The 101,654-nt window shown below is 38.3% G+C and carries 83 protein-coding genes and 1 tRNA gene (1 of these 84 running past the window's edge); 31 read left to right on the top strand and 53 right to left on the bottom strand.

The window, feature by feature from the left end; all coding sequences use genetic code 11:
* The 6 genes from ACFINO_RS01235 to ACFINO_RS01210 form a co-directional block, all read left to right on the top strand.
* Positions 1-138 (top strand): TrwH protein (locus ACFINO_RS01235; protein WP_375620961.1); only part of this gene is annotated, 138 nt, incomplete at its 5' end.
* A complete protein-coding gene (locus ACFINO_RS01230; protein WP_375606007.1) occupies positions 135-836 on the top strand; it encodes a virB8 family protein in 702 nt (233 codons plus the stop codon). The genes ACFINO_RS01235 and ACFINO_RS01230, both read left to right, overlap by 4 nt.
* A 13-nt stretch (positions 837-849) precedes the next feature.
* Positions 850-1,656, top strand: a complete 807-nt coding sequence (gene virB9, locus ACFINO_RS01225) for a P-type conjugative transfer protein VirB9 (RefSeq protein ID WP_375606008.1) — start codon at positions 850-852, stop codon at positions 1,654-1,656.
* Positions 1,656-2,813 carry a type IV secretion system protein VirB10 gene (gene virB10 / locus ACFINO_RS01220; RefSeq protein ID WP_375618344.1) on the top strand — a complete coding sequence of 386 codons (1,158 nt, stop codon included), beginning with the start codon at positions 1,656-1,658 and terminating at the stop codon, positions 2,811-2,813. Before virB9 ends, virB10 begins: the two co-directional genes overlap by 1 nt.
* Entirely contained in the window at positions 2,788-3,849 is a 1,062-nt protein-coding gene (virB11, locus tag ACFINO_RS01215; protein WP_375634367.1) for a P-type DNA transfer ATPase VirB11, read from the top strand. The genes virB10 and virB11 overlap by 26 nt, the downstream gene beginning before the upstream one ends.
* A 1,464-nt stretch (positions 3,850-5,313) precedes the next feature.
* Positions 5,314-5,565, top strand: coding sequence for a hypothetical protein (locus ACFINO_RS01210; protein WP_375654865.1), 252 nt, complete (start codon positions 5,314-5,316; stop codon positions 5,563-5,565).
* A gap of 1,594 nt (positions 5,566-7,159) precedes the next feature.
* Here ACFINO_RS01210 and ACFINO_RS01205 read toward each other — a convergent pair.
* The 7 genes from ACFINO_RS01205 to rimM all read right to left on the bottom strand — a co-directional run bounded on the left by ACFINO_RS01205 (position 7,160) and on the right by rimM (position 13,272).
* Complete coding sequence (locus ACFINO_RS01205) at positions 7,160-7,939, bottom strand: succinate dehydrogenase iron-sulfur subunit (protein ID WP_005774220.1); 780 nt, start codon at positions 7,937-7,939, stop codon at positions 7,160-7,162.
* A 14-nt stretch (positions 7,940-7,953) separates the two neighbouring features.
* The gene (gene sdhA, locus ACFINO_RS01200; protein ID WP_375620955.1) at positions 7,954-9,798 is read right to left on the bottom strand and encodes a succinate dehydrogenase flavoprotein subunit; all 1,845 of its coding nucleotides are present in this window, start codon (positions 9,796-9,798) and stop codon (positions 7,954-7,956) included.
* 6 nt (positions 9,799-9,804) lie between these two features.
* A complete protein-coding gene (gene sdhD / locus ACFINO_RS01195; RefSeq protein ID WP_375612246.1) occupies positions 9,805-10,191 on the bottom strand; it encodes a succinate dehydrogenase, hydrophobic membrane anchor protein in 387 nt (128 codons plus the stop codon).
* An 18-nt stretch (positions 10,192-10,209) separates the two neighbouring features.
* Complete coding sequence (gene sdhC / locus ACFINO_RS01190) at positions 10,210-10,611, bottom strand: succinate dehydrogenase, cytochrome b556 subunit (protein ID WP_375639816.1); 402 nt, start codon at positions 10,609-10,611, stop codon at positions 10,210-10,212.
* A gap of 470 nt (positions 10,612-11,081) precedes the next feature.
* The gene (gene rplS / locus ACFINO_RS01185; RefSeq protein WP_375639817.1) at positions 11,082-11,522 is read right to left on the bottom strand and encodes a 50S ribosomal protein L19; all 441 of its coding nucleotides are present in this window, start codon (positions 11,520-11,522) and stop codon (positions 11,082-11,084) included.
* Between the two features lie 209 nt (positions 11,523-11,731).
* The gene (trmD, locus tag ACFINO_RS01180; protein WP_375612244.1) at positions 11,732-12,430 is read right to left on the bottom strand and encodes a tRNA (guanosine(37)-N1)-methyltransferase TrmD; all 699 of its coding nucleotides are present in this window, start codon (positions 12,428-12,430) and stop codon (positions 11,732-11,734) included.
* Positions 12,431-12,714: 284 nt separating this feature from the next.
* Positions 12,715-13,272, bottom strand: a complete 558-nt coding sequence (gene rimM / locus ACFINO_RS01175) for a ribosome maturation factor RimM (protein ID WP_375634360.1) — start codon at positions 13,270-13,272, stop codon at positions 12,715-12,717.
* A gap of 131 nt (positions 13,273-13,403) precedes the next feature.
* Between rimM and ACFINO_RS01170 the strand changes: the two genes are divergently transcribed.
* Entirely contained in the window at positions 13,404-14,225 is an 822-nt protein-coding gene (locus tag ACFINO_RS01170; RefSeq protein ID WP_375634358.1) for a SapC family protein, read from the top strand.
* A gap of 3 nt (positions 14,226-14,228) precedes the next feature.
* Positions 14,229-15,197, top strand: a complete 969-nt coding sequence (locus tag ACFINO_RS01165) for a tyrosine recombinase XerC (protein ID WP_375654862.1) — start codon at positions 14,229-14,231, stop codon at positions 15,195-15,197.
* 18 nt (positions 15,198-15,215) lie between these two features.
* Here the strand turns inward: ACFINO_RS01165 and ACFINO_RS01160 are convergent, their stop codons facing one another.
* Positions 15,216-15,488: a BolA family protein gene (locus ACFINO_RS01160; protein ID WP_375612716.1), complete on the bottom strand. Its 273-nt coding sequence runs from the start codon at positions 15,486-15,488 to the stop codon at positions 15,216-15,218.
* A 124-nt stretch (positions 15,489-15,612) separates the two neighbouring features.
* Here ACFINO_RS01160 and ACFINO_RS01155 point away from each other — a divergent pair, with 124 nt between their 5' ends.
* The 3 genes from ACFINO_RS01155 to cobT all read left to right on the top strand — a co-directional run bounded on the left by ACFINO_RS01155 (position 15,613) and on the right by cobT (position 19,326).
* Positions 15,613-16,233, top strand: coding sequence for a J domain-containing protein (locus ACFINO_RS01155; protein WP_375612239.1), 621 nt, complete (start codon positions 15,613-15,615; stop codon positions 16,231-16,233).
* A gap of 202 nt (positions 16,234-16,435) precedes the next feature.
* The gene (gene cobS, locus ACFINO_RS01150) at positions 16,436-17,416 is read left to right on the top strand and encodes a cobaltochelatase subunit CobS (protein ID WP_375654860.1); all 981 of its coding nucleotides are present in this window, start codon (positions 16,436-16,438) and stop codon (positions 17,414-17,416) included.
* 14 nt (positions 17,417-17,430) lie between these two features.
* Positions 17,431-19,326, top strand: a complete 1,896-nt coding sequence (cobT, locus tag ACFINO_RS01145; protein ID WP_375654858.1) for a cobaltochelatase subunit CobT — start codon at positions 17,431-17,433, stop codon at positions 19,324-19,326.
* A 49-nt stretch (positions 19,327-19,375) separates the two neighbouring features.
* Here cobT and ACFINO_RS01140 read toward each other — a convergent pair whose 3' ends face one another.
* From ACFINO_RS01140 to rpmB, 4 genes are all read right to left on the bottom strand, one after another.
* Positions 19,376-20,272: a HaeIII family restriction endonuclease gene (locus ACFINO_RS01140; RefSeq protein ID WP_375620950.1), complete on the bottom strand. Its 897-nt coding sequence runs from the start codon at positions 20,270-20,272 to the stop codon at positions 19,376-19,378.
* Between the two features lie 8 nt (positions 20,273-20,280).
* On the bottom strand, positions 20,281-21,132 hold the full coding sequence (locus ACFINO_RS01135; protein WP_375620949.1) for a DNA adenine methylase: 852 nt from the start codon (positions 21,130-21,132) through the stop codon (positions 20,281-20,283).
* Between the two features lie 556 nt (positions 21,133-21,688).
* Positions 21,689-22,372, bottom strand: coding sequence for a VUT family protein (locus ACFINO_RS01130; RefSeq protein ID WP_375633586.1), 684 nt, complete (start codon positions 22,370-22,372; stop codon positions 21,689-21,691).
* 76 nt (positions 22,373-22,448) lie between these two features.
* A complete protein-coding gene (gene rpmB / locus ACFINO_RS01125) occupies positions 22,449-22,766 on the bottom strand; it encodes a 50S ribosomal protein L28 (RefSeq protein ID WP_375633587.1) in 318 nt (105 codons plus the stop codon).
* A gap of 295 nt (positions 22,767-23,061) precedes the next feature.
* On the opposite strand from rpmB, the gene ACFINO_RS01120 reads away from it, so the two are divergent.
* The 3 genes from ACFINO_RS01120 (at position 23,062) to ACFINO_RS01110 (ending at position 26,669) form a co-directional block, all read left to right on the top strand.
* Positions 23,062-23,844 (top strand): SURF1 family protein, encoded by a 783-nt coding sequence (locus ACFINO_RS01120; RefSeq protein WP_375633588.1) that lies wholly within the window; start codon positions 23,062-23,064, stop codon positions 23,842-23,844.
* A gap of 706 nt (positions 23,845-24,550) precedes the next feature.
* Positions 24,551-26,170, top strand: a complete 1,620-nt coding sequence (gene purH, locus ACFINO_RS01115; RefSeq protein WP_375654855.1) for a bifunctional phosphoribosylaminoimidazolecarboxamide formyltransferase/IMP cyclohydrolase — start codon at positions 24,551-24,553, stop codon at positions 26,168-26,170.
* Between the two features lie 346 nt (positions 26,171-26,516).
* The gene (locus tag ACFINO_RS01110; protein ID WP_273790070.1) at positions 26,517-26,669 is read left to right on the top strand and encodes a DUF1127 domain-containing protein; all 153 of its coding nucleotides are present in this window, start codon (positions 26,517-26,519) and stop codon (positions 26,667-26,669) included.
* A gap of 918 nt (positions 26,670-27,587) precedes the next feature.
* Here the strand turns inward: ACFINO_RS01110 and ACFINO_RS01105 are convergent.
* From ACFINO_RS01105 to htpX, 3 genes are all read right to left on the bottom strand, one after another.
* Positions 27,588-29,333: a heparinase II/III family protein gene (locus tag ACFINO_RS01105; RefSeq protein WP_375642820.1), complete on the bottom strand. Its 1,746-nt coding sequence runs from the start codon at positions 29,331-29,333 to the stop codon at positions 27,588-27,590.
* Between the two features lie 64 nt (positions 29,334-29,397).
* Positions 29,398-30,762, bottom strand: coding sequence for an RsmB/NOP family class I SAM-dependent RNA methyltransferase (locus ACFINO_RS01100; RefSeq protein WP_375634343.1), 1,365 nt, complete (start codon positions 30,760-30,762; stop codon positions 29,398-29,400).
* A gap of 47 nt (positions 30,763-30,809) precedes the next feature.
* On the bottom strand, positions 30,810-31,856 hold the full coding sequence (gene htpX / locus ACFINO_RS01095) for a zinc metalloprotease HtpX (protein WP_375642819.1): 1,047 nt from the start codon (positions 31,854-31,856) through the stop codon (positions 30,810-30,812).
* Between the two features lie 83 nt (positions 31,857-31,939).
* Between htpX and ACFINO_RS01090 the strand changes: the two genes are divergently transcribed.
* A complete protein-coding gene (locus ACFINO_RS01090; protein ID WP_375606032.1) occupies positions 31,940-32,155 on the top strand; it encodes a DUF1674 domain-containing protein in 216 nt (71 codons plus the stop codon).
* A 122-nt stretch (positions 32,156-32,277) separates the two neighbouring features.
* Here the strand turns inward: ACFINO_RS01090 and rpsP are convergent, their stop codons facing one another.
* From rpsP to ACFINO_RS01070, 4 genes are all read right to left on the bottom strand, one after another.
* Positions 32,278-32,652, bottom strand: coding sequence for a 30S ribosomal protein S16 (rpsP, locus tag ACFINO_RS01085; RefSeq protein ID WP_375634339.1), 375 nt, complete (start codon positions 32,650-32,652; stop codon positions 32,278-32,280).
* Between the two features lie 16 nt (positions 32,653-32,668).
* The gene (locus ACFINO_RS01080; protein ID WP_375633593.1) at positions 32,669-32,998 is read right to left on the bottom strand and encodes a chorismate mutase; all 330 of its coding nucleotides are present in this window, start codon (positions 32,996-32,998) and stop codon (positions 32,669-32,671) included.
* Between the two features lie 24 nt (positions 32,999-33,022).
* The gene (gene ffh / locus ACFINO_RS01075) at positions 33,023-34,591 is read right to left on the bottom strand and encodes a signal recognition particle protein (protein ID WP_375634440.1); all 1,569 of its coding nucleotides are present in this window, start codon (positions 34,589-34,591) and stop codon (positions 33,023-33,025) included.
* Positions 34,592-34,821: 230 nt separating this feature from the next.
* On the bottom strand, positions 34,822-35,478 hold the full coding sequence (locus ACFINO_RS01070) for a carbonic anhydrase (protein ID WP_375612226.1): 657 nt from the start codon (positions 35,476-35,478) through the stop codon (positions 34,822-34,824).
* A 274-nt stretch (positions 35,479-35,752) separates the two neighbouring features.
* Here ACFINO_RS01070 and ACFINO_RS01065 point away from each other — a divergent pair, with 274 nt between their 5' ends.
* A complete protein-coding gene (locus tag ACFINO_RS01065; RefSeq protein ID WP_375654853.1) occupies positions 35,753-40,462 on the top strand; it encodes an NAD-glutamate dehydrogenase in 4,710 nt (1,569 codons plus the stop codon).
* A 1,177-nt stretch (positions 40,463-41,639) separates the two neighbouring features.
* Here the strand turns inward: ACFINO_RS01065 and ACFINO_RS01060 are convergent.
* From ACFINO_RS01060 to ACFINO_RS01045, 4 genes are all read right to left on the bottom strand, one after another.
* Positions 41,640-42,626 carry a DUF2125 domain-containing protein gene (locus ACFINO_RS01060; RefSeq protein WP_375634907.1) on the bottom strand — a complete coding sequence of 329 codons (987 nt, stop codon included), beginning with the start codon at positions 42,624-42,626 and terminating at the stop codon, positions 41,640-41,642.
* A 796-nt stretch (positions 42,627-43,422) separates the two neighbouring features.
* Positions 43,423-44,169 (bottom strand): glutamine amidotransferase, encoded by a 747-nt coding sequence (locus ACFINO_RS01055; protein WP_375606037.1) that lies wholly within the window; start codon positions 44,167-44,169, stop codon positions 43,423-43,425.
* Positions 44,170-44,315: 146 nt separating this feature from the next.
* The gene (locus ACFINO_RS01050) at positions 44,316-45,875 is read right to left on the bottom strand and encodes a heme biosynthesis protein HemY (protein WP_375633596.1); all 1,560 of its coding nucleotides are present in this window, start codon (positions 45,873-45,875) and stop codon (positions 44,316-44,318) included.
* Positions 45,876-45,886: 11 nt separating this feature from the next.
* Positions 45,887-47,071 (bottom strand): COG4223 family protein, encoded by a 1,185-nt coding sequence (locus tag ACFINO_RS01045; protein ID WP_375654851.1) that lies wholly within the window; start codon positions 47,069-47,071, stop codon positions 45,887-45,889.
* A gap of 305 nt (positions 47,072-47,376) precedes the next feature.
* Between ACFINO_RS01045 and tsaD the strand changes: the two genes are divergently transcribed.
* The 3 genes from tsaD (at position 47,377) to ACFINO_RS01030 (ending at position 51,090) form a co-directional block, all read left to right on the top strand.
* The gene (tsaD, locus tag ACFINO_RS01040; protein ID WP_375633598.1) at positions 47,377-48,471 is read left to right on the top strand and encodes a tRNA (adenosine(37)-N6)-threonylcarbamoyltransferase complex transferase subunit TsaD; all 1,095 of its coding nucleotides are present in this window, start codon (positions 47,377-47,379) and stop codon (positions 48,469-48,471) included.
* Positions 48,472-49,067: 596 nt separating this feature from the next.
* Positions 49,068-49,502 (top strand): EVE domain-containing protein, encoded by a 435-nt coding sequence (locus tag ACFINO_RS01035; protein ID WP_375654849.1) that lies wholly within the window; start codon positions 49,068-49,070, stop codon positions 49,500-49,502.
* A 907-nt stretch (positions 49,503-50,409) separates the two neighbouring features.
* Positions 50,410-51,090, top strand: a complete 681-nt coding sequence (locus tag ACFINO_RS01030) for a response regulator transcription factor (protein WP_375633600.1) — start codon at positions 50,410-50,412, stop codon at positions 51,088-51,090.
* A 912-nt stretch (positions 51,091-52,002) separates the two neighbouring features.
* On the opposite strand, the gene ACFINO_RS01025 is transcribed toward ACFINO_RS01030, so the two are convergent.
* The 5 genes from ACFINO_RS01025 to argH all read right to left on the bottom strand — a co-directional run bounded on the left by ACFINO_RS01025 (position 52,003) and on the right by argH (position 58,472).
* Positions 52,003-52,773 (bottom strand): class I SAM-dependent methyltransferase, encoded by a 771-nt coding sequence (locus ACFINO_RS01025; protein ID WP_375632423.1) that lies wholly within the window; start codon positions 52,771-52,773, stop codon positions 52,003-52,005.
* A 222-nt stretch (positions 52,774-52,995) separates the two neighbouring features.
* A complete protein-coding gene (locus ACFINO_RS01020) occupies positions 52,996-55,425 on the bottom strand; it encodes a TIGR02302 family protein (RefSeq protein ID WP_375642812.1) in 2,430 nt (809 codons plus the stop codon).
* A 126-nt stretch (positions 55,426-55,551) separates the two neighbouring features.
* Entirely contained in the window at positions 55,552-56,832 is a 1,281-nt protein-coding gene (lysA, locus tag ACFINO_RS01015) for a diaminopimelate decarboxylase (RefSeq protein WP_375634328.1), read from the bottom strand.
* A gap of 8 nt (positions 56,833-56,840) precedes the next feature.
* On the bottom strand, positions 56,841-57,020 hold the full coding sequence (locus tag ACFINO_RS01010) for an LPS translocon maturation chaperone LptM (protein WP_375618333.1): 180 nt from the start codon (positions 57,018-57,020) through the stop codon (positions 56,841-56,843).
* Between the two features lie 51 nt (positions 57,021-57,071).
* On the bottom strand, positions 57,072-58,472 hold the full coding sequence (argH, locus tag ACFINO_RS01005; RefSeq protein ID WP_375654846.1) for an argininosuccinate lyase: 1,401 nt from the start codon (positions 58,470-58,472) through the stop codon (positions 57,072-57,074).
* Positions 58,473-58,504: 32 nt separating this feature from the next.
* Here argH and ACFINO_RS01000 point away from each other — a divergent pair, with 32 nt between their 5' ends.
* Entirely contained in the window at positions 58,505-59,200 is a 696-nt protein-coding gene (locus tag ACFINO_RS01000) for a TlpA disulfide reductase family protein (protein ID WP_375642810.1), read from the top strand.
* A gap of 2 nt (positions 59,201-59,202) precedes the next feature.
* On the opposite strand, the gene ACFINO_RS00995 is transcribed toward ACFINO_RS01000, so the two are convergent.
* The 8 genes from ACFINO_RS00995 to ACFINO_RS00960 form a co-directional block, all read right to left on the bottom strand.
* A complete protein-coding gene (locus ACFINO_RS00995; protein ID WP_375642809.1) occupies positions 59,203-59,679 on the bottom strand; it encodes a YaiI/YqxD family protein in 477 nt (158 codons plus the stop codon).
* Between the two features lie 30 nt (positions 59,680-59,709).
* Positions 59,710-60,564, bottom strand: coding sequence for a YihY/virulence factor BrkB family protein (locus ACFINO_RS00990; RefSeq protein WP_375642808.1), 855 nt, complete (start codon positions 60,562-60,564; stop codon positions 59,710-59,712).
* A gap of 410 nt (positions 60,565-60,974) precedes the next feature.
* Positions 60,975-61,904 carry a prephenate/arogenate dehydrogenase family protein gene (locus ACFINO_RS00985; RefSeq protein ID WP_375654844.1) on the bottom strand — a complete coding sequence of 310 codons (930 nt, stop codon included), beginning with the start codon at positions 61,902-61,904 and terminating at the stop codon, positions 60,975-60,977.
* Positions 61,905-62,299: 395 nt separating this feature from the next.
* On the bottom strand, positions 62,300-62,491 hold the full coding sequence (locus tag ACFINO_RS00980; RefSeq protein WP_375654842.1) for a hypothetical protein: 192 nt from the start codon (positions 62,489-62,491) through the stop codon (positions 62,300-62,302).
* Between the two features lie 1,369 nt (positions 62,492-63,860).
* On the bottom strand, positions 63,861-64,901 hold the full coding sequence (holA, locus tag ACFINO_RS00975) for a DNA polymerase III subunit delta (protein WP_375654840.1): 1,041 nt from the start codon (positions 64,899-64,901) through the stop codon (positions 63,861-63,863).
* A 4-nt stretch (positions 64,902-64,905) separates the two neighbouring features.
* Entirely contained in the window at positions 64,906-65,700 is a 795-nt protein-coding gene (locus tag ACFINO_RS00970) for an ABC transporter ATP-binding protein (RefSeq protein ID WP_375618340.1), read from the bottom strand.
* A complete protein-coding gene (locus tag ACFINO_RS00965) occupies positions 65,693-66,589 on the bottom strand; it encodes an ABC transporter permease (RefSeq protein ID WP_375634319.1) in 897 nt (298 codons plus the stop codon). The genes ACFINO_RS00970 and ACFINO_RS00965 overlap by 8 nt, the downstream gene beginning before the upstream one ends.
* 62 nt (positions 66,590-66,651) lie before the next feature.
* Complete coding sequence (locus tag ACFINO_RS00960) at positions 66,652-67,629, bottom strand: ABC transporter substrate-binding protein (RefSeq protein WP_375654838.1); 978 nt, start codon at positions 67,627-67,629, stop codon at positions 66,652-66,654.
* 186 nt (positions 67,630-67,815) lie between these two features.
* Between ACFINO_RS00960 and ACFINO_RS00955 the strand changes: the two genes are divergently transcribed.
* Positions 67,816-67,890 (top strand) — tRNA-Gly (locus ACFINO_RS00955).
* Between the two features lie 610 nt (positions 67,891-68,500).
* Entirely contained in the window at positions 68,501-68,938 is a 438-nt protein-coding gene (locus ACFINO_RS00950) for a GNAT family N-acetyltransferase (protein ID WP_375654836.1), read from the top strand.
* Positions 68,939-70,830: 1,892 nt separating this feature from the next.
* Here ACFINO_RS00950 and thiD read toward each other — a convergent pair.
* Complete coding sequence (thiD, locus tag ACFINO_RS00945; RefSeq protein ID WP_375617415.1) at positions 70,831-71,685, bottom strand: bifunctional hydroxymethylpyrimidine kinase/phosphomethylpyrimidine kinase; 855 nt, start codon at positions 71,683-71,685, stop codon at positions 70,831-70,833.
* Positions 71,686-71,814: 129 nt separating this feature from the next.
* Between thiD and ACFINO_RS00940 the strand changes: the two genes are divergently transcribed.
* The 3 genes from ACFINO_RS00940 (at position 71,815) to ACFINO_RS00930 (ending at position 75,879) form a co-directional block, all read left to right on the top strand.
* Positions 71,815-72,621 (top strand): 1-acyl-sn-glycerol-3-phosphate acyltransferase, encoded by an 807-nt coding sequence (locus ACFINO_RS00940; protein WP_273790137.1) that lies wholly within the window; start codon positions 71,815-71,817, stop codon positions 72,619-72,621.
* Positions 72,622-73,313: 692 nt separating this feature from the next.
* Complete coding sequence (locus ACFINO_RS00935; protein WP_375642807.1) at positions 73,314-74,411, top strand: D-alanyl-D-alanine carboxypeptidase family protein; 1,098 nt, start codon at positions 73,314-73,316, stop codon at positions 74,409-74,411.
* A 406-nt stretch (positions 74,412-74,817) separates the two neighbouring features.
* Positions 74,818-75,879, top strand: a complete 1,062-nt coding sequence (locus ACFINO_RS00930; protein ID WP_375633924.1) for a CobW family GTP-binding protein — start codon at positions 74,818-74,820, stop codon at positions 75,877-75,879.
* An 886-nt stretch (positions 75,880-76,765) separates the two neighbouring features.
* Here ACFINO_RS00930 and ACFINO_RS00925 read toward each other — a convergent pair.
* The 3 genes from ACFINO_RS00925 to ACFINO_RS00915 all read right to left on the bottom strand — a co-directional run bounded on the left by ACFINO_RS00925 (position 76,766) and on the right by ACFINO_RS00915 (position 79,529).
* Positions 76,766-77,515, bottom strand: a complete 750-nt coding sequence (locus tag ACFINO_RS00925; protein ID WP_375633615.1) for a L,D-transpeptidase family protein — start codon at positions 77,513-77,515, stop codon at positions 76,766-76,768.
* 40 nt (positions 77,516-77,555) lie between these two features.
* Complete coding sequence (locus ACFINO_RS00920; RefSeq protein ID WP_375611312.1) at positions 77,556-78,512, bottom strand: acetyl-CoA carboxylase carboxyltransferase subunit alpha; 957 nt, start codon at positions 78,510-78,512, stop codon at positions 77,556-77,558.
* 78 nt (positions 78,513-78,590) lie between these two features.
* Positions 78,591-79,529 (bottom strand): site-specific tyrosine recombinase XerD, encoded by a 939-nt coding sequence (locus ACFINO_RS00915; protein WP_375617420.1) that lies wholly within the window; start codon positions 79,527-79,529, stop codon positions 78,591-78,593.
* Between the two features lie 260 nt (positions 79,530-79,789).
* On the opposite strand from ACFINO_RS00915, the gene ACFINO_RS00910 reads away from it, so the two are divergent.
* The 4 genes from ACFINO_RS00910 (at position 79,790) to ACFINO_RS00895 (ending at position 82,752) form a co-directional block, all read left to right on the top strand.
* Positions 79,790-80,422: a shikimate kinase gene (locus tag ACFINO_RS00910; protein ID WP_375654873.1), complete on the top strand. Its 633-nt coding sequence runs from the start codon at positions 79,790-79,792 to the stop codon at positions 80,420-80,422.
* The gene (gene aroB / locus ACFINO_RS00905) at positions 80,397-81,530 is read left to right on the top strand and encodes a 3-dehydroquinate synthase (protein WP_375654834.1); all 1,134 of its coding nucleotides are present in this window, start codon (positions 80,397-80,399) and stop codon (positions 81,528-81,530) included. Before ACFINO_RS00910 ends, aroB begins: the two co-directional genes overlap by 26 nt.
* Positions 81,531-81,946: 416 nt before the next feature.
* Positions 81,947-82,342, top strand: coding sequence for an MliC family protein (locus ACFINO_RS00900; protein ID WP_375617422.1), 396 nt, complete (start codon positions 81,947-81,949; stop codon positions 82,340-82,342).
* A gap of 17 nt (positions 82,343-82,359) precedes the next feature.
* Positions 82,360-82,752, top strand: a complete 393-nt coding sequence (locus ACFINO_RS00895) for an MliC family protein (RefSeq protein WP_375617423.1) — start codon at positions 82,360-82,362, stop codon at positions 82,750-82,752.
* Positions 82,753-82,768: 16 nt separating this feature from the next.
* On the opposite strand, the gene mnhG is transcribed toward ACFINO_RS00895, so the two are convergent.
* The 7 genes from mnhG to ACFINO_RS00860 all read right to left on the bottom strand — a co-directional run bounded on the left by mnhG (position 82,769) and on the right by ACFINO_RS00860 (position 89,547).
* Entirely contained in the window at positions 82,769-83,179 is a 411-nt protein-coding gene (gene mnhG, locus ACFINO_RS00890) for a monovalent cation/H(+) antiporter subunit G (RefSeq protein WP_375614351.1), read from the bottom strand.
* Positions 83,176-83,457, bottom strand: coding sequence for a K+/H+ antiporter subunit F (locus ACFINO_RS00885; RefSeq protein WP_375617424.1), 282 nt, complete (start codon positions 83,455-83,457; stop codon positions 83,176-83,178). Before ACFINO_RS00885 ends, mnhG begins: the two co-directional genes overlap by 4 nt.
* Positions 83,454-83,939, bottom strand: coding sequence for a Na+/H+ antiporter subunit E (locus ACFINO_RS00880; protein ID WP_375654832.1), 486 nt, complete (start codon positions 83,937-83,939; stop codon positions 83,454-83,456). Before ACFINO_RS00880 ends, ACFINO_RS00885 begins: the two co-directional genes overlap by 4 nt.
* On the bottom strand, positions 83,936-85,558 hold the full coding sequence (locus tag ACFINO_RS00875) for a monovalent cation/H+ antiporter subunit D (protein ID WP_375654830.1): 1,623 nt from the start codon (positions 85,556-85,558) through the stop codon (positions 83,936-83,938). Before ACFINO_RS00875 ends, ACFINO_RS00880 begins: the two co-directional genes overlap by 4 nt.
* Positions 85,558-85,899, bottom strand: coding sequence for a Na+/H+ antiporter subunit C (locus ACFINO_RS00870; RefSeq protein WP_375617427.1), 342 nt, complete (start codon positions 85,897-85,899; stop codon positions 85,558-85,560). Before ACFINO_RS00870 ends, ACFINO_RS00875 begins: the two co-directional genes overlap by 1 nt.
* Positions 85,899-88,820 carry a monovalent cation/H+ antiporter subunit A gene (locus tag ACFINO_RS00865; protein ID WP_375654828.1) on the bottom strand — a complete coding sequence of 974 codons (2,922 nt, stop codon included), beginning with the start codon at positions 88,818-88,820 and terminating at the stop codon, positions 85,899-85,901. Before ACFINO_RS00865 ends, ACFINO_RS00870 begins: the two co-directional genes overlap by 1 nt.
* 229 nt (positions 88,821-89,049) lie before the next feature.
* Positions 89,050-89,547, bottom strand: coding sequence for a BA14K family protein (locus tag ACFINO_RS00860; protein ID WP_375633623.1), 498 nt, complete (start codon positions 89,545-89,547; stop codon positions 89,050-89,052).
* A 167-nt stretch (positions 89,548-89,714) separates the two neighbouring features.
* Here ACFINO_RS00860 and ACFINO_RS00855 point away from each other — a divergent pair, with 167 nt between their 5' ends.
* The gene (locus ACFINO_RS00855) at positions 89,715-90,812 is read left to right on the top strand and encodes a carboxynorspermidine decarboxylase (RefSeq protein WP_375633736.1); all 1,098 of its coding nucleotides are present in this window, start codon (positions 89,715-89,717) and stop codon (positions 90,810-90,812) included.
* A gap of 55 nt (positions 90,813-90,867) precedes the next feature.
* Positions 90,868-92,106 carry a saccharopine dehydrogenase NADP-binding domain-containing protein gene (locus tag ACFINO_RS00850; protein WP_375654826.1) on the top strand — a complete coding sequence of 413 codons (1,239 nt, stop codon included), beginning with the start codon at positions 90,868-90,870 and terminating at the stop codon, positions 92,104-92,106.
* 1,016 nt (positions 92,107-93,122) lie between these two features.
* On the opposite strand, the gene lpdA is transcribed toward ACFINO_RS00850, so the two are convergent.
* The 6 genes from lpdA to mdh form a co-directional block, all read right to left on the bottom strand.
* On the bottom strand, positions 93,123-94,529 hold the full coding sequence (lpdA, locus tag ACFINO_RS00845) for a dihydrolipoyl dehydrogenase (protein WP_375654824.1): 1,407 nt from the start codon (positions 94,527-94,529) through the stop codon (positions 93,123-93,125).
* A 31-nt stretch (positions 94,530-94,560) separates the two neighbouring features.
* Positions 94,561-95,772 carry a 2-oxoglutarate dehydrogenase complex dihydrolipoyllysine-residue succinyltransferase gene (odhB, locus tag ACFINO_RS00840; RefSeq protein WP_375606076.1) on the bottom strand — a complete coding sequence of 404 codons (1,212 nt, stop codon included), beginning with the start codon at positions 95,770-95,772 and terminating at the stop codon, positions 94,561-94,563.
* A gap of 32 nt (positions 95,773-95,804) precedes the next feature.
* Positions 95,805-98,804, bottom strand: a complete 3,000-nt coding sequence (locus ACFINO_RS00835) for a 2-oxoglutarate dehydrogenase E1 component (protein ID WP_375654822.1) — start codon at positions 98,802-98,804, stop codon at positions 95,805-95,807.
* Between the two features lie 163 nt (positions 98,805-98,967).
* Entirely contained in the window at positions 98,968-99,870 is a 903-nt protein-coding gene (sucD, locus tag ACFINO_RS00830) for a succinate--CoA ligase subunit alpha (protein ID WP_375617434.1), read from the bottom strand.
* A 3-nt stretch (positions 99,871-99,873) separates the two neighbouring features.
* Entirely contained in the window at positions 99,874-101,070 is a 1,197-nt protein-coding gene (gene sucC / locus ACFINO_RS00825; protein WP_375633629.1) for an ADP-forming succinate--CoA ligase subunit beta, read from the bottom strand.
* 88 nt (positions 101,071-101,158) lie between these two features.
* A protein-coding gene (gene mdh, locus ACFINO_RS00820; RefSeq protein WP_375617436.1) for a malate dehydrogenase crosses the window boundary here: on the bottom strand, positions 101,159-101,654 show its 3' portion. 467 nt of this gene lie beyond the right edge of the window; the window shows 496 of its 963 coding nt (coding positions 468-963); the start codon falls outside the window, past its right edge; the stop codon is at positions 101,159-101,161.

The raw sequence follows: 101,654 nt of genomic DNA, 5'->3' as shown, positions 1-101,654 counted from the left end.
TCGATCATACTTATAATTTTGATTGCAAACCTTTTATCGGCTTGTGCATTAGCACCAAAGCTAAAACAGCCCAATGACAGGAACCGCGTGCCTATTAATAAAACAATCCCTGCCGAAATCAAGCGAGGAGACAGATGAAAACAAAACAAGCAAAACCAGTGAAAGCCGAACAACTTAGAAGTTATTATGAAGAAAGCCGTGGCTTAGAACGTGATCTTATCAATGAATTTATAAGGTCGCGCAGAACGGCATGGCGTGTTGCGAGTACTGTGGGTCTTTTTGGCTTATTCGGTATGATATGTGGAGTTGTTGGATTTTCTCAACCAGCTCCAACTCCCTTAGTATTGCGCGTTGATAATACGACAGGTGCAGTTGATGTTATCTCAATCATGCGTGAACACGAAGAAAGCTATGGTGAAGTTGTAGATAGATATTGGCTAAATCAATATGTGCTTAACCGCGAAACTTACGACTACGATACTATTCAACTGAACTATGACACAACAGCACTTTTAAGTGCGGCATCTGTTCAACAAGAATATTATAAAATCTATGATGGAGAAAATGCACGGGACAAAGTGCTTTCCAACAAAGCACGTATCACAGTTAAAGTACGATCAATCCAGCCTAATGGACTCGGTCAAGCAACTGTACGTTTTACGACTCAGCAACTTGACAGCAACGGTGCTGCTACTGGACCAAAACAGCACCAAATTGCAACAATTGGTTACACCTATGTTGGTGCACCCATGAAATCATCTGATCGATTGCTTAACCCCCTTGGTTTTCAAGTAACAAGTTACCGTTCTGACCCAGAAATACTGTTGAATGATTAAGGAATTGATTGTTATGAAAAAACTTGCGTTCGTTGTTCTATTGTCTTCGTTTTCTTCTCTTTATACGGTACCTGTGCAGGCGCTCAAAAGTCCATCAAATTCACAATATGATCACCGCATTCGCTATATAACATATAACGAAGCCGATGTGGTTCAAATCGAAACAGTTCTTGGTGTGGCAACACATATTATTCTTGAAGAAGGTGAACAGTACATAACTCATGCCTTTGGCGATTCTGAAGCCTATGCCTTTGCTCATAAAGGGCGGCATATTTTTATTAAACCAAAAGCAGAACTTGCCAATACCAATCTCATCGTTGTAACCGACAAACGGAGTTATAAATTCCGACTACAATTTCGGAATGACCGTGCGGGATCAACATATGAATTGGCTTTCCATTATCCCGATTCAAACGATGAAAAGTCAGAAGAAAACAATCGACGCCTTGCGATTGAACGTGGTTTTCACCAAAGCGTCAACGGCTATAATCTCAGTTATACCATGAGCGGTCACCAAGATATTGCTCCGATAAATGCTTGGGACAATGGGCGTATTACTTACTTCAAATTTCCCGCTAACATGGATATGCCATCGATTTATGTCGTAGATGCTGAAGGCAATGAAAGCTTAATACCACGCACCGTTATCGGCAGTTCTAATGATATTATCGCCGTTCATAAGGTCAATCCTAAATGGCTCATACGGCTTGGTAAACGCGCTCTAGCTGTTTTTAATGAAGCCTATGACCCCAATGGCGTACCAAACACAACAGGGACAGTATCTTCGGTGGTTTATCGTATCAATAAAGGAGGAAAATGATGTTTGACAATAAGGAAGGAGAGGGAAAAGGTACAAAACTGGACAACGTCGAGCAAAAACATATTGAAGGTGCCTATGGAGGATCCGAACTAGGTTCTGAACGTCGTCCGACAATTCCAGGTACCCGTGCATTGTTAATGGTAGGACTTATTGTCATAGTAGCGATACCGATTGCCTTGACTTGGAAAGCTTTTAAAATGCGTAATACCGTGGAGGTTGAGGAAGAAAAACCACAACAAATAGTACAGCAAATTATACCAAACTATGTCCCTCGGATTATAGAAGAGCCAAAGATTGTAGAAGAAGCAGAAAAATCAACACAAATAGAAGATTCAAACTTGGATATTCCACCAGCCTTGAGTAAACTTCTTCAAACAGCCATTCCTCCACATATGCTCCAAGATTCTGAAGAATTAGCACGCAAGCGTATGCTCAGTTCTAGCCTTAACAACGGTGGTAGCGAAGGATCTACAGATACAAATAATAAAGCATCGAATAATGATAGAGGTAATGGCGTATTATTTGATAACCTTCAGCCCGTGCGTTTAGGTCAATCACATGCGATGCAACTTCGTAACCGTGACTTTTTGATTACACAAGGAACGCAAATAGATTGTACGTTAGAAACAAAAATCATTACATCACAACCCGGAATGACGACGTGTCATTTAACACGCGATATTTATTCCACGAGTGGACGTGTTGTTTTGCTTGACCGTGGTTCTAAAGTCGTTGGTTTTTACCAAAGTGGCATACAACAAGGACAAACGCGCGTGTTTGTGCAATGGTTACGCATTGAAACGCCTTCTGGTGTTGTTGTCAATCTTGACTCACCAGGCACAGGTCCTCTGGGTGAAGCGGGTATTGGTGGCTGGGTTGACAGACATTTTTGGGAACGATTTGGTAGTGCAATTATGGTAAGCATTATCGGTGATTTAGGAGAATGGGTAAGAGGAAAAGTTGGTAAAAGCAGCAAAGAAAATAAAGATAACTCACAAAATAAAGGAGCTCAGAATGCTGAATCTATAGCAATCGATGTTCTTCAGAATTCCATCAATATCACACCAACACTTTACAAAAACCAAGGCGAACGAGTAAATATTTTTGTTGCTCGTGATCTGGATTTCAGCGATGTCTACAGTCTCGTCACACGTTAACCCGATACAAAAAGATCAAGCAGTTTTTCAGCTTCTGCAACCGCTTGATTGTTTTTTAGAAGATCCCACGATCACTGAATTATCGATTTGCCGCCCCTGTGAAGTATGGACGAAAAGCTTTAAGGGTTGGCAAGTACATAGCGTACCAGAGTTAACAACCACTTTTTTGCAAACGCTTATTACAGCTATTATCGTTTATAACGGTATGGCTCCCAGAAGTATTAATTATGTGCTCTTGCCTGGTGGGCAACGTGGTACAATTATACAAACACCAGCTGTTGTTGATGGTGCTCTTTCCTTTGTAATTCGTAAACATTCTCTCATAGTTAAGACGTTAGAAGAACTCAAAGAAGAAGGGGCTTTTGACGATTTTTCTGATGTAAGTTTTAATAAGCCTTCAGCAAAAGAAGCCAATAACTTGTTATCGAGGCAGGACTTCACACGGTTGGAACCATTTGAAGTTCAACTCTTACAAAGTAAACGTGAGGGAAAAATTCTTGAATTTTTGGAAAAATGCGTCCTTCACAAACGCAACATTATTATCGCAGGCAAAACAGGATCTGGTAAAACAACATTTGCTCGCTCTTTAATTGAAAAGGTCCCTGTAGAGGAGCGTATTATCACAATTGAAGATGTTCATGAGCTTTTTCTACCCAATCATCCCAATCATGTACATATGATTTATGGTAACAATGTAGGTCGTGTTTCAGCTGAAGAATGCCTAGATGCGTGTATGCGTCAGTCGCCTGACAGAATTTTTCTCGCTGAATTGCGAGGCAATGAAGCATGGGAATATCTCAATTCGCTCAACACTGGTCATCCCGGATCGATTACAACAACGCATGCCAACAGCGCTTTGCAGACATTTGAGCGATGTGCCACCTTGATTAAAAGATCAGAAATTGGCCGGCAACTCGAGTTAGAAATGATAAAAATCGTTCTCTATACAACAGTTGACGTAGTGTTGTTCTTTAAAGATAGAAAACTCTCTGAAGTCTTTTACGACCCGATTTTTGCTAAATCAAAAATCGCTTAAGGGGAGCTTCCTCTCTCGGTAATATGAAGCAAACAAAAATAGCCGTAACTAGTTGTTACGGCTATTTTTTTAACTTTTCCTATTCTCTTTGCTTCTCCAATGGATTTTCTACACTCTTCATGAAGAAAAAAAGAAAAAAGTTAATAGACAACAACTCTACGAGAAAATCAAATTATACATAAGGCTCTCTCTATTCTCTTGCCTTTGATCATTCTTTCCATTTACCTTTTGAAAAAGTATCTTTGATGCAAAAAAGAAAAAATAGCTGCAAAATAAATATTTAAACAAAAGAAAAGAATAAATTTTGATTCGCCTATCAATGAAAGCTTCGTAAAATAGATACTTTCGATCATCACAAACAATTATCGTCATCAAGACCAAAACTTATCGTTTAAAAATTCTAAGTGCTATTTTCAAGTGATTAATAAATGTGTTTTTTAACCAAACAATCTCCAAATACGGAAAACCTCATACGAAATAAATTATCATTTCAATTTAGCATCCATAAACCACATTCTATTTGGTAATAAAAAGTATAGTGGCATATCAACGTCTTCTTCGGACGAAGAAAGATTCTTAACCTCCAGTTGTTTGTAAACAACCAAATTTCTCTTAAGCAAGCTTTGCTAACCATATCACGTGGCTTATGTCCCTCTCCTAAAGACGATATCCATAGATTATATAAGGTAAGCTCTACTCTGAATATTCCTGCTCTCTTCTCTGCACCTCAAAAAGCAAAAATTCCTAAAAGCACAGATCTACAATCACTCTTCTTAAGATGCATCACATTGTCTTATAAAGAGTGTTCATTATTTTACGTGTTGGATAAAAGATCTTAATACCGTAGGATTCTCTCATTTCAAAGCTGTTTATTAACCAAAACCATGTCTCTTGCACATTATAAGTAAATAAAGCCGTATAGAATGAAACTGTACAAAAAGCACTAAAAATGCCTTTTATAAACCATCCAAAATGCCCAAAATTGTCACAATATTGGGAGTTTGCAAAGTGTCTAATGGCGCCCAACTTGCTCTTTTATGAAGTGTAAAAATGGAGATGCTCTATAAATTTTATATTATTCATCGGGGCTTTACCATTATACCATCCACGAGCTCTGTAGTGAAATAAGCTTAGGCACCTTAAAGAAAGGTTTCTTAAAAACAAGCGTGTAAATTGACAAGCAAAGTGTATTTGGTTCGGGGCGTTCTGTTTTACATAAGGGTTTTGATCTTATTAAAGAACGAGAGAAACAAAAGCGTGAAGCAATGCGTAATCTCTATTATTTAAAAGACATTACTCTAGATGCTTTTAAAAGTCGTAAAGCAGAATTTAAAAATGATGCTAAAATGGAAACTGGTTTGCACCTTTACAGCTTCATATTCTCCTCAAATTAGGAGGCTGTATAGCGACTTTCAAAGATTACGCCAACAGAGATACATAACACTCTTAACTCCCATCTGATAAGTGAAAGCTGCAACAGCAAAAGCTCTTTTAGAAAAACAACGCCATAAAGTCATTAATAAACCGGCAATGAATTGGAGAAATGTTCCAGATTTTTATCAAACACTCTGCAAAGCAACAATAATGATACAACTGGCTTTGCATCTGCTTATTCTTACAGGTGTTCGTACCCATCTCTTGCATCAATTCGTGAAGATCAGATTGAAGAGGATATATGAACAATTCTTGGCTCGAGAATACGAACGGGCTGCGTGATACTACAGGAGATTTCGCATGCCATTATGATCACAAATATTAAAAATTTTAAAATAAGCACGCTTGTTTTTTCGCAATGATTTCTGTTTTCTGTAACCGGTCGTAGTCCTTATTAATGTGAATTTCCTATCACAATATAAGAGAGATTAGACTAAAAACCTGTCCACGTAGATTTCGCTCTCATTTACGTAATTGGCTAACAGACTCCACCTATCACACCTCAAAGGACGAAGCCTCTTAACACGCAAACTAATCTGCAAACAATCCCGCCCCCTCGCCTAGCAGATTTCACCTTCTAACCACTCTAATTACCACATCCTAAATACGATAGTGTTTTATGGCACAACAGAATAAATACCAAAACAATGACTGATTATACCGTTAATACTTGGACACCTCTTTTTCATGTTAAGAAATATCTTTTATGCTGAAAAATAAAAAACACTTTTACTGCTTAAACAACTTTCTTAAGCATACATACAAGAACAATGAAATACCCTAACATAATAAATAAGATCTAAACCTAGAAATCTCTATTTTTTATAGATAAAAACATATAAAATCAAAACCTCCGAAACTCGTCAAAATACAACATATTTTCTTTGATTATTGAATTTATTCAACTCAAACGAACCTACAAACACCGCTTATTCCACATTCGCAACATGTGTTCTTAGAATTCTTACTATCGTTTTCTAAATTTTTAGAGAAACCTATAAATTTGCTATTTTTCAAACGTCTTATCTGCTCTTTAATGAATTTAAATCTATGACGTTACAATAATTTTAAATTACTTCCCCCTGAACTGTATGATCTATCTCTACAATAGATAGGGATTTTACGTTCTCCATTTTTTAAGAACTATAAATTTTGTTTTTTAATGCTATTAACAATCCAATCTTTAAAATAAAAAATATGACCTTTAAATATATAAATGATGTTATCAAAAATTCCTAATCCTGAATATTCGCAATGTTTTCGATATTATAATAAACGTATCGTAAAATGACAAACTGTCATAATGATCACTTCTTTGTATTTCATATGAATAATTTACATGCGTTATAATATTTGTATCAGCATTTATTTTTTGTGCTATATTTATACAGAGTGATCTTTTTTATAAAAAATGATCAATTGAATCTGCGTCAAAGTATAAATTATGATGCGAATTTAATAAAAATAAAAACACATGGCATATTGATTTTATTGTTTTTACATAGAACGCTATTTAAAGTATAGTTTACTCGAAAGACTAATGCCTTTTTAAAGGCAATAATAACTATACTAACCGCCTTATAGAAGCCAATAAATTTTTAGAGATTAAGCCTCAAAGAGGCACAAAAAACACGCACAATTTTCTATTTTTCTTTTTACTGTTCATTAATCGGTTAATTTTCAAAGATAATATTCAACTATGAGTTTTCTGCTCAGCCATTGCAAGAATTGCTTAAATTTTTAGGGATTACTTCACTTTTAGAATGATGATAGCTACTGCGCCCCCATAAGCAGCCGATCTTCTTTTAGAGATTTAATTGCTAAAAGGAGATACAATTTCCCACCTTGCGCTTTATTTTGATCAATCAGTAAATTTTCAAAGGCGGCGTTCAACCATGAGTTTTTTAATTTCAGCAATCGCTTTCGCTGGATTTAATCCCTTTGGACAAGTTTGCGCACAATTCATAATCGTATGGCAACGATAAAGGCGGAAAGGATCTTCTAAATTATCAAGACGTTCACCACACATCTCATCACGTGAATCCGCAATCCAGCGATAAGCTTGAAGCAAAACAGCGGGGCCCAAATAACGATCACCGTTCCACCAATAACTTGGACATGAAGTCTGACAACACGCACACAAAATACATTCATAAAGGCCATCGATTTTTTGGCGATCGGAGTGACTTTGTAACCATTCTTTTGCAGGTTCAGGAGAAACTGTTTGCAACCAAGGCTCAATGACTCGGTGTTGTGCATAAAAACGCTTTAAATCAGGAACCAAATCTTTAACAACCGGCATGGAAGGCAACGGATAGACCTTAATGGGATGTTTTACATCATCCATCCCTTTGGTACAAGCTAATGTATTGGTTCCATCAATATTCATCGCACATGAACCACAGATGCCTTCACGGCATGATCGACGAAGTGTCAAAGTTGGATCAATATGGTTTTTAATAAACAAAAGCCCATCAAGAATCATAGGACCACAAGCAGAACGATCCACATAATAAGTATCTAAATGAGGATTTTCCTCATCATCAGGCGACCAACGATACACGTGAAATTCCGTCAGCTTTGTAGCACCTTCAGGTTTAGGCCAAACCTTTCCCGGTTTTACTTGAGAATTTTTGGGAAGCTTAATTTGTACCATATTTCATTCTCCCCTTAATAAACCCGTTTTTTAGGTGCAATGCGCTTTAAATCGATCCCACCATCAGCTTCAGATGTTAACGGGTCCACATGGACAGGTCGATATGATAATGTCACCTTACCCTCTTTTGACAAATGTGAAATCGTATGTTTACGCCAGTTTTTATCATCACGCTCTGGATAATCTTCACGAGCGTGAGCGCCACGGCTTTCTGAACGTGCTTCGGCAGAATGAACAGTCATGATTGCATTCGCCATGAGATTTTCAAGCTCTAATGTTTCAACCAAATCAGAATTCCATATCAGAGAACGATCTGTGACTTTGAGATCCGACAATTCCCCCCAGATTTTATTCATCCGTTGACATCCCTGTTTCAAAGAATCTTCTGTACGGAAGACTGCTGCATCTTCTTGCATCGTGCGTTGCATTTTTTCACGCAATACAGCTGTTGGTATTGCCCCTTGTGCAAAACGTAAACGATCAAAACGCGCTATAATTTCGTCAACAGCTTCTTCATTGATGGGTGGAATTTCTGCATTCCGATCAATAACTTCACCCGCGCGAATGGCAGCAGCACGACCAAACACCACAAGATCAATTAATGAATTTGACCCCAAGCGATTAGCACCATGAACAGAAGCACATCCTGCTTCTCCTACCGCCATCAGCCCTGGTTGAATACGATCAGGCGAATCAGCCGTTGGATTGAGAACTTCCCCGTAGTAATTGGTAGGAATCCCACCCATATTATAATGAACCGTTGGCAAGATGGGGATAGGCTCTTTTGTTACATCCACCCCTGCAAAAATCCGTGCTGATTCTGAAATCCCTGGTAAACGCTCATGCAAGATTGCAGGATCAATATGATTGAGAACCAAATGAATATGATCCTTCTTAGGTCCAACGCCACGCCCTTCACGAATTTCAAGTGTGATACAACGCGAAACCAAGTCACGTGAAGCCAAATCCTTAAAGGAAGGTGCATAACGCTCCATAAAGCGTTCACCTTCAGAATTGATTAAATAGCCTCCTTCACCACGAGCTCCTTCTGTAATTAAGCAGCCAGAACCGTAAATCCCTGTCGGATGGAATTGCACAAACTCCATATCCTGAAGTGGCAATCCAGCACGTGCGATCATTCCACCACCATCACCCGTACAGGTATGCGCCGATGTCGCAGAAAAATAAGCGCGTCCATAACCACCGGTTGCAAGAACAACCATTTTGGCAGAAAAACGATGTATTGTACCATCATCGAGATTCCATGCCACAACCCCCGTACAAACCCCATCCGTCATGATGAGATCGAGTGCAAAATATTCAATAAAAAATTGCGCATTATGCTTTAAGCTTTGTCCATAAAGCGTATGCAAAATGGCATGGCCTGTACGGTCAGCTGCTGCGCAAGTACGCTGAACAGGTGGACCTTCACCAAATTGTGTCGTATGTCCACCAAAAGGACGCTGATAAATTTTGCCTTCTTGCGTTCGCGAAAAAGGAACGCCATAATGTTCTAATTCATACACAGCAGCAGGAGCATTACGCACCAAATATTCCATTGCATCGGTATCGCCCAACCAATCAGAACCTTTCACGGTATCATATAAATGCCACTGCCAATTGTCAGGTCCCATATTTGAAAGCGATGCAGCAATTCCCCCTTGTGCTGCAACCGTATGTGAGCGCGTTGGAAAAACCTTCGTAATACAAGCTGTCTTTAATCCTTGTTCTGCCATACCCAGTGTCGCACGTAATCCTGCACCACCTGCCCCAACAACAACAACATCAAATTTATGATCTACAGTGCGATAAGGGGCGTTACCTGCTTTAGCGCCCAGAGATGATCCTGTACCCGCCATACTTGTTTAACCCCCTAATGCAATTTTCAAAAGAGAAAAAATAATGATACCACCTATGAGAAAACAAAATAAAATATTTAACGTCAAAAAGAATATCCGAAAACCTTCACGTGGAATATAATCTTCAATCACCACCTGCATACCAAGTTTCATATGATAAAGGACCGAAAAAGTCATCAATCCCATCAAAATAGCAACAATAGGATGTGCAAGCCGTGCACGCACAATACTATAATCCTTGCCCACAAGCGAAAGAATAAGAACAATAAAAAATATCAAAAGTGGTAGATTGATAAACCCCGTCAAACGTTCTAGCCAAAAATGCTCTGTTCCTTCATGAGCACTGCCACGCCCCCGTACTTTTCCAAGTTCCGTTCGAAAATCTTTTTTCATGTCTCTTTTCACCCCCAGCTAAACAACCGTATATCCAATAATCCAAATCGCAAAAGTAACAATAAGAGAAATAAAAACTGTCGCCCAAGCAGTGACTGTTGCCTTTTCTTTTGCCAAAAAGCAAGGCTTCAGATCCCAAACAATGTGGCGAACACCACCAACCATGTGATGAACCCCTGCCAAAGTATAAAGAAACAAAATACACAATCCAAACCAAGAACTATAAATTTCGTAAACTGTTCTAAATGTCTCCTCGCCACACGCAATAGCAATTAACCAAACAGCAAGAAAAACCGTTCCAACATAAAGTGCCATACCCGTAATGCGGTGTGCAATGGACATGGCCATAGTAATTGTCCAACGATAAATACTTATATGAGGGGAACGAGGGCGCTCTTTTATCCTAGTTGTCTCTATCATAAAATATCCTGACCTGGTTTTTGCAACCGCAATGAACGAGAAAGTTCGCGCAAAACGACTAAACATACTCTCTCGTTTTTACTTGTTTGGCATCTCAAGATACCGATATTACAGGTCGGTTGTCTCAAATAACGGATTAAAGGTCACGCATAAAAAAACCGATTACTCTCCGGATATGATCCGCAAAACTCGCCTTAATCTAATACACTTTTATCTTCACGTCAAAGGTCTAAAATCTTTTCCAAATATAAACAGACATTTTTTCAGATTAAACTTATCCTTTTGAGTATCCACGATATATGCAATGGTCTCTTAAATTGCACCCATGATTAAGAATAAAAAGAGGAAAAATTGATAGATTAAACATTTTTATGTCCCCTCCAAGCCTTTTAAAAGGCAAAACGAATCAAGAAAGACACAAATAAGCGGCATAAAAGCCGCTTTTGCATAAAGTTTAGCCGATATAATCTTTACTCAGAAACTTGCTTTTCAACATCTGTGCTGACAGATGCTGCTTCTACTTTCTCAACAACCTTTTCAGCTTTTTTCCGATAATCTCTCTTTTCAGCGATACGCGCAGCTTTACCTCTCAAGCCACGCAGATAATAGAGTTTTGCACGGCGCACTTTACCACGGCGCACCAGCTCAACACCTTCAATCAAAGGAGAATAAACAGGAAATACCCGTTCCACCCCTTCACCATAAGAAATCTTGCGTACTGTAAAGGTCTCATTCAACCCACCGCCTGAACGCGCAATACAAACACCTTCATAAGCCTGAATACGCGTCCGCGTACCTTCCGTCACACGCACCATGACACGGACTGTATCTCCTGGCTGAAATGCTGGAAATTGGCGCTTTTCTTCAATTTTTGCACATTGTTCAGCTTCAAGCTGTGCGATAATATTCATTTCTTTTATCCTTCATGTTCTTTATCGAACAGTCAGAGCGCTCAACTCTTACCAAAAAAGCCTTTATTAAGAATAAGGAGCTCTTTAGGCTATGTCTTACACAGGAGCGAATACACCATTCCTTCATTTTAATTTTGGAACTACAGAAAACCTTTTATAAAAAACTCTCTAAAAAGAGAGCCATGCAATACACCACCTTATCATATGAATCAAGTTTTCTGATGATTTTTATTATAACGCGCATAAAGATCAGGGCGACGTTGACGTGTTAACAATTCGGCTTGGCTTTGACGCCAATCTGCGATCGCTTTGTGATGACCTGAGAGCAATACAGGCGGAATACCCCGCCCTTCGAAAAGAGAAGGGCGGGTATATTGCGGATGTTCCAGCAAGTCATTTTCAAAACTTTCACACCTTGCAGAAGCTGCATTCCCCATCACTCCAGGCAGAAGACGTATAATAGCATCTAAGATAACCAATGCAGCTGTTTCACCCCCTGAAAGAATATAATCACCAATAGAAACTTCTTCTAATTCTCGTGCTTCTATGACTCGCTCATCAACCCCTTCAAAACGTCCACAAACTAACGTTACACCCGTATCACGAGCCAAGCTATGCGCGTAAGCTTGATCAAAAGGGCGTCCACGTGGACTCATCAACAATCTTGGCGAATCCTGTGGACAGCAATCAAGAGCAGCCGCCAATACATCCGCCCGCATTACCATACCAGCTCCCCCACCAGCAGGTTTATCATCAACGCTATGGTGTTTGTCTAAAGCAAAATCCCTAATCTGTACCGTCTCCAGTGACCAAATTCCACGCTCTAAAGCTTGCCCTGCTAAAGAATACCCTAAAAAACCAGGAAACATTTCAGGATAAAGGGTTAAAACGCGCGCCTGAAACTTCATTTTATTTCTTATCCTTATTTTCTTAAACAGACTCTTAATAGCAAAAATAGCACAAACAAGACTTTTAACGCTATAGCGTTAATTTGAGTCTCCTTGATCTGCGCCATATTCAATACGATCCTTCTAAATACTTGCACTAAAAAAGACTCTAAAAATTCAGGACTATTTCGAGATAAAGTGCTTACAATATCTGCTCAAAAGAGCATTTTTAATATTTTCACACATTCCACTTTTTATTGACGAAATTCATCTGTTGTTTTTTACCTTCATCTTTATTTTTAGATTCAAGCTATTTCCTTTTTATCATTGTCTCCCCCATCAATTAAACCAGCGGCCATGGGATCAACAACAAGAAAACCAGAATCCATACAAATTTCTGGTACCGCCGCCTTACTAAAGGGAATAAGAACTCTTTTACCTGTATTCAAACGTATTTCAAGCAAATCACCAGCCCCGAAATTAAAAAAACCACACACTTCACCTAAGATTTTTCCCCCACAATCTTGGACACACAAGCCTATTAAATCGACTTGATAAAACTCATCCTCCATCAAATCATCAATTAATTGATCGCGCGCCACATAAAGGCGAATACCTTTTAAAGACTCAGCCGCATTACGATTTTCTACCCCTTTAAAACGTACAATCGCCTTATTTTTTTGTATGCGAAGAGTTACAATTTCATAAGAACGCCCCATATCATCATAAAGAGTGCTGTAAAACTTGAAACGCTGTGGCTCAGCACTTAGAATTTTAACAAAAACATCTCCTTTTATACCATGAGGCATACCAATAATGGCAAGATAGACTTTATTTTTAAGCTTTTCTTTATTATACTTCATGCAAAAATATTATCTCTCAAAAATGAACCCTTCAATCTTATAGTTTTCTATTCAATCTTGTTGCCATATGAGACAATCTTCTAAAAGACCTTTCTTGGTAACAAAAACAAATTAATAAAGGAGAAAGTCTTATGGCAAATATTATGCTATTTTACAAAGATATCACACCAATCAACAAAATTTCCCATAAAAATCTAAAATTTGCTCCTCCAAGTGATATGTCTTTTGCCAAGGATACTCATTGGGTTCCTTTAGCAAGTACTGAATATTTTCAAGCAGCACTAGACTATCCTATTTTATTTATGTGCGCCGAAGATGAACAAAAAAAACGGCACTACACATCCGCAGCTCTTGTCGGTCTTTCTAATGACGAAAATGACTATATCGCTTCTGATAAAAGTTGGAAAAACAATACTTATGTTCCTGCTTTTGTCCGTCGCTATCCTTTTGTTTTGGCACAAATTAGCAATGAAAAAGAACTTTCTGTCTGCTTTGATCAACAGTCCGGTATGTTTAATGAAGTTGCAGGAACAGAACTTTTTAATTCCGATGGCTCTATTTCTCCTTTTATGGAAGAACGTATTCGCTTTCTTGAAAGTTTTAAAATCGCTATGGAGAAAACCTCTGAGTTTATTGATGTTCTTGTAGAAATGGATCTTCTAAGCCAAAAATCCATCAATGTGAAAAACGATAAAGGTCTCTCAGCGCAATTGGAACATTTTTGGGTTGTTGATGAAGAAAAATTGAATAAATTATCAGCAAGCCAACTTGCCAAACTTCATAAAAATGGCTTTTTAGGATTAATTTTTGCGCATTTGATGTCAACACACAATCTTGTGAAAATACTCTCTCTCAAAGGTGAAAAGCAACTTATCAATCGTGAAGAGCAACCCCAAAACAAGAATGGTCATTCTAACGATGAAAAATCTAAAAAGAAAGAAACTCTCAACTAGATAATGCCTATCAAAAACGACAAGAGAAAAGATGAAAATATTCCTCTCATTCCAGCAGACCATGCAATTTTAAACGCAAGGAAAAATTGGTTAGAGTGTCTTATCCAAACACGTCGTATGTCAGCACAAACAGTGCAAGCCTATGAACGTGATACGCGGCAATTTTTGTCTTTTCTCTGTCAACACTTAAATCATACACCAACCCTTACAGATCTTGCTCATTTACGCATCAGTGACTTGCGTGCTTATCTTGCTTATCGGCGTACAAACAATGTAAGTGCGCGCTCTTTAAGCCGCGGAGTAGCAGGCATCCGTTCTTTTTTCAAATACCTATCACGTGAAGGAATCGTCAATGTTCCGGCGGCTCAACTTATCCGAAGCCCCAAACACCCCAAATTGCTCCCAAAACCTTTAGCGATCAAATCAGCACTTCATATAGTCAAACAAGAAAACCAGCTAGAAAATGAACCTTGGATTAGCGCTCGTAATGCGGCTGTCCTCATGCTTCTCTATGGCTGTGGAATGCGAATATCAGAAGCCTTAAGCCTCACACCAGAACAATTTTCTGATCCTGAAAAAACAAGTTTATTTATAACAGGAAAAGGCGGCAAAACACGCCTTGTTCCTCTCATCAAAATTGTTTACGAAGCTGTACAAAATTATCTCAAATGTTGCCCATATCCTTTATTGGATAACCAACCCATATTTCGCGGGGCGCGAGGCGGTCCCCTACAGCCCGCCATTATTCAGAAAACTGTACGCAACTTACGAGCAAGCCTTGGTTTACCAGAAACTGCAACGCCTCATACACTGCGCCATTCTTTTGCCACCCATCTTTTATCACGGGGGGGAGATTTGCGCACGATTCAAGAACTTCTTGGGCACGCTAGTCTTTCCACCACACAAATCTATACCCACGTCGATACAGACCATTTGTTAAAAATCTATCAAAAGGCCCATCCCCGTTCCTAAAAACGTCTCATCAAAAAATTAGAGTGTTTCAACCTCAAGTGCCAAAGCATGAACACAAGTAGCTAACTCTTCTTGTAAAACTTTATAAATCGCTCGATGTATTTCTACGCGTGTCATATTAGAAAAAGAAGAAGATAAAATTTTCACTCGAAAATGTGTTTCTCCTTTACCATCAAAAGCATGTTCATTATGAGGATGTCCCTCATGAAGATGACTTTCGTTAATCACTTCAAGCTTTTGCGGATGAAAAGCATCCTGAAGCTTTCTCTGAATTATTGTTTCTATAAACATTTTTCATTCCTCAAACAAAATGAACGTGCAAAAATACACCTTTTTCATAATAGAATAAGTGTGAAAACAAATTTTTCAAAAGTCAATTCTTGTAAAATTAATCAATTTTGCATAAACCAATAATATGACAATAACATCTAAATTATTCGATTCAATTCGCATAAGCTCAAATAAAAAACAAAAAGCTGAGCCAGAAGCACAACAGTGTCAGTGGGAAGGTTGTGAAAAAACAGGGTCCCATAAAGCACCAGCAGGTCGAAATCACGAAGGACAATATTTATATTTTTGTATTGAGCACGTACGCGCCTACAATAAAAATTTTAATTACTTCTCTGGTCTTAGCAATAAAGATATCGCAAAATTTCAAAAGGATGCTCTCACAGGACATCGTCCGACATGGCCTACAGATCTGAGCAATGGTACATCGAAAAAAACAGCCGCGAATTATGCAAAGATTCGCTCTGGCACAGCTGCCTATCAAAATCGCATGCGCGATCCCTTCACGCTTTTTACTGGGCAGCATTCAAACAATAAGTTCTCACGAAAATTAAAGCCCTTAGAAGCAAAAGCTTTTGATACACTGGGACTACAGGCAAACGCTTCAGCAGAAGACATCAAAATGAAATATAAAGAGTTGGTAAAAAAGCACCATCCTGATTCCAATGGTGGTAATCGTGCTTCAGAAGAGCGCTTTCGTGATGTTTTACATGCTTACAATTTGCTAAAAAAGTCTGGTTTGTGCTGAAAACATGCGCTTATATGAGTCTATTTTCATTTAGACCATCATTATTTGCGCAAAATGTTACTTTTTTTGCAAAACATTATAGAATACGTAAAAAAATCTTTCTTCAATATCTAAGGCTCTCATTATAGAGCATTGCATAAATACTTTAACTCTTGTATCGTTTCTAATGAATAAATAGCGTCCTCTCCCTTCCAGAAACATAATGACAAATCTTACCGTTGAAAATTTGCCCGATATTACACTTTGTGCTCGCGATCTATTTCATATTGAAACAGATCTGAAAGTCCCTGCTTTTAGCACAAAAAGTCCCCATGTTCCTGATATCGATCCTGATTATCTTTTTGATCAGCAAACAACTTTAGCGATTCTCGCAGGTTTTACCTTTAACCGCCGTGTAATGGTTTCTGGCTATCACGGTACAGGGAAATCAACGCATATTGAACAAGTTGCTGCACGTCTTAACTGGCCTTGTCTTCGCATTAATCTTGATAGTCATGTAAGTCGTATCGATCTTGTAGGAAAAGATGCTATCGTTTTAAAAGATGGCTTACAAATCACTGAATTTAAAGAGGGCATTTTGCCATGGGCTTATCAAAATAATATTGCTCTTGTTTTCGACGAATATGATGCGGGGCGTCCCGATGTTATGTTTGTTATCCAACGCGTTCTTGAAACCTCTGGAAAACTAAGCTTACTTGATCAAAGCCGTGTCATCTCTCCCCATCCAGCATTTCGTCTTTTTGCAACGGCAAACACCATTGGTCTTGGTGATACAACCGGTCTCTATCATGGTACCCAACAGATCAATCAAGCTCAAATGGACCGCTGGTCTATTGTTACGATACTCAATTATTTACCCCATGATAAAGAGGTTAATATCATTTGTTCAAAGGTCAAATCTTTTCAAACGGCTGAGGGAAAAAAGACAATTTCACAAATGGTTCATGTTGCTGATATGGTACGCCAATCTTTTATCAATGGAGATCTTTCAACTGTCATGAGTCCACGTACCGTTATCACTTGGGCAGAAAATACAACAATTTTTCAAGATGTCGGCTTTGCCTTCCGATTAACCTTTCTCAATAAATGTGATGAACTCGAACGTGCCACTGTTGCAGAATTTTATCAACGCGCCTTTGGACAAGAGCTTTCCGAATCACTCATTCATGGTGTTTCGCCTTAAGGAATCTGTCACTCATGGCTACCGATATTGGCGACAACAAAAATCTGGCAAAGGACTCTTCCAACAACACTCTTAATGCTGAAGCTTTTAAAAAAGCACTTTCCACCTGTATGCGTGCAATTGCAGGCACAAACAACCTTGAAGTTTCCTTTAGTCATAACCGACCATCTTTAAGCGAAAGTTGCGCGCGTTTACCAGAATTACCTCAATACGCAACGAATAAAGACATCACTATTACCCGCGGACTAGGTGATTCCATGGCTCTGCGCAAAGCATGGCATGACAACCGCATTCACATGCAATTTTCTCCACCAGAATCAGAAGCACGTGCTATCTTTGATGCCCTCGAACAAACACGTGTTGAAGCAATTGGTACTTTAGCCATGGAGGGACTTGCAAAAAATCTTGATGTCATGCTCGCCGATAAATACAAAAGAGCCCATTATCATAAGATTAGCAACCAAAGTGAAGCCCCCATCCAAGAAGCGATTGCACTTTTATTGCGTGAAAAAATAACAAAGCGCGCAGCTCCAAGAGAAGCGGGTTCTGTCTTAGAATTGTGGCGTAAAGAGCTCGAACAAAAAGCAGCAGCAGAACTCAATGAACTCCCACATTATATTTACAACCAACAAGCTTTTGCACAGATTGTTCGCCAAATGCTTGTTACACTCAAAATGACAGTGCAACAAGCTGAAGCTTCTAACAGTGAAAACAATAAAAAATTAAAAAATGCGTGTGAACCTCAAGACCAAAGAGAAGAAGAGAGTAACAACAAAAAACACGCTCAAAGTGAGGAACAAACCAGCACTGAACAAGAAAGTGATGTGCAAGATGATGGAAAAACACAAGCGACACAATCAAACAACAATGATCAAGCTGACGGAGAGCAAAAAAATGGACCTTGGCAAGAAAAGCCGAGCAAACCCAAACACCTTTTTTCTGATTCGGAACAAATGCAAAGACTTGGCAATTATAAAATCTTCACCCGTCAATTTGATGAAATTTTGGAAGCAACAGATTTTTGTTCTGAAAACGAGTTAGATCACTTACGCCGTTATCTTGATAAGCAAATCAATCATCTGCAAAACATCGTTGGACGTTTAGCAAACCGTCTCCAGCGCCGCTTGATGGCGCAACAAAATCGCAACTGGAACTTTGACCTTGAAGAAGGATATCTTGATACAACACGGCTTCCACGTCTAATTATTGACCCCATGCAACCCCTTTCTTTTAAAATGGAAAGCAACACCCAATTTCGGGACACAGTTGTTTCACTCCTCATTGATAATTCTGGCTCAATGCGCGGACGCCCCATTAGCGTTGCTGCAAGTTGTGCTGATATTTTGGCACAAACTCTTGAACGTTGTGGTGTCAAAGTTGAAATTTTAGGTTTTACCACCAAAACTTGGAAAGGGGGAAAATCGCGCGAACTATGGCTTACCCAAAACAAACTCCATAATCCTGGACGCCTCAATGATTTATGCCATATCATCTATAAAAGTGCTGATACCCCATGGCGTCGCGCACGACGTAATTTAGGTTTAATGATGCAAGAAGGATTATTAAAAGAAAATATCGACGGAGAAGCTTTGATTTGGGCTCATCAACGCCTTTTATCACGACGTGAACAACGTCGCATCCTCATGGTCATTTCTGATGGTGCTCCTGTTGACGATTCGACACTATCGGTCAACTCCAGCAATTATTTAGAAAAACACTTACGCGCAGTGATTCAAGAAATCCAAACACACTCCCCTATCGAACTCATTGCCATTGGAATTGGTCATGACGTCACACGTTATTATCAACGTGCTGTAACAATTATGAATGCTGAAGAACTCGCCGACGCCATAACAAAACAATTAGAAATACTTTTTAGTGATAAAAGAACTCATATTCATAAGAAATAAACCTGCCTTGAATCAGCAACGATTACATTTTAAAAAATTATCTCTATCATTAAACCATCGGAATTTGATGACTAACAACCTGAGAAGATAATCCCACAAATTGAATATCGAACTTTAAGGAAGCTTCTACTTTACTGGATGCATTATGAATCCTAAAAGAAATGCTCCAACCATCTTCAAAAATTATAATGAGTTTGTTTTTACTTTCTGGTTTTAGTGCAACGGATAAAATTTTGCTTGGAATTTTCCATTTACGACCATATCCTAGAGTGCCATTCAAATTAAAAGACTGAATAATAACCCGTTTTTGTTTAGATCTTGTATCTATCATAATCTTATAAAAATCATAAGAACCTATAACATACTGAAACAATAGCTTCACAAATTTATCTTGATAATCTAAACAAAGCCTTTGAAGTTCTTTAGAAAAAGCTTCTAGGATTGGAAGATAAACTCTGCTGTCTTTATCCTCTATATCTCTAAAGAACATCTTCTTATCTCTAAGCTCTGCTAAATAATCAAAAATAGGCCTAACCTCATTGAAATAAACGCTGCTACAAGAATAACCTGTCCATTCTTTACCAAAATCTATTTTACTGGAAAGGCGAGGATGTTTGATAGCGCTATGATTATGTTTTGCAGAAATACCAATAGGATTTTCAGGAACTTTTAAAATAATATCACGGACATCTCCTTTGATCCCAACAAAATCTTCCTGAAGAACAATAGTTTTCGTGTTTCTAATATTTTTATCATGTAACTGTAAAAAAACGGCTGCTTCAATAGAAGCAAGATTTAAAAGCCTTTTTTCAGTATCATTAAATAAATTATAAAAAGACTCCGCTATTTGAAAAGACGAATTAAACTCTATAGAAGCCTTTGTTGCTTTTTTAAAACCCATAGCCAAAGCATATTCAAAGGCTTTTCCATTTTCTACCTGATTCATGCAATTTCCTAAAGATCCTTACTCAAAATTACGAGTTCATTTGATTTTTTATTGTTTCCCATACCGTAAGTCCATTCAGGATTAAGTATTGTATGTCCTTTATAAAGTTCTCTAACTTCCACACAATCATTATAAGATAAAACCCATCCTTGACGCTTTCTCAAAAGTTCAGCAAGAGCTTGATGATCAAAAGAATTATGTTTATCGCCTTTGTGACCGTAAAGTTTTTGATTAATAAGGTACGGAGGATCACAATAAAGAAAATCGTTAGAGTGTTTAGGAATACTTTCTGTAAAATCTCTGTGTTCCACTATGAAGTTTTCAATCTTAAAATCTTTAAGCCGTTCAATAGAACGATAATTGAATCGGGGATGTCCTGGAGACATACCACCAGAAAGTGTCGTTCCGGAAAAAGAAGAACGATTAAGAACAAAAAAAACGGCAGCAATCTCTAATTGATTTTTAATATTCCCAAAAGTTTTTTGGAGATTATAAAACATTACGGGAGTCATATCTTCATATTCTCTCACTTTTTCTGCAAGAGCTGAAGCATCTTTCAAAAGCATCTGCCAAAAAATAACAAGCGGCTTAAAAGCATCATAAGCATAAACCCTTGTTCCTCTTTTTGCTAAGGTTAATTCAATTGAACCGCCTCCTACAAAAGGAGAACATAAAGTTTTCTGTTTCCTTATATAGTTATTAATAATCATAGGAACAGCACGACTTTTCCCTCCCGGATAACGAAGAGGTGATTTTACAATAGGCAACTCCCTAGTCTCTCTCTGTTTTTTCAAGGAAGTTAATACAAAATTATCAAATAAAGCCTCTGTATGATCTGTTTGATTTATCATTTTATTCATACTATCAGCTCCAAGTATCGCATTTCTAACCTACAATTACCTAAAATAAACACTCGAAGCGTTTGCCAAATTCTACAGAGATCGCATTATAACAAATTGTAAATTCATTAACATATCTGCACAAACATTTGTTACTAAAATAATGATAAATATCAGTATAACCAAATTTTAAAACTGTCAAAAAAGACTTGATACCATTGGTATTTATTTTTCTATTTATATACTACCCAAATGTATATCGAAATGTTTTTTCCTTTATAAGAACCAAGTTTCTTATAGCTCAAATAATCATAAGTAAGACATCACAACTCTTAACAAAACATTTTTGATCCTTTATAAGAGCTTTATTATCTGTTTTTAATGCTGATAAGATGCTCTTATCCCATACTGAATCAGTCAAAACCATTTCCTTACACATCGTAAGCATAGATGATGTATGGATAAATACAACTTGAGAAAAGAATCAAAATACCTCTTATAAATCCGCTTAAATTCTGCCCTTAGAGGACATAACTCCCCTCCCCTCTTCTTTAGCAAAACAAAAGAACAAAGACCATTATTTGTTACAAACAAAAGAAGAATCATCCTTTGAAGGACTTTGATAAAGAGGAAGCTTTACAATATTAAGAATTGTTCCATAAGGAATCAACATAAACAGGCTCATAATAATTTTTACCGAAAAATCACCAAAAGCAAGCGATAACCAAACTGGCATGCCTATCCCTCCCAAAACAGTACTCTCCACTAGTGAACTATCAGCATAGCCTGTTATCTTATCAAGAACAGCAAACGAGCTAGAAAAAGCAAGAGCAAAAAACAGCACTGTATCCAAAGCTGAACCAACCAACGCTGCTGCTAAAGGTGCTTTCCACCATGTTTTACGTCGCAAAGGAGTAAAAACAACAATATCAAGGAGTTGCCCAAATAAAAATGCAAAACTAGAAGCAAGTGCAAGCCGTGGTGTCGCCAATATCCAAGAAACAAAGACACCCGTAAAAAAACCAGCATAAACCACACGCCGCGCAGCAGATGGACCATAAAAACGATTGGTCAAATCATTGATTAGAAAAGCAAATGGATAGGTAAAAGCCCCATAAGTCAACAGCGCATTCAAATCAAACCAATAGACAGGATATTGAACTAAAATATTAGAAGCCGTGACAGCAAGGCACATTGCAAAAATAGAAAAAACAACATACCTTTTCTTTTGCTGTTCTAATAAAAGACCGCTTGAAGACATTTTTTTAACCTGGGATATGGAACCAATAAAACAGAGCGATCAAAAAGAAAAAAGCCAAAAACAATAACGCTGAAAATTACGCTGCTTGTTCAGCCTTCTGCTCACCTTCTTGCTCAGCTTTTTTCTTAACGATTTGGCGTTTTAACAAACGCGCACGTTGTGACAACTCTTTATCGTCTGCTTTAATCAAAAAACCATCAAGACCACCGCGGTGCTCAACAGAACGCAACGCATTTGCTGAAATACGCAAGCGATAACTTTGCTGTAACACCTCTGAAATCAATGTCACATTGCAAAGATTTGGTAAAAAACGACGCCGAGTCTTATTATTCGCATGGCTAACATTATTACCATACAGAACCGTCTTCCCTGTCAATTCACATGCACGAGACATAAACTTCACCCTTAAACTCTAAGAAACTTTCAAATCCCCATACCCAAAGGACACAATGAACGCAAAACACGCGCAATGCAACCTTGAACGGGCATCATTGAGAAGTTTCTTTCTAATAGGGGGTCGACAACAAAAGGTCAAGTCTTTTATAAAACCTTTTTCATCTCTTGTTGGCTCATTTTTCATCTTTTTCCTCAATAAGGCGTGCAAATTCCACCAAAACGCGTACAAAATGTTTTTTTTAATATATACATGTTAGAATAAAAGCCTATTGTCCCGAAAGGAAGCACAAATCATGAGCAAAAAAGAGCCCCCTATGACAAAGCTTCAGGGAAATTCTTGCCGTTTTTCTTCTTTTTTATTTGGAACTTTATGTATTTGTTTTTTTCTTCTCTTCAGTGCATTAGGTATATGGCAAGTACAACGGTTAAACTGGAAAACAAATCTTATCACCAGTACCAATCAACGCATTCATTTGCCCCCCATAAAAGCCCCTCCAAAAAATCAATGGTCAGATGTTACTTTTGAAAAATATGAATATCAACCTGTTATTATCACAGGAAAATTTTTAACAGATAAAAATATTTTAGTCACTGCTGCCGCTCAAAATACTACAGGCTATTGGGTTTTGACTCCTTTAAAAACTGCTGATAATACACTGATCTTTATCAACCGTGGCTTTATCCCCATGGATGAACGTAACAATTTTCAAAACACAGAGCAATCACATACAAATGCCTTATCTCAGCAAAATTCTACCACAGACACAGAACAAACAACGATTATAGGTTTATTACGCATGAGTGAAAAAAATGGATTTTTCCCGCGTAAAAATAATCCTGACAAAAATTTATGGTATACGCGCGATCTCCCCGCTATGGCACAAAAACTTGGTTTGTCCACTGTTGCTCCTTATTTCATTGATGCCAGAAAAACATCTCCACAAGCAAAACTTCCTGTCGTTGGTCTTACGATTATCCATTTTCGAAATAATCATCTCGTTTATGCAATCACGTGGTTTATTTTAGCTACTGGTGTGTTAGGAGGTTTTCTTTTTCTGCTACGGCAAAAAAACTAAAAAAAAATACCTCTTCCATCTCAAGTAACAAAAATTTTTAGAATCTTGAAAACTGATAAAGAGAATAAAAGCTACCAACTTGCGCCTTTGTTAAATTAAAGATCATAAGCATACAATGAACTTTATACCATCCACAAAAGATTTACGCGACACTCTTATCAAAAAAACATCATAAAATAGGGTTGATTCATTAAAGATGTAATGCCCAAAAATGTGAAGAAATGCATTATCTTCACTCTTAAAAAGAATTGTCATAAACGCTTTTGAAAAACATAAAGCCAAATTTTAAAATGATAGAAAAGATAGGCACCTATTTTTGCCTTTATAATTTTATATTCTTGCTTCATTAGATTGTTTCCCATTTCAGAGATTACTCCAATTGATATACGCAATACTTTCGCCTTCATCTAATATAAAAGCTAATATAGCAAAGAACATACGGATACATTTTTTGTTTCACAACTGCTATGAAGATGAGATATTGAATTATAAGCAACAAAAAAACATTTAATTTCTCAACGCGACTTTTATACCTATCATCACACCTCAAATGAGAGGTTTTTACAGGATAATAGAAAAAGGTGAGTCATCCTATATTCTAAAAAGGCAGTTTATCCTTTCAGTGTATTTTGCTAAAGGCTTATGCTATAAACGTATAAGCGTGTTTTACTAGAATTTTAACTCTTTCATTTTTAAGGCTTCTGTTATGGGTGTTGTTGCCAAAAATTTTCCCATACCTGATCTTCATCGGGTTCATCGTGTTCTCTTTTCTGTGTCTGATAAAACGGGTGTGGTTGCTTTTGCACAAGCTCTTCATGCTACTTACAATGTTGAATTAATTTCAACAGGAGGAACAGCCAAAACCCTCATAGCGGCTGGTTTACCCGTAAAAGATGTTGCTGAAGTTACCGGATTTCCTGAAATAATGGATGGGCGTGTAAAAACACTCCATCCTTTGATTCATGGTGCTTTGTTAGGGGTAAGAGAAGATCCTAACCATAGGGAAGCTATGGAAAAGAACAGCATTCATGGAATTGATCTTTTGGTGGTGAATCTTTACCCTTTTGAAGAGACGATCCTTTCGGGAGCTGATGGGCAAACGATTCTTGAAAATATTGATATCGGTGGACCGGCGATGATTCGCGCCGCGGCAAAAAATTATGCTTATACCGGTGTTGTAACAGCGATAAAAGATTATGATTCGATTCTAGCTGAATTAAAGCAGCATAATGGATGTTTAAGCTTATCTATGCGTCATCAGCTAGCAATGCGCGCTTATGCACACACCGCTGCTTATGATACGGCAATAGCATCATGGTTTGCACGGGATTTAGAAATTGAAACTCCATCGTGGCAGAGTTTTTCTGGTCATCTTGAAAACGTTATGCGCTATGGAGAAAATCCACATCAACAGGCAGCATTTTATCGCAATAATGAAAAACGTTTTGGTATTGCAACAGCAAAACTTTTACAAGGCAAAGCGCTTTCTTATAACAATCTGAATGATACAGATGCAGCCTTTGAACTCGTGGCAGAATTTGATCCGCAAAAAACCGCTGCTGTCGCTCTTATTAAACATGCCAATCCTTGTGGTGTTGCGGAAGGAGAAAATTTGAAAGAAGCTTATTTGAAAGCTTTTATGTGTGATAATGTATCGGCATTTGGTGGAATTGTTGCTTTAAATCAAATCCTTGATGAGGAATGTGCTGAAGAGATTGTTAAAATTTTCACAGAAGTGATTATTGCTCCTGATGCCACAATGGCGGCACGTGAAATTATTGCCAAGAAAAAAAATCTTCGTTTGCTCATTACAGGTGGAGTTCCTGATCCACGCTGTGGAGGACTTCTTGCGAAAACACTTGCAGGAGGTATTTTAGTGCAATCACGTGATAACGTGGTAGTCGATGATCTTAAATTGCAAGTAGTGACAAAGCGGGCACCAACTCAAGATGAAATGCGTGATCTTCAATTTGCTTTTCGTGTAGCAAAGCACGTTAAATCAAATGCTATTGTGTACGCGAAAAATAGCGCAACAGTTGGAATTGGAGCCGGACAAATGAGCCGCATCGATTCAGCCAAAATTGCTGCAAGTAAAGCAGCAGAAAGTGCGCAAAGAGCAGGCTTAATAGAAACTCTCACAAAAGGATCTGTTGTTGCATCAGATGCATTTTTTCCTTTTGCAGATGGTTTATTAGCAGCAGCTGAAGCAGGAGCAACAGCAGTTATTCAACCAGGAGGCTCCATGCGTGATGAAGAAGTTATCGCCGCTGCTGATGCACAGGGGTTAGCGATGGTTTTTACAGGAACACGTCACTTCCGCCATTAATAATTTTGCTGCTTTTCTTTTCGTATGAGACAAATGTTTCAAGGAATTTTTCATAATTATCGTATGACTATTGATAACTGTTGAAATGGAAGCAGTTATTCAATCCAAAGAATCTACACGTGAAGAAGTTTATCACCGCAGAAAATGCACATAATTTAGCCATTGATTAGGGATAAGATGTTCTTGTTGATATTTTTAATGGTTACCCTTTCGCATGAGGAAAATGTTAAAGGGATATTATCTTGTATGTAGATGCATACCTGCTATGATATTATAACACAACTCTTTTTAGTAATATACTCTATTCTTAAACTAAAGAGTGTAATGAAAAGTTTGAGTAGAGGATATGAATATTCTACGTTTTTATAGTAATTGGCGCCGTTATCGTCGAACCGTTAATGCGTTAAGTCGTCTTTCAACATATGAACTCAGCGATCTTGGAATTTGTCGAGGTGATATTGATTCAATTGCACGACGTTATTCGCGTAAATCTTTATGAAAATTGTTTGAGATATTTGAGAGAATGCTTTGCTATAAAAAAGTGCGCATTTTGTGGTTTGTTATTATGACTTCATTTTTAGTATAATAACAAAGAGCAGAAGGGTTATTTTTCTTGGCCATTGTAATGTATTGTTTCTCGAATTTTCAATGCTTCTGTGATGTACAACATTTGATTTGTAATAATAATTTAGCGTTATTCATATTAAATTAGAACCCCGAATACCGTAAGTTTCTCTCATTTCAAATCTATGTATGTTGAATCAACCAAAACCATTCGCCTGCACGTTACAAGCGGGGGGAGCTGTATGGATAAAAGCCATTAAGAAAAGGCTAAAAATGCCTCTTATGAACCATCTCTAGTGCCAAGAACTGTTACAAACATTGGACACTGATAAATAGTGTGATAGTGCCGAACTGCTCTTTCATAAGCATAAAGATGGGGGTGCTTAATGGATTTACCGTTATACCCATCACGGGCATCGTCGCAAAATAGGCTTGGAAGCGTTAAGGGATTTTTCTTTAAAATAAGTCCGTGAATATACAATAGCGCTCTGTTTTTCGTGAGGAGTGTAGCCCTATTAATGCAACTCTCTCAGAGAGAAATATTGATCCCAACATCACACTTAAAAACTTATCGAAGATAAGCAACTACTTAATTTTCTCTCCATATCTTTAAAGGATCAAAATCCTTAACTAGTACTCATCTGTCAACAAGGGTCTTTCAAAAACTTTTTTTCTGAAGCCAATCCCTTTAGCATCACCTCATGAGATTCTATGAGCAAACCTTGCCTAAAAACATCCAACCCATACTCCCAAAAAATGCTTCGTGTATAAAATTGATATGATCTTCAAATTTTGAGAATATTACCACAATAAACAATAATGTTTTGCGACACGCAATATAAAACGCAATATACTATGGGTTGGAACAATGTTCTAATTTTTTATCAAACGCTTTACGGATAAAACGCCAACGAACTTTTTCCTGAAATGCAGGACGAAAATATAAAACAATCTGTTGTGTCCGTTGTGGACCTGTTAATTCTGCAAAATCAATCGAATCTTCAAGACAAATATCTGCGTCAGGCGATATAAAATACCATATTTGTTCGCTCTTCACGTTCTCGTTCTTTACGGCTAAACACACACGTTTGCCATCATAGTTAACTTCAACTTGTGGATGAAGATGAAATCGAACAGCAACATAATTTTGTTCATTTTGCACACTCTTGTGTCTCTTTCTCCCTTTACTTGGCATAAAAAAGCGATCAAAACCTTCGATCGTATCTCCATTTGTCGCCAAAATAAGACCACGCTCATGAATAAGATTAAAGGGTCGCACATAACCATTATGACTCGCAATAAAACCCGTCTTCTCTGAATCATCTATACGGCACACTTGAACATCTGTTGGTCCATCAAACAAAAATGACGCGCCATTTTTCTTTTTATGATAAAAAGAACCCACTGAACAATCATTAAGCGTAGCTGTTGAATGTGCTGCAGTAACACGCCCTAAATGTCGATAATCTTCCCTCCCATCAGGATTAACACCGGTATTGATAATAAAACGGTGCCCTTGTGAAGACATTTCAAAAGACAAACACCCCGAACAAGCCTGCTGTGCTACAGAGCGGGGTGGAAACTTTCCTGTATCTGCAAGCACTGTTGTTTGATTGGCTTTTAAGCGCTGAAATCCTGAATAACGGGCATAACTAAAAGGATGTCCTCCTGTTTCATCAAGCTCCAAAAGTGATGATAACCGTTCCGACACAAGGGGACCAACCCCATTAAAATGGGCCAACGTCTGATCCTCATGGATAAAGAATCGTAAAGCTGGCAACATACGCTCAACAGAATCAATCAAAATACGGGGTGCCGTTTCATTGCTACGCATAAAAAGATGCCGTAACGACAATAAATCCGATAACAAATTCAGCAAAATAACAGGACTACGGGAAATATGCCCACCATCAACTAGGATTTGACGGGAAAGCTCCTCTATAAGCGTCGTTTGTACCTTTTTTTTCACTGCCACAGAAACAGGCAAAGCAAGAGATGCGAATGTCAAAGCCACTGCTGCTTGTAAACGTTGATCATTGTGCTCCATACTACAAATTGTCACGCGCAAATAACGAAATTGCAAACCAAGTGCACGCAAAAAGCGTTTTTCAAACCGCTCACTTGCCCCTTCTAACAACATTTTCGAATGACAAATCCATGAAATCAAGCGCCGCGCCACAACAGGACCACTCCAAGCAAGTCCTTTTACCTTCTTGCCAGCATGGTCAAACCAATCTTCTAAAAGAGAGCGTGCATGTGCAGAAGCTAAATCACTTCCTGCTGCCTCCATATGGCGCAACCAATGAAAATCATGTAGAGCCGCTTCCCATTCTAGCGTTGGTGGAACCAATGAAAACGGCGAAACAGCACCAGAATGAACAATGTGACCAGCAAAAGCAAAACGACCATGATAAAATTCATGCGCCATCATAGAGTCTGCTACATGCAAATCCATGGGATGCGCTAAAATTTTATGAGGACGAAACCCTGAAAATCGCCAACGAAACAATGGTCCAACCCATAAACGCCGCATAACATTCTGTATCGTATCGATACAGACTGCCACTTTTACCTGAGGAGCTTTTACCGCAACCGCCAAAATTTCATCTCCATTTATGCTGAATCAAATACAATTTCGACCATTTTTGTAAATGAAGCGTTAATTAAGCAATTTTTCGTAAGCGCGCAGCGAAAAAACCATCCATTCCTAAAAATACGGTTTTCTCAGCATCAAAATTTTTATGACAAAAATCCGCAGGCGTTGTCCGTAACACCCCCTCACAAAGTAAATGCTCCAGTGCTCCTATTTCCTCTGGACAAATAGGGTCTAAAACAATGTCATTGCGTGTCGACAAAATTTTCTCAATAAGATCTTCACCTTCTTCTCTTGCCAATGAACAATTGGAAAAAACAATCCGCCCCTCTACCTTCACCAAAGAAATTGCTGCGACAAGCAAATCATATTGCAACGCCGCTAACTTGACGATATCATCCTTCGATTTCGTCCATAAAATATCTGGATGACGACGGATTGTTCCTGTAGAAGAACAAGGAGCATCAAGAAGAACCGCATCAAAAAGCTGTGTGGGATAGAAATTTCTCACATCGCCCTGCCAAATGTGAACTGAAAAATGAAGCCGTTCCATATTTTCTTTTAAACGCTTTATGCGGTTAGCAGAAAGCTCAATTGCAGTCACCTCAGCCCCTTGCAAAGCCAATTGTGCTGTTTTTCCCCCAGGGCTCGCACAAAGATCAGAAACGCGTTTACCCTCAATACTCCCAAGTAAACAAGCAGGCAACGATGCAGCGAAATCTTGAACCCACCAAGACCCTTCACGATAGCCTGGTAAATCAGAAACAGAACACTCCAGACGATTCAATCGAACAGAACCATTGGGCAATACCACACCACCAAGCCTTTCAGCCCATCCACCACTATCAGATTTCACTGTCAAATCGAGAGGGGGTTCCACACTTTGAATTGCGATAATCTGATGTGCCTTTTCTGTTCCATAAGCTGACACTAAAAGTTGTCCAAACCACGCTGGAACACCTTCAATGGTAGGAACTTGTTGGCGTAAAGGCTCTGCCTCACGCGCAACATTGCGCAAAAGAGCATTCACTACCCCTGAAAAACGGCGCATTCGAGGATCAAGTTTCGCCACACGCACAGCTAAATCAATAGCCGCATGATCAGGAATATCAAGATAAAGAATTTGTGCAACACTGATATGCAAAAGATTCTGAAGTGAAAGTGCTTGTGAAGGCAAAGGACGCGCCAAAAAGCGTGAGAGAGCCGCCATAATCTGCCCTCGATGACGCAATGAAGCTGTTAAAATAGCCCGACATAACAAACGATCTCGTTGTGAAAGTTTTAAATATTGTGGATTTCCGTGTTCATTATCTGTCAAACCAGAAAGAGGCGTGTACTTATCAACTACCGCCCCAAAAAGACGCACACACACCTGCCGAACAGCTAATCCTGGAACATTTTTTTCAGACACATGCCCCGCTTTTTTGTGTTTCAAAACACCACCTTTATATCACAGTTTTCTCAAAAGCTCCCTCAATAACTCTATGAACGAGATCTTTTTGAATTTTCATAACGAAGCCAAGAAGGACGTTTTGTAACACGTTGAAAAGAACTGTTTTCCTGTTCACCTAATACATGAGTCTGACCACTATGAAAATCTCCATAGTTCATCCCGCTGCTTTTTTCATGTATAGCGTCTTCTTTATTCCATCCCACACTTTTGGCAAGAGCCCCTTTCATCTCTTCTGCTTGCTGATAAAGAGCAGCGATACGATTTGCAGTTGCTGGATGTGTCGAAAAAAGACTATCCGCTCCCTCACCGCTCAAAGGATTAATAATAAACAGATGCGCGGTTGCTGGATTATGCTCTGCTTCTTCATTATATACCCCACGTCCCCCATCAGCAATCTTACGCAATGCCGAAGCCAACCATAAAGGATTACCACATATTTCAGCCCCTCTACGATCCGCAGCATATTCCCGTGTACGGCTAATCGCCATTTGCACCAGCATCGCTGCAAAAGGCGCCACAAGCAATGCAATAAATCCTCCAATTGCCCCTGCGCCATGAGAATCTTCTGAAGAGTTACGCTGTCCTCCCATAAAGAAAGCAAAATTACCAAGCATTGAAATTGCCCCTGCAATCGTTGCGGTTAGAGTCATTGTTAACGTATCACGATGCTCAATATGTGCGAGCTCATGCGCCATAACGCCGGCAATTTCCTCAGCGCTTAACCGCTCTAACAACCCAGTACTTGCAGCAACAGCTGCATTTTGCGGATTACGTCCCGTCGCAAAAGCATTTGGCTGTGCATTCTCAATAACATAAATTTTTGGTTGAGGAAGAAAAGCTTTTTTAGCTAAATCGCTTACAATCTTATAATAAACTGGTGCTGAATGCTGATCAACTTCACGCGCCCCGTACATGCGTAAAACGATTTTATCTGAATTCCAATAAGAAAAAAAGTTTAAACCACTTGCCATCAAAAGAGCAATGACCATGCCACCACCCCCTCCAACAAGATAACCAACTCCCATAAAAAGAGCAGTTAAAAAAGCCAAAAGCATAGCTGTACGCATTATATTCATTACTCAAAAAACTCCATGATAAAAGTCAATCAATACTATATGATGGTGTTTTCTTTCTGCTTTTTCAATGGAATAGGTGTAAAATGAATAAAAAAGATGAGAAAACAAGCAAAAAAAATGCAACTGTCATTAAACAGCAATCTCTTTCTCCCGCAGCACAACGCGCCCTTAAAGAAGCTGAGGAAAGACGAAAACGCGCAACAAAAAAAGAACAACCTTTAGAAAACGGCGGACGCGGCGGCAAAGACCCTTCCCGCTATGGAGACTGGGAAATTAAAGGCCGCGCCATTGATTTTTAAAAAAAACCAGCGCGGTTTAAACAAGCAGCTTTTTAAAGAAAATCCGTTTTTGATAGACAAAAACGGATAATATTTATTTTTCTAAAGCTTTTAAAAACACGTTGATTAAACAACCATGCTTCTTATGCTGTAGCAGATTCTGCTTCAGCCGCTGCCGCTGCTTCTTCTGCCGCTTGCTTTGCTGCTGCTATACGTTCTTGTGCTTTTTTACCCGGTTCACCTTTATGTGGATTATTACGAGTTGGACGCTTTTTCAAGCCAGCTGCATCTAAAAACCGTAAAACGCGATCTGTTGGTTGAGCCCCTTGCGCAAGCCAATATTGGATACGTTCTTCATTAAGTTTCACCCTCGGTCCATCTTTAGGCAACATTGGATCCCATGCACCAACACGTTCAAGAAACCGTCCATCGCGCGGACTACGAACATCTGCAACGACGATATGATAGTAAGGACGTTTTTTTGAACCTCCACGGGACAAACGAATTTTCAATGCCATATTTTATCTCCTATTGTCAGCTCTGGCTTTCGTTTAAATTGACTTTTTTTGTTTTTTGCTCTTCAGCAATAACTTCATGATGACTCACAACTTCTTTAATAATAAATTTTAAAAATCTTTCAGCAAAATCAGGATCAAGATGACTATCTATAGCCAATTGCCGCAAACGCGCTACCTGATATTGCTCACGCAGAGGATCTACTTTAGGCAAATCATAATGGGCTTTTAAGCGCCCAACAGCTTTCGTACAACGAAACCGCTCTGCTAAGATATGAATCAAGGTTGCATCAAAATTATCAATGGATGCTCGTAAATGTGCCAATTCGTTTAATACTGTTTCCTGCATTATATTCCTTTCCCTCTTTACATCTTATTTTTTCTTAGGATGCTGAGGAAAATTTCCCCCATCGACAATGCCATTGGAAAAACCAGGAAATGTAGGTCCACGCTTAGGAAGTCCGGGCAAGAGCTTCCCTCCATTACCATTTTCAATTTGCTTTTGAAGCATTGAGAATTGCTTTGGATCCAATCCCGACAAATCCGGCATAGCTGAAGAATCCCCTCCCAAGTTTCCCATACCACCAAAACCCATTTTGGACCCAAGGCCTCCCAACATTTTTCCCATAAAACCACTTTTTCCTTTACCACCCATGGCTTTCATCATATCAGCCATTTGGCGATACATCTTCAAAAGTTTATTAATATCAGCCGCTGTCGTACCAGACCCCTTAGCAATTCGTTGTTTGCGGCTATGTTTTAAAAGCTCTGGATTCGCCCGCTCTTTCGGTGTCATAGATGAAATAATGGCCAATTGACGATCAAACAAACGATCATCAAACCCCGCAGCCGCAATCTGCTCTTTGACCTTCCCCATTCCTGGCAACATGCCCATAATACCGCCCATTCCACCCAGTTTTTTCATTTTCTGCAACTGTTCTGCAAGATCATTCAGATCAAATTTTCCGGCTTGCATTTTTTTTGCAAAAGCAGCAGCTTTCTCGTGATCCATTGTTTCTGCAGCTTTTTCAACCAAAGAAACAATATCCCCCATTCCGAGAATACGATCAGCAATACGACTGGGATGAAATTCTTCTAAAGCATCTATTTTTTCACCAGTTCCAATTGCTTTAATTGGTTTACCTGTAACAGCACGCATAGAAAGAGCAGCGCCACCACGCCCATCACTATCCATCCGTGTTAAAATAATCCCCGTAATCCCTACACGCTCATCAAAAGAACGAGCAAGATGAACGGCATCTTGCCCCGTCAAACTATCAGCCACCAACATAATCTCATGAGGAAGGGAACATGCTTTAATTTCAGCCAATTCGAGCATCAAAGCTTCATCAATATGATTACGTCCTGCTGTGTCAAGAAGAAGCACGTCATAACCACCCAATTTAGCAGCCTGCACGGCACGTGATGCAATATCAACGGGCAGCTGACCCGCAATAATAGGCAAGCTTGCAAGTTTTGCCTGCTCTCCCAATTGGCGCAATTGCTCCTGTGCAGCGGGACGGCGTGTATCTAATGACGCCATGAGAACTTTTTTATTGTGCTTATCAGTAAAACGTTTTGCAAGCTTTGCTGTTGTGGTTGTTTTTCCCGAACCTTGCAAACCAGTCATCATGATAACAACAGGAGCTGGTGCATTTAAATCACTCAGAACGCTTTCATTTCCAAGAATATGAACCAATTCATCATGAACAATTTTAACCACCATTTGGCCTGGTTTAATTGATTTAACGATTTCGGCCCCAACAGCTTTTTCCCGAACTCTATCGGTAAAAGAGCGCACAACATCAAGAGCAACATCAGCTTCCAATAAAGCGCGACGAATTTCACGCAGCGCCTCTACAACATCCTGATCCGATAAAGCGCCACGTCCCGTCAAATGAGACAGGATAGAACCAAGTCGCTCTTGCAAGGATTCAAACATCATTTACCTCATTGTTGCATAACAAACAAACCAAAATAGCATCCGAGAACGCATCGCGCCGTCGGATGTTGACCTCTGAGATCTCTTTATACCCTTAAACCGGGGTCTCAGTCGGTGGCTCCAAGTTAATTTTGTCACTGAAAGCTTGCTCCTTCAAACAATAAAACCCCAGCTTTGTCAAGTTTTATCATAAAATATCTTTTTATACGAAGAAATAAAAACAACAAATACTATACTTCAAAACTTTCAACTTCAACACGCATAAAACAACCTGTTTCCTGTTCCATGCTCCATAATTTTCCGCTAGAGATATCAAACCAAACCCCATGCAATGTCAAAAAACCTTGATCTTTGCGAAGCTTTATCCACGGAAACGTCTCTAAATTTCTCAACGAATGGCGAATAGAAAGCTGCTCTAATGCCGTCTGTTTTTCTGGCCAAGACAGCGACTTATTATTCAAAACGATTTCTGCTGCTGGAGCTAAGAGACTTATCCATTGACCGATAAAATCATTTGATAATAAAGATTTATATGTCTCATTAAGAGCAGTACGAATGCCTCCACAATGGGCATGACCAAAAACGACAATATGTCTCACCTCAAGCAATTGCACAGCATATTCAAGAGCTGCTGATGTTGCGTGATATTGGTCATCAGGAGAAAAAGGAGGAACCACATTCGCCACGTTGCGCAGAGTGAAAATTTCCCCTGGCTTAGCATCAAAAATCATTTCTGGTACTGCACGCGAATCACAACAAGCAATGACCAAAACTTCAGGTTTCTGCCCCTCAATCGCCAATTGCTGATAATCTGCTATTTTATATAAAAAATGATTGTTTATAAAGTTTTGGTAACCACTTAAAAGTCTTTCTGGTAAATGCGCCATTCTCTCTTTACTTTTGCTTCTTTTTTTACTTTCATTTTGTATAGTTTAAAAAACAAACTATTAACATACAAAAATACTAAAAATGCCCTTTCCTTGAAGCAAAATATTTCTTTAAAGTACAAAATATTACTAAAAATAGCAAAAACAAACTCATTCTTTCCAAATAAAGAGCTATTTTCTTCAGAAAGAAGGTGTTACAGTATATAAAAAATATAATGGTCTGCTTTTAAAAAGAGAAGAAAAGACCCCTTAAGAGCAAAAAGGGAGAGTGAATGTGTTGCAACAAAAAAAAACAGAAACAAAAAACACCCAAGATAAAATAGAACAAATCCTTTTTGCCCAAACCGATAAAGAAGATATTACTTATTATGAAAATGAAGAACTTAAAAAGGCCACAGCCATCGCGGTAAAAGCTTTTAATCTCCATCAGACGGGAAACAACACCATCTGCTTTGAACAAAATTTAACCCGTAGTAACAGACCTGTAACCGTTATCACGCTTGTCAATGATAACAAACCCTTCCTTCTCGATTCTATTTTAAATGTTTTCAATCAACACAAAAACCATATCTATTTGATTGCACACCCCATTATTGATTGTGCTTCTGGAAAACGCATCAGTCTGATGCAAATTCACATCGAGTCATTAAACAAACAGCAAATACAAAAACTTGAAAATGAACTCACCTTAGTTCTTGAACAGGTTAATGCTGCTGTACAAGACTGGAAACCTATGCTTGAAGAAGTTGAAAAGCATATTCATGCCTACCAAATAAGTCTTCCCCCGCACTACAAACAAGAAGGCGAAAAAGCCATTGAGTTTCTTCACTGGCTAATGGACGATAATTTCATTTTCCTTGGTATGCGCACTTACAACTTCATCAAAGACCAAAAACCCCTAAAATCCTTTACAGCGAGTAATATTGAACTTGGTATACTCACGGATGCTTCTATTCATATTATTGACGATAAAAGCATGAAAGAACCTCCTCAAGAAGTTTTATCCTTCATGGAAAGCGATAATCTGTTTATCGTGACAAAAGCGAACAGCCGCTCCAAAATTCACCGTTCTGTTTGGCTCGATTATATTGGTCTTAAAATCTTTGATAAAGAAAACCAACTCTGTGGAGAATTACGCATTGTAGGGCTTTTTACCTCCTCAGCTTATACACGTTCTATTTTGCAAATTCCTTTCTTAAAAGAAAAAGCCCGAACTATTATTCAACGTCTTGGACACAATCACGCCGATTATTCAGGAAAAGCACTCATCAGTGCTTTAGAAACCTATCCAAGAGATGAAATGTTTCGCTCTGATGTTGATACATTGACAGAAAACACTAAGCTTATTCTACAATTAGATGAGCGCCCACGTTTACGGGTTCTTGCCCACACTGATTCTTTTGGACGCTTTGTTTCTATCCTGGTCTACGTACCGCGTGACCAATATAGCAGCAGCCTGCGTGAAAAAGTTGGCGAACATTTTGTTGAGCTTTATAAAGGTGACTTTTTTGAATCTTATCCGCTATTTTTGGAAAGCACCCTTATACGTGTCTATTATATCATCCATCGCAAAGGAAATGAAACTGTTCCTCTTCACGAGCGCTCCACACTTGAACAACATGTACGTTCGATTGCACGAAGTTGGGAAGACAGGGTTCAAGCCATCGCTTTTAACAAGAAAATAACAGAGCAACAAACACGTCTAGCCAGTGAATTCCCCAACAGCTATCGTGATTTATTTTCAGCTGAAGACGCTATTAACGATGCCGGACATATTCTAAGTCTTCATGATGAAAAGCCCCTTTTCGTGATCTTTTATCACGCACAAAACAAAGAAAAACAGTGCATTTCTCTTCGGCTTTTTCACCGCCATGAAGCACTTGCCCTTTCCAAACGTGTACCACTCCTTGAAAACATGGGGTTTCGCGTTATTGCTGAACAAACCCTTGAATTACCAGATGGCAATGGGCGCTCTGTGTATCTTCATGATATGCAGCTAGAAAGTACTTTCCAACGCTGTATCGATTTTGAAAAAGACGGTCAAAAACACGCCGAAACCTTTGAAGCCATTTGGGCACAAAATGCTGATAATGACGGCTTTAATGCTCTCACCCAGACAGCTGAGCTTGATTGGCATGAAATTGTTATTTTGCGCCATTATGGGCGCTATCTCCAACAAGCTGGAATTCCTTATTCGCAAGATCGCGTTGCCCAAACTTTAAATGCTTATCCTGACATTACCCAAGATCTTTATGCTTTATTTCATTTAAAATTTCATCAAAGCCATACAGAAAAAGAACGGGAAAAAAACCAACAAGTCATTCAAAAGCGCATTGAAGAAAAATTACGGAAAGTCTCTGGTTTAGACGATGATCTCATTTTACGCCGTTATTGTAACCTTATCGAGGCGAGTTTACGAACGAATGCCTTTACACCTCTTCCTGATGGAAGTCCACGGCGTATTTTAGCCACCAAATTAAATCCGCGCCAGATTGAAGGTTTGCCTGAACCGCGCCCTTACCGAGAAATTTTTGTTTATGGACCAGAAGTTGAAGGGGTCCATTTGCGTTTTGGACCTATCGCTCGTGGTGGAATTCGTTGGTCTGACCGTGCATTAGATTATCGCACCGAAGTGCTTAGCTTAGTCAAAGCCCAACAAGTTAAAAATGCGGTTATCGTTCCTGCAGGTGCAAAAGGTGGATTCTATCCCCATCGGCTTCCCCAAACAAATGACCGTGCTGTCATCATAGAAGCAGCACGACAAGCTTATACAGACTTTATCACAGCTTTGCTCTCCATTACAGACAATCTGATTAACGGCAAAATAAGTTCTCCCCACAATGTCATCTGTCATGATGACCCTGACCCCTATTTTGTTGTTGCGGCAGACAAAGGAACAGCAACTTTTTCTGATACAGCCAACGCCATCAGCCAAGCAAACCACTTTTGGCTTGATGATGCTTTTGCCTCTGGAGGTTCAGCAGGTTACGACCACAAAGACATTGGTATTACAGCTAAAGGTGCATGGGAAGCCGTCAAAAGACATTTTAGAGAGTCATTTAATCACGATATTCAAACAACGCCCTTCACCTGTGTCGGTGTTGGCGATATGTCTGGTGATGTCTTTGGCAATGGAATGCTGCTTTCCAAACAAACAAAATTGATTGCCGCTTTTGATCACCGCGATATCTTTATTGATCCAGATCCGAACATAGACGAAAGCTATGCAGAGCGTACGCGTCTCTTCAGACTGCCTCGCTCAAGCTGGCAGGATTACGATAAAACCAAATTATCAAAGGGCGGTGGTATCTTCTCACGAAAAGAAAAAACCATTACTCTCTCACCTGAAGCAGCACAAGCCATTGGTTTCGAAAAACAAACAGGAACACCCTTTGAAATTATCTCTGCTCTTCTCAAAGCCCCTGTTGATCTTTTATGGTTCGGTGGCATTGGTACTTATATCCGTGCTGCAACAGAAAACGATGCCCAAGTAGGTGATCGCGCAAATGATGCAATACGCATTACCGGAGAACAAGTGCGTGCAAAAATTATTGGTGAAGGAGCTAATCTTGGTGTTACACAACGTGGACGGATTGAATATGTCTTAAATGGTGGTCGATGCAATACGGATGCCATTGACAATTCTGCTGGTGTGAATTGTTCTGATATTGAGGTCAATCTCAAAATTGTTCTTGCATCAGCACTACGTGCCAAAACGTTAACCCGCGAAGATCGCAATAAGCTCTTGAAAAAAATGACGCCTCAAGTCGAGCAACTCGTCTTGCGCAACAATTATCTACAACCCCTTGCGCTTTCTTTGGCGGAAAACCAAAGCACTACTGATTTGCCCTATCAAATACGCTTTATGCACGATTTGGAACAAAAAAAGCTTCTAGATCGTAGAGTTGAAATACTCCCTGATGAGCAAATTTTACGACAAAGAACAACCCAAGGCAAAGGTCTTCTCCGTCCAGAACTCGCCGTTATTTTTGCCTATGCTAAATTGACCTTAAAAGAAGAAATTGCTAATAGCCCCATTGTTGATGATCACTATTTCAATACAGCCTTGCTGAACTATTTTCCAACCCAAATTCAAGAAAATTTTAAGAAGGAAGTTATTAACCATCAATTGCGTCGTAATATTATCGCAACGCTGATTGCCAACGATATTGTAAATCGTGGAGGCCCCACTTTTGTTAATAGACTACACGATGCAACAGAACAAAAGACTGAAAATATTATTCGCGTTTTCATTGCCATCCGCGATGGTTTCGAAATTCCTCAATTGTCTGAGCAAATTGATAAGCTTGATAATAAAATACCCGGTCTTGTCCAAAATAAATTCTACGCAACAATGAACCCAATGCTCTTTGAAACAACCAATTGGGGTTTGCACAACATAGATCTCTCACGTCCATTAGAAGAAATTGTAAAAACAATAAAGCAAGCCCGTAGCGTTATTGAAAAAGAGCTTATGCATTCTCACGACAACGATATTAAGCAAAAGATTGAAGAAAAAGCATTACACTACAGCGAAGAGGGAGCACCAAAAGCATTAGCGAAACAATTAGCCCTCTTGGAAGCTGCTTCAACAATCTGTGATATTTCTTTAATTGCAAAAAAAAGCAACAGTGATCTTATTAAAACCGCAGAGATCTACTTTTCACTTGCGCAAATCATTCGTATAAACCGCATTAACGAAGCAAGTCGTATAATCCCTGTAGTAGATTATTATGATAGTATGGCTTTAAGCCAAGCCAAAGAAAATGTTTCTGAAAGCTTTCGGCAAATCGTTATGAAAATCCTCAAAAATCATGGAAAGAAAAAAGATCCTTTTGACACTTGGAAAAAAACAGAAGAAGATCATATTCACAACATTACAAACCGCATTAGCGCCCTTATTGAAAATGATCTCAATATTTCTCGTTTTACCTTTGCAGCAGGATTGATTTCTCAACTTCAAAATATTGGCTTTCAAACCTAAAGCAAATACAAAACGACCCACTCAATCTCCCGTTCTATCCCACCACTACAACAAACCAACAAAAATAGAGAGCGGGAGAAGGTTCCAAAAATAAAAATCTCGCTATTTATCACAATAGAATTGTTTGCAACAATTTCAAACAAACAACAGGATTTATTTTTCACCCTAAAAACATAAACTTTCAGACTTAAAAGCTGTACAAAACAGCTAAGCTTTTGCTCCGTTCTATCCATCCATGACTAATCAGCAAGGGAAGAACGGAAGCCCTATCCTGCATTTTTAGACAGAGCACTCAAAATAAAAAATAAATTCAAATTTTACTGTCAATTAACCCCATTTCCCCTTGCATATTGCAAATGGGAAAACCGAATAGATAAAAACAGTAAAGAAAGGACTAAAAATGCCCCTCATAAACCGCCCCAAGTGCCAAAAGCTGCAGTAACATTGGGAGTTAGCAAATATAATATGATGGTGTTGCCCCCTAGCTTATTACTCCATAACCGAAAAGATGGTGGTGTTTAATGGCTTTATCGTTATACCATTCATAGGCGACATCGTGAAATAAGAAGCACTGAGAAATATTGTTTTAATAAATACGTAAATATGCAATACAAATATATTCTGTTTTACGTGGAAGACATATGGCTTCATTAAAAAATATCAGAAATAAAAGGATAAGTTTAATCCATTATTTAAAAGATATAACTGTAACTGCTTTTGAAATGCATAAAATCGAATAAAAAATGACAGTAAAGATGGATGTTGATTTTCCCCTTTACAACTTCATATCTTCCTCCAACTAGGCTATTTACTTGTTTTAAGAGGTTACACCCAAACAAATATATGCAATATGCTCATTCCATATATAAAGAAAAAGGTTCCTAACAAAAACCACACCACCTGTATAAAAAGGCAATTCAGCATACTTTAAAATGCCACTTTTTCCATACAAACACTGTTGCTATATGTAGTTTGACATAAGATTTTGTACTAAGTGAAAAGAGGTTGGACGAATTAGGAGTAGGTGGTAATTTTTTATTTTTATAGCTATTTTTTTACCATTAAATACGCATTTTGTTAAAATAGATTTTGACACTCTAAAATTGCAAAAAAAGTATGAAAATCAGAAAAAATCGAAATTTGGTAGTAAAAATGAAAAAAGACTTTGGTACAACACCTAAAGCGGAGCAAGACGACCAAGTTTTAAAAAGCCTAATTTTACCCACCCATTGTTAATGAGCAAGGAAAGAACGGGAGTGCCGTCCGCATTTTTAGGCAAAACACCCAAAATAAAAAATAACGCTTGAAGATTATTGGCTTGCGCGGGAAATAAGTGCTGCAGAGTGTCAAGAAGCTTCATGGACTGAATAAGGACAAGTTCAAATTTTGCTGTCAAATATCCTTCATCATCAAAAGAAAAAGGTCCACTAATACGCACTGCACCACCTGTATGAAAAGTCAATTCACCTTGCTTTAAAAGTCCACTTTTTCCATACAGTCGCTGTTGCCAATTTTTTTCTTCATCTTCAGACTGAAAAGAGATGTCATTTAAAATCCATTTCAAATTGCCATCAATTTTAGGAATATCAACAAAAGAAGATTTTAAAAAAGGAGAAGCATCAAAACCGTCAAAAGTTATATGTCCCGATAAATTATTCTTTTCATGTTTTAGATCAAAACGCAAAAATTCTGCCGTTATTTTTTGAGGCATATCTTGTGGCTCTAACGGCTGAATAATCACGTCATGCGTATTTTGCAAAGATGCCGGATCTTCAATATTTTCTTGTGTCGTTTTTTTATCTGCCGTTTGTGCTCTTAATGCTTCTTGAAGCTTTTGATCTTCAGGGGAAGAGGAAAAAGATGAAATATCAAGCCCTTCAGCTATAAATTTCAATGTTTTACCCGTTTTCCAATAAGGCTCTGTTTCAATCACCAAATTGCGCCAATGCGATACTATGGGAGTTTTTCCGGAAAAAACAATTAATGCAGGAGAATGAACATTAAACTCGACCAAATGAGGTGCGTAAATTGGTGCACCAGCTGTCAAACGCCCCGTCGATAAAGAAACCCCATGTAAAGGCCAAGAAAATTGAAACTTGTCACAAACAACACCGACACGTAAAGGATAACCATCCTTGTGCACATTCTCACATACCGCCGCCATATTATGGGAAGATACTTTTGTGAATATATCAGAAACATAGTCTTCTATTTTACGTGAAAAAAAAACCAGAGTGCGCTATAAATAAATATCAGAGCAAGACAAAAGAGCCCACAAATTAAATAACTCAAAGAAAAACTTTTTTGTGATGATAGTATTTGAAAGGATTTAGACAATATTCAAACTTTCTTTATCTCTTAACTTCCTCCCCACCCTAAAAAGGATAAAGATTCCCAACCACGTTCAGTTTATACACAATCCAACTTCTTAATCGATCGGATTTTATCTACTGATCACTTCAAGAAGCCCCTATACATCGTTCTAAAGTATAGTATCTCATAAGCTTAATAAACAAGATTTTCTTAAAAAAAACCCATTACACCCTTTAACAAAAAACACCTCATGTGTAAAGTTTTACATAGATTTTCTACCTCTGCCTTAAACCATACTGTTTACAGCACAACAAAAATGATAATGAATAGTGTCTCTTAACGATAAAGCCATTGAGCCCCCCATCTTTACGCTTATGGAGGAGCCAAGCCAGCACCATCATTATATTTGGCTAGCCCCCAAATGTTGCGACAACCCTTGACACTTAAGACAGTTCATAAGAAGCATTTTTAGTCTTTTCTTATACAGTTTTTGCCCACACGCCAGCCCCACTTGTGACATGCAAGCAAGAAGTTTTTATTGAGTCAACATACACAGATTTGGAATGAGAAAACCTTACTATATTCGGGGTTCTCATTCAATATACAAAACCGTGAATTACCTATATAAATCAATGCTTTGTCAACAATCACACAAGTACGGGCGGTGTACAAAAAATCTGGTGTAATGCGCTTTCAAACCATTGGCTCAAAGCTCGATCATAGATTAAACGACCTTTCAAATGTGCACAAGCAGGTTGAGCACCTTTTTCAGTCAATTTATGTGCCGAACGCACGACCAAACGCCGCATCATAGCGCGTGTAAATTCAGCATGAAACTGCAAGCCCCATGCATTGTTTCCATAACGAAAAGCTTGTGTAGGATATGTATTCCCTGTTGCCAAAAGCATTGCCTCTTTCGGTAAATCATAAATACCTTCATCATGGAAATGGTAGACCATCTCTGGCCAATTCATCAATTCCTTCCCTTGTGGGGTTGCTTCTAGTGGATACCAGCCGACTTCAACAGTCCCATCACTTCTTGTACCAACGCGCCCCCCTAGATTTCGCGCTAACATTTGTGCTCCAAGACAAATACCCAAAAAAGGCTTATTTTCCTTTAGTGATAACGAAATCCAATCAATTTCCTCACCAATATAGGCTTCGCTGTCATTCACACTCATCGGTCCCCCTAAAATAACAACGCCGGCATAATGCTCTAATGTATCAGGGAGTTTTTGTCCAAAAATAGGACGATAAATATCAAGAACAAAACCATTTTGTTGTAAAAATTTTCCCAAACGACCAGTATAGGTAGAGCGCCGATGAATAACGACAGCAATCCTTGGTTTGTTATTTTTTTGTTTTTTATCAAGACATCTCTGATTTAAAAACATTTTTTAACCAATCACCTCTGCTACCAAGCAAAACTTTATTTTTAAAACATAAGAGAATAATTTTATTGGATAAGACTAACGATATTTTTTCTTCTAGGTCAATTGTTTCTTCTGAGAAAACATTCGTATTATCACATTGGTGCAATTTAAAATAAACGAAATTTTTTCCTCGATAAAGATGTTTCTTCTTCTGTTTTAACCCCTGGATCATCAACATTTAAGTGAGTTTGACTGAACATTTTTACATCTTTTTCTTTTATATCTTGTTTCTCCACCTGCGCATTATGCAAAAGAGAATCATCTATAGGTGTTAATTTTTCAAGCTTCTTATCTCCAACATCATCACTTTTTCCCATAACATACTCTTTGTCTTGCCTTTTCGACACAATATTGTCCGCCTCTAATGTGAGAGAAGGCATACAAGGAGGCGCCTTCCATTCAAAACAGCCCAAACGTCCACTGATTGGAGAAACCGCTGACCAAGAAGAAAAAATGGACCCATCACACATCCACACTGGATCACGTTCAGCACGAAGTGCTAAAGAAAGCCATTGACGCACAGCACCTTGATTGTTTCCCTGTGCCTCTTCAATATCTGCCAACAATAAATAAACACTTTCCCGTGGATGACATTGTAATGCTTTTTGTGCCTTCTCTCTTGCTAATGCTGTTTCACCAGCATCCAAAGCTGCTTTAGCAATAAGGAAAGCCGACTCAAATGCATCTTTATTATAAGAAGCAAGTGTCTTAGCCCTTTTCAATCGCCCAATGGCTCCTTCTTCTCTTTCAAGATAAAGCGGTCCCAAATCAGGATGAGGCTCCTTTTGCCAAGCCGCTATAATCATTTTATCCGCTTTACGCGTTTCGTTTAATTTATAAAGAATATCAGCAGCAATAACTATTATTGGAACAAAATCAGGCGCCAATTTATGGGCTTTCAAAATAGCTTCACGTGCTTGTACAGGATGTGTATCAAACAAAGAAAGTGCCTGCCCACTTAGTAGTAAAACCTGTATATGCTGCCGCTCTGGAGTCGCGCGAATAGAACGCGGGAGAGCTTTTTGCGTTCTTTCAAAAATAGTAAGTGCCTTATCCCATTTACCCTCAGTACTTAACCGATCAAGCACCGCCTGATGCGCCCATAAAAGTGCTGGCGATAAAGTCAGTGCCTCTTCGGCATATTGTTGTGCTGCCTCATAAGCTTTACTCTTCATCGCTTCACGAAACAAACCATAAAGTCCAACCAGTTTTGTCGGATCTTCCTTTCTCATCTCTTCATAAAGTCCGATGGCGCGAACAGAGTCATTTTGTAAAGACAAGATTTGCGCTTGTAAGAGTTTTACCAATGGCTCTTGTTTTCCTGCAAGATATTTAGCAACCCGTGCTTCCATTTTTTGCGCAACCATACTATCACCAGCAAAAGTTGCAAGAATCCCCTTTGAAAGAGCTTTGTAACCACGCTTTTGATGGCGTTTATAAAAATAATTGGAAAGAGCACTCGGTATGGAAAAAAAGAAAGACAATAACCACCATAAAAGCACCAGCGTTACAAAAAACAAAATAAGCACACTTAACACTGTAAGCAATGAAGCAGAAAATCTGAAATGCAAAAATGTGAGAACAAAAATACCATTGTGATTAGCAACCCACGTGAAAGCTAAACCGAGGATACAAACAACAAAAATATAAATAAAAACACGTATCATCTTGGGCCTATTTACATCTTTGTTGCTTTAAAAGATCCTTGTTGCACAGACAATAACAATTGCTGCAACAACTGTTGAATAGCAATATGTCTTTCAAGCTGCTTAACAAAATCCATTGAAACATCTTTTGCACTTTGGGGCAATGATTGCCATTCGCTCAAAGCCTTTTCGTAATCACCAGCTTGAATGGCAACTTCCATGCGTGCCGCAATAGCCCCCAGCGTTGTCCCTTCAACATTTCCAATCGGTCGCGAAACAATGAGCCCTTTTATCCACGCTAAAATTCGGTCAAAAAAACCAGCATCTGACGCAACAAGATTTTGCGTACCAACAATTGCATCAGCAACATGAGCAAAATCAACTGAAAGTTGTACTGAACTTGGAAGACCCACAGTAGCTGTTTTTTGCAACACATCAAGTCCATTAATCGAAGGCGATAATTGCCGCAACAGCTTTAATTCATTATTATAAGATCCACCACGCTCTACAGCATTTTTTAATGAACTAATTGCAGTAAAGAGCGCGGTATCTATTTCTTTTTCCTCACTATTTTTAACAGCAGTTTCTTCCTGTAGTGCTTCTAACTGTTGTTTTAACGCAGAAAAATTATTTGCATTGCTCTGCCCAACAGACAAAGCCGTCTCTATATCTTTCGACTTTCTAACAAAAGTTTGTACAGTTTCTTCAAGAGCTTTTACTTTTTCCTCTAAAATCGCAAAAGCTTTTTTGCTTTCTTCTTTCGATAGTTCATCATTTTTCGTTGTTTTAAACTGTTGTGATGGAAAAGAAGAAAACTCTGTTTTTAACGTATCAATTTCTTGAAAGACCCGCCTCAATTGTTCCTTTGTGTCTTCACCTTGACTTTTTGCGGCTTCAGCAATCTGCAACGCTTTTTCTCCTCCAGCAGAATTTTCCACAAAAGGAGAAGGAAAAAAACCAGCCCATTGAAGCCCCATAAAAATTCCCAAAGCAATGAATCCCCCCAAAATCCCAGAAAGGGATAAGAAAAGCCAAGTTGTACTAGAGATACTTTTATCCTGACCTTGCATATTCTGTTTTTCTCGCGCCTGAGCTTCTACAGAATTATGGATTTTTTCCTCTGAATCATGGGGAACAGCTTCATGTTCAATAACTGGTTTCTTACGGCGCGTACCAACATAATGTGGTTTAACTTTTGGTTTTGAAGAATCGACCATCTCTGTCACTTTTCGTGCACACTTTTTTTAATGATAAAATAATAAAATGAAAAAAGTTTTAAAAATGCAGCTTTTCTCAATAATATTTACAATTATCGCCTTTAATAGACAAGTTTTAAAAAAAATTGCATTTTATACTCGAAAATACAGCTTTATTTTTTAATCAACGATATCATAAAATTCAAAGAAAATGCCAAAACACATATTTTTCATAGAAAAAACAATTCTAAGAGAAATACTTTGCATCTTTTTCTGTTCATGGTACGCACGCAGGAAAGAAGCTTCAATATAAGGTTTTGTTTAAAATGCGTCTGCTGGGAATAGAAACAAGTTGTGATGAAACGGCAGCGGCTGTCATTGAATATAACAATGAAGCAAACAGTCGAATTCTTTCCAATGTTGTTTGGAGTCAAATTGATCACCATGCACCTTACGGCGGTGTTGTTCCTGAAATTGCTGCTCGTGCCCATGTTGAAGTTCTTGATCATTTAATTCTACAAGCACTAACAGAAGCAAACACAAAATTAAAAGATATTGATGGCATTGCAGCCACCAGTGGACCTGGTTTGATAGGAGGATTGTTGGTAGGGGTTATGAGCGCAAAAGCACTCTCTCTTGCTACTGGAAAACCATTTATTGCCGTAAATCACTTAGAGGGACATGCTTTAACAGCCGTGTTGACGCACAATGTCAACTTTCCTTATTTATTACTTTTAGTTTCAGGTGGCCATACACAAACAATCCTTGTTCATGGAGTAGGTAACTACCAGCGTTTAGGAACCACCATTGATGATGCATTAGGAGAAGCCTTTGATAAAACAGCAAAACTTTTAGGTCTTCCTTATCCTGGTGGACCAGCACTTGAAAAAGCAGCTTTATTTGGTGATAAAAATCGCATCCCTCTTCCACGACCTTTAAAAGGTGAAAAACGGTTAGACTTTTCTTTTTCAGGACTCAAAACTGCTGTTCGACAAGCCGCAACAGCCATAGCTCCCCTTACAGAAAATGATATTGCTGACATTGCCGCAAGTTTTCAAGCCGCCGTGACCGATACAATACATGATCGTATTCACCTAGCCCTACAACACTTTGCCCACCAATATCCTCTCTCTCATGATCAAGAAAAGCGTTCTCCTGCTTTGGTTGTCGCAGGCGGTGTTGCCGCAAACCAAGCCATTCGCTCTAAGTTGCAAGAACTTGCCCATCAACATGGTTTTGAATTTATAGCCCCTCCTCTTTCCTTGTGTACCGATAATGCTGCAATGATTGCTTTTGCCGGTGCACAAAAACTCGTACGAGGAGAAACAAACTCTCTTGACATTGCACCCCGCTCACGCTGGCCATTAGATGAAAAAGCCCCGCCCTTGATCGGGATGGGACGCCGTGGAACAAAAGCATAATAAAATTGACGTCCTACACACATCTTAAAGAACGAAGATTTCTACTCAATCCGGTCTATAGATAGTCCGAATTCTCTATCGAGCAGATTCCACCTGCTTCCCACTAACACAATTCACTTAACCCAAAGATCGACACGTAAACCTAAATATTCACCACACATTCTTAAAAACTTCATGTTTCAAAAAACTGCCTTATATCATTACACTTCAAATGACGGTATTTTACAGCATAATAAGATCTACTCTCTCCCACGAAGCATAGATATGAATGCCATTCGTTGACCTCATCATCTTTGATCATTTATTCGTTTCATTGTCATTGTAATCTTAAAGCTTTTTAGAACCAATTTTCTTAATTTTTTCCAACAAACTCTTATAGTAACCGCATTTCAAACCATAGCTGAAAAGATAAGCAAAGAGCAAAATACTTTTATACAACATGAAATATCAATGGAGCGTGTCTCTCTACTACACATTATTTTGAAACAAGAAAAAATAGATAATAGTCGTTCTTTACCCCATTTTAAAAATCATCGTTGATGGTATTACAAAGATGCTTATAAAAATGCATAACAGTCTATGAAAAAGGAGAACTCATGGCTTATTGGCTTTTTAAATCTGAACCCCATAAATGGTCATGGGAGATGCAAAAGAAAAAAGGAGCTGATGGCGAACAATGGGATAGTGTACGCAATTATCAAGCCCGTAACAATATGCGCGCTATGAAATATGGTGATAAAGGTTTTTTTTATCATTCAAATAAAGGTTTAGAAATTGTAGGAATTGTAGAAATATGTACTGAAGCGCACCCTGATTCTACAAGCTCTGATCCACGCTGGGAATGTGTGGACATCCGTGCACTTTGTGACATGCCAACACCTGTTTCATTAAAACAAATTAAAGCCAATCCCAAACTAGCAAATATGGTGCTGGTCAAAGCCAGCCGCTTATCAGTGCAACCCGTAACAGAAGATGAATGGAAAGAAGTCTGTTTAATGGGCAACCTTAAGGAGGAAATGCTTTTATCTTAAAACAATAATTTTTATTCATTAACTCATATAAAAAGATGCTTCATAGCGCAGAAGAATAAGCTCAACACATCCTTCTGTTGAGGTATTCTCATGCTAAATGCATAAATATGATATTTTTCTTTGTCATTTTTTATCCTGCACTCTTTCTCAATACAGTCTCCTTCCAAATTACACAAAAAACCTCTTTATGATGCATCTTTTCGGCATTGCTAAAGGCAAGGCTTACTCAACAATTATAATAAGCAACACCACGAACATAACACACAGCCCCCTTCGCACACAAATGCAACGAAAAAACAAAACTGAACGTGGATAAAAAACAATAAAAATGATCGTGAAATTCTCCTAAACAGTGCATATGTGCTAGGTGTTGCACAATTCTCTTCACACTTAAAAAACGAATCATATTGCGTGTTTATTGTTTTGCATGTTGGACGAGTGCGCCTCATACCGCAGGATTCTCTCATTCCCAACCTGTTTTATATTGAATCAATCAAAAGCTATTTGCTTGCACATTCTAAGCGGAGAAAGTCCCATATAGATAAAAAACGTGAAAGAAAGCACTAAAAATTCCTCCTATGAATCGTCTCAAGTGCCAAGGACTGTCCGCAACACCCACGAGCTGGCAAAGTGAATGATAGTGCTAGCTTGTTTCTCCATAAGCGTAAAGATAATGACACTCAATAGCTAAAACACGTTCTAGAACATAAAAAACGCTTCCAACCAATACGTAAAATACTCTGCAGACGGAATACCTTCTTTTCAGCAAGCAACCATTAGAAATTATAAAAGTTTATTTTTTAGAAGCGTTCTTTTTTAATTTTCCTCTTTTAATTTTTCTTGCATGAAATCTCATTTTTCATGAAACTATATCAATCAGTGCATCAACATGCCTATAAGGAAAAACATGAACCACTATACTCTTTTAATCGTTGAAGACGATGATCTACGCCCCATTTTAGTAGAACAATTTCAAATGCATCAAGAGTTTAAAATTTTCCAAGCAAAAACAGCAGAAGCGGGAATGAGAATAATCCAAGAAGAAAATATTGATCTCACTATTTTGGGATTTCAACTTCCTGATCTTGATGGCTACAAAGCCGTTAAACAATTACGCACCCAAGGATTTCGTGCCCCCATTATCATGATAACAAATTATGATACAGACTGTGATAATATTTTAGATCTTGAAACAGGCGCCAATGATTATGTAACAAAACCCTTTCGCTTTGCGGTGCTATTAGCGAGAATTCGGGCACAGTTGCGCCAATATGAACAAAATGAAGACGCAACCTTTCATATTGGTCCCTATACTTTTAAACTAAGACAAAAACTTCTTCTTGATCAATGCAACAATAAAATCTGTCTCACAGAAAAAGAAGCAGCGATCCTTAAATGTCTCTATCATGCCAATGATAAAATTGTCAGCCGTGAAACATTGTTAGAACAAGTTTGGGGATATAATGAAAATATTATCACCCATACTTTAGAAACCCATATCTATCGTTTGCGACAAAAAATCGAAAACGATCCGTCCAATGCGCAAATTCTCATAACAGATCAAAATGGTTACCGTTTAAATCTTTAATTCGAGATTTTCTGTTTCAAAAATAATTTTAATATCCTAAATGAAAACAGAAACGAGATGAAAAAACTTCACGTATAATTCGAATGCTATTACATATACATAGAACTTACTCTTATCTGTACTCTTATGACAAAATATATAACATTATGAATAAAAAACGAAATATTCCAACATGAGAACCAAAAACAAAAATGCTTTCAACCCTCACGATATACTTTGTAACTTCTGTTTCACATGCTTTTGTTCTTTCTAAAGTTTTTAATATGTTTCGCATATAAATAATCGTGATATCTTTTAGCAACATTCTTGATCATAACTATCATCTTTAGATGAGTGCTATTTATGATTATTTTTTCAGAAAAACCGCTCCACGCACTGCTTTATCTCACATTCACTAGCCTAAATTGAGAGATGTTTTTTATCTTTATAATTTTCTTCTATTCTTTATGATTTTATCTCCTCTTAAGAGGTTATATAATTAATGATATAACGCTAAATGTTTATCCTAACGATAAAGCCACTGAGCACCACCATCTTTACGTTTATAAAAGAATAAGCCAGCACCATCACACACTTATGTTAGATCTAGATGTTGCAGAGGAGCCCTTGATACTTGAGATGGTTCATAAGAAGCATTTTAATCCTTCCTTGTACAGTTTTTAACCACCATAAACCATATTATGCAAGATCCCTTGGATCTCTGCTATTTTTACGAAGATACCAGCATTTTTTTCTTTTAAAATGTTTCCACTATTCATGAAATATGGTTCGGTATATAGATACTTGAGATTTTTATTCACATACCAATTCCACATATTAATGTACAAAAGAATATTTTTAAATTGTAAATGCAAAAAATTGAAATAAGAGAATCCTTCTATACTTGCGGTTCTTATGACAATGACAAAATGATTAATTATCTTTATAAATTAAAATATTTCTTGTCTGTGGCGATAAAGCAGGAATAAAAATACGTCGCGACTGACGACGCTGTACGAGCAAACCCTGATAAACACGTTTTTGTGCCTGACACATTAAGAGTCCACCAAAATAAGGCAAAAGATAGCGAGCAAATGGCTCGTAAAAAAATGAGAACAACCGCGAAAAATACCCCGTAGAGGGCATATAGTGTACAATTTCTTGTATTGGCCCAGAAACAAAATTTGTTTTTTCGAACAAACGAGTAATTTGTTGCCGACTATAGGGTTCGCCATAACCAAAGGGCGTAGTAATATTGCGCGCCCAAAAGCCAGAGCGATTAGGTACAATAACGATCAAGTGGCCATTGGGTGCTAAAACACGCCATATTTCATTCAACGTTTCAAATGAATTTTCTGTATATTCTAATGCATGTACTAATAAAATACAGTCAACTGACGCATCAGGAAGCGGCAAATCTTCTTCAAAAACAAGCGCTGTAGCAACTTGCTCAGAACAAGGCCAAGGCGAAACACCCTGAGCAGCAGGCATAAAAGCAAAACATTGTTGGGCACGTTCACGCAATGTAGAAAGATAAGGAAGTGCATAACCCAATCCCATAATCCGTTTATCCGTAAGATCAGGCCACCATAAATTCAATTGGTCACACAGCGTCTTTTGCACACGTAGTCCAAGTGCAGAAGCATAAAAATCTTTCAGCGTAACGATATCCAACTCAACATACCATGTAGAAACAAATTTCAAACATTACAGATTTTCATATACCAAACCTATATGGACTTCTGCTTTTTTTCCGCAATAGCGAACATTTCAATATTGCATATTTTAAACTTAAATGATTAAAAAATCAGTACAACAGGATGATTATTGCCTTACAAGCACTTTAATCATTTTTTTGGAGATAAACCCCATAGAGGTTCTTCATACACTGTTTTTGACATCAATTAAGAAAAAAGCCAACACTGGTTAATTAAAATGAAGCAATCTTTCAAGATAGTTTTTTTCTTCTTCTGAAAGATGCTCTTTACCAAGACGTTTGCGAATTTCATCCAAAATCTGCCGCGTACGCATTTGATCACTTTCTTGTGGTAGTGCCTCGCCTTCTTGTTCTTCATCTGTTTTTGAAGAAAGTGGACGTCCTAACGGATCTTTAGGACCAGAATCAGCATTTTGCTCATCTCCCGTTTCTTTAAGTGTTTCGCGCATTTTTTTCAAAACATTTTGTGCACCTTGCCTCAAAGATTCCAAAGCATCAGACTGATTTTGTATAGATACCTGATGATTTCCATTATCAAGCGCATTTTCCGCAGAATTCATTTTTTCTTCTGCCCTTTTCAATGCGCCCCCTGTTTCAAATCCTCGTTCTGATAATTCTTTTTCTAATGTTGATAATTCAGATTGCAATTCAGCTTGACGTTTTTTTAAAGATTTTTTTTGTGTTTCCGGTACATTTTCTCCGCGTTTTTGTTCCATCTCTAACTGATGTGTTTCATTGAGAATTTCTTGCTGACGACGCATTAAATCTCCAAGCTGGTCCATCTTTTCTTTCATTTGTGCAGATTGGCTTTTTTCTCCCTCATTTTGATTGCCTTTTTGCACATGCAAATGATCAAGCGTCTGTTCAACTTCCGCCAAGAGTTGTTCAGCTGCTAAAGAAGAGCCTGTTTTAGCCATTTCCTCAATTAAATTTAGCTTTTCTTGTAATGTAGCTTCAGAAAGATTAGGACTTTTTGAGCTTTTAGAATTTTTAGAAACTTGACTATCCGGTGCTTTTTCAGCCAAAGCACGAATATACTCATCCATAGCTTGACGTAAATCTGCCATAAGCCGTTCAATTTCTGCCGCTGAAGCACCGTAACGCAATGCATCACGTAAAGCAGCTTGTGCTTGTTTTAACTTTTTTTGCACGGATTCAAGTTGATTGCCTTCAATACCCAAAGCAATTTGCCATAAATAATCCACCACATCGCGCAAATCCTCGTCTGTTTGTGCTAAAGAAAGTCTTGTCCACGCACTTTGTAGAACAATAAAATGCGATGCATTTTGCAACCCCTTTTCTGGACGCACAAGCAAAGCAGAAAGCATATCAAGTACCCGCTCTCGCGCTAAAGGATTAAGAGCTAATAAACGACGCAGTTCAACCACTGCGCGTGCAACAGGATTCGAAAAAACACACTGTGGTAATATCATAACAAAAGTTTTGCTACGCCCTTTCTGCCCCGCACCATCTTCTGCCACCAAAGTAATTTTGACTTGCGAACCCGCCCATGGATGCGCTGATATATCCTGCACCATTCGCATTTTCCCCTTTCCACCACGCGGAAGAAGAAGCTCTATTTCCGGAGCATTATAAAGAGAAGAAGCACTTTTATTCTGAGGAAGAAAAGGCTCTATTTCAACAAAAGCCTTTGTCACACCATAATCATCATCCACCACATATCGTAACTCCAATGATCCTGTTAAAATCCTCCCTGGTTTTTCCAACCAATGAATTGTTGGAAGCGTGTCCTTAATTATCTGCAAATGCCATTGCTGTTTTTTACGACGTGATGATACAAATAAATTTATTGAATGCTTTAAATGTGTTTCAAAATGAACAATTGGATCATTCAAAGCTGTTTGTTCCGTTTTCTCTGAAAACGAAACTTCCCTCCCATCTTCTACAGACTTTGCTTTTACTGTAATGCCAGCCCCATTGACAACACGCACAACAACATTACTCCCTTCAGGGATTTCTAGTTGTGTTTTCTCATCTTTTGTCAAATAAATCGGTGCCACACCGGTATAAGCAGGTGGTGTTACCCAAGCATCAATCCGCATGAGTTTTTCATCAACGACAGGACGAAAATCAAAGGCATCAGCCAAACGCCCCCCTTGTGAACCAAAAGAAAAACTAAAAGCGCACACAAAAAGAAGAGCACACAAAGCCCTCAAAGCCAAAGGATCATAATCCGCACTATTAAGAGAGATAAATCCCGTTTTTAAATGGTATAATTGCTTTGCCATTCGGCGTTGATGTTCACGCCAAATAACAGCACTAAAATCTTCATCATTTTCAGAACATAAACGATCTGTCTGAATATTCAAAGGCTGATGTCTAAGATCATTGACGCGTTCAAGGCGGCAATTTACTTCCCGCATTGTGGGAAACCGAAAACGAATAAGAAAAAATAAACTCGCCCCAGCACAAATAAGTATAACCCCAAGTAAGAGCAAATGTGACCAATAGCCCAAAATACCAAAAAGTCCCAACCAGCTAAACGAACAAAAGAGACTAAGAACGAGGAAAAATGGCAACAACCGTACCCACATCCGTTCAAATGAAAGGATCCCCCACATCAAAATGCGCACACACAAAAGCTTCATTGCAAAACCTTTGATGTTTTTATTTTTCATAAACAAGCATTTATCCCCTTTTATCGTGGTGCATTAAGATCATAAACCCCATACAAAACAATTTCTAGAAAATAAATTGTTTCATCAAAGTTTAGTAAAAATAAGACCCAAAATATTTAATAATGCTCAATCTAATTTGGGCTCAATCCAATCTGGAATATGATCACAGCCTATCAATTGTGCATAATCAAGGCGTGGACGAATGACTGCATAACGCGTATCCTGAACCAGAACTTCCGGCACCAAAAGTCGACTATTATAAGTGCTTGCCATCACTGCGCCATAAGCTCCTGCTCCTGTTAACATCAAAACATCACCCGCTTTCAACACTGGTAAAGAACGTTCCAAGCCTAAATAATCACCAGTTTCACAAATAGGACCAACAATATCAGCATTAATCAGAGGGGCATCTACTGGTGTTTTTTTCACTGGCATTACATTTTGCCACGCATCATAAAGCGTTGGACGCATGAAATCATTCATCGCCGCATCAACAATAACAAAATTTCGTCCTTCCCCCTTTTTTAAATACACAACCGATGTTACCAATACACCGGCTTCACCAACAATACTACGCCCAGGTTCTAGGATAATATTGATCCCTAAAGGCGCAATATGTTTCTTTACCAGTGCTGCATACTCAAAAGGAGAAGGTACTGGATGCTGCTCATAACCATAAGGAATACCAAGCCCACCCCCAATATCGATATGAGTTATCGCATAACCATTATTCCATAATTGACGCACAAAATCTGCAACAATAACAAATGCATCTTCAAACGGTTTTAAATCACAAATTTGACTGCCAATATGGAGATCAACACCACACACATGAAGACCGGGCAATTGGGCTGCTTTTTTATATGCATCACCCGCCAAAGACAGTGGAATACCAAATTTATTCTCAGACTTACCTGTTGTAATTTTCTTGTGAGTCTTAGCATCCACATCAGGATTAATGCGTAAAGAAATACGAGCCGTTTTTGAAAGCGCAGCAGCCCGCGCCGATAATTGTTCAAGTTCTGGCTCTGATTCAACGTTAAAACAATAAATATCTTGTGCAAGAGCAAAATCTATTTCTCTCACTGTTTTACCAACACCAGAATAAACAATATTCTGCGCAGGAATACCAACAGCAAGTGCACGCCGTAATTCCCCTTCTGAGACCACATCAGCTCCCGCTCCATTGTTAGCTAAAAGTTGTAAAACTGCTTGATTGGAATTCGCTTTAACCGCATAAGCAATTAAACTCGGCATATCATGAAATGCATTCTGATAATCTTTAAAATGTGCAACGATTGCGCTAGCTGAATAACAATAAAAAGGTGTTCCAACTTCCCGCGCAAGTTCCAAAAGAGAAAGACCTTCAGCGTGAAGCACACCCTGATGATAAGAAAAAAAACGCATAAAAATTCCTATTGTATTAACCGATCAAGAATAAAAGGTTTATCTGTTTTGCCTTGAGAAACAAAAGTTCCTTGTGAAGAATTCACTCCTGTTGAAGGAGGTAACTCTAATGACCCTTTACGCCCACACCCAACAATACCCAAGCCCCCCAAAAGGACAATCACCAACCCCTTTAATATAATTTTCATTTGTCCTCTTTCCTCATCTCGATTTCTTTTTTACCTTTAAAATACAATCACTCAAGCGCTCACGAGACGCTTTTTCCAATACGCAATTTGCCGAAGAACCTCTGAAGGCGCTGTTCCCCCAAAGCTTTTACGACTTTCAACAGATTTTTCAACGGTCAAAACATCAAAAAGTGTCGCATTGATATCAGGACAAATTGCTTGAAGTTCATCTAATGATAAATCATGAAGGCGACACTGTTTTTTTTCTGCCAATGCCACAGCACACCCTGTGATGTGATGTGCTTTGCGAAAAGGAATCCCTAAATTGCGTACAAGCCAATCCGCAAAATCTGTAGCTGTTGCATACCCTAAATCCGCTGCTTGTTTCATGGCTTTTTTATTCACTTTCAAATCAGCAATCATCCCTATCATTGCTGCTAGTGATAATTCCAAACTCAAAGCCCCATCAAACACATATTCCTTATCTTCTTGCATATCCTTTGAATAAGCAAGCGGTAATCCTTTCATCACCGTTAACAATCCCATAAGTGCACCATTCAATCGACCTGCTTTCGCTCGTACTAACTCTGCCGCATCAGGATTTCTCTTTTGTGGCATAATGGAAGACCCTGTTGAAAAAGCATCTGATAAATGAATAAAACAAAACTGTGCACTTGACCAAAGGACAATTTCTTCCGCCAATCGCGAAAGATGTGTTGCACAAAGAGCGCCAGCGCTTAAAAATTCCAATGCAAAGTCACGATCTGAAACACTATCAATTGAATTGCGTGTAGGTTCCCGAAAGCCTAGCGCTTTTGCTGTCATAAAACGGTCAATTGGAAAGCCTGTCCCCGCTAAAGCAGCCGCCCCTAAAGGCGATTCATTCATTCGCTCAACAGCATCACGCATCCGCGATAAATCTCGACCAAACATTTCAACATAAGCCATCATATAATGACCCAATGTTACGGGTTGAGCCAATTGTAAATGCGTAAAGCCTGGCATAAAGGTATCAACATGTTGTTCTGCGCGAATAAGTAATTGCTCTATCAATCCTTTTAAAGCTTGTGCTATTTTTTGCGTTGCTTCACGTACCCACAAGCGAAAATCAACAGCAACTTGATCATTGCGTGAACGCGCCGTATGCAAACGTCCTGCTACAGGACCAATCAACGCACTCAACCGCGCTTCAATATTCATATGAATATCTTCAAGCTTTCGTGAAAAAACAAATTTACCGTCTTCAATTTCTTGGCGAATAAGTTTCAAACCATGAACAATTTTTTCATAATCTGATTGTGAAATGATTTTCGTTTGCGCTAACATAGCTGCATGAGAAAGAGAACCTTCAATATCTTGTCGATAAAGTTTTTGATCAAAATCAATAGAGGCATTAATTTCTTCCATAATTGCAGCAGGACCTGCCGCAAACCGACCACCCCACATTTGGTTCTTTAACTTCTCATCTGTCATATTCTGAAAACACCCATCCAAAGGACAAAATTATGATTTTTCAAATTTTCATCAGCGAAAAAAACAATAAAAAAAGGCAACTCTCCCTTGCATTCTTTATCATTGCACTGAGTTTATACGCAACCATAAACTACGATACCAAAAGAGAGTTTTTTCTTTTCAATTTCATTTCAGCAGCACAAGCACAAGAAATAAACATTAATAAAGCACGAGCAGAAAAAATGATGGCGATACGAAAAGCAGCAAAAGGCTTTTTTAGCCACATACGATTTGCTGATACGCTCTCAGATATGAATAAACTCTCTTTCAAGGATATTCAAGGAAAAGAGCGCACACTCAGCGAATTTACCGGAAAACCAATGCTGGTCAATCTATGGGCTATTTGGTGTGCACCTTGCCGCACAGAAATGCCTGAACTTGCGCAATTAAAACGTGAATTAGGTGGAGAAAACTTTGATGTCATAGCTATTAATATCGATAAAACTGCTTCTCCTGAAAAAATTCAGCAATTTTTACAGAATATTCATTCAGATAATTTGCTTTACTATCGCGATGAAACAATGGATATTTTCAACAATGTTAGAAAACAGGGGCTCGCTTTAGGACTCCCCATTACATTGCTCATTGATAAAGAAGGATATCTCATTGCTTCTTTCAATGGTGTAGCTCCATGGGCCAATGACGATGCCAAAGCACTTATAAAAGCAGTCATTAAAGAAGCCCTATAACTTTAATAACCGCGTCTTTTTAAACGTTGTATAACAAGATCCAGTGCTGACAAAAAAGCAGAACGGTCTTTACGAGAAAAAGGACGGGGACCACCTATTATACTGCCCTGTCCACGCAAATCTTCCATCAAATTGCGCATCGCCAAAGCCTGACCAATTGAATTTACATCAAAAATACGCCCCGTTGGCGAAAGACAAAAACCCCCAGCTTGCACAACCCGCGCTGCTAAAGGAATATCACTGGTAATAACGATACTTGCCTCACGCACATGTTCTACGATCCAATCATCAGCACCATTGAATTCACCAGAAACGACCACTCTTTCAATGAGTGCTTCATCTGGAAGGGACAAAGAACGATTTGCCACAACAAATGTCTTAAGCTGATAACGATTCATCACACGATAAACTTCATCTTTTACGGGACAAGCATCTGCATCAATCAACAAAGTGATAGCAGGCTTTATTGGGATACTCATACCTTGGCTTTCAAGTAATAATAAACTCTTTCATTCATCTGAATGTTGCAAATCCTTGCGATAAAACATTATCGCCGCGTTTATTTCTCCTCCCAAAATAAAAATTGCACTCAATATGTAGAGAAAAATAATAGCAACCATAATAGATGCCAACCCTGCATAGGTAGAAATATAATCAAACATCGTTAAATATTGCGCAAAAGCGATAGAAGCCATAAACCATATAAACATTGTCACCACTATTCCTGGTAAAATATCTATAAATTTCCGCCGCCCTGCTGGAAGCCATTTATGAACAATCAAAAGACTGATAAACAAAATAACGATTGCAACTGTATAACGCCATACACGAATAGCAGCAATATATTCAGTCATAAAAAAAGAATGATTTTGCATAATTTTGATCAACAAAGGCGCCAGAATCAATAAAAAGCTAATCACAACAAGACCAACAGCTCCAAGGATTACAAAAAACAGACTTTGAAAACGACAAAACAACAAACTCCGTCGATCAGTAACACGGTAAGCTTTATTTAAAGCCGTACGCAAAGCCTCTATCCCATTAGAAGCAAAATAAGCCGCTCCAATGACAGAAAGCGTCAACACACCTCCTCGATGAATGGTTAAAACATTGACAATTTCCTGAGATAAAGGCTCTGCGATAACATCAGGCAATAACTGCACCAGTGCTTTAATTTTTTGCGGTGTATATGTAAAAGCACCTAGAAAACGAGCAAACGATGTTCCAAAAATAAAAAAAGGGAAAAATGCTAAAAGCCCCGATAGCGCAACATGGCTTGCAAAAGCACTCCCATTATCACGCCAATAATGACTTACTGCGTCACCCAAAATACGATAGCTATACCAAAAGATATTTTTTAACAAAACTCAATACTTTCTGGTAAAACTCTTCCTCAGTCTATTTCAAGTTTTATAAAAATCATCAAAGCTCTGCAAATAAACATTTTGCAATGTTGCAATATAACGGTCAATAATCAATACGGTCAAGCCCGACTTTATACCAAAACAAAAACAATAACCCACTCTATGAAGTTCTACAACGACCTCATTTTTTTGTTACTTCTACAGATCAGTAACCTCTTCTGTACATTATATGCCCTATAGAGAGCTAAGCAAGATGATCGTGCACACATAAAACCTTTTAAAGTCATGGTTATCTGTATCGGAGCAATCGTCACTCTTTTTTATTGCAATCTATGACTGAATAAAGAAAAAACTTCTTATCGATTTCTAGAAAAAACCAACGAAATTCAACAAAAAACCCTTGCTTTTATTCACCCTTTTTTAGAAACACTCTGACGTCCAAAATCAGGAGCATCAATTTCCTGTCCAGCATCAATAATATTGCGACGTACAGCACGCGTACGTGTAAAAAAGTTAAACAGTGTCTCACCATCTCCTAAATGAATTGCCCGTTCTAAAAAAGTAAGCCCCTCACTAAAACGGCTCAACATTTCTAAAATAGCATCCTTATTATGCAAACAAATATCTCGCCACATAACGGGATCAGAAGATGCTAAACGCGTAAAATCACGAAAACCGGAAGCGGAATAAGCAATTACTTCCGAATTTGTTACTTTTTCTAAATCACTCGCTGTCCCAACAGTATTATACGCAATCAAATGGGGTAAATGTGAAACAATAGCCAAAACAAGATCATGATGCTTAGGTTCCATCTTTTCGACACGCGCACCACAAGCTTCCCAAAACGCTGTTAATTGTGCGACAGCAGCAGCATCGCTATCCGCAAAAGGCGTTAAAATACACCAACGATTCATAAATAAATCAGCAAAACCAGCATCCGGTCCTGAATATTCCGTTCCAGCAATTGGATGCCCTGGAATAAAATGAACCGTTTTTGGCAATAAAGGTGCCATTTCCGCAATAACCAACGCTTTCGTAGAACCAACATCACTCACAATCGCTCCAAGTTTTAAATGATCACGAATGGTTTTTGCCACTTCTGCACTAGCCCCAACAGGAACAGAAAGAATAACCAAATCTGCTCCTTCAACAGCTTTTGCATTATCTGTCGTATAAAAGTCCCCAAGCTCCAATTCACGTGCTCTTTTCAGGGTTTCTGGACGACGTGTTGCAATAGAAATCTGAGCCGCAAGATTTTTCTTTTTAATCACTCTTGCTAAAGAAGACCCAATCAGACCGATCCCAATGAGTGCTATTTTTTCAAACTGAATATGGAGCATCTTTCACCTTCAAAGATTCTTTGCAAATGGCAATAAAGACAATTGTAAAATCACAATTTTCTTGTTTGTTTGTTCAAGAGTTATGCGTAAAACATTAAAAAATGACAACTAGGGAATAAAGAATAACGCAGTTTACCAATTATCACCTGCGCAAGCTGACAACAGATCACTTTACCTAGAAAACACATAAAAAATAAATGACGAGAAATCTAACATCACGCTCTAAAACTCCCTCTTAATTACTGATCAAAGCGCATCACCGAAACAAAATAAAATGCACTCTCAATTAGGATAACAACGACTCTACATAAAATCCCATCAGTTTACTTTATCTTACTAATTTTACTCACAAAAAAACACATCAAAAGCGTAAGCAGACACTAGCTCTTCTCCAATTATCCCGATACGTTCATTAATTTGTACATCAGACCTATATAAAAACGTATTACGCCTCCACCTACAACAACAACATAAGTTTCGCGAATATTGAAAACACCGTAAAACAACGCATACCAAACGATACCATTAAAAACATTTTCCTCTCCAGATTCCGGATACCATAAATCAAATAAATATGAGAAAAACACGACCTCTCAATAAAGAAAAAGTTTGATAATAAAAACACCGAATATCCCTTTAATGGAATCACACCCCTCACGTAAAACAGAACGCCCTAAATAGAATAGATTTGGATTACAAATTCATGCGTTTGTTTTAAAAAGGCATCTCGCTCTCTAGCCTATCTCACGACAGTGTTCGTAAATGTTATAACTATAAATCTATTAAGCACGACCCTCTTCACACTTAATAAAACACTATCATTATATTTTCCTACCCCCAATGTTGCAAAAAACCTTGGAATTTGAGAGCATTCATAAGAGGCATTTTAGTGCTTTCTTGCACAGTTTTTATCCACACGCCCCCACTTATGACGTGCAAAAGACATTGTTCTGATTGATTCAATATGAAAAATAATAAATTATTAATAATAAACAATGGCTAGCTCTGTTTATGAGACACATTCATTGCTAAGATAATCATCTCTATATCAAACATAAAAGTTTCCCCATAGGTGTTGTCATTTTCATCATAATCTATTTTGACTTTCTCCTCATCCCACGAAGATTCTTAATTCATACCAATCTGCAAACAATTCATTTTCTTGTCTAAAAGATTCCTCTGGCTCACTATTTTATGTGATTCAATTAATCTATAATACATTGATTTATAAAAATAATACTTTTTTCAATTTGAATCATAACTTCGAATACTGTAAAATTCTTCCATCACAAACCCTCTTATCAATTAAAATCTCTTGTCTACACATCACAAGAAGACATGTGAGCAAAAATGATGAAAAACGCTTTCTAATGCTAAAAACTGTAGCAACATTAGAGGCTAGCAAAGTATATAATGAGTGTCGACTTGCACTTTTATTAAGCGTAAAGATAGAGTTGCTCTATGGGTTTTATATTCTTCACAAGGAACTTTACTTCTACACCATTCATAAACACCGCCGCAAAATAGATATGACGCGCATTGAAAAATATTTCTAAGAAAGCGTATGAATCTACCATACAAGTGTCTTCTGTTGTTTGAGATACTCTTTTTTACACGGGGGGTATTACTCCATTAAGACTCTATGAACCAACCTAATATTCACCAAATACCCACACAAAAAAACATCGAACACATAAAATTTGATATGGGCCTCGTATCACTACCCTAAAAAACAGTATTTTACGACACAACAAAATAATAAAACTGTTTCAAAATGGCCTTTTGAAAATAAACTATTTCTTTTGAAGAAAAATTTCTATCAAGCTTTCAAGCTCCTAAAATACATCCTCAAAAATACAAGTTCCCTCAACCTCTACTTGATAGCATAACAGTTTTAATTACTGAAAATACCTCTGTGGTATACCAAAAATAAAAAATCATTATATTTCTAGGCTGTTAAGCTGCCATCTGGCGTCGTGCAATAATTGTAAGCCCTAACAAAACTTGACGAATGATAGCTTCGCCCAAAAGTGGATTTTTACGACTGTCTAAAACAGCACTCTGAATTCTTTCCATTGCATAAGAAATTTGTTCTAACTTCCAATATTTTAAAGCTTGTTCAACGATCTTTTTCCGTTGAAAAAAAATGGGAGGACGTGCCTGAGAAACCACCGTAAAAGGTGAATTTCCTTCAACCTCTACCTGATAACGCAATAGCTGTAATTGCTGAAAATGCCTTTGAGCTGTACTCAAAATTAAAAAAAGTGCCCCCTGCACTGCTGCATGTCGGTTAAAATGCGCTTCAAAGCCTGATATATCGCCCAATAAAAGAGCATCAATGACTTCATCTTGAGAAAGAGCACTGACATCGCTTACAACAGCTTTCACATCTTCAAGAGTAATACGAACATTTGCAGCGTAAAGACAAAGCTTTTCTAATTCACCTCGTGATACAAGGCGATCCGCCCCTAAACATTCATGCAACCATCTACGTGCATCTAAAGAAAGAGTCTTCTTAAACTGTCCTAAAACCTCATCAATCAAACCGTCAAGAGAACGCATATCATCGGCAAAACAGGGCAAAGCCATCGCTTTTGATGCTGTTTCAACAGCATTGCGCAACCCTGTTCCTTTTTTTAAATCCCCTGCCTCAATGAGAATAAAACAAGCTTCTGGTGGTTTCTCAATTAAAAGCTTTAAGGCAGCAAGAAAACCTTTTTGGTTAGCAGCATTAGAGATCCATATCAAACGATCTCCCCCAAAAAGCGATAACGTACGCGCTTCATTTTCTAAACGTGCAGGATCTTTATCAATTTCAGCAGCATCCAAACGAATTGTCGAAAATGGATCTTCTATTGCTACCCGTGTACGTTTTGCAAAACATTGTGCACGCTCACAAATAAGACCACGATCTGGCCCATAAATGAGAACAATAGGAAAAGCACGTGAAAAGCGCATTAGAAACTGATCAACTTCATGTGCTTTTTTCTGAGCCACACTATTAATCCATTAACAGTTCATCATCATCAAGAACTTCCCCGCGAACTTTCTGAAACATGCCAATTAAATCATTTACATCCAAGCCCTTACGCTCTTCATGACAGACATCCAAAATCACTTTTCCACCATGCAACATCAAGGTACGATCGCCATAATCAAGAGCCTGACGCATAGAATGAGTCACCATGATAGTCGTTAATTTTTTCTCTTCAACGATTTTTTCAGTCAACCGCATCACAAAATCAGCCATTCCAGGATCAAGCGCTGAGGTATGTTCATCAAGCAATAAAACATCCGCATGTGCTAATGTTGCCATCACAAGACAAACTGCTTGGCGTTGCCCACCTGACAAACTATCCATAGGATTATGAATATATGCTTCAAGACCAATGCCTAATTGAGCAATTTTCTCTCGAAAAAATTGCCGTTTCTCATGATTTAAAGCCGCACGCAAACCACGACGACTTCCTCGAAGAGCAGCAAGAGCCAAATTTTCTTCAATTGTTAAAGAACCACAACTTCCCTCTAAAGAATCTTGAAAAACACAAGCAATCTTTCCAGCGCGTTCACTGACTGATTGCCTAGAAACATTTTGTCCATTGATAACCACTTTCCCCGTTGAGGGAAGCGTTGCACCCGCTAAAACACTGAGCAAAGTTGATTTACCAGCACCATTTGAACCAATAACCGTAACAAAACTACCCTGATCAATTTTCAGGTTAATATCAATTAAAGCCTGTTTTTCCAAAGGTGTTTGCGGTTTAAATGTGACCCCAACATGAAAAAATTCAATCACGTTTATGCCTCCTCCAATAGCGTGGCACAATAAGGGTTAAAACAACCAACAACGAAGTAATCAACTGAAGATCTGTCGACGTATCAATACCAATGCCATTTGCTTCAAATGCAAATTGCACCGCCACACGATAAAGTACAGACCCTACAATACAGCTGATTATAATCCAAAAAATATTGCGCGTACGAAAGAGAGTTTCACCAATAATCACGGCTGCCAATCCAAAAACAATTGTTCCAATTCCACCGGTAATATCTGTTGCAATCGCAGTTTGAATATAAAGAGAACCACCAAGTGCCACACACGCATTGGAAAGCCCCATTCCAAAATATATCAATGCTGATGTATGAACACCTTGCGCCGTCGCCATGCGTGGATTAGCGCCCATTGCACGCATAGCAAGACCAATTTCACTTTCCAAAAAGCGCCAAATCAAAAACGCCATAACGAGCAACACAATACCAACGAAAAGAGGACGCACAAAAATATCAGACAAACCAAACAGATTATAAAAGGGCGTTAACGCCGTATCAGCAAGAGCTAAATTAACATTAGACCCTCCCATAATTCCCATAATACGAAGATTAACCGTATAAAGTGCCGACATTGTTAAAATAGAAGCTAAAAGATTCAAAATACCAAAATGCAAACTCAACAGAGCGGTTAATAAACCAGCTACCATGCCTGCACAAAAAGCACATGCCATAGCTGTCCATGCATTAAAACCTAAAAGAATCAAGACGCCACAGACACAAGACCCAAGAAGAAATGAGCCATCAACTGTTAAATCAGGAAAGTCCAAAACGCGAAAAGAGAGATAAACCCCTATAGCCACAAACGCATAAATAAGACCTAATTCTACAGCGCCAGAAAACGCAAATATATTCATGTAAAGACAATCCCCATGAAAACTTAACGTATTTTATTGTATCAACATCCTATCAATGAAAGTCATTGAATCACTTTTGTTGCACGATCAATAACTGCCTGCGGAATAACAATCCCCGCTTTTTTTGCTGCTTTCATATCAATTCGAATGTCATTATTAGCCGCCTGCACAACATCAATATCACCAGGCTTTTCACCCTTTAGAATACGCACAACCAGCTTCCCAGCATCAACCCCTACATCATAGAAATTCACACCTTGCGTCATAAAGGGACCGCGTCCAATAGAATTAGCATCAACAGTAAATACAGGAACATTTGCTTCCTGTGAGACCTTTACTGCCCCCTCTAAAACAGAAAGAACCGTATTATCAGCGGGAATAAAAATGATATCTACCTTACCTATTAAAGCCCGTGTTGCCGCCTGAACATCTGAAGGTTTTGGTGCTGATGAAGGAATGATTTCAATTCCAACTTTTTTTGCCGCATCTTTTAACACCTTAAGTGTTGAAACAGAATTTGCTTCAGAAGCATTATAGAGATAACCAATTTTTTTCAAATCTGGTTTTACTTCTTGTAAAAGTTTAACACTTTCTGCAACATCTATACGATCAGAACTCCCCGTCATATTACCGCCAGGTTTGGTAAGCGAAGAAACGATTTTAGCTCCGATAGGATCAGAAATCGCCGCAAAAACGATAGGAATTGTTTTTGTTGCCGCAAGCATCGTTTGTGCTGAAGGCGTGGTAATTGCTACAATAACATCGGGTTTATCACCAACAAATTTACGTGCAATTTGCGTTGCTGTTGAAATATTACCCTGCGCTGATAAAAAGGTAAGTTGAAAATTTTCACCTTGCTTATAACCATTTTCTGCAAGAACATCTTCCACACCTTTACGAACGGCATCCGCAGCAGGATGGACCATAATTTGCGTTATTGCAACTTTAACGCGTTTAACTTGGTCATCTGCCTTTGCAACACTGTTCATCATAAAAACAGTTGCAATGATAATCCCTAATATATTTATTCTCTTCAACATTATATTCCACCCCTCTCCATGCAAAAATTAAAAAAAGAATAATCTATTACTGAAGAATTTTCTAAAATCAATCTTTATTTCATTTTATTTAAACATGGACAAAATAAATCAAACTAAAATGATATTTTTTTGTTGCAATTCGTAGAAGCCTACGCCATACAGACAAGACATATATCGAATCGGTAAGCGGGTGTAGCTCAGGGGTAGAGCACAACCTTGCCAAGGTTGGGGTCGTGGGTTCGAATCCCATCGCCCGCTCCATTGAATTTTGTATTTATTCGTTCTTGTGTGGAGTTATAGCTTGTCATCGGTTGTTGTAGCTTTATGTAGCTTGCCAGCAGGTTTTGTATATTTTTCCACTCGATCTTGTATCAATTTATTTTTTTTTCAAAGTTTTTCTAAGATTCGTAATTTCTTATGAAGCATCTATTGGATTGGGGGCTTAGATCTAAGATAATAATTTTTAACTTAGACGGATTTTTACAGCCCCCGTATAAAAGATTAATTAGAAATGATGAGCAATGACAAGAAAAACAAATGTTAAACAAATCAAAAATTGACTTATCATTAGATGAATAATTTTTGTTCAAAAGTACGTTTTTTACCAAAATTGTGCCCTAAAATGAAGGTTGTTGATTTTTCAAATGGCGTGTCTTCTATTAATTCAACATTCGCTTCAGATACATTCAATATTATCTCTTCTAAAAATTTACAAGAAACTATACCTGTAGAGCAGGCAAAATCTATAATCGCTTCCTTTAATGCGCAGAAACTACCTTTAGTTTAGTGGGTTGGACCTCATTCATCTCATTATAAAGTTGATGAAGTTCTCTTATCTATTGGCTTAGAGCATGTTGAAACAGAGGTAGGAATGGCAGCTTTAGCGCAAGATATAGACTCACATGTTACTTCTATGCCAGATAGCTTCAAAATCAAGGAAGTTGAATCACTTCAAGATTTTAGAGATTATGGAAATGTTATGGCATCAGTCTTCGAGCCTTTTAATGAAGAAGCAGTTATATTTTATGAAACAATAGGGCGTTGTTATAAAAAAGACTCTGATGTAGAGATGTTCGTTGGTTATATAAATAACAATCCTATAGCAATATGTTTTTGTATTAAAGCGGATGGGATTGGTGGATTGTATGATATTGTCACCAAGCCAGATTTTCAGAAAAAAGGTATTGGGACATTCATGACAAAAATTGCTATTGAGCATTTAAAAAGAAAGAGATATCATGTTATTGGTATGCAAGCCTCTCACGAGGGAATTAGCATTTATAAAAAATTGGGCTTTACAAACTTCTGAATTCTTTTTTGCTCATCAATTAAAAGAATTTATTATTTTCAGCAGAACTCAAATATGATCAAGCAATCGATATAACCAAGAAAGCTTGGCCAATCGCCTTTAATACTGATAGTGAAAAGCTAAAATCAGTTTTATAAACATAATTGTTTCAAATGGCTCACTCAAATTTTCTTATTTTTTACTTTGTCTTAAATAAATATATCTATCACAAATCTAAGTTGAACAAATGTAATTTTTTTATATGATCGATAATCTACTGTCTGTTACTGATATTTATGAAGAGCTCGAAAGCAAACATTTAAAACGACAGTTGCATCATAATTTGTTAGATGGTTAGTCTGTTAGTTAATTAATAGAAAAAATTTTCGCTTTATAAAATAACCAAAGGAGCTTAAAAAATCTTTCAAAGATCATTTAAAGGTCCTTTATGTGTATTGTTTCTTTTTCTATGTCACAGTTGATGATGAAAAATCCCTCACGCTAATTGTAATTATTTTCAAACGAAATAAACTGTTTTCACCTATTATTTAGAGTAAATTAAGTTTTTGGGATTTCTGGCACATCATTTGATAATCCTCTTTCTTGAACAAATTCTTATCCAGAATAATCTTCAACACAAAAATAAATTAATAACTTGATTTATAAAGATAATTTATCATTATTCATATTGAGCAAGCGTCTCAAATATCATAGGATTATCTCATTTCAAATCTCTATACATTAAAATCACTCACAATCATCTGCTCACGCATAACAGGAAAAATTGAGGCATCAATAAAATTCACTTGAAGAAAGGAATAAAAACTCTTCTTCTGAACGCTCTGAAATACCAAAGATTATCGCAACATTGGGAGCTAAAATAGTATAGGGAGGTACCCCTTTCACCTTGAAAAGGTAAAAATGGGAAGCATAATAGCTTTATACACTTCATAGAGGCTTTAGACCATTCACGAACGTTATTATAAAATGGATGTGACACACTTTGAGAGAAATCTCTTTAAAATAGACATGTGAATTAACAATATTAAGTGCATTCTATTTTACATGAGGAACATAACTTCAAATCAAGATAAGGTAACATAAAGTATTGAAACCGTCATAGTGCACAATAAAATCAGACCATTTTAAATGTTTAATGGTAACATCAGCTAAACAACAGAATAAAAATTCAATTTTGAAAAGATTAAACCATACGCTACAGGTCTATTGAAACTCCGATTGTGCAATCGACTACCTTCTCGCTAAAACTGAATCACTATAAATATAAAAACCTTAAAATCCGCTCTAAATTCGTAAAAGTTTCTAGATCTTGCTGTATTAAATGTTGAAACTCCTCATAGCTACTCATCTGAAACGCCAATAATTCTATAAAGCAGTTCCATAAAAAAGGATAATGACGTTGTAATATCCGAAAAAAATTTACCACATCACCTGAAAGATCATTAATAATTCCATCAGGAAGTATCAATTTCTATTTAGAAAACCCTATCCATGCTGACAAAAACTATGTAAATGTTAGATATATAATAATTTTGATGACGATTTTGGCTCACCCTGTTTTGCCACCAATATAAGAAACAGCGAATATAGCAGGATCCGCCAGCTTTAATATCGCCTTGTAAAAGGTCTTTCCCTCTACTCTTTTTGCTATCAAATCCTGATTTTACAATTCCTTGCTCTCTTTTTTATACTCAAAATTGCCTCTGAAACAGGATAGATTAATCGTAAAAAATATATAAAAGAAGCAAATTATAACATTTTTTCTTATCCTTCTTAATACAAAATAACTGTTAAGCTACAATGCGCTAACACTTATCAGTCATAAGTCCAAAACATCATATAATGACGAAACAAATTCATAGAGTGAAGATTTTTCACAATCAATCGTTGTATTAATCTTTCCATAATGCATAAAAATGATGAAGCGGCCCTCGCCCTTTCCCTACTTTTAAAGCATCTGAAGCAGTTAAAGCGCCATGCAAATAATCTTTTGCTTGTTTAACAGCGCAATCCAAAGGTTGAGTAGGTAACAGAGCTGCAATGGCAGCAGAAATGGTACACCCTGTCCCATGATCATGAGTAGTTGAAAGACGAGAAGCTTCAAGTATAAAAAGGTTTTCACAATCACAATAAAGGTCTGGACTAGAACAATCGTAATTTTCTGTGCTATTTTTGGTAAGCGTATTCAAATGTCCCCCTTTTAACAAAACTGCATGACACCCTAGCGCCAAGAGTCGTGGAGCATATTGATACATAGTCTCTAAAGACCATTGCACTTCACCCCCCAATAACAGTGCAGCTTCAGGCAAATTTGGCGTGATCAAAGTTGACATCGGCACAAGAACATCACGCATAATTTCAATTGCATCAGACTTTAAAAGAACATCACCACTTTTTGCAACCATAACCGGATCAAAAACAATGAAACGCACTTTATGATAAGCAAGACGTTCTGCAATAACCTGTGCAATCTGAGCATTTGCAACCATACCAATTTTAACGGCATCAACATGGATATCCTCAAAAACAGAATCAATTTGATCTGCAACAAAAGAAGCATCTAATGCCTGAAAAGAACGCACACCCTGAGTATTTTGTGCAACAACAGCTGTAACCACACTCATACCATAAGTTTTCATAGCTGAAAAAACCTTCAAATCCGCCTGCATTCCAGCGCCACCAGAAGGATCTGTTCCCGCAATAGATAAAATCCGTGGAATAAAAAGTTTATCTTTTTGTAATTCCATTAACCTCTTTCCTTCTGTTTTTAAATATCGGAAAATGAGTTACCGAAAAAATAGATGCTTGAGAAAACATAAAGAAGATGTTTTCTCATGTGAATTATATTATATATGAAGTCTTCTTATAGATATAAAATGGAAAATGTAGTGCTTATCCTTCGTTCTATTCTTTTTACGTTCGCTTTTTATACAACAACTTTCATACAAATGATTCTTTACGCTCCCGTTTATTTTTTAATGCCCCGCAAAAAGGCATGGATTGTCCCTAAAACATGGGCACGCGTTACACTCTTTTTGCAAAAATACATCGCAGGCACAAGTTATGAGATTGAAGGTTTAGAAAATCTTCCCAAAGGCCCCTATATCATTGCTCCAAAGCATCAATCAGCTTGGGAAACTTTCAGTCTTGTTCCTTATTTTGATGATCCCACTCTCATTTTAAAACGTGAATTGATGTGGATTCCATTGTTTGGCTGGTATATGGCAAAAACGCAAATTATCCCCATTAACCGCACAACACCCATCAAAGCTTTAAAAATGATTATACAAAAAGCAAAAGAGAAAGTAAAACAAGGGCGCCAAATCTTGATTTTTCCCGAAGGAACACGCCGACAACCCGGTCAAGAACCAGATTATAAGTCAGGAATTGTCGCGCTCTATAATGAATTAGGACTTCAAGTTGTCCCTATTGCACACAATGCGGGTTTATATTGGCCACGCAATAATTTTCGCCGCTATCCCGGAACAATTCGTGTCCGTATTCTTCCCCCGATAGAAGCGGGTTTAAGCAAACGTGATTTTCTAGATCAACTTGTCCAAAAAACTGAAAAAGCGTGTGATGAACTGCTTCTCTTAGCAGCTCAAGATCCTACCCCTCCTCCTATGCCACCATACGCTGTTCAGAAACTTCAAAAACTAAATCATCATGAAACAATGCACTAATTGATAAGAATAATGCATAACTTTGTATATTGAGCGGAGTATAGGGAACAAAAATATAAGAAAGATACTTCAAACTTTCTAATTCAAAATTATAAAACACATGTACATGATAAGAAATAATCAATGTGTAAATTTTTTTGAAAAAGAATTCTTCCTCTCTTTAAAATCATTTAAATAACATACATCTCATTGACTTATAAGGATGTTTTAGCGTTATTCAACTTGAATGAGAACCCTGAATACCGTAAGATTCTCTCATTTCAAATCTATTCTAGGTTGAATCAATTAGAATCATTTTCTTACACATTACAAGCGGGGATATCTGTGTGAATAAAACGATACAAGAAAAGATTAAAATGCTTTTTACGAACCGTCTCAAGTGCCAAGGGCTATCCTAACAGGAGAGCAAGAAAAATGCATGATTATGCAGATTCATTCCTTTCTGAGAAATTCAATCCCTCCAAGAACATGAAATCTTGTACAATCTTCATTATTTAAAAAGTATTTCTTGAGATACTTAAGTCATAAAACCAAATTCAAGGGGAAAATAAAAATGAGTGTTGGTTTTTATCCCACAGACACAACGGATACAGCAATTAACCATCTTTCCTCCCTATCCTAGACTTAAAAGCTTTGTGTGCTACATTAAAACAATTCTAAATAACGAATAAGAGGGAACTAGATTTAAATTAATGCAACGTCTCTTCTATAATTTATTTTTTTCTGTGATTTTGAGTTTATCCAGCGCTGTTGCTTTAGCGCAGCCTTTTATTTCTGTTGATGTTACAACGAGGCGTATCTTAAAACATAATCAAGCTTTTGAGCGTTGGTATCCTGCTTCCTTGACAAAATTAATGACCGCTTATGTTATTTTTCGTGCCATGAGCCGAGGAGAAGTTTCACCAAACAAACATATCACCATCAGCGAATACGCCGCAAAAGCTCCCTCATATCGTTCAGGCTATAAAGCTGGTTCTGTACTCACACTTGATACAGCCTTAAGTATCACCATGGTTAAATCTACCAATGATTTAGCCATTGCCATGAGTGAAGCTGTTGCGGGTTCACAGAAAGATTTTGTACATAAAATGAATAGCGAAGCTAAACGTTTAGGCATGTTTGGCACCCATTTTGCGAACGCAAGTGGTTTACCAGATCCTCAAAACTATTCCACGGCACGCGATATTGCTCTTTTAGCCGTTCAAATACGTAGAGAATTTCCACAATATGCTCATTATTTTTCTATTCCAGCCATTGATTTTGGTAATAATCGAAAAATCCAACATAACTCAAACAACCTCATTGGCCGTTTTTATGGGATAGACGGTATGAAAACAGGCTTTATTTGTGCCTCTGGTTTTAATCTTGTTGCCTCAGCCACCCGCAATAAACGTACAATTATTGCTGTCATTCTAGGTGCTAACAACATAAGTGAAAGAGAAGAAAAAGCTGCACAACTTCTTGAAATAGGATTTTTGCACCAAGGAAACCCCCAATTAACACTAGCAACATTAAAACCTTATGGGAGCAACATAACAAAAGCCAACAATATGAGACAACAAACATGCACACCTGAAGCCATAAAAATGCATGCAAAATCATATGATGATCAAGGAAATATTATTCTCACCTCACCTTTTATCACTGCTCCACCTTCTTTTTCTCATCCTTTATCAGTACACCTCATTCGTACGCCACAAACACCTAAAATGACAGTAAAACCACTAAGAAAACCCTATATTCCGTATAAAAGGCACGCAAACCATTCTATAAAAAGCCATAAATCATAATCTACAATTAATTATAATACTTTGATTTATAATGATAATTAATTATTTTGTACCTTATGTCAAAACCACAAGTATTGTAAGATTCTCTCATTTCAAATCTGTATTTGTTGAATCAATAAAACCAGTCTCTTGCGCGCCACAAGGTGGATGAACATGTAGATAAAATAATTAAAACAAGGAATAAAAATCCTTCCTATAAGTCCTTTCAAGAACCAAGAATTATCATAACATTGACGCTAAAAAGTGTATAATATACCCACGTGCACCTACCTTTATAAGCGTAAAGATAGTGGTACAATGGATCTCATGAGGGATTAACCATTACATCCCTCACGAACATCATTATAAATTGGTTAGACATACTGAGATATATTTTTTAAAAACAAAACTATGATTGATGATTAACATGAAAATAAAGCGCATCCCTCTCACGCTTATTACGGGTTTTTTAGGCTCTGGCAAAACAACTTTGCTCAACCGTATGCTACAAGACCCTCTTCTAACAGAATGTGCTGTTATCATCAATGAATTCGGCGAAATCAGTATTGACCACCTTCTGGTTGAAAAAACAACAGAAGGAATTATTGAGCTTGCCAATGGTTGCTTATGCTGCAATTTACGCAGTGATCTCATCGACACATTAATTGATTTAATAAATCGCGTTCAGACAGGACAGATCAAACAACTCCATCATATTATCATTGAAACCACAGGGATGGCTGATCCCGCCCCTATTTTACAAATACTTTTAAGCCACCCATTGTTTATTCAAACATTGTCCATAAATGCTGTTCTTGCAACATTTGATACATTAAGCCCACTTTCCATATGTGAGCGCTATCCTGAAATATATAAACAATTAATATTTGCTGATAAAATCATTCTCACCAAAACAGATCTTAGAGACCCACAAACGCTTTCAGATGCACTCCTTAGCACACTTAAAACAATGAATCCTACAGCACAAATCATTGACGCCCATTCTAAAGATTTCTGTTCAAATCTATTAATAAATAACACATTATGGGATGAAAAAGTAGAAAATACAAAACTTAAACAAAATCTTACGACTACCCCACATGATCATAGCCCCCATAAAACCATTCGTACCTTTTCACTAAACTGTGAGGGTCCTGTTGATTACGCCACAATTGAGGCTTTTTTAGATCTCCTACAAGAGCGTTATGGTACAAAATTATTACGTATTAAAGCAATTATCGCATTACGTGATGACCCTTATCGCCCACTTGTATTACATGGCGTACAAACATTTTTTCATCCTCCCATAAGATTGCCAGCATGGCCAAAAGGAATAAAACAAACACGTTTCGTCATCATTGCCGATGGTGTTGAAAAAGACGCAATACAAAAGCTCCTCAATGCTTTTTTTAATAAACCAGCAATAGATACTGCAGACAAAACAGCTCTCTTAGAAAATCCCCTGGTCATTCCAGGAATAAAATTTTAATTTTTTCTCCCCTTCAATGATATAACATTAAATTCATTAGCACCACCATCTTTATGCTTTTAAAGGAGCAAACCGGCACCATTACACACTTTGCTAATTCCCAATGTTGAAACAGCTCTTGGTACTTGAGACGGTTTGTAAAAAGCATTTTAGTCTTTCTTGCACAGTTTCACCCACGCGGCTATCCCCGCTTGTAACGTGCAAGCAAATGGTTTTAATTTATTCAACATGGAACGGCTTTGAAATGAGAGAAGCTTACGGTATTCAGGGTTCTAATTTGACTTAAAAAACTAAATTATCATTATAAATCAAATTGTTATGATACAAAATTTAATACCCATCAATCTGCAAATAGATTGTTTTCTCTCTAAATGCGCTTCATCTGCAAACCACTTCATGTGATTCATTTCACAGATCGATTGGCCAAATTCTTGGTTCTAAAATATTCTGCTCAACTCTATATTTATTCAAGCTAATTGAAATCAAAATCCCTGTTAAGAAAAAAACCAAAATTAGACAGAGGCAATATCGCATTTTAAAATATGTGAATGTATCTTATATAACAGCACGACAAGACAATATTTCACAGCATAAAAGAATAAAACTCTTTGAAAGAAATAAAAAGAGAGGTATATTTTATATTAACTTACTCTTCACTAAAAACGAAGATTGATACCAGTAACGATGTGCAAACAATCCAACTTCTTTGAGAAAATTCCTCTTGGCTTCCCACTTCATATGATTTACTTACATAAAGCTCTATGAAAAAACTCTGCGCTTTAAAATATTGACCACTCACTTAAACACCTTATGTGCAAGTTTTTGCATATCCTGTATGACCATTATTAAGTGATAGTGTTTACGGTGCAGTAGGATACAATACCACTCACTGCATTAGAGAAACTGAATTTTTATCAATATCGCGATTAAAAACGTAACGTTTTCCATAAACCTCAACAGTTGGAGGTTGACGATTTTTTTCAAAAAAATCATAACCTTTCTTAAGCATAATCCAGAATTGATAATGAGGATTCTTGCTATGGCGTGACATATTATCCTCGGTCATGCGGAAAGGAAAAGCCTGCAACTGAAACTCTCTTTGTCCTCCTTTAAAAGCATCCCGTGCAAACGCATAAATCTGAGCCATGTTCTTATCACTCATAGAATAACAACCTGCGGAAAAGCAAGAACCATGCACCATAAGATTGCTTCCTGTGCGACCATTTTCCTGATCATAAAGGTTAGGAAATCCTATATTAAAAGAGAGATAATATTTTGAATAAGGATTCATTTGGTTTGCGCTAATAGTATAAAAACCCTCTGGTGTCTGAAGATCCCCTTCTTTATATTTAGGTCCAAGCTTACCAGACCATTTGCAAATGCCATAGCGAGCAACCAAGATAAAAGGTCCTGAACGAGATTGCTTCCAAACTTCAGCAAGATTTTCTTCCTTAAAAAACCGCATCATAATCGGTGCATAGGGATCTATATCATACAGAACCATTCTATTTTTGATTTCTTGCGGCAACGGCTGCTCAACTTTAGCGCGAATAGAGGCTGGTAATCTTCCTTCACATGCTGTCAATAGTCCCATTACAAACAACACACACACAGCGAGGAATCTGCTAAATGTCATCGAATAAAACTCCAATCCAACACCCCTCACAAAAAATAACCTATGTTAGAGATCGACCAATTTGAAGGTATTTTTCCCTTCGCTCTTGTTTAAGCACTTGACCATCTTTTCCAGCCATAGCTTTTAAAGCCTCTGAAATAACATCACCCGTTGCATCAATGACAATCTCTTTGCCACGATGTGCTCCCCCTAAAGGTTCCGAAATAATGCCATCAATAATCTTTAAGCGATACAAATCTTGAGCGGTAATACGCATATTCATTGCAGCATCTTTTGCACGAGCTGGATCACGCCATAAGATAGAAGCTGCTCCTTCTGGTGAAATAACAGAGTAAATTGCGTGCTCCAACATATAAACTTTGTTGGCAGCCGCGATTGCTATCGCCCCTCCAGAACCGCCTTCTCCAATAACAACGGAAACTACAGGAACTTTCAAACGCAAAGTTGTAGCTGTTGATTGAGCAATTGCTTCCGCTTGCCCACGTTCTTCAGCGCTTACCCCAGGATAAGCACCTGCTGTATCAATAAAAGTGAGGAGTGGCAAACCAAAGCGGTCAGCCATTTCCATAATACGTACAGCTTTACGATAGCCTTCTGGACGTGCAGAACCAAAATTATAGCGCAAACGTGTTTGCGTATCGTGACCTTTCTCTTGACCGATATAAGCAACGGCCTCACCTTTAAAGCGTGCAAACCCCGCTTGAATAGCCTCATCTTCAGCAAACTTGCGATCTCCGGCCAAAGGCGTAACGTCACTCAATAGGCGTTTAGAATAGTCCATAAAATGGGGACGATCCGGATGACGAGCGACTTGTGTTTTTTGCCACGGCGATAATTTTTTATAAATATCGCGCAACGCTGTTTGGGAACGCGTTTCAAGACGAGCAATCTCGTCACTCATATCAAGACTGCCTTTTTCCTGAGAAATTTTTTTTAATTCAAGAATTTTCCCATCAAGATCAGCAACTGGTTTTTCAAAATCAAGATAATTATACATTTGTGTCAACTCATTCAGTGTCACTTATACACTTATAATTTGCTTTATAAAGTCTTTTTCAAAAACATCACCTTTTCTTTAACGAGCCTTTTGCTCATCGGCAAGTGGATGATGCTCATTGACTAAACGATAAAGTCCCTCTTCCAACACATGGGTATAAATCTGAGTGGTAGCAATATCAGAATGACCTAACAAATGTTGAACGGCACGCAAATCAGCACCATTTTGCAAAAGATGACTAGCAAAAGCATGACGCAACACATGGGGAGAAAAGCTATCACTTCCTATCCCTGCTCTTCTAGCGAGATTTTTCAACTCTCGTGCAACGACTTGACGAGCAATATATCCTGTCTCGGAATGCGCAGGAAAAAGATAAGAACTCGTAGCATCCTTTCCCTGATCACGCAAGTTTAACCACTGTGAAAGAACTTGGCATGCTTTTTTTGATAACAGCACCATTCGTTCTTTTTTGCCCTTACCACGAACCAAAACGCTGTATTCCTTCCTTCGAACAGACTGAACCGGCAGACTCACCAACTCACTAATACGTAACCCTGTTGCATAAAGCATTTCAATCAATAACTGAAGACGCAGTGCACGGAAATAACCTTTGGACCCATAGTCTGCTTGATTGACTTCTAACTCCGCAAAATCAAGCAATTTTATCACTGCATCTTCACTCATGATTCTGGGCAAAGGACGCCTCTGACGAGGTGCATCAATATCATGAGAGGGATCATCTGCTCTCAACCCTTCAGCATAAAGGAATTGATAAAACTGACGCAAAGTTGATAAACGGCGCGCTTGCGACGATGCCGCAAAACCAAAAGTATGCATAAGCGACAAAAGGGTAATTAAATCTTCTTTTTGTGCTGAAAAAAGCGAAACAGAGTGTGAAGACAATTCGTCTTGTGCCCACTGCAAATCATGCTGATAAGCCGCAAGCGTATGAGACGAAGCCCCTCTCTCCGCACTCATCATCTCAAGAAAATGATCTATCACAGCACCACTTTTCATTTCATTGATTCGCTTCCGTAGAAAGATTCCATGAATCCAAGGGAACATCAATGTACATATCCACAGTTACTGGTTCAACCCAAACCACAAGAGCACCCATTATAATGAAAAGAACAGAAAGCAAAATGAAAAGAATCATCAAAAATCTAGTCAATGTTGGCATAAAACAATAACCTACCCAAAAATATTCTATCTCGTATTATGCCTCACAAAGATTAACAGGAATTGACTTTAAGATGGATAAATGCCGAAATAAAGTTATGAAAAGCAATCGACCAAAACGCGTCCCCATAACACAAATAAAGAATCAGCTCTTATCGTCCCTTGATAAAAGAGCACTTGTCCTTGTTGGTCTTATGGGGGCAGGCAAATCAGTGATCGGAAAACGCGTCGCCACCATGCTCCGTTTACCTTTTTATGATTCTGACCAAGAAATTGAAAAAGCTGCACAAATGACAATTACAGAACTCTTTGAAATTTATGGTGAATCCGAATTTCGTGCTCTTGAACAGCGTGTTATTCTAAACCTCATGAAAAAAAATCCCCTTGTTTTAGCAACAGGTGGTGGTGCCTATATAAATGAAAATATCCGAAAAGCCATTCACAAAAATGGTATATCCATATGGCTAAAAGTCGATCTTGATATCCTCATGCAACGTGTCTCAAAGCACCCGACACGTCCCTTGCTTCAAACAGCCAATCCTAAAGAAACCATGCAAAAACTCATGGAACAGCGTTATCCTATCTATGCAAAGGCAAACTTAACAATTAACAGTCATAAAGAAAGCCGTCATACCGTAGCACGAAATGTTATACGATCCGTACAGCACTACCTATACACAGAAATTAACAATAGGGATAACCAGCATGCAAACCAAAACCGTTACTGTTAAACTGGACAAACACTGTTACGATATCATCATTGGTCCGGGTCTGATTACACAAGCTGCTTCACAAATTAAACATGCTCTTAATAAAAAAGATCCTCATCAAACGCGCTTGGCACTTGTTACAGATACAAATGTTGCTTCCCTTCATTTGGAGATATTGCAAGCAGAATTAACAAAAAATAAAATTCATACTGTCCCTATTATTGTAGAAGCGGGAGAACAATCAAAATCATTTTCAACCCTGCAAGTTGTCATCGATCAAATTCTTGCTGCGCGTTTAGAAAGAGGCGACTGTGTTATTGCTTTTGGCGGTGGTGTCATTGGCGATCTAGCAGGATTTGCGGCAAGTATAATCCGCCGTGGTATGAACTTCATTCAAATGCCCACAACGCTTCTTGCACAAATTGATTCCTCTGTTGGTGGAAAAACTGGAATCAATAGCCAATATGGCAAAAATCTTATTGGTGCTTTTTATCAACCAAAATGCGTTATTGCTGACACGTGTCTTCTTGATACCCTGCCGCCGCGCGAATTTCGCGCTGGCTACGCAGAAATAGTAAAATACGGTCTCATTAACCAACCTGACTTTTTTGAGTGGCTTGAAAAAAATGGGCAGAAAATTTTCTCTAATGGCCCTATGCGAACAGAGGCCATTGTTCGCTCATGCCAATTTAAAGCTGACATTGTAGCACGCGATGAGTACGAAACGGGAGAGCGCGCACTCTTAAATCTTGGCCATACATTTGGACACATGCTTGAAACAGCAACCGCTTATGACTCCAACCTTTTAATCCATGGCGAAAGCGTAGCAATTGGGATGATTCTAGCTCATCAATTCTCTGCTCAATTAAATTTAATAAGCCCCACGCTTACACAACGCATTGAAGCGCACTTCAAATTTATAGGATTGCCTACACAATTAAAGGATATCCCAGGGTGTCTACCAGATGCTGAAACTTTAATGACTCTCATTGCCCAAGATAAAAAAGTTTTGCAAAACAATTTGACTTTCATCTTAACACGCGGACTTGGCCAATCATTTATTGCAAAAAATGTTTCACCAGATGCAGTTTTATCATTTTTGGAACAAAAATTAACAGAAATTCGTTAATTCATATTGAATATAATTGATTCGTTTTTATACTTCTATTAAAGATTAAATATGATGATGTCTGCGTAGCTCAGTAGGATAGAGCACAGGATTCCTAAAGAAATTGGGCACTTTGAGGAGAAATCCTCAAAGTGAATCTGCTCAAATTCGGGGAAAGCTTCATGGGCGACTATATGCCAATCCCGAGCCAAGTCTCTTTTCAAATGAGAGAAAGGTGTAGAGACTGAACGGGCAGCACCTAAAGAGCAAAAGCTTTAAGGTGAAGAGACAGTCCAGACCACAAACAGCCGATAAGGCTGGCGGTGAAAATCGAAGTGGTATGAATCCTGGGGTCGCAGGTTCGAATCCTGCCGTAGACACCATCGTATCAGTCAAATTATTCTTTGTGCACAATATTAGGAATATAGGGAAGCATCATGAAAAAAACTTTGCACATTTTAGGATTTTTCACCGCTTTAAGTTTATCACTCTTCAGCTCAAACAATAGCTTAGCTGGTTCTTTAATCATTGAAGTACCAGACAATCCAGAGCCCAAAACAGAGACCATTACCTATCAGTGTGATACTGAAACAGGTAAAGAGCGCGTAGAGGCAGTTTATCTTAATGCTGACAATATTTCGTTGGTTGATTTCAAATGGAACGGTGATCGTGTCATTGCTGCTAATGTCATCGCGGCAACAGGAGCAAAATTTGCAGGAGCTCAGTACATCTGGTGGGAGAAGAACAAAGAAGTCACGCTTTATGACCTTGCTCAGGATCCAGAAGAAAAAAAACCTATCCTATGTAAAGATGAGTCAACATTATTATTTTAAATAACACGGGAAATATTATGAAAAAAATTTCTTTTACTAAACAATTTTTCATTACTTTAAGTGTGTTCCTTCTCGGTTCAATTAATGCATTAGCAAGTTCTTTAGTCATTGAAGTACCAAATGATCCAGAACCAACAACAGAGACCATCTCCTATCAATGCGACATGGGAACAAGCAAAGAGCATGTTGAGGCAACTTATCATAATGCTGGCAATATTGCGCTTGTTGATTTAAAATGGAACGGTAAGCGCATCGTTGGTTCTAATGTAATTGCCGCTTCTGGAGGAAAATATGTGGGTGGTCAATACATTTGGTGGATAACTAAAAATGAAGCCATATTTTACGATCTTATTAATGATCCAAAAGAAGAAAAGCCCATCCACTGTGTAGAAGAAAAAAGCACAGAATAAAGAAGGTTCTTACATTTCAAGAACCGCGCTGGCTCTCATCTCTTGATGTTCCTTCTGACGTGGGTAACTTTTCCTCCGTCTGGTGTAATAAAAGAGCCAGCGGTTTTTCTGACTGTTCTTCTGAATGATGTCGATAAGCTGCTGTATGTGAGAGCAACATAGAAGCTACCGGCGCTGTTAAAAATAAAAAAAACATTAGCAACACTTCATGAAAAACAAAATAATGGTCCACAAATATTGAATAAAGAAATGAAGAAATAAGAATACTACCAACGCCCCAACTCGTACATACTGAAAGCATATGCAAACGCTTATAAAAATTGGAAAAACGCACCAAACCTATCGTTGCGATCAATGTCAATCCAGACCCTAATATTAAGAAAACTGTGATAGCAATAGCAACCACAAGCGATATATCATCTTTCATTCAATAATCTCCCCCCGCATAAGAAATTTCGCCAAAGCGATGCTTGAGACAGATCCCAACAATCCAATAATGAGAGCTGCGACAAAATAAGCGGTTGTTCCTGAACGAATATCGAATGTAAGAAACAAAAGAATAGTAGTTATATAAAGGGCATCCAAACCAACAATTCTATCCTGCGCCCGTGGACCACAAATCAACCGAAACAGCGCGAAAATCACCGCTAAACTTAAAAAAAACTGTGAAAAGAAAAGCCCCCAATAAAGAATCACCATACTCATAAAAAAATCTCCAAAAGCAATTGCTCATACCGTTGTTTGATCAACTGTTTGTAATCATATCCATTTTTAAAATTTAAAACATGAAGCAAAAGTTCACCCTTTTTACTATTATAGGCAACCCAAGCAGTTCCAGGGGTTGCCGAAAGGATGCATGCTAAAATAGCCAAAGCAGTGCGATTATGAAGCAGAAGAGGTACTACAATAAAACCAGATTTCTGCTCTCGAGACCTTTTTGTTAAAACAAACCAAGTCACCGAAACATTTGAGAATATAGAATCTATAAATACTCGAAAAACGAGACGAAAAACCGCACTCCAGCTTTTAATAACAGCCTTCTCCGGCTCCAGAAGCCGTATCATCCAACCACAAAACAAAGCGGTTAAAATCCCTAAAAGAAATTGCCCTAAACTAAGACCATTTAAAATAAGCCACATAAGGACAATGACACCACTGAAAAAAGGGGAAGGACAAAAACGATTCATTTACTCACCTCCCTATTTTCGAGAGAAAAATCCGTTAAAACGCTCCCAATATAGTTTTGAGGTTCATACAAAGTCTTAGCAGTTTCAGACATATAATGACTAACAGGACTGGCTACAATTGTTATAAGAAAACACAAAGCAAGGAGAACGGCAATAGGCGCAAATTCTATCACTTGCACACGGGGAATACGCCCTTCAAGAGAAACCCAAAAAGTTCGGATACCCGTTCGTGTCAATGCAATCAAAGCCGCAAAACCAGAGAGAGTGACAAAAACTACAAAAAGCCAATCTTGGTAAACCGGTAGAGAGACAGAAAAATCCTCTCTACTGTGATTTAAAATTGCCATGAACATCATAAATTTAGCAACAAAACCAGAAAAAGGCGGCAATCCAATAATCAAAATGGCACAAATACCAAAACAAGCTCCAAGAATTGCCAAGGTTACCGGAAAATAGATGCCAACTTCATCTTCTTCCTCCTCTTCATCGTCACCATACACCTCCATTGTGACAGCAAGAACATTTGCAGCCACATCTTGACAGCGTTCAACCAACTCTACCAAAAGAAAAAAAGCTCCCAGTGCTAAAGTTGAAGAAACAATATAAAAAAGTGCACCTGCTGTCAGTGCTGCATTGCCGATCCCGATCGCGGCCAACAATGTACCAGAAGAGACAAGGACACTATAAGCTGCCAAACGCACCAAAACTTGGCTTGCCAATACCCCAATAAAACCAACAATCATAGTGGCAAGCCCACCATAAAACAAAACCGTATGACCAAAATGGTTAAAATATTCACTTTCAGAACCAAACCATAGCAACGTTAAACGTAAAATAATATAAATACCCACCTTGCTCAAAAGTGCAAAAGAAGCTCCAACTGGCGCTACTGCTGCACTGTAAGTTGGCACCAACCAAAAATTAAGCGGCCACATACCCGCTTTAAGCAAAAAAGCAATACCTAAAAGTGCAACACCTATTTCGAACAAAACAATATCTGTAGAAGATATATATTTTATTTTAACAGCCAAATCGGCCATATTAAGAGTACCAACGACTCCATAAATGAGCGCTATACCAACTAAAAAAAATAATGAAGCAATAAGATTAACCACGACATAATGCAACCCTGCGCGCACGCGTGTCTGACCAGAACCATGCAAAGCAAGCCCATAGGAAGCTGTTAACATAACTTCAAAAAACACAAATAAATTAAATAAATCACCAGTCAAAAAAGCACCATTTATCCCCACCATAAAAAATTGCATTAGTGACTGAAAATGAGAACCAGCTTTGTACCAATGAGCCCGCGCAAAAACCAACACGCTAGTCACCAACAAGCTGGAAAGTAAAAGCATCATAGCGCTTAAGCGATCAAGGACTAAAACAATTCCAAAAGAAGACGGCCAATTACCAAGTCGATAAACATCGCAAGCCGGTGCTATTTCAAGAGTACGTATAATCAATAAAATGGCAGTAACGACCAACAGTCCCGCAGAAGAAAGACTGATGAATGATTTAAGTCTTGCACGACGTTCATCATAAAAAAGAAGAAGTGCTCCAGTGATTAACGGCAAAAGAATAGGCAAAATAAGGAGATGATGCACTCCTATTTCCATTATTGCACCTCACGTCCATCAACGTGATCAGAACCCGTTAAACCACGTGAAACCAACAAGATAACTAAAAATAAAGCTGTTGTTGCAAAACCAATCACAATTGCAGTTAAAACCAAGGCTTGTGGGAGAGGATCGACATAATTAGCTGGATTAATAACAGGGGTAGGATCAACAATTGGAGCAGCATTACTACGCGGTCTACTCATTGAAAATATAAAAAGATTAACACCATAGGAGATCAAGGACAAACCAAGAATGACTTGAAAAGTACGTGGACGCAAAACAAGCCAAATACCTGATCCGACAAAAACACCGATACCCAAAGAAAGAACAATTTCCATTAATTTTCCTTCTCTTTTAAAATAGGTTTCTTACCGATTCGGTAACTCCGAATTGACTGGTGTGCAAGTGCAATTAAAATGAGAACAGTTGCTCCTAACACAAGAGAAAGCACACCAAAATCAAACAAAAAAGCGGATGCCATGGAAACTTTCCCAATTAACGGAAGATGAATATATCGAAAAAAGGATGTTAAAAAAGGATATCCAAAAAACCAAGAGCCCATCCCCGTTACGACTGACAACAATAAGCCAAAGCCTATCCAACGCAAAGGTAAAACTCTCAAATGCGTTTCCACCCACCGAATATCGCGTGCAAGATATTGTAAAATAAATCCTATTGCCAAAGTAATACCACCGACAAATCCACCTCCTGGCAGATCATGCCCTCGCATGAATAAATAAATAGCAAAAGCGATAATAATCGGAAAGAGCCAACCCATAATAACAGCAGGAACAGCTAAATAATTCAATACTGTATCTCCCACATTTCGATTAGGCTGTGCTATATCAAAGGCTTTCTGGATACGTTGTTGAAAAGGCGCATCAATACTCTCAGGCGCAGGACGAAAACGTCGTAATAGGGCAAAAACAGTAAGGGAAACAACACCCAAAACCACAATTTCTCCCATGGTATCAAAACCACGGAAATCAACCAATAACACATTCACAACATTGCGACCACCAGCATCTGAGTAAGCATGCGTTAGAAAAAAATCAGAAATCGTTGTACCTTGGGGACGTGTCATCACTGCAAAAGAAAGCCATGCTACACCAGCACCTCCTACAAGGGATATGATGAAATCACGGAAACGACGCAAGCGAACCCAAAAACGAACAGCAGCCGGCCCAGGGTCATGCAAACGTTTAGGCAACCACCGTAAACCAAGCAATAATAAAACGACTGTAACAACCTCAACAACCAATTGTGTTATTGCTAAATCAGGAGCAGAAAGCCATAAAAAGGTTGCACAAGTCATCAAACCAGCTCCCCCTAAAAGCATAAGTGAAGCAAGACGATGAAACTTTGCTCGCCAAGCAACTAAAAGCGCACATAATCCGCCAACCAGCCAAAGAGCGAGAAAAGGAATATCAAGTGGAAAAAGCGGTAATGTCCCCACTGGAATGAAACCATCGCACCAAAGTAAAAGACCAACAAAGGCAAAACAGACCCAAAAAATCCAATGCAATTGGATCTGCAAACGGCGTGTTGACAAAGCAGATTCCACCGCACGGGCCCATTTCCAAGAAATAATTACGAGAATGCGTTCAAAAATACGCGGTCCTTTTAAGTGACGGAAAAAAGGAGCCCCATCATCACAGGATAAAAAATAACGATGCCCGACAGCATAGAGCAATCCGCCCCCTAATAATGCAACAAAACTCATCACTAATGGAGTGTTAAACCCATGCCAAACAGCCAAACTATAAGGAATTGTCATTGTTCCTAAAACAGACACGACCGCATTATCTAAAATAGGTCCTATTGTTAAATTAGGAAAAATACCAACCGCTAAACAAATAAACACCAAAAGCTCCATTGGTAAACGCATGAAATGCGGTGGTTCATGGGGAGTCTTGGGTAAATTGTCAGGCTTTTGTCCTAAAAAAACGCCATGAATAAAGCGTATAGAATAGGTCACACTAAACAGACTAGCTAGCGTTGCCACATAAGGCGCAATCCAATCGAGCCATGATTCCATATGCGTTTCAACAGCTTCAGCAAAAAACATCTCTTTCGATAAAAAACCATTCAACAAAGGAACCCCAGCCATCGCTGCACTCGCAACTAAAGCAAGAGTTGCTGTGATAGGCATAGAACGATAAAGCCCTGACAGTTTACGCATATCACGTGTTCCCGTCTCGTGATCAATAATGCCAGCAGCCATAAATAAAGAAGCTTTAAAAGTAGCATGATTAGCCATATGAAAGATTGCCGCAACACATGCAAGTGAACTACCAAGACTTAAAAGTGTTGTAATTAATCCAAGATGACTAATAGTCGAGTACGCAAGCAGTCCTTTCAAGTCTTGCTGAAACATGGAAAAATAAGCACCTAGAAGAAGAGTTGAGAGTCCTGAAAAGCCAACCAGCCAAAACCAAGATTCTGTTCCAGAGAGCACAGGCCATAAACGAACAAGCAAAAACAATCCCGCTTTTACCATTGTTGCCGAATGCAAATAAGCCGATACAGGGGTTGGAGCAGCCATCGCGTTGGGTAGCCAAAAATGAAAGGGAAATTGCGCACTTTTTGTTAACCCTCCCAATAAAATGCAAATAAGGATAGGACTATAAAGAGAACTTGACCCGATCATATCTCCAGACTGTAGCACCTTATCCAAATCAAAACTGCCAACAGTATACCCAATCAATAAAACTCCAATAAAAAGAGCAAAGCCGCCAAAACCTGTGATCGTTAGAGCCATACGCGCACCCTCACGCGCACTTGCATTATGGTACCAATAGCCGATCAGCAAAAAAGAAAAAATACTGGTGAGTTCCCAGAAAACAACCAAAAAGACGAGATTACCTGATAAAACTATTCCTATCATTGATCCCATAAAGGCCAAAAAAAAGGAAAAAAAACGCGGTACAGAATCCGCTGGATCTATGTAATAACGTGAATAAATGACAACAAGCAGCCCAATCCCTGTAATAAGCAAGCAAAAAAGCCACGACAAACCATCTATGCGGAGAATCAAATCGCTTCCCCATTCTGGAAGCCAAGAAATATCTAAACGCACTATGTGGTTTCCGCGAACTTCCGGATAAAGCATTATTGTAAAAATAAGACAGAAAAGTGCGACGACCCCAGCAAACCACGCTTCATTATTTTTTGCTGTCGAACGAAAAAAGCCAATGACAGCACTTCCACCAAAGGGAAGCAAAACGAGCAATACCAACATTGCTTCCCGTGTTGTCATTCTTTAAACTCCATTTTACCTTAATATTTTGTCATCGACAAAACAAAAACTTATATTCTCACCCCCCATTCCACACTTAATGATAATAAGATTTAATAAAACTTAAAAGCATTTAAATTTTTAAAAAAAACAATGCTTGCATGAAAATACTGCGCACCACACAAGTCTTCTCTTTATTGTAAGAACAATAACGCCCACGACAAGAAGCAATTAAAATTTTATTTAATTTCTATCCTTTAAAAAAGCGGGATAAACACTGCCTACGCCCCCCATGAAAAGGCTGAAAACTATTATCATTTTTATTATAAGAGCGATAACGCGCACGGCAAGATTCAATATGTTGTTTAAGCATCCATGGCTCTTTTTTTTCTAATTTTTCCGAAGAAAACGTTAAAAACACTTTTTTAGCATCTGGTACAACTTTTAATGATGCGCCTTTTGTGCTTAAGTGCGGTGATGTAACAAATGCCACTTCAGGATACCACCAATTATCACTGTATTTACGATAACCACGCCGATAATGACGATAACCTTTGAAACCATTAAGTTCTCTACGCCCCGTAAAAATCAGAGGCACCGAACTATCTAGGACAGAAGTCTGAGTAACCAGTTTGGCTTTAGCGTCACTTCTATTTTGCCCCCAATTAACAAGAGTGGTTGTTATAATGAAAAAACTGCTAACAAATACAAAAGCTAAAGCATAATATAATTTTTTTTTCATACTCATAACAAAAAACTCAACATAATAAACAACAGTAATTACAGAAAGCCTTTCTCTTGCTAGACAGAAACAGATTCTTTTCTTAAGATTCTTTTTTCTTGAGACATTCTGTTACTCTTTGTACTAAACGTTGATCTTGGCAATAAGATCCTTCAAAAAAGAATGAATAAATGATGATAAAAACCCCCTACTATCTTATAGACAAATCGAAACTCATCAAAAACATGCAAACAATTTCTCGTTTACGGGAAATGTCCGGAGCTAAAATTTTACTTGCTTTAAAATGTTTTGCCACATGGAGTGTTTTTGATTTAATGTCTGAGTTCATGGATGGAACCACATCATCATCCCTTTATGAACTACGTTTAGGAAGAGAAAAATTTGGCAAAGAAACCCATGCTTATTCAGTGGCTTGGGCAGATGATGAAATTGATGAAGCCTGTGGTTATGCAGATAAAATCATCTTTAATTCCATCCAACAGCTTCAACGCTTTTCTGATGCAACAAAAACCATTCAAAGAGGTTTAAGGTTAAACCCAGGAATCAGCGCATCAAATTTTGATCTTGCCAACCCCTCTCGCCCTTTTAGCCGCTTAGGAGAAACAAACCAAAGCGCTATCAAAGAAGTTCTGCCTCTTATCAACGGATTGATGATCCATAACAATTGTGAAAATGCTGACTTTAATCTTTTTAACCAAATGCTTGGATATATGGAAGAAAAATTTGCAGAACTTTTTTCTGCTGTTGACTGGATAAGCCTTGGCGGCGGAATCCATTTTACGGCTGAAAATTATCCTCTAGAAGCTTTCGCAAAACGCTTAAAACAATTTTCTAAAACTCATGGTGTCACTCTTTTTCTAGAACCAGGAGAAGCTGCTATTACCAAAAGCACCACATTAGAAGTCAGTGTTCTTGACACATTGTATAATGAAAAGAATCTAGCCATCGTTGATAGCTCAATTGAAGCACATATGCTTGATCTTCTCATTTATCGTGAAAATGCCAAATTAGAACCCAATCTAGGACCACACGAAATTATGATTTGTGGAAAATCTTGTCTTGCCGGCGATATTTTTGGAACATTTCAATTTCAAAAACCTCTTAAAATAGGCGATAGACTGTCTTTTCAGGATGCAGCAGGTTATACAATGGTCAAGAAAAACTGGTTTAATGGCGTTACAATGCCTGCTATTGTTCTCAAAGAGTGCGATGGTACATTAACACTTCAACGCCAATTCAGCTATAACGACTATCAGGAAAGCCTTTCATAAAGATAAACCATAAAAAACGTCATACAACAGTATTAAAAAGGGAGATGGACCTACAATGAAAAAAAATGTTCTCATTATTGGTGCTGGAGGTGTTGCACAAGTTGTTGCACACAAATGTGCTCAAAACAACGATATTCTTGGTGAAATTCATATTGCTTCACGAACACTCAAAAAATGTGAAGCCATCATTGCTTCTATTAAAGAAAAAAACACAATGAAAGAGCAAGGTGTTCTCAAAAGCCATTCGCTCAATGCCATGAATGTAGAAGAAACTATAAAGCTCATCCAAAAGACCAAATGTGAAATTGTCATTAATGTTGGTTCTGCCTTTCTTAATATGTCTGTTCTTTCAGCTTGTATTGAAACAAAATGCGCTTATATCGATACAGCGATTCATGAAGACCCATTGAAAATTTGTGAAACACCTCCTTGGTATGGCAATTATGAATGGCCTCGGCGTCCAGAATGTGAAAAAGCTGGTATAACCGCTATTTTAGGAGCAGGTTTTGACCCAGGTGTAGTGAATGCTTATGCAGCATTAGCGCGCGATGATTATTTTGATAAAATCACAGATATTGATATTATTGATATTAATGCCGGAAATCATGGACGTTGGTTTGCTACAAATTTTGATCCAGAAATTAACTTCCGTGAATTTACAGGACAAGTATGGTCATGGCAAAATAAAAAATGGACTTCCAATAAAATGTTTGAAGTCAGCCATGAATGGGATCTTCCCGTTGTGGGAAAACAAAAAGCCTATATGACAGGACATGATGAAATTCATTCACTTTCCAAAAATCTTGATGTAGAGAATGTCCGTTTCTGGATGGGATTTGGTGATCGTTATATCACTGTTTTTACGGTTCTGAAAAATCTTGGTCTCTTATCTGAACAGCCCATTAAGACAGCAGAAGGACAAGAAGTCGTGCCCTTGAAAGTCGTAAAGGCCGTCTTACCCGACCCTTCCTCTCTCGCCCCAGACTATACAGGAAAAACCTGTATTGGAGATCTTATTAAAGGCGAAAAAGATGGAAACCCGAGAGAAATTTTTATCTATAATATAGCCGATCACAAACAAGCTTTTCATGAAACTGGGGCACAAGGCATTTCCTATACGGCTGGCGTACCAGCAGCCGCAACAGCTCTTCTTATTGCCACAGGTGAATGGGATGTTAAAACTATGGTCAATGTGGAAGAATTACCACCCCACCCTTTCCTTAAATATCTTGATCATATGGGGCTTCCCACTTTTATAAGAGAACAACAAGAGGATAAAAAATTACAATTTTAATACCTATAGAAAGCATATGCTTGATTTTTTAAGTTATCACAAAACTGCCCAATGAAAACAAACTTAATATTCTCGTGTAATTATGGTTTTCAAAAAAATTTTAGCTATTCGTTATATTTTGGCAACATTGCGATTTCTTAACAACCCTAAAGAAGAGACATAGCATCTTTTTAAGACATAGCGAGCAATGATCAAGAAAAACAGAGAAGAAAAACTAATTTAATCACACTGTATAACTTGTCATTATCATCAAAAAGATAGTGTCATAAACAAAAGATATAAAAATACCGCTCTTTTAAAGAAGAGCGGTATTTTGTAGAATATTCAATCCCTCCCCCCTCTTCATCTTAAATGACAAAGATCCTTAACCCACACCAATCATTAAACAATTCAATTTCTTTGGGTGAATTCCTCTTGGCTTCTCTCTTCATATGATTCACCATCATATACAACATGTTGATTTATAACGCTGAATACTGTAAAATTCTCTTATGAAAACTCTCAAATAATAAAGAGCTTTAGCAATATTGAGAACTGAAAAAGTGTATTATAATACCAGCGTGTACTTTTACTAAACATAAAGATGATGGTGCACAATAGGTCTTATAACAGTTTGAATGAATTTCATATATTTCAAGAGGAACTTTACAGCTATACCATTCATGAACACCATCGCGAAGTAGATTTAAGCATTTTGAGAGATGTTTTCTTAACACAAAGCACGCAGATAGGCTCAGAATCCTATCTTAAATATTTTATAACAGTATAAAAACTACCCCATATATAAAACTTTACATAGACTAAACACCACCGCTCTAAACGATAGTGCACAACAGAATAATCAATCAAAACTGCACAACAGATATCTAAAACAGTAACTATCGAAAAGCATACAACAAATGGAACATTTCAATACAATTGGTTATATTCTTTTTTTAAGTTTTAAAATGTTGTTGCATGCTTCACAAATATTTTCTGCCCCCCGTACCTTTTAAAATTTACTTTTTAAAAGCTTTTTAAATATGAAGTGGTTTAGCAAATGTTGCCAAAGCTGCCTCACGCACGGCTTCTGATAAGGTAGGATGTGCATGGCAACAACGTCCCAGATCTTCTGATGAACCTCCAAATTCCATTAAAACTGCAATTTCATGGATCATTTCACCAGCACCAAATCCAAGAATATGCCCCCCTAATACCCGATCTGTTTTTTTATCAGAAAGGATTTTAACGAACCCATCACTCTTTTGCATTGCACGTGCACGACCATTAGCCATAAAAGGAAATTTGCCAACATTATATTCAATACCAGCAGTTTTTAGCTCTTCTTCTGTCCTTCCTACACTCGCAATTTCCGGCTGTGTATAAACAACACTAGGAATAACATCAAAATTAACATGCCCTTTTTGACCTGCCAAAATTTCTGCCACAGCAACGCCTTCTTCTTCTGCTTTATGTGCTAGCATTGGCCCTTTTACGACATCACCAATCGCATAAATTCCTGGAACATTCGTCTGCCAATGAGCATCAATTGCAATAAATCCGCGTTCATCTAACTGAACACCAGCCTCTTGTAATCCAAGCCCCTCTGTATAAGGAGAACGTCCAGTAGCAATAAGCACAACATCAGCCTCTAAAGTTTCAGATTCACCACCTTTGACAGATTCAAAGCTCACCTGAGCAGTTGAGCCAGATTGTGTAACAGCTGTTACCTTTGCACCCGTTTTATATTCAATCCCCTGTTTTTCCATTAATTTCTGAAATTGCCGTGAAACTTCACCATCCATTGAGCCCAAAACTTTATTAAGATACTCAATAATGGTCACCTTAGCACCTAAACGGCTCCAAACTGATCCAAGTTCTGAACCAATGACACCAGCACCTACTACAATCATATGCGTTGGTACTTTTTCAAGTGAAAGAGCTCCCGTAGAAGAAACAATAGTCTTTTCATCAATTTCAACATTCACCCCTGGAATGCCTGAACTCTCTGAACCGGTAGCAATAACAATATTTTTTGTCTCAATTGTTTGTTTATTACCATCTCTGGCAACAACTTCCACATGACCCGCACTCAAAATTTTGGCTGTCCCCAAAAAAGTATCAACTTTATTTTTTTTCATCAAAAAAGAAACACCACTCGTATTGGCTGTCACCACAGCTTTCTTATGAACCATCATTTGTTCAAGATTAAGCTTAGATTTACCAATAGAAATACCAAGCGTTTCAAAACCATGCTGGGTTTCAGAAAACACTTCTGAAGCATGCAACAACGCTTTAGAAGGAATACAACCAACGTTGAGACATGTTCCTCCTAATGTTGTACGCTTTTCAATAATTGCTACTTTAAGTCCCAGCTGCGCCGCTTTTATTGCTGCTACATAACCACCTGGACCCGCTCCGATCACAGCCACATCATAAGACATCCGTTTCTCCTTTCATCCTGAAAACTGTATTTTACAAATCAAGAACAAGGCGTTCCGGATCTTCTAAGCTTTCCTTAACACGCACAAGGAAAGTCACAGCTTCTTGCCCATCCACAATACGGTGATCATAAGAAAGCGCTAAATACATCATGGGGCGGATCACAACTTGACCCTCAACAACCATTGCTCGCTCTTTAATCGCATGCATTCCCAAAATACCAGATTGTGGTGCATTCAAAATCGGTGTTGACATCAACGATCCATACACACCACCATTGGTAATGGTAAAAGTTCCGCCCTGCATATCAGAAACGGCTAATTTTCCATCACGCGCAAGACGCCCCAAACGACCAATCTCTTTTTCAATCTCAGCCAATGACATTTGATCTGCATCTCGCACCACTGGAACAACAAGCCCTTTATCCGTTCCAACAGCAATTCCAACATTGACATAGTTTTTGTAAACAATATCTGTCCCATCAATCTCTGCATTAACAGCAGGAAGTTCTTTTAATGCATGACAAACAGCCTTGGTAAAAAAACCCATAAAACCAAGCTTAACACCATGTTTCTTTTCAAAAAGATCCTTATAACGCTTGCGCAAATCCATCACCGCTGACATATCAACCTCATTAAATGTGGTTAACATTGCTGCTACATTTTGTGCATCTTTAAGACGGCGAGCAATTGTTTGACGCAATTTCGTCATACGAACCCGCTCTTCACGTGTTTCTTGGACAGGAGTTGCCGAAGAACTCGTCGCAGAAGAAGAGGGTGTAGGAGCATTTGTACTTTGTTTTAATCCACCAAGAACATCTTCTTTAAGAATTTGTCCACGTTTTCCAGAACCTGAAATATCGCTTTTTGCAACATTATTTTCAGCCATCAATTTTGCTGCTGAAGGAGAAGGAGGCATTGCACTGCTCAAAGCAGGCTTCTCCGATTCAGATGAAGCCGCTGGAACAAGTGTAGCAGAAGGTGAAAGTGATTGGGAGATACCAGCTTCTCCAGCCTTCACCACTCCTAAAAGAGCATTTACTTCAACCGTATCGCCTTCTTTTGCAATGATTTCAGATAATTTCCCAGCAACAGGAGAAGGAACTTCAACGGTTACCTTATCAGTTTCTAATTCAACCAAAGGCTCATCCATAGCGACAGCTTCGCCAAGTTTTTTAAACCATTTGCCAACCGTTGCTTCGGTAACCGATTCGCCCAAAGTAGGAACACGAATTTCAGTAGTCATAATATTTTTCCATACATCAGAGTAGTAATAAATTAAGAACCTAACGCGTCTTTAAGAAACGCAGCCAGTTGTTCAAGGTGTTTCACCATTAACCCAGAGGCCGGTGACGCACTCGCAGGACGTCCTGCATAACGAGCACGTGAATATTGCGCATTAATATGCGTCAAAACCCATTCCAAATAAGGCTCAATAAATGACCAAGCCCCCATGTTTTTTGGTTCCTCTTGGCACCAAAAAACTTCCGCCTGCAAAAAGCGCGATAATACATTCACCAAAACTTTTGCAGGAAAAGGATAAAGCTGTTCAACACGAAGGAGGTAAACATCATCAATACCCCTTTTTTCACGTTCTTCATAAAGGTCGTAATAAACCTTACCAGTACAAAGAACGACACGGCGAATCTTATTATCTTTTTGCAATTTAATGACAGAATCTTTGAGACATTCTGCATCATCAAGCAACACACGACAGAAACTTGTTTCTGGCCCCATTTCATTTAGAAAAGAAACAGCTCGCTTATGACGTAAAAGTGATTTCGGTGTCATCAAAATCAATGGCTTCCGGAAATCACGCTTAATTTGTCGACGCAAAATATGAAAATAATTTGCAGGGGTTGTACAATTAGCAACCTGCATATTATCTTCCGCACAAAGTTGAAGAAACCGTTCTAAACGTGCAGAAGAATGCTCCGGCCCTTGCCCTTCAAAACCATGAGGCAATAAACACACAAGACCAGACATACGAAGCCACTTACGCTCTGCGGATGAAATAAATTGATCAAAAATGACCTGTGCACCATTAGAAAAATCACCAAATTGTGCTTCCCAAAGTGTTAATCCTCGTGGTTCAGCAAGAGAATATCCATATTCAAAACCAAGAACAGCTTCTTCAGAAAGCATAGAATTAACAACGTCATAAAGCGCTTGCCCCTTTTGTAAATGGTTCAAAGGAATATAACGCGCCTCATTTTCTTGGTCATAAAGAACTGAATGACGTTGTGAAAAAGTTCCCCGTTCAACATCTTCACCGGAAAGACGAACCGGTGCTCCTTCCAAACAAAGTGAACCAAAAGCTAAAGCTTCAGCAGTTGCCCAGTCAACACCCTCACCGGTTTCAAAAATTTTAGCACGATTATTTAAAAAACGTTGAATGGTTTTGTGAACGTGAAAATCTGCCGGAATTTCAACAATTTTCTGACCAATTTCCATTAAAGTTTTTAATTCAACACCAGTTGTTCTAGAATGCTGCTCATCAGAACTACTAAAAGCTTTGAGTCCCGTCCAGCTTCCATCAAGCCAATCAGCCTTATTAGGTTTATAAGAAGCACTTGCTTCAAGTTCACCTTCAAGCTTATCGCGCCATAATTTTTTTTGTTGCTCAATCTCTTCTGAAGTAACCATTCCTTCTGCTACCAATTGGTCACTATAAAGTTGAAGTGTTGTTTTATGATTACGTATTGCTTTATACATAAGCGGCTGCGTAAAGGAAGGTTCATCACCTTCATTATGCCCATAACGGCGATAACAAAACATATCAATAACCACTGGTTTATGGAAAATTTGGCGAAACTCTGTTGCTATTTTGGCAACAAAAACAACTGCCTCAGGATCATCACCATTCACATGGAAAATTGGTGCGTCAATCATTTTTGCGACATCTGATGGATAAGGCGAAGAACGTGAAAAACGTGGAGATGTTGTAAAACCAATCTGGTTATTGATAATAACATGAAGTGAGCCTGCAACACGATAACCTTTAAGACCTGAAAGACCAAAAGTTTCTTGGATAACGCCTTGTCCTGCAAAAGCGGCATCACCATGAATAAGCAATGGCATCACTTTTGAACGCTCACTTAATGGGAGTAAATCAGTATGCGCATGTCCCATAAGTTGATCTTGTTTAGCACGTGCTTTTCCCATAACAACCGGATCAACAATCTCAAGATGAGATGGATTGGCCAACAGCGATAAATGAACTTTTTTACCATCAAAGTCCAGATCAGCGGTAGTTCCCAAATGATATTTGACATCACCGGATCCCTCCACATCATCAGGCTTGTAAGATCCCCCTTTGAATTCATGAAAAATAGCCCTATGCGGTTTGGCAAGAACTTGTGAAAGAACATTTAAACGACCACGATGGGCCATCCCTAAAATAACTTCCCTAACCCCCAAAGCACTACCACATTTGATAATCTGCTCAAGAGCGGGAATCAGCGCCTCACCACCATCGAGTCCAAAACGCTTTGTGCCTTTATATTTAGTGTCTAAAAACTGTTCGAATCCCTCTGCCTGAATAAGCTTATTCAGAATAGCTTTCTTGTCTTGGTGTGTGAAAGAATTTTTTTTATCTCGCCCTTCAATGCGTTCTTGAAGCCATACTTTCTGAACCGGATCAGAAACATGCATATATTCCACACCGATTGTTGAACAATAGGTACGATTGAGAATCTCAAGCATTTGGGGAATAGTTGCATATTCCAACCCTAAAACATTATCAATAAAAATGGGACGCTCGTAATCAGCTGGAGTAAAACCATAAGCTTCTGGAGAAAGTTCCTTATAATCTTCTTGTTTTTCGGCTAATTGAAGAGGGTCAAGTTGCGCATGAAGATGTCCCCGTTCTCGAAACGCACGGATCATCATAATTGCATGAACGGAATCACGTGTTGCACGAATAATATCTTGTTCACTGGAAGTTTTTCCCTTTTGTGCAGCACATGTTATTGTTTTTTCCTTTAATTTATCGCCAAAATATTTTTCAAGAGAAGACCAATCACCATCAAGAGCAGAAATCAATTCACCCTCTGCTTTTAATGGCCAATGATCACGCTGCCATGTTGCTCCTTCAGCATTTTTAAGAACATCTTCTTTATTATCATGAAGTCCTTCAAAAAAAGCACGCCACTGTGAATCAACACTGGTAGGATCTTTTTCATATTGAGCATAAAGTTGATCTATATAATCCGCATTCCCACCATAAAGAAATGATGTCTGTGCAAAAAGGCTATTTATTTCGTCCTGCCTTGCCATATACTTCTCCGGAACATTTATTCCGTCTCCTTATATCTCTTTTTGACCTTTAAATGCTTACAAACAAGCAGTGATTCGAACATTCAAAAAAGTTTTACCTTTTTATACTCAAGCTTTTTCACCTGAATCTAAGAACCTTTTCTTATTCAGGTGAAACTTTCTTTTAGCCTTTCAAAACTGACATCAAAGTCTTACCTATCTGTGATGGCGAAGAAGACACACAAATCCCTGCTGATTCCATTGCCGCAATTTTATCTTCTGCTCCACCTTTACCACCAGAAATAACAGCACCAGCATGTCCCATTGTACGTCCTGGAGGAGCCGTACGGCCAGCAATAAAGCCAACAACTGGCTTTTTACGACCTTTTCTTGCTTCATCTTGCAAAAACTGTGCTGCTTCTTCTTCAGCAGAACCACCAATCTCACCAATCATAACAATAGACTGAGTTTCATCATCCGCTAAAAACATTTCCAACACATCAATAAATTCAGTACCCTTAACAGGATCACCACCAATCCCTATAGCAGTTGTTTGTCCGAGACCTTCCTGACTCGTCTGAAAAACGGCTTCATAAGTTAAAGTTCCCGACCTCGAGACAACCCCAACAGAACCTTTTCTAAAAATAGAACCAGGCATAATACCAATTTTACATTCATTTGGTGTAAGAATACCGGGACAATTAGGACCAATAAGACGAGACTTTGAGTTTTCTAATCGCGCCTTCACTTTAACCATATCCATAACGGGAATACCTTCCGTAATACAGATAATTAAACGAATTTCAGCTTCTATAGCCTCTATAATAGCTGCCGCAGCCCCTGCAGGAGGAACATAAATAACGGAAGCATCCGCGCCTGTTTTTTCTTTTGCTTCTGCAACATTAGCAAAGATAGGAAGAGTTTCGCCTTTTGAACCTTCCCATGTTTCTCCACCCTTTTTAGGATTAACGCCACCAACCATTTGCGTACCATGATAAGCAAGCGCCTGTTCTGTATGAAATGTTCCTGTTTTTCCTGTAAGCCCTTGAACTAGAACTTTTGTCTCTTTATTCACAAGAATTGACATAGCTTAAGCTCCCTTCACGGCTGCAACAATTTTTTGGGCAGCATCATCTAAATCATCAGCAGGAATAACATTCAAACCACTCTCATTGATAATTGCTTTACCTTGCTCAACATTAGTACCTTCAAGACGAACAACCAAGGGAACCTTTAAACCAACCTCACGAACAGCAGCAACCACACCTTCAGCAATGACATCACAACGCATAATACCACCAAAAATGTTAACTAAAATGCCCTTAACATTTGGATCGGCCGTAATAATTTTAAAAGCAGCTGTCACCTTTTCTTTTGATGCTCCACCACCAACATCCAAAAAATTCGCTGGCTCTGCTCCATAAAGCTTAATGATATCCATTGTTGCCATAGCAAGCCCAGCACCATTAACCATGCAACCAATCGTACCCTCAAGAGCAACATAAGCAAGATCATGCTTTGATGCTTCTATTTCCTTTGGATCTTCTTCTGAAAGATCGCGCAATTCTAAAATATCTGGATGACGAAACAGAGCATTATTATCAAAAGAAACTTTCGCATCAAGAACACGCAAGTGACCATCTTTCATCACAATAAGCGGATTGATTTCTAAAAGGCTCATATCTTTTTCACAAAATGCCTTATAGAGAATCGAAAAAAGCTTTTCACCATCTTCTCGCGCACTACTTTGTAGTTTCAACGCATCACAAAGTCTTGCACAATCAGCTGAAGTAACACCCTCTACAGCATCAATGGGAAGCGTGAATATTTTTTCTGGTGTCTCTTCAGCAACCGTTTCAATATCCATTCCACCTTCTGTTGAAACAACAAAAGCAATTCGACCAACGCTACGATCAACCAAAAGTGAAAGATAAAGCTCCCGTTCAATATCGGCACCATCTTCAATATAAAGGCGGTTGACCTGCTTACCCTCTGGACCAGTTTGTTTGGTTACCAAAGTTTTTCCAAGCATTTCTTGAACATTTGCAACAACTTCTTCAACAGATTGTGCAAGCCGAACACCACCCTTTGCATCAGGACCAAGTTCTTTAAACTTACCCTTACCACGACCACCAGCGTGTATCTGACTTTTAACCACATAGAGAGGTCCAGGCAATTTTTCCGCCCATTTTTCAGCTTGCTCTACAGAATAAACAGCGACACCATTTGCAATTGGTGCTCCATATTCATGAAGCAGACGTTTGGCCTGATACTCATGGATATTCATGCATTTGTCCTTTTCTTTTATGGATCTTATTAATCCTAAAGTTTTAACATTCTAAATACTTATTTTAATGAATTAAATCTTGTTCAATTTACTTGAGACTAGGTACAAGAGCAATACAAGCTTCACAAAGCTTTTTAACCGCATTTACTGAATGATCAAAAGCACCTCTTTCTTCTTTGTCAAGATCAATTTCAATGACTCGTTCAACACCACCTGCACCAAGTACAACAGGTACCCCAACATAGGTATCATTAACCCCATATTCTCCTGAAAGATAAGCTGCAACAGGCACAACACGCTTAGTATCCTTTAGATAGGCCTCAGCCATAGAAACAGCAGAAGCTGCTGGTGCATAATAAGCAGAACCTGTTTTTAATAAACCAACAATCTCTGCACCGCCATCACGGGTACGCTGGATAATTTGATCAATTCTTTCCTGTGTTGTCCAGCCCATCTTTATAAGATCAGGCAAAGAAATACCACCAACTGTTGAATAACGCACGAGAGGAACCATTGTATCACCGTGCCCCCCTAAAACAAACGCTGTCACATCTCTAATAGAGACCTTAAATTCCTCAGATAAA

This window comes from Bartonella sp. AA83SXKL (genome assembly GCF_042196965.1).
In the GTDB taxonomy this organism is placed as follows: domain Bacteria; phylum Pseudomonadota; class Alphaproteobacteria; order Rhizobiales; family Rhizobiaceae; genus Bartonella.
This window is presented reverse-complemented; position numbering and strand designations above follow the sequence as displayed.

What these genes read in the sequence shown, in the direction of transcription:
- ACFINO_RS01135 (WP_375620949.1), bottom strand. Translation starts at nt 21,132, where the DNA reads ATGAATAAAATGATAAATCAAACAGATCATACAGAGGCTTTATTTGAT.
- ACFINO_RS01155 (WP_375612239.1), top strand. Translation starts at nt 15,613, where the DNA reads ATGACAATAACATCTAAATTATTCGATTCAATTCGCATAAGCTCAAAT.
- rplS (WP_375639817.1), bottom strand. Translation starts at nt 11,522, where the DNA reads ATGAATATTATCGCACAGCTTGAAGCTGAACAATGTGCAAAAATTGAA.
- virB11 (WP_375634367.1), top strand. Translation starts at nt 2,788, where the DNA reads ATGTCTACAGTCTCGTCACACGTTAACCCGATACAAAAAGATCAAGCA.
- cobT (WP_375654858.1), top strand. Translation starts at nt 17,431, where the DNA reads ATGGCTACCGATATTGGCGACAACAAAAATCTGGCAAAGGACTCTTCC.
- ACFINO_RS00995 (WP_375642809.1), bottom strand. Translation starts at nt 59,679, where the DNA reads ATGAGTATCCCAATAAAGCCTGCTATCACTTTGTTGATTGATGCAGAT.
- ACFINO_RS00855 (WP_375633736.1), top strand. Translation starts at nt 89,715, where the DNA reads ATGATAAAAACCCCCTACTATCTTATAGACAAATCGAAACTCATCAAA.
- tsaD (WP_375633598.1), top strand. Translation starts at nt 47,377, where the DNA reads ATGCGTCTGCTGGGAATAGAAACAAGTTGTGATGAAACGGCAGCGGCT.
- rpmB (WP_375633587.1), bottom strand. Translation starts at nt 22,766, where the DNA reads ATGTCTCGTGCATGTGAATTGACAGGGAAGACGGTTCTGTATGGTAAT.
- ACFINO_RS00895 (WP_375617423.1), top strand. Translation starts at nt 82,360, where the DNA reads ATGAAAAAAATTTCTTTTACTAAACAATTTTTCATTACTTTAAGTGTG.
- trmD (WP_375612244.1), bottom strand. Translation starts at nt 12,430, where the DNA reads ATGAAGTTTCAGGCGCGCGTTTTAACCCTTTATCCTGAAATGTTTCCT.
- ACFINO_RS00880 (WP_375654832.1), bottom strand. Translation starts at nt 83,939, where the DNA reads ATGAATCGTTTTTGTCCTTCCCCTTTTTTCAGTGGTGTCATTGTCCTT.
- sdhA (WP_375620955.1), bottom strand. Translation starts at nt 9,798, where the DNA reads ATGGCGGGTACAGGATCATCTCTGGGCGCTAAAGCAGGTAACGCCCCT.
- ACFINO_RS00930 (WP_375633924.1), top strand. Translation starts at nt 74,818, where the DNA reads ATGAAAATAAAGCGCATCCCTCTCACGCTTATTACGGGTTTTTTAGGC.
- ACFINO_RS00865 (WP_375654828.1), bottom strand. Translation starts at nt 88,820, where the DNA reads ATGACAACACGGGAAGCAATGTTGGTATTGCTCGTTTTGCTTCCCTTT.
- purH (WP_375654855.1), top strand. Translation starts at nt 24,551, where the DNA reads ATGGGTGTTGTTGCCAAAAATTTTCCCATACCTGATCTTCATCGGGTT.
- ACFINO_RS00910 (WP_375654873.1), top strand. Translation starts at nt 79,790, where the DNA reads ATGAAAAGCAATCGACCAAAACGCGTCCCCATAACACAAATAAAGAAT.
- ACFINO_RS01165 (WP_375654862.1), top strand. Translation starts at nt 14,229, where the DNA reads ATGCCTATCAAAAACGACAAGAGAAAAGATGAAAATATTCCTCTCATT.
- ACFINO_RS01020 (WP_375642812.1), bottom strand. Translation starts at nt 55,425, where the DNA reads ATGAAAAATAAAAACATCAAAGGTTTTGCAATGAAGCTTTTGTGTGTG.
- ACFINO_RS01130 (WP_375633586.1), bottom strand. Translation starts at nt 22,372, where the DNA reads ATGTCTTCAAGCGGTCTTTTATTAGAACAGCAAAAGAAAAGGTATGTT.
- ACFINO_RS01160 (WP_375612716.1), bottom strand. Translation starts at nt 15,488, where the DNA reads ATGTTTATAGAAACAATAATTCAGAGAAAGCTTCAGGATGCTTTTCAT.
- ACFINO_RS01110 (WP_273790070.1), top strand. Translation starts at nt 26,517, where the DNA reads ATGAATATTCTACGTTTTTATAGTAATTGGCGCCGTTATCGTCGAACC.
- ACFINO_RS00870 (WP_375617427.1), bottom strand. Translation starts at nt 85,899, where the DNA reads ATGGAAATTGTTCTTTCTTTGGGTATCGGTGTTTTTGTCGGATCAGGT.
- ACFINO_RS00965 (WP_375634319.1), bottom strand. Translation starts at nt 66,589, where the DNA reads ATGAATATATTTGCGTTTTCTGGCGCTGTAGAATTAGGTCTTATTTAT.
- ACFINO_RS01205 (WP_005774220.1), bottom strand. Translation starts at nt 7,939, where the DNA reads ATGGTACAAATTAAGCTTCCCAAAAATTCTCAAGTAAAACCGGGAAAG.
- ACFINO_RS01010 (WP_375618333.1), bottom strand. Translation starts at nt 57,020, where the DNA reads ATGAAAATTATATTAAAGGGGTTGGTGATTGTCCTTTTGGGGGGCTTG.
- ACFINO_RS01090 (WP_375606032.1), top strand. Translation starts at nt 31,940, where the DNA reads ATGAATAAAAAAGATGAGAAAACAAGCAAAAAAAATGCAACTGTCATT.
- rimM (WP_375634360.1), bottom strand. Translation starts at nt 13,272, where the DNA reads ATGAAGTATAATAAAGAAAAGCTTAAAAATAAAGTCTATCTTGCCATT.
- cobS (WP_375654860.1), top strand. Translation starts at nt 16,436, where the DNA reads ATGACAAATCTTACCGTTGAAAATTTGCCCGATATTACACTTTGTGCT.
- ACFINO_RS01045 (WP_375654851.1), bottom strand. Translation starts at nt 47,071, where the DNA reads ATGGTCGATTCTTCAAAACCAAAAGTTAAACCACATTATGTTGGTACG.
- ACFINO_RS01060 (WP_375634907.1), bottom strand. Translation starts at nt 42,626, where the DNA reads ATGGCGGCGGTATGTGAGAATGTGCACAAGGATGGTTATCCTTTACGT.
- ACFINO_RS01120 (WP_375633588.1), top strand. Translation starts at nt 23,062, where the DNA reads ATGAGCAAAAAAGAGCCCCCTATGACAAAGCTTCAGGGAAATTCTTGC.
- ACFINO_RS00950 (WP_375654836.1), top strand. Translation starts at nt 68,501, where the DNA reads ATGGCAGCTTTAGCGCAAGATATAGACTCACATGTTACTTCTATGCCA.
- ACFINO_RS01070 (WP_375612226.1), bottom strand. Translation starts at nt 35,478, where the DNA reads ATGGCGCATTTACCAGAAAGACTTTTAAGTGGTTACCAAAACTTTATA.
- rpsP (WP_375634339.1), bottom strand. Translation starts at nt 32,652, where the DNA reads ATGGCATTGAAAATTCGTTTGTCCCGTGGAGGTTCAAAAAAACGTCCT.
- odhB (WP_375606076.1), bottom strand. Translation starts at nt 95,772, where the DNA reads ATGACTACTGAAATTCGTGTTCCTACTTTGGGCGAATCGGTTACCGAA.
- ACFINO_RS00885 (WP_375617424.1), bottom strand. Translation starts at nt 83,457, where the DNA reads ATGAGTATGGTGATTCTTTATTGGGGGCTTTTCTTTTCACAGTTTTTT.
- lpdA (WP_375654824.1), bottom strand. Translation starts at nt 94,529, where the DNA reads ATGTCTTATGATGTGGCTGTGATCGGAGCGGGTCCAGGTGGTTATGTA.
- sucC (WP_375633629.1), bottom strand. Translation starts at nt 101,070, where the DNA reads ATGAATATCCATGAGTATCAGGCCAAACGTCTGCTTCATGAATATGGA.
- ACFINO_RS00960 (WP_375654838.1), bottom strand. Translation starts at nt 67,629, where the DNA reads ATGTTGAAGAGAATAAATATATTAGGGATTATCATTGCAACTGTTTTT.
- aroB (WP_375654834.1), top strand. Translation starts at nt 80,397, where the DNA reads ATGCAAACCAAAACCGTTACTGTTAAACTGGACAAACACTGTTACGAT.
- ACFINO_RS01080 (WP_375633593.1), bottom strand. Translation starts at nt 32,998, where the DNA reads ATGCAGGAAACAGTATTAAACGAATTGGCACATTTACGAGCATCCATT.
- ACFINO_RS00925 (WP_375633615.1), bottom strand. Translation starts at nt 77,515, where the DNA reads ATGACATTTAGCAGATTCCTCGCTGTGTGTGTGTTGTTTGTAATGGGA.
- ACFINO_RS01000 (WP_375642810.1), top strand. Translation starts at nt 58,505, where the DNA reads ATGATTTTTCAAATTTTCATCAGCGAAAAAAACAATAAAAAAAGGCAA.
- ACFINO_RS00935 (WP_375642807.1), top strand. Translation starts at nt 73,314, where the DNA reads ATGCAACGTCTCTTCTATAATTTATTTTTTTCTGTGATTTTGAGTTTA.
- thiD (WP_375617415.1), bottom strand. Translation starts at nt 71,685, where the DNA reads ATGGAATTACAAAAAGATAAACTTTTTATTCCACGGATTTTATCTATT.
- mnhG (WP_375614351.1), bottom strand. Translation starts at nt 83,179, where the DNA reads ATGAAAGATGATATATCGCTTGTGGTTGCTATTGCTATCACAGTTTTC.
- ffh (WP_375634440.1), bottom strand. Translation starts at nt 34,591, where the DNA reads ATGTTTGAATCCTTGCAAGAGCGACTTGGTTCTATCCTGTCTCATTTG.
- ACFINO_RS00915 (WP_375617420.1), bottom strand. Translation starts at nt 79,529, where the DNA reads ATGAAAAGTGGTGCTGTGATAGATCATTTTCTTGAGATGATGAGTGCG.
- ACFINO_RS01055 (WP_375606037.1), bottom strand. Translation starts at nt 44,169, where the DNA reads ATGTTTTTAAATCAGAGATGTCTTGATAAAAAACAAAAAAATAACAAA.
- ACFINO_RS00875 (WP_375654830.1), bottom strand. Translation starts at nt 85,558, where the DNA reads ATGGAAATAGGAGTGCATCATCTCCTTATTTTGCCTATTCTTTTGCCG.
- ACFINO_RS01035 (WP_375654849.1), top strand. Translation starts at nt 49,068, where the DNA reads ATGGCTTATTGGCTTTTTAAATCTGAACCCCATAAATGGTCATGGGAG.
- lysA (WP_375634328.1), bottom strand. Translation starts at nt 56,832, where the DNA reads ATGCGTTTTTTTTCTTATCATCAGGGTGTGCTTCACGCTGAAGGTCTT.
- sucD (WP_375617434.1), bottom strand. Translation starts at nt 99,870, where the DNA reads ATGTCAATTCTTGTGAATAAAGAGACAAAAGTTCTAGTTCAAGGGCTT.
- ACFINO_RS01050 (WP_375633596.1), bottom strand. Translation starts at nt 45,875, where the DNA reads ATGATACGTGTTTTTATTTATATTTTTGTTGTTTGTATCCTCGGTTTA.
- ACFINO_RS00985 (WP_375654844.1), bottom strand. Translation starts at nt 61,904, where the DNA reads ATGCTCCATATTCAGTTTGAAAAAATAGCACTCATTGGGATCGGTCTG.
- ACFINO_RS01170 (WP_375634358.1), top strand. Translation starts at nt 13,404, where the DNA reads ATGGCAAATATTATGCTATTTTACAAAGATATCACACCAATCAACAAA.
- virB10 (WP_375618344.1), top strand. Translation starts at nt 1,656, where the DNA reads ATGTTTGACAATAAGGAAGGAGAGGGAAAAGGTACAAAACTGGACAAC.
- ACFINO_RS00900 (WP_375617422.1), top strand. Translation starts at nt 81,947, where the DNA reads ATGAAAAAAACTTTGCACATTTTAGGATTTTTCACCGCTTTAAGTTTA.
- ACFINO_RS00860 (WP_375633623.1), bottom strand. Translation starts at nt 89,547, where the DNA reads ATGAGTATGAAAAAAAAATTATATTATGCTTTAGCTTTTGTATTTGTT.
- ACFINO_RS00940 (WP_273790137.1), top strand. Translation starts at nt 71,815, where the DNA reads ATGGAAAATGTAGTGCTTATCCTTCGTTCTATTCTTTTTACGTTCGCT.
- argH (WP_375654846.1), bottom strand. Translation starts at nt 58,472, where the DNA reads ATGACAGATGAGAAGTTAAAGAACCAAATGTGGGGTGGTCGGTTTGCG.
- virB9 (WP_375606008.1), top strand. Translation starts at nt 850, where the DNA reads ATGAAAAAACTTGCGTTCGTTGTTCTATTGTCTTCGTTTTCTTCTCTT.
- sdhC (WP_375639816.1), bottom strand. Translation starts at nt 10,611, where the DNA reads ATGATAGAGACAACTAGGATAAAAGAGCGCCCTCGTTCCCCTCATATA.
- ACFINO_RS00835 (WP_375654822.1), bottom strand. Translation starts at nt 98,804, where the DNA reads ATGGCAAGGCAGGACGAAATAAATAGCCTTTTTGCACAGACATCATTT.
- ACFINO_RS01030 (WP_375633600.1), top strand. Translation starts at nt 50,410, where the DNA reads ATGAACCACTATACTCTTTTAATCGTTGAAGACGATGATCTACGCCCC.
- ACFINO_RS01140 (WP_375620950.1), bottom strand. Translation starts at nt 20,272, where the DNA reads ATGAATCAGGTAGAAAATGGAAAAGCCTTTGAATATGCTTTGGCTATG.
- ACFINO_RS00920 (WP_375611312.1), bottom strand. Translation starts at nt 78,512, where the DNA reads ATGTATAATTATCTTGATTTTGAAAAACCAGTTGCTGATCTTGATGGG.
- sdhD (WP_375612246.1), bottom strand. Translation starts at nt 10,191, where the DNA reads ATGAAAAAAGATTTTCGAACGGAACTTGGAAAAGTACGGGGGCGTGGC.
- htpX (WP_375642819.1), bottom strand. Translation starts at nt 31,856, where the DNA reads ATGAATATAATGCGTACAGCTATGCTTTTGGCTTTTTTAACTGCTCTT.
- ACFINO_RS00850 (WP_375654826.1), top strand. Translation starts at nt 90,868, where the DNA reads ATGAAAAAAAATGTTCTCATTATTGGTGCTGGAGGTGTTGCACAAGTT.
- ACFINO_RS01230 (WP_375606007.1), top strand. Translation starts at nt 135, where the DNA reads ATGAAAACAAAACAAGCAAAACCAGTGAAAGCCGAACAACTTAGAAGT.